The organism is Salegentibacter holothuriorum (genome assembly GCF_900168045.1).
GTDB classification, from domain to species: domain Bacteria; phylum Bacteroidota; class Bacteroidia; order Flavobacteriales; family Flavobacteriaceae; genus Salegentibacter; species Salegentibacter holothuriorum.
This window is the reverse complement of record NZ_FUYY01000005.1, coordinates 1-115,343: the sequence shown is the minus strand read 5'-3', so window position 1 is coordinate 115,343 and position 115,343 is coordinate 1. Positions and strand designations below refer to the sequence as shown.

At 37.3% G+C, this 115,343-nt stretch carries 80 protein-coding genes and 1 tRNA gene (1 of these 81 running past the window's edge); 35 read left to right on the top strand and 46 right to left on the bottom strand.

Annotated elements, in window-relative coordinates; all coding sequences use genetic code 11:
* The 14 genes from B5X51_RS12295 to B5X51_RS12225 form a co-directional block, all read right to left on the bottom strand.
* Positions 1–312 carry the 5' portion of a gluconate 2-dehydrogenase subunit 3 family protein gene (locus B5X51_RS12295; protein ID WP_079721487.1) on the bottom strand. It extends 387 nt beyond the left edge of the window, so only the first 312 of its 699 coding nucleotides appear in the window; it begins with the start codon at positions 310–312; its stop codon lies off the left edge, out of view.
* An 11-nt stretch (positions 313–323) separates the two neighbouring features.
* Positions 324–2,051 carry a GMC family oxidoreductase gene (locus B5X51_RS12290; RefSeq protein ID WP_079721486.1) on the bottom strand — a complete coding sequence of 576 codons (1,728 nt, stop codon included), beginning with the start codon at positions 2,049–2,051 and terminating at the stop codon, positions 324–326.
* Positions 2,052–2,567: 516 nt separating this feature from the next.
* On the bottom strand, positions 2,568–4,472 hold the full coding sequence (locus B5X51_RS12285; protein WP_079721485.1) for a SusD/RagB family nutrient-binding outer membrane lipoprotein: 1,905 nt from the start codon (positions 4,470–4,472) through the stop codon (positions 2,568–2,570).
* 19 nt (positions 4,473–4,491) lie between these two features.
* The gene (locus B5X51_RS12280; protein ID WP_079721484.1) at positions 4,492–7,608 is read right to left on the bottom strand and encodes a SusC/RagA family TonB-linked outer membrane protein; all 3,117 of its coding nucleotides are present in this window, start codon (positions 7,606–7,608) and stop codon (positions 4,492–4,494) included.
* A 758-nt stretch (positions 7,609–8,366) separates the two neighbouring features.
* Complete coding sequence (locus tag B5X51_RS12275; protein ID WP_079721483.1) at positions 8,367–9,560, bottom strand: PNGase F N-terminal domain-containing protein; 1,194 nt, start codon at positions 9,558–9,560, stop codon at positions 8,367–8,369.
* Between the two features lie 58 nt (positions 9,561–9,618).
* Positions 9,619–12,768, bottom strand: coding sequence for a beta-galactosidase, LacZ type (locus B5X51_RS12270; RefSeq protein WP_245828749.1), 3,150 nt, complete (start codon positions 12,766–12,768; stop codon positions 9,619–9,621).
* A 214-nt stretch (positions 12,769–12,982) separates the two neighbouring features.
* Positions 12,983–14,071, bottom strand: a complete 1,089-nt coding sequence (locus B5X51_RS12265) for an SGNH/GDSL hydrolase family protein (protein WP_139374890.1) — start codon at positions 14,069–14,071, stop codon at positions 12,983–12,985.
* A gap of 8 nt (positions 14,072–14,079) precedes the next feature.
* Complete coding sequence (locus B5X51_RS12260; RefSeq protein ID WP_079721481.1) at positions 14,080–16,773, bottom strand: sodium:solute symporter family protein; 2,694 nt, start codon at positions 16,771–16,773, stop codon at positions 14,080–14,082.
* 392 nt (positions 16,774–17,165) lie between these two features.
* Complete coding sequence (locus tag B5X51_RS12250) at positions 17,166–18,662, bottom strand: sialate O-acetylesterase (RefSeq protein WP_079721479.1); 1,497 nt, start codon at positions 18,660–18,662, stop codon at positions 17,166–17,168.
* 150 nt (positions 18,663–18,812) lie between these two features.
* A complete protein-coding gene (locus B5X51_RS12245) occupies positions 18,813–20,156 on the bottom strand; it encodes a Gfo/Idh/MocA family protein (RefSeq protein WP_079721478.1) in 1,344 nt (447 codons plus the stop codon).
* 40 nt (positions 20,157–20,196) lie between these two features.
* On the bottom strand, positions 20,197–21,237 hold the full coding sequence (locus tag B5X51_RS12240) for a formylglycine-generating enzyme family protein (RefSeq protein WP_079721477.1): 1,041 nt from the start codon (positions 21,235–21,237) through the stop codon (positions 20,197–20,199).
* 2 nt (positions 21,238–21,239) lie between these two features.
* Positions 21,240–22,166 carry a hydroxypyruvate isomerase family protein gene (locus tag B5X51_RS12235; RefSeq protein WP_079721476.1) on the bottom strand — a complete coding sequence of 309 codons (927 nt, stop codon included), beginning with the start codon at positions 22,164–22,166 and terminating at the stop codon, positions 21,240–21,242.
* Positions 22,159–23,832, bottom strand: coding sequence for a beta-N-acetylhexosaminidase (locus tag B5X51_RS12230; protein ID WP_079721475.1), 1,674 nt, complete (start codon positions 23,830–23,832; stop codon positions 22,159–22,161). Before B5X51_RS12230 ends, B5X51_RS12235 begins: the two co-directional genes overlap by 8 nt.
* A gap of 147 nt (positions 23,833–23,979) precedes the next feature.
* On the bottom strand, positions 23,980–25,134 hold the full coding sequence (locus B5X51_RS12225) for a n-acyl-d-glucosamine 2-epimerase (protein WP_079721474.1): 1,155 nt from the start codon (positions 25,132–25,134) through the stop codon (positions 23,980–23,982).
* Positions 25,135–25,248: 114 nt separating this feature from the next.
* On the opposite strand from B5X51_RS12225, the gene B5X51_RS12220 reads away from it, so the two are divergent.
* A complete protein-coding gene (locus B5X51_RS12220) occupies positions 25,249–25,983 on the top strand; it encodes a FadR/GntR family transcriptional regulator (protein WP_079721473.1) in 735 nt (244 codons plus the stop codon).
* Here the strand turns inward: B5X51_RS12220 and B5X51_RS12215 are convergent.
* The 15 genes from B5X51_RS12215 to B5X51_RS12145 all read right to left on the bottom strand — a co-directional run bounded on the left by B5X51_RS12215 (position 25,967) and on the right by B5X51_RS12145 (position 47,665).
* The gene (locus tag B5X51_RS12215; protein ID WP_245828748.1) at positions 25,967–26,758 is read right to left on the bottom strand and encodes a 3-keto-disaccharide hydrolase; all 792 of its coding nucleotides are present in this window, start codon (positions 26,756–26,758) and stop codon (positions 25,967–25,969) included. The two genes, B5X51_RS12220 and B5X51_RS12215, sit on opposite strands and share 17 nt — an antisense overlap.
* A 283-nt stretch (positions 26,759–27,041) precedes the next feature.
* Positions 27,042–28,133: a sialidase family protein gene (locus tag B5X51_RS12210; protein WP_079721471.1), complete on the bottom strand. Its 1,092-nt coding sequence runs from the start codon at positions 28,131–28,133 to the stop codon at positions 27,042–27,044.
* Between the two features lie 5 nt (positions 28,134–28,138).
* The gene (locus B5X51_RS12205; RefSeq protein WP_079721470.1) at positions 28,139–29,275 is read right to left on the bottom strand and encodes a sialidase family protein; all 1,137 of its coding nucleotides are present in this window, start codon (positions 29,273–29,275) and stop codon (positions 28,139–28,141) included.
* Between the two features lie 95 nt (positions 29,276–29,370).
* On the bottom strand, positions 29,371–30,876 hold the full coding sequence (locus tag B5X51_RS12200; protein WP_079721469.1) for a RagB/SusD family nutrient uptake outer membrane protein: 1,506 nt from the start codon (positions 30,874–30,876) through the stop codon (positions 29,371–29,373).
* Between the two features lie 13 nt (positions 30,877–30,889).
* Positions 30,890–34,162: a SusC/RagA family TonB-linked outer membrane protein gene (locus B5X51_RS12195; protein ID WP_245828747.1), complete on the bottom strand. Its 3,273-nt coding sequence runs from the start codon at positions 34,160–34,162 to the stop codon at positions 30,890–30,892.
* 89 nt (positions 34,163–34,251) lie between these two features.
* Positions 34,252–35,148, bottom strand: a complete 897-nt coding sequence (locus tag B5X51_RS12190) for a dihydrodipicolinate synthase family protein (protein WP_079721468.1) — start codon at positions 35,146–35,148, stop codon at positions 34,252–34,254.
* Between the two features lie 47 nt (positions 35,149–35,195).
* Entirely contained in the window at positions 35,196–35,966 is a 771-nt protein-coding gene (gene agaR / locus B5X51_RS12185; protein ID WP_079721467.1) for a transcriptional repressor AgaR, read from the bottom strand.
* A gap of 551 nt (positions 35,967–36,517) precedes the next feature.
* A complete protein-coding gene (locus tag B5X51_RS12180; RefSeq protein WP_079721466.1) occupies positions 36,518–37,927 on the bottom strand; it encodes a Gfo/Idh/MocA family protein in 1,410 nt (469 codons plus the stop codon).
* A gap of 81 nt (positions 37,928–38,008) precedes the next feature.
* Complete coding sequence (locus B5X51_RS12175) at positions 38,009–38,998, bottom strand: amidohydrolase family protein (protein WP_079721465.1); 990 nt, start codon at positions 38,996–38,998, stop codon at positions 38,009–38,011.
* A 108-nt stretch (positions 38,999–39,106) separates the two neighbouring features.
* On the bottom strand, positions 39,107–39,931 hold the full coding sequence (locus tag B5X51_RS12170) for a class II fructose-bisphosphate aldolase (protein WP_079721464.1): 825 nt from the start codon (positions 39,929–39,931) through the stop codon (positions 39,107–39,109).
* On the bottom strand, positions 39,931–40,875 hold the full coding sequence (locus tag B5X51_RS12165) for a carbohydrate kinase family protein (protein ID WP_079721463.1): 945 nt from the start codon (positions 40,873–40,875) through the stop codon (positions 39,931–39,933). The genes B5X51_RS12170 and B5X51_RS12165 overlap by 1 nt, the downstream gene beginning before the upstream one ends.
* Positions 40,868–41,791 carry a 1-phosphofructokinase family hexose kinase gene (locus B5X51_RS12160; RefSeq protein WP_079721462.1) on the bottom strand — a complete coding sequence of 308 codons (924 nt, stop codon included), beginning with the start codon at positions 41,789–41,791 and terminating at the stop codon, positions 40,868–40,870. The genes B5X51_RS12165 and B5X51_RS12160 overlap by 8 nt, the downstream gene beginning before the upstream one ends.
* On the bottom strand, positions 41,788–42,933 hold the full coding sequence (locus tag B5X51_RS12155; RefSeq protein ID WP_217699544.1) for an SIS domain-containing protein: 1,146 nt from the start codon (positions 42,931–42,933) through the stop codon (positions 41,788–41,790). The genes B5X51_RS12160 and B5X51_RS12155 overlap by 4 nt, the downstream gene beginning before the upstream one ends.
* Before the next feature lie 183 nt (positions 42,934–43,116).
* A complete protein-coding gene (locus B5X51_RS12150; protein WP_079721460.1) occupies positions 43,117–44,526 on the bottom strand; it encodes an arylsulfatase in 1,410 nt (469 codons plus the stop codon).
* Positions 44,527–44,548: 22 nt separating this feature from the next.
* A complete protein-coding gene (locus B5X51_RS12145; RefSeq protein WP_079721459.1) occupies positions 44,549–47,665 on the bottom strand; it encodes a glycoside hydrolase family 2 TIM barrel-domain containing protein in 3,117 nt (1,038 codons plus the stop codon).
* Between the two features lie 256 nt (positions 47,666–47,921).
* Here B5X51_RS12145 and B5X51_RS12140 point away from each other — a divergent pair, with 256 nt between their 5' ends.
* The 18 genes from B5X51_RS12140 (at position 47,922) to B5X51_RS12055 (ending at position 73,284) form a co-directional block, all read left to right on the top strand.
* Positions 47,922–50,990, top strand: a complete 3,069-nt coding sequence (locus B5X51_RS12140) for a SusC/RagA family TonB-linked outer membrane protein (protein ID WP_217699543.1) — start codon at positions 47,922–47,924, stop codon at positions 50,988–50,990.
* A gap of 16 nt (positions 50,991–51,006) precedes the next feature.
* The gene (locus tag B5X51_RS12135; RefSeq protein ID WP_079721457.1) at positions 51,007–52,818 is read left to right on the top strand and encodes a RagB/SusD family nutrient uptake outer membrane protein; all 1,812 of its coding nucleotides are present in this window, start codon (positions 51,007–51,009) and stop codon (positions 52,816–52,818) included.
* 18 nt (positions 52,819–52,836) lie between these two features.
* Positions 52,837–53,721: a discoidin domain-containing protein gene (locus B5X51_RS12130; protein WP_079721456.1), complete on the top strand. Its 885-nt coding sequence runs from the start codon at positions 52,837–52,839 to the stop codon at positions 53,719–53,721.
* Between the two features lie 285 nt (positions 53,722–54,006).
* Positions 54,007–56,223, top strand: coding sequence for a M60 family metallopeptidase (locus B5X51_RS12125; protein ID WP_079721455.1), 2,217 nt, complete (start codon positions 54,007–54,009; stop codon positions 56,221–56,223).
* A gap of 186 nt (positions 56,224–56,409) precedes the next feature.
* Positions 56,410–58,008 carry a M60 family metallopeptidase gene (locus B5X51_RS12120; protein WP_079721454.1) on the top strand — a complete coding sequence of 533 codons (1,599 nt, stop codon included), beginning with the start codon at positions 56,410–56,412 and terminating at the stop codon, positions 58,006–58,008.
* Positions 57,998–58,423, top strand: coding sequence for a hypothetical protein (locus B5X51_RS12115; protein ID WP_079721453.1), 426 nt, complete (start codon positions 57,998–58,000; stop codon positions 58,421–58,423). Before B5X51_RS12120 ends, B5X51_RS12115 begins: the two co-directional genes overlap by 11 nt.
* Before the next feature lie 46 nt (positions 58,424–58,469).
* Positions 58,470–58,919, top strand: a complete 450-nt coding sequence (locus tag B5X51_RS12110; RefSeq protein ID WP_079721452.1) for a DUF4488 domain-containing protein — start codon at positions 58,470–58,472, stop codon at positions 58,917–58,919.
* A 104-nt stretch (positions 58,920–59,023) separates the two neighbouring features.
* Positions 59,024–59,344 (top strand): hypothetical protein, encoded by a 321-nt coding sequence (locus B5X51_RS12105; RefSeq protein ID WP_079721451.1) that lies wholly within the window; start codon positions 59,024–59,026, stop codon positions 59,342–59,344.
* Between the two features lie 89 nt (positions 59,345–59,433).
* Positions 59,434–61,203, top strand: a complete 1,770-nt coding sequence (locus B5X51_RS12100; RefSeq protein WP_079721450.1) for a DUF4419 domain-containing protein — start codon at positions 59,434–59,436, stop codon at positions 61,201–61,203.
* 44 nt (positions 61,204–61,247) lie between these two features.
* Positions 61,248–61,661, top strand: coding sequence for a hypothetical protein (locus B5X51_RS12095; protein WP_079721449.1), 414 nt, complete (start codon positions 61,248–61,250; stop codon positions 61,659–61,661).
* A gap of 239 nt (positions 61,662–61,900) precedes the next feature.
* A complete protein-coding gene (locus B5X51_RS12090) occupies positions 61,901–62,296 on the top strand; it encodes an endonuclease domain-containing protein (protein ID WP_245828746.1) in 396 nt (131 codons plus the stop codon).
* Positions 62,297–62,435: 139 nt separating this feature from the next.
* On the top strand, positions 62,436–63,950 hold the full coding sequence (locus B5X51_RS12085) for a TlpA family protein disulfide reductase (protein WP_079721448.1): 1,515 nt from the start codon (positions 62,436–62,438) through the stop codon (positions 63,948–63,950).
* A gap of 327 nt (positions 63,951–64,277) precedes the next feature.
* Positions 64,278–66,173 (top strand): sensor histidine kinase, encoded by a 1,896-nt coding sequence (locus B5X51_RS12080; RefSeq protein ID WP_079721447.1) that lies wholly within the window; start codon positions 64,278–64,280, stop codon positions 66,171–66,173.
* Entirely contained in the window at positions 66,166–66,927 is a 762-nt protein-coding gene (locus B5X51_RS12075; RefSeq protein ID WP_079721446.1) for a LytR/AlgR family response regulator transcription factor, read from the top strand. The genes B5X51_RS12080 and B5X51_RS12075 overlap by 8 nt, the downstream gene beginning before the upstream one ends.
* Positions 66,928–67,061: 134 nt before the next feature.
* A complete protein-coding gene (locus B5X51_RS12070; RefSeq protein ID WP_079721445.1) occupies positions 67,062–68,903 on the top strand; it encodes a sensor histidine kinase in 1,842 nt (613 codons plus the stop codon).
* An 8-nt stretch (positions 68,904–68,911) separates the two neighbouring features.
* Positions 68,912–69,673: a LytR/AlgR family response regulator transcription factor gene (locus B5X51_RS12065; protein ID WP_079721444.1), complete on the top strand. Its 762-nt coding sequence runs from the start codon at positions 68,912–68,914 to the stop codon at positions 69,671–69,673.
* An 84-nt stretch (positions 69,674–69,757) separates the two neighbouring features.
* Positions 69,758–71,017, top strand: coding sequence for a TlpA disulfide reductase family protein (locus tag B5X51_RS12060; RefSeq protein ID WP_079721443.1), 1,260 nt, complete (start codon positions 69,758–69,760; stop codon positions 71,015–71,017).
* A 56-nt stretch (positions 71,018–71,073) separates the two neighbouring features.
* Complete coding sequence (locus B5X51_RS12055; protein ID WP_079721442.1) at positions 71,074–73,284, top strand: hypothetical protein; 2,211 nt, start codon at positions 71,074–71,076, stop codon at positions 73,282–73,284.
* A gap of 1,770 nt (positions 73,285–75,054) precedes the next feature.
* Here the strand turns inward: B5X51_RS12055 and B5X51_RS12050 are convergent.
* Both B5X51_RS12050 and B5X51_RS15960 read right to left on the bottom strand, forming a co-directional pair.
* Positions 75,055–75,408, bottom strand: a complete 354-nt coding sequence (locus B5X51_RS12050; protein WP_139374889.1) for a hypothetical protein — start codon at positions 75,406–75,408, stop codon at positions 75,055–75,057.
* Positions 75,409–75,759: 351 nt separating this feature from the next.
* Positions 75,760–75,936 carry a hypothetical protein gene (locus B5X51_RS15960; RefSeq protein ID WP_176132760.1) on the bottom strand — a complete coding sequence of 59 codons (177 nt, stop codon included), beginning with the start codon at positions 75,934–75,936 and terminating at the stop codon, positions 75,760–75,762.
* Positions 75,937–76,683: 747 nt separating this feature from the next.
* On the opposite strand from B5X51_RS15960, the gene B5X51_RS15845 reads away from it, so the two are divergent.
* The 7 genes from B5X51_RS15845 (at position 76,684) to B5X51_RS11990 (ending at position 86,037) form a co-directional block, all read left to right on the top strand.
* Complete coding sequence (locus B5X51_RS15845; RefSeq protein WP_139374888.1) at positions 76,684–77,220, top strand: hypothetical protein; 537 nt, start codon at positions 76,684–76,686, stop codon at positions 77,218–77,220.
* Positions 77,221–78,411: 1,191 nt separating this feature from the next.
* Positions 78,412–79,989 carry a hypothetical protein gene (locus tag B5X51_RS12030; protein ID WP_139374887.1) on the top strand — a complete coding sequence of 526 codons (1,578 nt, stop codon included), beginning with the start codon at positions 78,412–78,414 and terminating at the stop codon, positions 79,987–79,989.
* Between the two features lie 9 nt (positions 79,990–79,998).
* Positions 79,999–80,424 (top strand): hypothetical protein, encoded by a 426-nt coding sequence (locus B5X51_RS12025; protein WP_079721436.1) that lies wholly within the window; start codon positions 79,999–80,001, stop codon positions 80,422–80,424.
* 1,063 nt (positions 80,425–81,487) lie between these two features.
* Positions 81,488–82,039: a DUF3472 domain-containing protein gene (locus B5X51_RS12020; RefSeq protein ID WP_139374886.1), complete on the top strand. Its 552-nt coding sequence runs from the start codon at positions 81,488–81,490 to the stop codon at positions 82,037–82,039.
* A gap of 304 nt (positions 82,040–82,343) precedes the next feature.
* Complete coding sequence (locus B5X51_RS12010) at positions 82,344–82,853, top strand: hypothetical protein (protein WP_176132759.1); 510 nt, start codon at positions 82,344–82,346, stop codon at positions 82,851–82,853.
* A gap of 1,164 nt (positions 82,854–84,017) precedes the next feature.
* Positions 84,018–84,473, top strand: a complete 456-nt coding sequence (locus B5X51_RS15955; protein WP_176132758.1) for a hypothetical protein — start codon at positions 84,018–84,020, stop codon at positions 84,471–84,473.
* A 688-nt stretch (positions 84,474–85,161) separates the two neighbouring features.
* The gene (locus tag B5X51_RS11990; RefSeq protein WP_079721429.1) at positions 85,162–86,037 is read left to right on the top strand and encodes a Rossmann-fold NAD(P)-binding domain-containing protein; all 876 of its coding nucleotides are present in this window, start codon (positions 85,162–85,164) and stop codon (positions 86,035–86,037) included.
* A gap of 267 nt (positions 86,038–86,304) precedes the next feature.
* Here B5X51_RS11990 and B5X51_RS15950 read toward each other — a convergent pair whose 3' ends face one another.
* From B5X51_RS15950 to B5X51_RS11940, 8 genes are all read right to left on the bottom strand, one after another.
* Positions 86,305–86,457, bottom strand: a complete 153-nt coding sequence (locus tag B5X51_RS15950) for a hypothetical protein (RefSeq protein ID WP_176132757.1) — start codon at positions 86,455–86,457, stop codon at positions 86,305–86,307.
* Positions 86,458–86,823: 366 nt separating this feature from the next.
* Positions 86,824–87,009: a hypothetical protein gene (locus B5X51_RS11975; protein ID WP_079721426.1), complete on the bottom strand. Its 186-nt coding sequence runs from the start codon at positions 87,007–87,009 to the stop codon at positions 86,824–86,826.
* A gap of 1,136 nt (positions 87,010–88,145) precedes the next feature.
* Positions 88,146–88,439, bottom strand: coding sequence for a hypothetical protein (locus tag B5X51_RS15945; protein WP_079721424.1), 294 nt, complete (start codon positions 88,437–88,439; stop codon positions 88,146–88,148).
* A 380-nt stretch (positions 88,440–88,819) separates the two neighbouring features.
* A complete protein-coding gene (locus B5X51_RS11960) occupies positions 88,820–89,104 on the bottom strand; it encodes a hypothetical protein (RefSeq protein WP_079721423.1) in 285 nt (94 codons plus the stop codon).
* A gap of 359 nt (positions 89,105–89,463) precedes the next feature.
* The gene (locus tag B5X51_RS11955) at positions 89,464–89,937 is read right to left on the bottom strand and encodes a hypothetical protein (RefSeq protein WP_079721422.1); all 474 of its coding nucleotides are present in this window, start codon (positions 89,935–89,937) and stop codon (positions 89,464–89,466) included.
* Between the two features lie 970 nt (positions 89,938–90,907).
* A complete protein-coding gene (locus B5X51_RS11945; RefSeq protein ID WP_079721420.1) occupies positions 90,908–91,273 on the bottom strand; it encodes a hypothetical protein in 366 nt (121 codons plus the stop codon).
* 154 nt (positions 91,274–91,427) lie between these two features.
* The gene (locus B5X51_RS16050; RefSeq protein WP_262506832.1) at positions 91,428–91,559 is read right to left on the bottom strand and encodes a hypothetical protein; all 132 of its coding nucleotides are present in this window, start codon (positions 91,557–91,559) and stop codon (positions 91,428–91,430) included.
* Between the two features lie 868 nt (positions 91,560–92,427).
* A tRNA-Ser gene (locus tag B5X51_RS11940) sits at positions 92,428–92,512 on the bottom strand.
* Positions 92,513–92,915: 403 nt separating this feature from the next.
* Here B5X51_RS11940 and B5X51_RS11935 point away from each other — a divergent pair.
* Positions 92,916–93,620: an SGNH/GDSL hydrolase family protein gene (locus B5X51_RS11935; RefSeq protein ID WP_079721419.1), complete on the top strand. Its 705-nt coding sequence runs from the start codon at positions 92,916–92,918 to the stop codon at positions 93,618–93,620.
* A 119-nt stretch (positions 93,621–93,739) separates the two neighbouring features.
* A complete protein-coding gene (locus tag B5X51_RS11930; RefSeq protein WP_079721418.1) occupies positions 93,740–94,744 on the top strand; it encodes a M28 family metallopeptidase in 1,005 nt (334 codons plus the stop codon).
* Positions 94,745–94,820: 76 nt separating this feature from the next.
* Here B5X51_RS11930 and B5X51_RS11925 read toward each other — a convergent pair whose 3' ends face one another.
* Positions 94,821–96,674, bottom strand: a complete 1,854-nt coding sequence (locus B5X51_RS11925; RefSeq protein ID WP_079721417.1) for a fasciclin domain-containing protein — start codon at positions 96,672–96,674, stop codon at positions 94,821–94,823.
* Between the two features lie 225 nt (positions 96,675–96,899).
* Between B5X51_RS11925 and B5X51_RS11920 the strand changes: the two genes are divergently transcribed.
* From B5X51_RS11920 to B5X51_RS11910, 3 genes are all read left to right on the top strand, one after another.
* Positions 96,900–97,331, top strand: a complete 432-nt coding sequence (locus B5X51_RS11920; RefSeq protein ID WP_079721416.1) for a lipocalin-like domain-containing protein — start codon at positions 96,900–96,902, stop codon at positions 97,329–97,331.
* Between the two features lie 167 nt (positions 97,332–97,498).
* Entirely contained in the window at positions 97,499–98,689 is a 1,191-nt protein-coding gene (mnmA, locus tag B5X51_RS11915) for a tRNA 2-thiouridine(34) synthase MnmA (protein ID WP_079721415.1), read from the top strand.
* 21 nt (positions 98,690–98,710) lie between these two features.
* Entirely contained in the window at positions 98,711–99,655 is a 945-nt protein-coding gene (locus B5X51_RS11910; RefSeq protein WP_079721414.1) for an NAD(P)H-dependent flavin oxidoreductase, read from the top strand.
* On the opposite strand, the gene B5X51_RS11905 is transcribed toward B5X51_RS11910, so the two are convergent.
* From B5X51_RS11905 to guaA, 4 genes are all read right to left on the bottom strand, one after another.
* Complete coding sequence (locus tag B5X51_RS11905; RefSeq protein WP_079721413.1) at positions 99,652–100,191, bottom strand: DUF922 domain-containing protein; 540 nt, start codon at positions 100,189–100,191, stop codon at positions 99,652–99,654. The two genes, B5X51_RS11910 and B5X51_RS11905, sit on opposite strands and share 4 nt — an antisense overlap.
* Complete coding sequence (locus B5X51_RS11900) at positions 100,188–100,589, bottom strand: OsmC family protein (RefSeq protein ID WP_079721412.1); 402 nt, start codon at positions 100,587–100,589, stop codon at positions 100,188–100,190. Before B5X51_RS11900 ends, B5X51_RS11905 begins: the two co-directional genes overlap by 4 nt.
* Positions 100,579–102,558, bottom strand: a complete 1,980-nt coding sequence (locus tag B5X51_RS11895; RefSeq protein ID WP_079721411.1) for an amino acid ABC transporter substrate-binding protein — start codon at positions 102,556–102,558, stop codon at positions 100,579–100,581. The genes B5X51_RS11900 and B5X51_RS11895 overlap by 11 nt, the downstream gene beginning before the upstream one ends.
* 123 nt (positions 102,559–102,681) lie before the next feature.
* The gene (guaA, locus tag B5X51_RS11890) at positions 102,682–104,214 is read right to left on the bottom strand and encodes a glutamine-hydrolyzing GMP synthase (RefSeq protein WP_079721410.1); all 1,533 of its coding nucleotides are present in this window, start codon (positions 104,212–104,214) and stop codon (positions 102,682–102,684) included.
* Between the two features lie 79 nt (positions 104,215–104,293).
* Here guaA and B5X51_RS11885 point away from each other — a divergent pair, with 79 nt between their 5' ends.
* Positions 104,294–105,019, top strand: coding sequence for an SIMPL domain-containing protein (locus B5X51_RS11885; protein WP_079721409.1), 726 nt, complete (start codon positions 104,294–104,296; stop codon positions 105,017–105,019).
* Between the two features lie 189 nt (positions 105,020–105,208).
* Here the strand turns inward: B5X51_RS11885 and B5X51_RS11880 are convergent, their stop codons facing one another.
* Both B5X51_RS11880 and bshC read right to left on the bottom strand, forming a co-directional pair.
* Positions 105,209–106,573: a pyridoxal phosphate-dependent decarboxylase family protein gene (locus B5X51_RS11880; RefSeq protein ID WP_079721557.1), complete on the bottom strand. Its 1,365-nt coding sequence runs from the start codon at positions 106,571–106,573 to the stop codon at positions 105,209–105,211.
* Between the two features lies 1 nt (position 106,574).
* On the bottom strand, positions 106,575–108,188 hold the full coding sequence (gene bshC / locus B5X51_RS11875) for a bacillithiol biosynthesis cysteine-adding enzyme BshC (protein WP_079721408.1): 1,614 nt from the start codon (positions 108,186–108,188) through the stop codon (positions 106,575–106,577).
* Positions 108,189–108,467: 279 nt separating this feature from the next.
* Between bshC and B5X51_RS11870 the strand changes: the two genes are divergently transcribed.
* The 3 genes from B5X51_RS11870 to B5X51_RS11860 all read left to right on the top strand — a co-directional run bounded on the left by B5X51_RS11870 (position 108,468) and on the right by B5X51_RS11860 (position 115,219).
* Positions 108,468–110,948: a M14 family metallopeptidase gene (locus B5X51_RS11870; protein WP_079721407.1), complete on the top strand. Its 2,481-nt coding sequence runs from the start codon at positions 108,468–108,470 to the stop codon at positions 110,946–110,948.
* Positions 110,949–111,437: 489 nt separating this feature from the next.
* The gene (locus tag B5X51_RS11865; protein WP_079721406.1) at positions 111,438–114,257 is read left to right on the top strand and encodes a M16 family metallopeptidase; all 2,820 of its coding nucleotides are present in this window, start codon (positions 111,438–111,440) and stop codon (positions 114,255–114,257) included.
* The gene (locus B5X51_RS11860; RefSeq protein ID WP_079721405.1) at positions 114,257–115,219 is read left to right on the top strand and encodes a calcium/sodium antiporter; all 963 of its coding nucleotides are present in this window, start codon (positions 114,257–114,259) and stop codon (positions 115,217–115,219) included. The genes B5X51_RS11865 and B5X51_RS11860 overlap by 1 nt, the downstream gene beginning before the upstream one ends.
* Positions 115,220–115,343 lie beyond the last annotated feature (124 nt).

The following is a 115,343-nucleotide window of genomic DNA, read 5'->3' as shown; positions in this document are numbered from 1 at the left end:
TATGTCTTTTACAATAAATTCTATAAATTCTGGCACTCCAGCTTCAGTGGCAGAAACCGATTCTTCATCCTCCGGAATAATAATATCGGCCAGGCTTGTAATTATTGCCATTTCTTCTTCGGTAAAAAAGGTTTCAGACATCAAGTCTTCATCCCTTTCTATTTCTGCCGGGGTTCTTCCATAACCTTGCTTTTCTTCAATAATATCACCTTCTTCAATAGGCGATTCTTTATCGGTTACACAACTACTAAGAAAAAAACTGGAAGCCATTCCTCCCATTACCAATGTCCTTAACGATTCTCTTCTATCCATAATTCACGTCTTTAAACATTTCCTTTTTTAAGTTCTTCAATTAAATAATCTGTAGCTCGCCAGGCCAGTGCCAAAATCGTCCAGGTTGGATTTTTATCTGCCTGAGATACAAACGGGCCACCATCCATCACGAATAGGTTAGGGACATCATGAGCCTGATTATATTGATTTACAACCGAACTCCCAGGATCTGTCCCCATTCTTGTAGTCCCTACTTCATGAATAATTTTTCCGGGCTTCTCAAGACCATAATTAGATTCTTTCCCTGGTTTATCTCCTAATGGAATTGCGCCCATATTATGCATCACTTCTTCAAAAGTATCCTGCATATGTGCTGCCTGTTTCACTTCTTCATCTGACCAGTTGTAGTTGAATTTTAAAACAGGAATTCCAAATTTATCTACCGTATTCACATCTATTTCACAATAATTATCTTTTCTAGGGATACTTTCTCCCCGGCCAGCCATTCCGAACGTAGCACCGTAAAACTTTTTTACGTCCTTTTTAAGACCCGTTCCATAAGCATTACGCGAGGTATCTCCAATTGCTTCTTTTAAAGCTTGTGTATTAAAACCGAAACCATATGCCGGCATACTCATTCCTCCCCAGTATTCTATATGATATCCACGAGTAAAACCAAGATGTTTACTATCATTAAGCCACCAAGGGGTATAAAGGTGCATCCCACCCACTCCATCTTCATTATACCTTTCGCGGTCTAACAGTTCTGGAATAAAACCTCCTCGCGAAGATCCTGTAGAATCATGAAGATACTTACCAACTACCTCACTAGAATTAGCAAGGCCATTTGGATGATGAGCCGACCTGGAATTAAGTAGAATTCGGGCAGAACTGCAGGCACTAGCTGCCAGAATTACCACTTTTGCTTTAATTTCGTAATCTTTTAGATCTTCTTTGTCTATATAAGAAACCCCGGTAGCTTCTCCTTCACCATTGGTTAATACTTCTCTTACCATAGCATTAACGTACAGATCTACATTTCCAGTTTCCACAGCCGGTTTTACCAGCACTGATGACGATGAAAAATCTGCATAAGCCATGCAGGATCTTGAACATTGTTTGCAGAAAAAACAGGCTCCTCTTTCTTTATTAATCGGTTTAGTGAGAATAGACAAGCGAGAAGGAATCATAGGAACACCGGCTTTTGTAGCCCCTTTTTTTATGTATAATTCGTGCAGTCTTGGTTTTGGAGGTGGTAAAAAGAAACCATCGGGTTCATTAGGAAGGTTCTCTTTAGTGCCAAATACACCTATTAATTTATCGACCTTATCATAATAAGGCTTAACATCTTCATAGCCTATTGGCCAGTTATCACCTTTGCCGTCAAAATCTTTTCTTTTAAAATCTAAAGGTCCAAAACGCAGGGAAATACGTCCCCAGTGATTGGTTCTTCCACCAAGCATCCTGGAGCGAAACCAGGAAAACTCGGTATTACTGTTTTGCGTATAAGGTTCCCCATCTAATTCCCATCCACCATAAGCCATATCAAAATCACCGAAAGGCCGGGTACTACCAGCTCCTCTTCGGGGAGATTCCCAGGGCCACCTCAGTTGGGTACGTTGTTCTTCATTGGCAGGATCAAAATCGGGACCGGCTTCCAGCAATGCTATTTTAAAACCGGCATCTGCCAGTAGTTTTGCAGCCATACCGCCACCAGCTCCAGACCCTACTATGCAAACATCATATTTTGTTGGTTGCTTTTTTATTTGAAATGACATTCTTTTTGCGACTTAAGATTAGTTGTTTACACGATAATCCAAATTACATAATTCGAGTTGCCTCGAAAACATAAAAAGATTCTATATGATACCTCGCAGGATCACCCTGGGGTAGCTTACTACGCCATAAAAAATACACACAGTACTAACATGTGTATACCTTTTAATTATTGAAATTATGCCCTGGCTTTGGATTACTATTTTCTGTTAATTCTACCCTTCTATGATTAATTTCGGGGAAGTTCTTAATTTTAAACCTTGAAAATATTAAATTTTTATTATTTCCCTCCAACGTTTTCGTAATATTCTCTCATTTTTTATTTCCGATATCAAAAGCATTTCTACCAGGTAAAATTATTGGTCATTTGCCCGAAAAATGATTAGAAAAACCCTGAAAGCATATCTAGAATTTAGGAAAACAAAAAAAGGGGCATCGATTAAAAATCGATACCCCTTTTCATACTTGTACTAAATTCTATACTCCAGAAGAGTAATACTTACTTAAAAGTTTTTGAATTATTCCGGTTGTGCCCACCATAATGGTGTTAATACACTATCGTCTCCACCTAAATGGTTTACTGCTTGTTGATATCCTTCCGGAACGTTATTTTGTAGGTTTCCAGGATACTTTAAACGTTGAGGGAAAAATTCCTGACGACTCTCGGTATAATTACTCTGATCTAAAGCAGGTAAGTTAGGCAAAGAGTTCTCTACAGCTGGATTTTCAAAAAACGGTAATCCAAGTCTTCTATGATCGTTCCAGGTTTCAAGTGGCAACCAAGGCGTTTGCGCAATGAACTTTTGGGTAATAATCTTGGTTAAATGATCATTCTTAACAGATCCATTTTTATATAAATGGTTATCAGGGTAAGAGAAAGTTGTAGTTTCTTCGTTCCCATTATATCCGTTGATATAAGTTATAGATTTATCTGTTGGTTCTGCAGTATGATTCCAGTTTACGGAAGTCCCAACGCGGTTATAATCATCAGAAGTTAGGTAATCTTCAACATAAGATGAAGTGTTCCAATAATCAAAACTTTGTTTCACACCTTCTTCGTAAGCAGTTTGACCATCATGCGGTACATTCCAACCTCTTACTGCAGCTTCAGCAATTAAGAAATAAGATTCCCAGGCACCAAAAAACACTCTTTCAGTAGAACTATTTCTAAATCTATGAGCAAGACGTGGTAAAGCACCTGCCCAACTATATACCTGGTTTTTAGAACCTTTTTCTCCCCAGTCTCCAATTGAAGGAGCGTTCCAGGTAAAAGCAGCTTCTATTTCCTCTACTACTTCTTCACCATCAAGTAAGTTTCTTTTTGTAGTACCTGTTGTTCCTGGAGACCAGGAAGGATATCTATTCATTTCCGGATTATCAAACCATCCCGGAACTACATAAGCTTCATAGGCTCTTGGGTCAATCTCGGCGTGTAAACCGTCAAACCAATATCCTGCAGAAGGATCGTTGGTTAACGTTGTAAAATGATCTTCATATTTTTTCCCAAAATAGTCTTCAGCCTTAATATGCTGGTGTAAATCTGCAGGTAATAATTCTTCAGAAGAAATACCTCCTAAACCAATCATTAAATTATTTAGTGTTGGAGAAAGGTATTGATTATTCCACTCTCTTGACATTACACCGGTTAAATCATCCCATCCTGGTTTTTCTGCAACTTTAAAGCTATCTTCCCAGGTAGTAATAAATTGTCCAGAAGCTGCATCCTCAAATTCTGCTTGGGCTTTAGCTTCATCAACTTGAGAAAGTCTCATCGCTAATCTCATTCTCATAGAAGTAGCATACTTTTTCCAGGTTTCAAAGTTATATCCATAAGCAGGATCCAACTGTTGCACATTAGAAGGAGCGGTAATACCTTCATCCATATCGGCAGTAGCTTCCTTCAATTCAGTTAGCATAAAATCGTATACCTCTTCTACGCTATTAAAATCAGGGTTTTCTCCCTGGAAACCATTAATAGCTACAGGCCCAAAGTTATCGGTCAGTTCGCTAAGCAAATATACCCTCCAAATTCTGGCCACTTGTTTTAAGTTATTGGTATATTCAGTAACATTACCATTTTCTATTTTCTCATCAGCAATTTGAACCGCAGTATATGCGTGGTTTAACCAACCTGAAATAGAATTAAAGTAATCGTTAGTCCAACCATCACTATAATAGCCTACCGGGAGGCTATTTATTCTGTCCATTCTACCTGCTGCTTTCCAGTACAAAACAAAGGCTCGCTCAGCTACGTGTGGGTTTTGTTGTGCACCCGTAATAGAGTTATTGATAAAGTATTCAACCTGAACCTGGTCGGCATTTGCTGCCACAGGGTTTACGTTGATTTCTTCAAAATCGGAACACGCATTCAGGGCTAAAACGCCACCAATTGCAAGTGTCCACTTTTTTATGTTTTTAATCATAATACTATCGATTTAAAATTTAAAATTTAACACCAATATTTAAGAATACTGTACTAATTGTCGGTGATGCAAGGTTTTCAAAACCTACTGCGTTAGTTCCCGTTGCGTAAACCGATTCTGGATCTACCCCGTTTAAATTACTATCTATCATCCAAACATTATTAGCAGATAAGCCTGCGTAAGCTGAATTAAAGAACGTATTATCTAACCAGGTTGTTGGTAAATCATAACGCAAGTTAATAGATCTTAACCTAAAATTGGTTGCATCATAAATATTGGCTTCATTAATTCCCAGGTTACCAGATCTTTCGGTAATATTCTGCCAGTACAATTGTGGTGAAACTTCAGTAGTGTTTTCTGCAAAACCACCATTTTCATCGGCTACAACTCCATCTACCACTATATTATCGCGGTTACCATTAGTTACTGTTTCGGCACCTGTACCTGCATTCTGGATAGCACGGTTAGTTCCAGAGTAGATTTCTCCTCCTATTCTAGCATCCAAAAGGAAACTTAGACTAAAGTTTTTATAACTAAAAGAGTTAGAAAAACCTAATAAGAAATCTGGTTGTTGATTACCTAAACGCTCTTTTTCACTAGTAGCTAATGGTATTCCATCTCCATCTACAATAATCTCACCAAAAAACGGGCTTGACTCATCTTCAACTCTTTGATACTTAGTTCCATATATTTCACCGTAAGGTTCACCTTCTACTGCAAGAATAGCAAGGTTATCAAATCCTCCTAAGCTATATTGAGTTACTCCATCGGCCAGTTCAACAACTGTATTCACGTTCCTGGAGAAGTTTAAGTTCATATCCCAATTTAATCCTTCAGGATTATCCAAAAGACGACCATTCAACATTAATTCAAATCCTTTGTTTTCAATATCTCCGGCATTTACTTTAACACTACTATAACCGCTTAAGGGGTTTAATGGTAAATTAATAAGCTGTCTTGTAGCGTTGGTCTTATAGTAAGAAAAGTCTACACCAAAACGATTGTTGAAAAATCTTGCATCTAAACCAAATTCCGTAGAGCGAATTAATTCACTTTTTACGTCAGGATTATAAAGCGTTCCATTCCTACCTGCTGTAGTGTTTCCATTAGGATCTTTACCTATATTATAAAAATTATATAATTGATACGCAGGTAAATCGTTACCAACCTCTGCATAAGAACCTCTTACTTTCGCAAAGTTAATCCAGTCTGGCACATTACCACCGGTATTTTTAATCATATCAGTTACCACTAAAGAAGTACTTACCGAAGGATAAAAGAATGAGCGGTTATCTGCACTTAAAGTAGAAGACCAATCATTTCTTCCGGTAACATCTACAAAAAGAAATCCGTCATAATTAATTTGGAAAGTTCCAAAAGCAGAGTTGATTTTCTTGTTAGAGTAACTTTCAGAAATACCTGGATTTCCAATTCCATTATTCAATGCGAACAAGTTAGGAACTTCTAATTCACCTGCGTTTCCACTAATTGAGCTAGATTCCTGTTCCATTAGGTTTCCACCTAAAGTAACCGAACCTCCCCATTTTCCGAAGATATCATCTTTTGTTGCTGATATAATCGCATTGTAATTTGTCTCCCTAAATGTGTTTTTACCTACACTAAACCTACCAGTTGCCGATAACGGGCTACCGCTGTATAATTTTGATTCTGTATTGGTAGTATAAAGATCAGCTCCTGCTTTAACCTCAGCATATAACCAATCGTTAAAGTCATGACGAATAGAACCATTTAACATAAAACGGTCTCTGGTATCCATATTCAGGTTATTTCTGGCAGCCCAATATGGGTTCATAGAATTAGTAGGCACATACCATCTCATATTTCCAAACTCATCGGTTGCACGTTCATACCTGGTAACATCTAAAGATCTTGGCAGTAGGTACATGGTAGCAAAAGCATTAGAAATATTAACCCCGTTTAACGGACGGTTTTGAGCAGTAGCTCTTATATACTGTACTTTAACGTCACTCTTCCACTTATCGTCTTTACCAAAAACAGAAACTCCACGAGTCATCAAGTTTAAACGCTCTAAACTTGCACCTGGAATTAAACTTTCATCATCTAAATGATTTACCGATGAAAATAATGATGTACCATCAGTAACTTGTTGTTGCAAAGATAAACTATGGTTTACATTTAAACCATTATCAAAATAATTATCAAGATTATCGTAAGCACGAAGTTGCTCTTGTTCTCCTTCAGCATTCTCTACAGTTTGACCTTCAATTTTTGGTCCCCAACTTGAGCCCGATTGATTATCATACTGTCCATTAGAACCCTGCCCGTAAGAATCTTGCAATTCTGGTGAGCTAAATATGGATTGAAAACCAATATTAGTAGAGTAACTAACACCAAGTCCTTCTTGTTTTTTACCGGTTTTAGTGGTAATTAAAATCACACCATTACCAGCTCTAGATCCATAAAGTGCAGCTGCAGAAGCACCTTTAAGAACAGACATACTTTCAATGTTTTCAGGATTCAAATCTCCTAATCCATTCCCCATATCGGGAGATGGGTTCCAGTAATCATTATTTGCCGCACCGGTAAAGTTATCCATAGGTACACCATCTACAACAATTAATGGCTGGTTATCTCCGGTTAGGGAGTTATTACCACGTAACACAATTTTAGAAGAACTTGCGGGTCCACCGCTACCTCTTACCACCTGCAAGCCGGCAACCTTACCAGTCATAGCGTTGGCAAGGTTGTTTTCCCTGGCTTGAGTTAAAGACTCTCCTCCAACTTCCTGAAGAGCATAACCCAGTGACTTCTTTTCTCTTTTAATTCCAAGAGCTGTTACCACCACTTCATCAAGCGCCTCGGTATCGGGGGCTAATTCAACTTGAATTTCCGATCCATCAGGCTTAATCTCCTGGGTTACGTACCCTAACATAGAAAATTGCAGAATACTTCCTTCGTCAATTTCAATACTAAACATTCCATCGAAATCGGAAGAAACCCCATTACTAGTTCCCTTCTCAATTACGTTGACTCCAGGTAGCGGCATGCCGTTTTCAGCATCTACAATATTACCGCTTACCGTTTGAGTTTGTGCTAGCATAAGGTGAATGCTACACAAGAATAAACAAGCAAACAAGAATAATTTTTTGTTCATTACACTATAAGTTTTAGTTAAATTTAATCACAAGGTTTAACCTTGTTTTCTTAATTTTAACCAAAAATTGTTATAAAATTTACAAAAGAATAATAATTTCGACTGATAACGTTTTTCAATCGCTGGATAAACGAAAACGTTATCGTTTAGAGATGCTGTTAAGTCAGTTTTATGCCAGGTTCAACACCTATTAACGCCATTTTTCGCAATGAGAATTATTACATTTTCAAGATTAACAAGCTGTATATTATCTAAAAAACAAGAAAAACACCTAACTAAACCCCTGTTTTTATCTTAAAATCTTCTGTTTACCCGGGTTACTGGATTTCACCTTTAGACATGGCTAATGAAGATGACTTTGTAAAAACTTAGCAGTATAAATGGATCTTCTTACTCCCCAGAAATCCATAGACAATAATAAACCTTCCTAAAAGACCATAAGCCATTAATATTTAGTAAACTACCTCGGGGCAAGCTCATGAGGCATCCGTTGGAAACAAATTTTTAATTTCGAGGTAAGCCTCGGGGTATTACACCCTTTGGCGGTGTCAATAAAATAGCGCTAATTACTGATAGTTCCAAGCAACCAAGTGAATCTTTAAAGCACAACAACTGGAGCGCCAGCTATTCGCTTTAGGTATCAATCAATTATTAAACAAAGAAATAGCGAGACAAAACAACTTTACAGTTGCACTTGTCTCGCTTAAATTTTAAACGCTTAGGTTAGGAAAACTAACATTCAGCCAATAAAGAAAAAATTATTTTTCGTAAACTAAATATGCCGTAACCAGCCAGTGATTTAATTTATCACCATCTACAGGGGTGGCATCAATATCAATAAGTACCTCGTGTTTTCCTGCTTGTAAATCTCCCAAATCTAATTCATAGGGAGCTACTTTAGAACCGGGGCACCAATTAGAACGCGATAAATCTGAAGAAGCCAAACGCTCCTGAACCTCGCTAAATATTCTTTCGCCCTGTCTATTATAAGCTCGTGCCGAATCTTTACGAATCCAAACCCCAGATGATGGATTAAATCTTCTAAAACTCGCACAATCGTCCCGCCATGGAATAGTTTCCAGAACAGTCTCTGAGTCAAACTTCACCGTATTTCTCAACTTTATAAATTCATCGCCACCGCTATGGCCACCGTGCCCGGTAGTGATGTAATAAAGTTTGGCATTTTTAGCTTTTTCAGGTAATTGAAATTCAGCTTTTAGCGGATTAAAGGCAAAAAGATCAGGATGTTTTTGGCCTGCATAATAAACAGTATTTACCAATGGTTTTACAAGCTTTTTACTTAATTCACGACCAGAATATTCCAGCTCAACACTAATTTTATAGCCCTCAGGAGTCCAGGTATCTATCCAGGCTCCTATAAGTATTTCACCGGTAAGCTCACTTTCCAATTGAGAAACATCCATCTCCCAGGCTACCTCTTCTTCCCATTTAGGGACATACACCGGTCGATTATATTCTATATTCGGATTCTTTTCTTCATCACTATAATAGCCTACTCCAAAAGGAGTCATAAACCTCAAAACCTCCAAGGCAGGCTCATAGTCTCCTCCTAATTTAACTCCGGGATATTTATCCTGTCCTGCTGCTTTTGGATATTCTGCATTCCCCTTAGCTACATCAATAAAATCCAGCTTATCCGGATTTGGAATTACAAATAATGACCCCGACTTATCCCAGCGATCACCGGCAGATTTCACTGTCACTTTTACCTTTACATCGGTACCTTTGGGATATTCCGGGACATTGATCTTTTTTATAATTATTCGTCCGGATTGAAGGTATTCTCCATTGGTAATTTCTGTCTTTTCTCCGTTAAAATTAAGAGGAACTTCATCAAAAACGCTAATGGTTTTAGCTTCCTGCGCCAGGACCGGATTAATCACCAGACCGAGTACTAAGAAACCGGCTTTTTTAAATATTGATTTCAGCATTACTTTTTCGCTTTATTATTAGATATAACAGGTTTTCGTTTATTTTATAAAAATCAAATTATTCGGGGCTTATTTTAAAACTGTATTTATATTCCTTCTCGGTTAGCCAGTATTTTTTTAGTGGCAACCTACCCCAGCTATTAATACTACCAAGTCCCATTTGCGCAGTATCAATAAAAAGGTTGGTGAGGTCTCTTTTTTCAAGCTCGGCGGCATGCCTTTGCTCGCGATTCTCCCCATCATCAAGATCTTCCATAAGATAATGTAGCGCTGTGAAATTAAAGGGCTTGTTCCCGGTAATTTTTAAATTAACCCCGTTTCCTTTTAAAGTCAACCAACGCACATCACTTTTATTTCCAGTCTCTTGTGGACGAATGTATGGGTAGTATTGCTCATCTACAGTTTGCTCATAAACCTTAATAAGTGCGGTAGCTTTTCTATCGGAATAGTTTTCGTGTGGGCCACGGCCGTAATATTCCAAATGGTCAAAACCAGCCGGCATAGCCATTTTCATTCCCACCCTAAAGATCATTGGAGCCTCTTTATCTTCATCTATTTTAAGGTCAAAATCTACTAAAATCTCCCCTTCAGCATTCAACTTGTAATTAAGTGATAAACTGGCATTCACTTCTTCCAATCTATAAGTAGCCGAAACGGTATTTAATCCAGCTTCTACATTTTGCTTAAAGCTCTTTAGCCTTAGGCTTTCCGTAGCTTCCTTCCAGGGCTTTAATTTTGCCTGTAAACCTGCTCCATAATCATTATCTACAGGGGCTCTCCAAAAGTTAGGTCTAAGCTCAAAACCTTCTTTAATCACATCTTTACCATCAATCTTATATTCCTTTAAGAAGCCTGTTTCTTTATCAAAAACAAAACTGGCTTTTTCTGAAGTAAGACTTAATGCAGTCTTTCCATTTTCAACTTTTAGTTTTTCACCAGAGGCTATTTCTAAACCTGAAACTTCCATTTCCCCTAATGTTAATTGCTCTTCTGCAATCGCATAAGATTGATCCAAAAAGTGTGTTTTTTCTTTAAGCGTATAAGAGATATTTAAAAAGGCTTCTTTATACTCTTTTCCGTTTAAATTAATAGGAAGATCAAATTCCTTAGTTTCCTGCGGGGCAACATCAAGCTCATCTATCTCTCCAGAAGCTACTGTTTCTCCATCTAAAGTAACTTCCCAGTTAAGCTTAACATCTGAAAGATCGCGAAAAAACCTTTCGTTATACACACTAATTTCCCCAGATTTACCTTCCAGTTTTGTGTGAATTTCCTGCTGCACCTTTTTTACCTGCCACGCATGCGGATTTGGATTTCTCTCTGGACTAAATACTCCGTTATTCAAAAAGTTATTAGCACTGGGTGTACCCTCTGGTCCAAAATCTCCACCATAGGCCAAAATTTTTGTACCATCGTCTAATTTTTTATAAATAGACTGGTCTACCATATCCCAGATAAATCCGCCCTGAAAGTTTTTATGACTTCTTATAAAATCCCAATATTCTACAAAATTTCCAATGCTATTACCCATAGCATGCGCATACTCACACATAATATATGGACGATCCATGTTAGGATTACTTTCAGCATATTGTTCCATATCTGCTATAGAAGGATACATTGGAGGAATAATATCTGTATTCCACTCAACGTCCATTCTTCCTTTTGCTTGCCCGGGAACAATGGCCCGTTCGTGTTGTATAGGCCTGGTTGGATCCATTTCTTTTATCAAGTCATATCCCGCATAAAAGTTATATCCATTACCGGCTTCATTACCCATACTCCAAATTATAATTGAAGGATGGTTTTTATCCCTTTCAACCATTCGTCCAAGGCGTTCTAGGTGCGCCTCTTTCCAATCTGGGTTATTAGCAAGGGTTCTTGTAAGATTGTAACCCATTCCATGAGATTCTATATTGGCTTCATCTACCACATATAGACCATAAATATCACAAAGCTCATAGAAATAAGGATCATTAGGATAATGTGAAGTCCTAACCGCATTAAAGTTAAATTCTTTGAGCACCTTTATATCCTGACGCATACGTTCACGGGACATCACCTGACCTGTAGAAGGGTCTGTATCATGCCTGTTAACCCCTTTTAAAAGTATAGGTTTTCCATTCACCAATAATTGTCCGTTTTTAATCTCAACTTCTCTAAAGCCTACATTCTGTTGAATAATTTCCTGGACTTTTCCTTTTCTATCCTTTAGCTTAAATTTTAATGTATATAGGTTTGGAGTTTCGGCTGTCCACTTATTAGGATTTTGAACATCGATTTCAATTTTTTTCGTCTCCTGCCATTCACTTACTTTTCTTTCTGATCTATACAATTCTTTATTTTCCCCTTCAAGAATAATCTCCAGACTATGCTTATCACGTTTAGGAAGCTCAGTAAATTCTGGAATAATAGTTAAAGTAGCATCCTGATAATTCTCATCCAGGTCTGTGTTTAAATTAAAGTCCTGTAACCTTACTTTTTTTCTTGCAAAAAGATATGTATCACGGGTAATACCACTCAATCTCCAGTAATCCTGGCCTTCTAAATAAGAGCCGTCACTCCAGCGCATTACTTTCATCACAATTATATTCTCACCGGTTTTAACATAAGAAGTTATATCAAACTCCTGTGATAATTTAGAATCTTCTCCATAGCCTACATACTCTCCGTTTACCCATACTTTCAGATTGGATTTTGCTGCACCTACGTGTAAAAACACATCTTTCCCGTCCCAATTTTCATCAATTTCAATGCTACGACGGTAAATTCCGGTTGGATTATGATCTAAAGGAACTTTAGGTGGATCAACCTCTATAAGATTATCAAATTCATAAGTAGCATTTACATAAATAGGAATACCATAACCATGTACCTCCCAATTTGCCGGCACTTGAAACTTTTCCCACGAGATATCATCAATACCCGGAGCATAAAAGTTATTAGGCACCTGCTTAGGATTTTTGTACCATTTAAAATCCCATTCTCCGTTAAGGTTAAGATAGTTTTCTGATGCTTTCCAGTTGTTCGCTTCCGCCAAAGCTTCATTCTCAAAAACCATATAAGAAGCCCGCATTGGCTCCCTGTTTTCCTGATTTTTTTCAGGATTTAGATAATATGGCTCCTGACTATATAAGTCGGGACTTATCACTAATAAAGCAAGGAAACTACAGAAGGATAAAATCCAGTATTTTTTCAATTTGAACATTCTTATTTTTTTGATTATTGCTTAGTTTTTTTTATTTCAAAAATACGTATCAACAAAAAGGCTCATACATACTAATACAAATTTAATTAATAAGTTTGATGACTTAAGCTATTTTTCAACATAAGTCTAAATATTACTAATTCCAGCATTACAAAAAAGAAATTTAGACCAATAACCTACCAGTAAAGCCGAATCGATTAACGGCTAACTATCTTCACTCTATTAGGGTAAGTAATAATCCGGTATATGCTTCAGCATACTTTTTCATACCGGCATCATTAGGATGAACACCGTCAATAAAATCACCCTGACCTAAATCGAGATCTTTATTTTTTAGAAGATAAATATTCTTAAGACCGCTTTCCTTTAAAGACTCAAAAGCTTCTTTATTTGCCAGATTTAAAAGTTGATACTTCTTTTTTTCGGGATTATAGACTTCGCCATAAGGATAGCCGGCATGATCTGTAAGCACTATTGGTGTTTCAGGATTTAATTCCCGAAGCGTTTTTACACTTTTTATAAGTCGTTTTTTCGCTTGTAGCGCATTAAGGCCCTGCCCAGAAGTAAAATTCGCCAAGCAATCTAAAACAAACACTTCGGCTTTCAGTTGGGCGAGATACCTTATAATTTCCTCTTCCAGCCTTCCGTTTCCAGAAAACCCGTAATTGAATACAGGAATATCCAATTGCCTTGACATAAGAGAGGTCCAGGTGGTACCAGGCCTACCGGAACAGGCTCCCTGAGTAATAGAAGTTCCATACACTACAATGGGTGCTTTATTTGAAATTGGTAAATTCCTAAAAGAAGCATGTTTATCAACACCAATTTCCATGTAGGAAACAGTATTATAAAGCGGCAGGTATAAACGTAAACTATGCTTAATATCATTTACGCCCTCCTTTACCCTATAACTATATGAAATGGTATCCTGAAATTGATAATTTGCCTTAACCCATTTCCAACTATTATTTTTAGACACATATAGATCTACCCCACTAACACCGGTAGCAGGCATATGCGGAAATTGCAAAGGGCCATTTACCACGTATTTTACAATGACTTTAGGTGAATCAGTTTCAAAATCAACATATACTCCCGAAGGATTTTCAGATAAATCCCAAACCTTCTTCCTAACCAAATCCTGCATCGAATCTGGAAATCGCTGAAAAGGGCTAGATGTAGCAGCCTTTACTCTTCCTCCAAGCTCCATTTCCGCAACCTTATACCAATCTAATTTTGTAGTATTCTGGGCTACCAAAATGCCAAAAGCTAAAAATAAAAGTAAACTTAGAAATCCTTTCATTTCCACCTTTAATTTTCCTTTAAACTCTTATGATAGACCAGGCTCTTAGAATTATTATTGTTTTCAACCTTAAATATTAAACTTGCTAAATAACCTCCAATCACACAAACCGGAATGGCAATAAGCGGATAAATATAGAAATTTAAAGGCGTGAAATATTTTACTAAAACCAAAGAAGCCACACTTAAAACCGCACCTATTAGGGTTCCAATCCAGTTGGCTTTTTTAAAGAAAATTCCCAACATAAATACTCCGGCCAGGGCGCTTCCAAAAAGTCCAACAATTTCCTGAAAAAAGAAAAATAAGGAGGCGATAGGATAGGCCGCCATAAAAGCAGCTACAGAAGTACCCAGCACACCAACGATAATGGTTACCCATCTGGCAACTTTCATAGTGGTAACCTCTGTATGCGCTTTAGTAAAACGTTTGTAAAAATCTACGGTTATTACTGTAGAAACACTATGCATACTACTATCCAGACTGGACATAGCTGCAGAATAAATACCGGCAATCACCAAACCTGCTACTCCCGGGGGAAGGTGATCTGCAATAAACAATGGGAAAATTCCGTCATTTTGCATCCCCACTTGCAAAAACTCTGGGTTATCTCTAAAATAAACATATAAAAAAGTTCCCATTAGAAAAATAAGTAATCCGGCAGGGATAGAAACAATCCCGTTCATCCAGATACTTTTCCTGGCTTCTTTTTCATTAGAGGTAGTTAAATAACGTTGCACCACTGCCTGATCTGTGGTATAAGGAGCAAAATTTAGAGCAAATGTTCCCAGGAACATAGACCAGGTTACTACTTCGGTAAAGCTCCACCTAAAATCAAAAAGTTGAAATTTACTATCTTCATAAGCAGTAGAGAAAATATAACTTACATCTCCAATATCTACAGCAATATAAATAAGCCCTAGAATAAGCCCTCCAATGAGAACAATTACCTGAATTACATCTGTCCAGATCACGGCTTCAATTCCTCCCATCACGGTATAAACTATGGCTAAAATTCCCATAATGATAATGGCTGAATAAATATCGATCCCAACTACGGTAGATAGAGCAAGTGCAGGTAGGTAAACCACAATCCCCATCCTGGCTAATTGAAACAATACAAAAGACCCACTTCCAAACATCCTGATTACAATATTAAAGCGCTTCTCAAGATACTCGTAAGCCGTAGTGATATTAAGATTTCTAAAAAATGGCAGATAGAAAGTTATAATTAGCGGAACAATTAGCAAAATGGTAAAGTAACCTAAATAAGCCTGCCAATCGTAGCTAAAGGCCAACGCCGGTTGCGAAAGATATGTAATGGCGCTTAACATAGTGGCATAGATACTTAAGCCAGCTGCCCACCAGGGAATTCTACCTCCTGCAAGAAAATAATCGGAAGTACTTTTATTTCTCCTGGAAAAATACCATCCAATTCCTATCATTAAAGCCAAATAAGCAATTAAGGTTACATAATTGATCCATCCAAAATTTGTTTCCCGCGGAGTCACATTAATTTTATGGATGGCTGCAGTACGCACCCCAGGGCTAACCTCGCCTAACGGAATTATAATATCATCTTCCCATTGCAGAGCTTTTGCCACTACTTGAGTTTTACCCGGAATTTTGCCACGCTTAGTCCAGGTGTCTGTAATGGTATGATAGGCCCAAATAGTATTTGAAAAAGAAGTCTTTTGAAAATTTTCTGAAATTGCTTCTTTTATGGAATCGATTTTAGCGGTGGCAACAGAAGAATCTAAATTTTGCTGCTGAAGCGATCTCAATTCATTTTGTAGTAGAAGTCTCTTTTTATAAAGTTGATTTTCACCTCCTGCACCTCCAAAGATCAAAATATGGGCATCTCCAAGTTTGGTAGCCGGCGCAGCGCCAATATACCCTCCATCCAGCCCGGGAGTCTCATTTGAAGGTACTTTCTCCTTCTCTATCCATTTTTTTGACAAGGGATTATATTGCCATACATCAGACAAAAACTCGTTGGGATCTTCGGCATCAGGATCAAAATGAGTTCCACTAAATACGTAAACCACATTGGTTTTTCCATTATTTTGAGCAATTACTACGGGTTGAATTCTTCCTTTCCCCGGAATATCTTCTAACTTTTCCCAACCTTCTTTATCTGAATAAGAGAAGAAACTTTTAGTAGCTTTTCCTCCCAGCTCTTTTTGGCCTCCGGCAACATAGATCTTGTCGCCTATTACACTTGCTTCCATATTTGCGAGAGGCACAGGTAAAGCAGGTTTTTCTTCTACAATAATCTCTTTAGAAACAGCATCCCATTTTAAAAGAAAAACATCATTATAAATTCCCTCTTTATTAGCTCCCCCAATACACCATAAACCTTCCTTAGTAGCTACAGAAGCTCCATAGGCCAATGGTTTAGAAAGTTGTTTATCTAAGTTTTTAACCCATTGAAATTCGTCTTTTTTCTTTTCAAGAACATAAATCTGATTATAAAAAATCTTTTCGCCTCCATCCCATACAGGACGCTCGGGGAAGTTAGCACCACCCGCAATAATCAAAGCATCATTGTGAATCCCGGTAAAGCTTCCGTTAACCCCTTTTTCTAAAGGTAAATTGGGCAAAGAATCCCAACTGAATTCTATTTTACTATCAGTTTGCCCCCTTAAGGAGTTGGCAGAAAACACAAACAATAAACTGAAAACCAAAAAAAGACGAATATGCATAATCTATATTTTTGGTCCAAGATAATAATTTTGTATTATGTTATACATATAAAGTAAAAATTTTCTTTAAAATATCTTAAAATTTAGCCATAATATAACTGCTCAAGGTCCACGTACAGTTTAAAAGCAAAATTAAAAAAGCCCAAAAGGAGTAATTTTTTATTCGGAAATGCTCTTTTCTCCAGTATCTAAAGCTAATAATAAGCAGGATAAATTGTGCTAAAGCTAAAGGAATGGTAATCATTTCCATAACTACCCCTAATAAGATATAATTAAGTTTAAATAGGTGATAGTTCAGATACAAAAAGCCAAAATATCCCACAATAAAGAGACTTATGTAAAATAAGCGTTTGGAGGATAGACCTTTTATCATGGCTTTTGTTTTAATTCAATTAATCACTTTCTATAACCTCCATCTTAAATGTTGAAGCCGGCAATCCTTCAGAGTTTCCCAGGTTTCCAATAGTATAGGGTTGCCAATTGTAATAAATATACTCAGGTTTTTCGGCACTGGGAAATACTATTTTTTTGTCTTTAATTTCCCCGGTTAGTTCCGTTTTGCCATCAATAGAAAACCCACGAACAGCTTTCCCATCTAAAGTTTGTAAACCTTTCCCGGTATATTTAAATTCAACAATAATGTTTCCATTTTTATATTCCGCTTTTTGAGGAAGCGGGCCAGAAACTATAATATCTTTTCCATATTCATTTTTTAAGGCCCATCGAGCGAGCCTTTTTCCGACGGCTTTTTTATTACGGGGGTGGATATCATTCTTATTCCCAACATCGCTGCTAACCGCCATCCCTACATGATCCATTTCCCCAAGTAATCTGCGCTGACCATTTCTGAACTCAGGCCAAAAATGGGAGTCGTAATTGGTAGTATCTATAGAGGATAACTGGACCCAGTAGAAGGCTAGGTTTTTATTTTTCCATTGTTTTCTATAATCCTTAATCATAAGTTTTTGAAGTTCAGGATATTCTTTCACTCTTGCCAATTCCTGAGCATTGCTTTCCCCCTGGTACCACAAAATACCCTTTATCGGCATTTTTAAAATAGGTTTAATCCCCGTTTTAAATGCAAACCCTGGCTTGTAGGCGTGGTTATTTGTACCTTGGCTATGTCCAATATTTTGCATTCCGCGTTCTCGTATCCAAACCGGAAGGGCGTCATTTTCTAACCAGTTCCCATTTACTTTAGACGAGAATTTCTTATTCTTTATCAAAGCCTCCGCATCAATAAAAGTTTCAGCCGGCGCACCACCAATAGCTAAATTTATTAATCCTATAGGAATATTTTCAGCGCTTATTATGTCGCGACCAAAATAATAACCTACCGCACTCATATTCTTAAAAGAAGAACTATCGCTTTCCTCCCATTTTGTTTTCTGAAAAAGAATATTATTACTCAAGTTTTTTAGTTGGTGTTTATCATAGGCTGACCCGTAAAAATTTTTGCCAATATAATTTGGGTTAAAAAAGCGTAGATTACGATTTTTAGCTTCTTTTTTCGCTTCCTCATAATGCATTTCAGCTTGCATAGGCCATTCCATATTAGATTGACCAATAAGTAGCCATACATCACCGATGATGATATTTTTAATGATAATTTTTTCCTGAAAAGACTGAACCACCAAGGAATTAGGCTTAGTTGTGGCTTTATGTTTTTTTAAGACTACTTGCCAGCTTGAATCTGTCTTTACTGAAGTTTTAGCTGTTTCATCTAAAAAATTTACTCGTATTTTTTCTCCCGGATTCCCAGCACCCCAAACTCTTATAGGTTTTTCACGTTGCAACATCATATTATCGGTAAAAACATCGGCTATTTGCAATTGTGCAAAAGCCGGGAAAAATGATAAAATTAAAAGCGTCTGAAATATTTTTTTCATTTTTTAAAAGTTTATATATGATGTTTAAGGTATTAAAAATCAAACCTATCTGGAGGAAAAGAGAAAAATCATAAAAACAGGGAAGGATTATTGAATAAAAAAACCGGCTACTGAAATAATTCGATAGCCGGTAGCATCAACTGAAAAAAACTAAATCACCCTTGTTTTCCCGGGTGTAGGGATTGGATAATGTCCATCTGGATTTGGTGTTACCGGTGGTGTTGAATTCCATGTTAAATTTTCAGGTACCAGTTGCAGGTCAGATTGAATAGCTTCATCCCAGTTGATAAACTGTCCTGAATAAGTTGCCATTCGACCCATAATTGCAGACATTGTACTTTTGGCTCCATTTTCAGCATCACTTATTACTTCGCCATTTCTAATAGATTTAAACAATTTGTTATGTTCTTCCTGGTAAGGATTTGGATCGTTTCGACTTCTATACTTAAAAATATCATTACCTTCTAAATCAACTAATTTTGCCACACCCGCATCATTGGTTTCCACTAAACCTTTAGTGCCCTGAAAGCCTTCTCCTACTTTAGACATGGTCCCGGGTTGATGTCTACACTGGCTGGAAATTACCGCACCGCTGGGGTACTTAAACTCCACAAAATGATGATCGAAGATCTCTCCATGTTCAGGTCCTGTTCTAACCTGTCTACCTCCCATACCCTGGGCCGAAATAGGATATTCACCTATAAACCAATTCGCAACATCAATATTATGAATATGCTGTTCTAGAATATGATCTCCACACAGCCAATTGAAATAATACCAGTTACGCATTTGGTATTCCATCTCTGTTTGATTTGGCTGCCTGGGATTTACCCAAACACCACTACTATTCCAATAAACCTGACCAGATAAGATTTTCCCTACTTCGCCTTGCTGAATCTGTTCAGCTATTTTTATATAATTTTTCTGATATCTTCTCTGAAGGCCAACTACAACATTTAATTTTTTCTCTTTGGCAATTTTTGCAGCTTCCAGCACCTTTCTTATTCCGGGTACATCAGTAGCTACCGGTTTCTCCATAAACACATGCTTCCCTGCGTTTACGGCATATTCAAAATGATGGGGACGAAAGCCCGGCGGAGTTGTAAGAATAACTACATCAGCCTGATCTATAGCTTTTTTATAGGCATCAAAACCTACAAATCGGTTTTGATCTTTTACTTTAACCTTCTTTGAATCGGAAAACTCCTTTTCCAACTGCTTAAGACTCCCGCTTAATCGATCTTCAAAAGCGTCAGCCATAGCTACTAGCTCAATATTATCATCTGCTTTAAGTGCCTGGTTAACCGCACCTGTACCACGACCTCCACAGCCCACCAAAGCCAATTTTAATTTCTTATCGTTAAAAACATTGTACATCGCGTTCATATCCATGGCCGGCATCATCATCCCAGCGGTGAACAATGCCGTGTTTTTGCAAAATGTTCTTCGCGAGTTATTATTTAATTTAGAAGTAGTTGGTTTATTGTTTTTCATAATTTAATTCTAAAGGGTACATTTAATATTCTTCGAAGTATTAAGGAATTTCAATTCCCCAATATTTAACTTCGTCTTCTTCTGCCGGTGGATTGGGATCCCGCACAATTCTAAATCCTACAAACTGCGCATCTGTATTCCACCATTTACTTTTTGGAAATTGCGGATCGCGCATCTTCCAATTTTCAGAAGAACCTAATCTGGCAGCACTTCGCAAATATTCTGCATCATCGTAATAGGATCCACCCCTAACACTATGCGGATATTCTTCTTCAGGAATTATAAAAGGATTTGGAGTTAACTCACTTCTTTCACTATATGTTTCAGTATCATATGCATCTAAAGTCCACTCTGCTACATTGCCGTGCATATCATAAAGCCCCCAGGGATTGGGTTTTTTAGTACCTACAGGATGATAATGGCCATCGCTATTTTCATAAAACCAGGCATATTCGCCTAATTTTTCGGGCGTATCCCCAAAGTGATAAGCGGTTTGTTTACCTGCCCTGGCAGCATACTCCCATTCGGCTTCGGTTGGTAGACGATAAAAATATCCTGTTTTAGCTGAAAGCCATTTACAGAATTTTTGCGCTGCCAGATAGGTAATGTTTACTACCGGCATACCATCGCCTGTTCCCATTCCCAAACTCATATCTACATAAGGCACAGTAGCTCCGGAAACGGCATCAACTTTTATGTTTACATCATTAGCTTTATTCTTTAAAAGCATAGTAGCACCAGATGCAGCATCAACTTTTATGCTTACATTACCAGCCTTATTCTCTGAAGGCACATTATCTACCGGGCGCTCCAGGTAGAGGTTAAAAAGCTTCCAGGTGACTTCATGAGAGGCCATCCAAAAAGCATCAATCTTTACTTTGTGCAAAGGGGCTTCATCTTTATAATGACCAAATTCCTCTGCGGGACTCCCCATTAAAAATTCACCTTCGGGTATGGCCAGCATTTCAATATTAAGATCGGTACCGGAGATTTCCTGAACATAATCTTTCAGTTTTTCCTGGCTGTAGAATTCAATGGAGACCAGCATTAAACAGCATATAAGCAGTTTCTCGTATTTCATTATTAAAAATTGTCGCTTTGTTTATAAGCTTCTATTACCGCTTTCTCACCTTCTTTTCCCTGCCTGGAATTTCCATGTTCCATTCCAACAATACCATTAAAGCCTTTGGAATGAATAAACTTGAAAACATTTTTATAATTGATCTCACCAGTAGTTGGTTCCTTTCGGCCAGGATTATCACCTACCTGAAAGTATGCTATTTCATCCCAACTGGCTTCGATATTAGGGATTAGGTTTCCTTCCTGGATTTGCTGATGATAAATATCAAAAAGTATTTTACAGCTGGGGCTATCTACCGCTTTGCAGATTTGATAAGCTTGTGGTGATTCACTTAGGAATAAACCGGGATGATCCCTAAAATTAAGTGGCTCCAAAACCATGCTTAGGTCATGAGGTTCTAAAATAGCTGCAGCTCTTTTAAGTGTTTCAATCACATTGGCAGTTTGATATTGGATATTTTGTCGCTGATCTATATAACCCGGGACCACCGTCATCCATTTTGCATTAACACGTTTGGCTACCTCTACAGATTCTCTAATCTCTTTTAAGAATTCTTCACGTAAATCTGCATTACCACTAGTAAGATTTGGTTTAGTCCAGTAAATAGTATGAGCTACAAAAACGCCCATTTCCATATTTCTTTTGGCCATTGTACTAGCCATTTCCTTCTGTAATGATTTATCCCGTCCTTTCATTCCGTTATCTTCAAAGGCGGAAAAACCCTGATCTGCCATAAAGTTTAACTGATCCAGAGGATTAGCACCGGCATGCTCCCTAAACATTCCAAGGTGCGGCGCATATTTTAGGTTGAATGTCTTTTCTTCAGGAAAAGTATTTTCAGAAATATTAGTTGCATAAGCCCCAACCGGTCCAAGACCGGCAAGAGCTGATGCTGCTAAATTTTGTTTTACAAAAGTTCTTCTATTCATTTACTACGGTTTCCTGTGTTTTATCTGAATCATCAAAAACATGGGTAGCATAATTTAAATCCATTTCGTCATAATGTTTTTTGAACTCAACTAAACGACTTTTAAATTCATCCCAGTTGCGTTCTTCAGGATAGGTCCAAACCACCTCAGACAAAGCTGTCATTCTTGGTAAGATCATATACTCTACGTAATCTGAATCTTTCATATATTCAGTCCACACATTAGCCTGAGCTCCTAAAATGTATTTTTCTTCCTCAGCTGATAATTCTTCGGGAACAGGATCAAAAGAATACACATGCTCTACGGTAGAATTACCTCCAATAGCCAAAGGTTCGTTTGCCGGATCGGCTTGGTAATGGTCAAAATATAAATGGGTATTTGGGGTCATCACCACATTATGTTTTTGTTTAGCAGCTTCAATCCCACCCTGGTTACCTCTCCAGGACATCACAGTGGCATTAGGAGCAAGACCTCCTTCTAGAATCTCGTCCCAGCCAATTATTTGACGGCCATTTTTATTTAAGAATTTTTCAATTCTTTGTATAAAATAGCTCTGCAATTCGTGCTCATCTTCCAGCCCTTCACGTTTTATAACTTCCTGCGCCTGGGCACTTTGCTCCCATTCTGTTTTTGGGGCTTCATCTCCACCAATATGGATATATTCACTTGGGAATAATTCCATCACCTCGGTTAAAACATTCTCTAGAAATTCAAAAGTTTCTTCTTTTGGTGCCAAAATTTCTTTAAACACGCCCCATTTGGTAGCTACTTCATAAGGTCCTGTATTGTTACCCAATTCTGGGTAAGCCGCTAAAACTGCGCGAGAGTGACCAGGTAATTCTATTTCGGGGATAATAGTTACGTGCCTTTCGGCTGCATAAGCTACGATATCTTTAACTTCTTCCTGAGTGTAATAACCACCATATTCTTCACCATCACCTTTATATGGATCAAAATTCTTTTCTATCATCGTTTCTTTTCTGATTGAACCGATTTCGGTAAGCTTAGGATATTGTTTGATTTCAATTCTCCATCCCTGATCTTCGGTTAAATGCCAGTGAAAGGTGTTCATTTTATGCATCGCAATAAGATCTATATACTTTTTTATGAAATCTACCGGGAACATATGGCGGGCCACATCTAAGTGCATTCCGCGATAATCAAATGCCGGTGCATCAGCAATATTTACAGAAGGAATACCTATTTCTGAAGATTCACCTTCAAATTCAGCTTGTAAGGGCAGCAGTTGTTTTAGTGTTTGCACCCCATAAAAAACACCTTTAGCAGAAGCTCCTTCAACTACAACCTTTTCGTGAGTAACTTTTAAATTATAAGCTTCATCTTGATCAAGATCGGTCGAAATTTTAAGACTAATGCTTCGTTTTACCTCATCTTTATCAGATTTAATTCCCGGGGTAACGCCTGCGATTTCCCCAATATACTCCGCTAAAAATTCAGCTTCCTGGCTTAAATCTTCACTTGCTTGTATTTGAGTATTCTTGTCAATAACAAAAACCCCATTTGAAGTTTCCATTTTTTGTGGAAGCGGAATTATAGCATAATCCTGCTTTTCATTTTCAACTTCCGCAAATTCCTCGTAAGATTTTGAATTATCGCAGGATATAAGCATCGCAGCTAAAAACAAGGAGGTAATAAGTTTTTTCATAATTAATTTTCTATATGTGAATTTTGCATAAATATAATTATCATATCGAAAACTAAAAATTTATACTTCATAAATTTTTAGTTTTCGATATGATTAAAAATAAAATTAGATTTGAAATGAACTTCAATCAATTTTGAAGCATTAGCATTATTTTGTGTTTTCAATCTTTTCGAAAGCTTGCCAACATTGGTACATGGCACGAGGCACATGGAAGCAACCTTTCCACTTCCCTCCTTTTAAACTAAGGTGTGGTTCCCCCTGCCTGTTTAAATATCCAAACCATTCCCCATTCTTTTTATCGGCAAATCTATTCCAGGAGTATTCGTGAACTTTTTCATACCAATCCCACACTTTTTGGTTTTTGGTCAGGCTATAAGCTTTTGAGAGAGCAACAAGAGCTTCCAAATGCACCCACCAGAGCTTTTGATCCCATTCTAACTGCTGGGGTGGATAACCTTTAATATCCAGAAAATAAAAGATTCCGCCGTATTGCTTATCCCAGCCAAACTCAAGGGTGTTTAAGACGACCTGAACCGCTTCATCCAACAATTTTTTATCATTTTTCCTTTCGGCAATATCCATCATAAACCACATGGCTTCAATACCGTGACCCGGATTGATAAGACGGCCTTCAAAACTATCGGAAAATGAACCATCAGGATTTAAATTTTCGTAGATAAGTCCATCTTTCTGCAAAAAAACATCCATTACCTCCTTAACGCTATCATCAATACGCAAGGCAACTTCTTCTTCCGGCAAAACTGATTCCAACTCTAATACCAGATTTGATAAAATCATTGGCAGAGAGAAGTTTCGAAGCGGTCGGTTCCCTGTAGATTTTTCGTATTTACCTTTAGGGTTATCGCGGCGCTCAAGAATGTTGTAATAGGTTTTTCTCGCCAATTCTTCAATTTCTTTATCTCCGGTTGCTTTTGCGTATTGCCCAAATGCCATTGTAGCAAAGCAATCAGAGAAAATATTATAAGGCGAAATAAGAGGTTTACCTTCCCGTGTTAAGGAGAAATAAAAATTTCCATTTTTATCCATTCCGTATTTACGCAAGAAGTCTATCCCATTTTTGGCAATTTCAAGCCATTCCTTATTTTGGGCTACATTATTGTAGAGATAGGAATACATCCAGGCTTGTCTTCCTTGTAGCCATATGAATTTATCTGTATCATAAACTTCCCCCTCCCGGGTTAGGCAAGAAAAGTAGCCACCATGATCGTTGTCTATTGAATTTTTACTCCAAAAAGGAATAACATCTTTTAAAAGTGCAGTCTTATATAAATTTGATTTCATAATATATGTATAACATAATACGAATATAAAAATTAGTTATATATTTAGTATTTATAATCTAATTTTTTCTAAATTATTTTTATTCCTGAGCTTTTTTCGAATATTTGCATAACTATGAAGAATATAAAACCTATTGATACACTTTCCCTGGTTGATAAAGTGGAAATTCGCCTCTTAGAATTTTTTAAAAATAATAATTTAAAGCCAGGTGATCCTATTCCTAAAGAGCTTGAATTTACTGAATCGTTAGGAGTAAGTCGCACCGTAATAAGAGAAGCACTGCTAAGGCTTAGAACCCTGGGGTTGGTGGAATCTAAGAAACACAGGGGGATGGTACTTACTGAACCCGATATTATCAACAATTTCTCTCGTATTTTAGATCCCAGCCTTTTAGGTACAGGAATATTAAAAAACCTTTTTGAACTACGATTAATCTTAGAAATGGGGATGGCCGATTTTCTATTTGAACGAAAAACCCAAAAGGATTTAGATGAACTGGAAGAGATTGTAGTAAATGAAGAAGAACAAGATTCAGATAAAAGCCATTTTAGCCTGGATAAAGAAATAGCATTTCACGGGAAACTTTACCAGATTTCAAACAATAAAACGCTGCAAGGTTTTCAGCAATTATTATTACCCGTTTTTGAATATGTGCATCTTAAAAACGAACCTCAAGATTTTAAACACCGGTATTCATCAGGACGTTTTGTGACGCACAGAATGCTCATGGAGAATATAAAAGTTGGGACGCCAGAAACTTTTAGAAATGCGATGCGGCATCATTTAGAACCTCATTTTGATTCTATTTTTAAAGAGGAGCAAAGGAACAGTTCTATTTCAGAGGTTTAATTTTAACCTCCCGAAATAAAACACCCTGGCCTTCTGCCTGCAAACCAATATAGCCTTCATTTAGCATCTTGCCATCCTGTTTAATTTCTGGATCGTAACCATTGGTAGTACCACCTCCAATTTGTGTTTTCGTGTACTTAAGTACGGTTTCACCATTCACTTTATGAATTACAAGACTGTCTTGCACAATCAATTCGGCTTGCACCCACTCGTTCCAGGGATAAGTTTTTGAAGATGAACTAATACAATGATTAGGATCCATTTTGCCCTCAAAAAAGACTTCAGTACCTGGAGAGCACATATTTCCGGTTGGCCGTGGATTACCATCTCCGGCATCGGCCAACATTTGATATTCTACTGAAATAGGCCAATCCTGATTTTTTAATATCGTTTTGGGATCTTGAGAATGAAACATTACTCCACTATTTCTATACGTATAACCCGGAGCATCGTCTAACCATTCTTCTGTAAAACGGTATTCAAATTTTAAATGATAATTTGAGAAGGGTTCTTTGTAAAAAAGGTGACCATAGCGCTCCTCAAATTTTTCATACTCTTTATAACTAACCTGAATATTACCCTCATTTACCTGGAAGGTATTTGCATAGTTGTCTCCCAATTCATGTTTATGAATTTTAACTATCCAATTATCAAGGTTTTTGCCATTAAACAAATACTCCCAACCATCATCTGTGTTAGATTTTGAAGGATTTAATTTACAAGAAACCAAAACCAACATACAGGTTAAATAACCAAATAATTTTATCTTATTCAATTTCATCTAATTTTAAAAAAAGGGAATTTAAGTATTAAAATCGTTTTAGAGCTATAGAAACGAAAAAAGTCCAGTGCTCGATATTTTTAATATTGAAAGCTGGATTAAGCATGAAATTTAACTGAATATTCGCAAGCAGCAATATTGTTTCTAAAATACTATTCTATCGTCAATCCATTCCAATAAGTCCTTGATATAAGAAACCTCACAGGTTTCAGAAACCTGTGAGGTCTAATTTAAAGCGGTTTCCTTCATTTTATGAGTGGAAACGCATGTACATTTTTTATTTATCTGTTAACCATTCTAAAGAGAAGCTTGTAAAAAGATTTCTGGAATAGCCATCGGCTTCAAAAAATATGCCTATGTCTCCATTTTCCAAAACGGTAAGATCTGAATAGGCGGCAGATCCAGCATAGATGGTTTTCCCTTCGCTCCAGGTTTTCCCTTCATCATAACTAATACGAACATTAAGGTTTTCCCTGTTTTCAGAGCTTTTTGTGTTTGAAAACAAAAGCCTAGTTTTATTGTCCGCGGCATTATAATTAAGCAAGGCCGCATTGTTTACCGGATCTGGTAACTGGGGCTCTGGCTTAGTTGCCCAGGTTTTCCCTTCATCCCCTGATATATGAACGTAGCGAAGCCCTTCCCCGGTTTTCACCCTTGAATTCACCATATACTCCCCGTCTTTGAGTTCGACAACTTTCGATTCATTTGCAGGCTTAATTTGAGAATCAATAAAAAACCAACTTTCCCCGTGATTATCACTTCCAAAAAGGTGCAATCCTTTATCATGGTTTACAAGGGTATGGAGCAATCTGCCTGAATTGGTCTGAATTCCAGAACCAGATGTAATAAATTTAAAATCTTTATGCCATTCCTCTTTAGTTATTTCCGATGTTATATCTCGAGGACTACTCCATGTTTTACCATTATCTGCGCTCTTAATTACATGAAAATAATATACATCAGTATCATTGTTATGATTCATGAAATTATAAAACAGGAAGATATTTCCCGTTTTTTCATCCAAAATCATTGAGGGATCAGAGGCAGATATACCTAACGGAAAATCAACAATAGTTTCAATGTCACTCCATCTTTTTCCATTATTGGTGCTTCGTCTTATAACTATATTAATATTTTCATTGTATCGTAAATCTCCACAAGAAGGGACCCTTTGATCTATTGCTGCGATTAAATCACCATTAATTGCAGTTATTAGCGATGGAATTCTATAACACGCAATTCCATCACCTTCCAGTGCACTAAAAAGGTTAATCGCTTTTAAACCATTAGGAAGCTCCTTCGATTCCGATTGACTACTACTGAGTAACCAAGAAAGACTAAAACCTAATAATAGAAAAAAACTTTTCATAAGTCTTATTGTTGGTCTTCCCCATCAGTAAGCCATTCCAGTGAAAAACTGGTAAAAAGATTCCTTGAATAGCCATCGGCTTCAAAAAATACGCCTATGTCTCCATTTTCCAGAACTGTTAGATCTGAATAGGCGGCAGACCCCTCATAAATGGTTTTCCCTTCGCTCCAGGTTTCTCCTTCATCGTAACTAATACGAACGCTTAAGTTTTCTCGAGAATCAGCACTGTTAGAATTTGAGAAAAGCAGTCTATTCTTTGCATCAGCTCCTTCATGGCTATAACGAATAATACTTGCGTTATTCCCCGGATCTGTTAATTTAGTTTCAGCGCGGGTTTCCCAGGTTTCACCTTTATCATTAGAAATATGTACATAACGATGACCTTCTCCTGTATTCACGCGAGCATTAATCATATACCTGCCGTCAGCAAGCTCTATAACCTTTGACTCATCTGCAGGTTTTACAGGAGTATCAATTAAGAACCAGGTTTTACCGTGGTCATCACTTCCAAATAAATGCAGACCACTATCAAGATTTACAAGTGTATGTAATAATCTTCCAGAACTGGTTTGGGTTCCCCTACCCGAGGTGATAAATTTAAAATCTTTATGCCATTCTTCTTTAGCAATTTCTGCGGTAATATCACGAGGTTCACTCCAGGTTTTACCGTTGTCTTTACTTGTAACTACGTGTAGGTAATAGATATTGGCTTCATTTTCAAGATCCATAAAGTTATAGAACATAAAAATTTTACCAGTTTCTTCATCTACAATCATTGAAGGGTCTGAAGCAGAGTCTCCCTCAGGGAAGTTGACTACGGTTTCAATATCGCTCCAGGTTTCACCATTGTTGGTACTTCTACGCTGTACAATGTTTATATCTTTACTTCCTCTTAGATCTGCACAAGAAGGTACTCTTTCATCTATAGCAGCTATAAGATCACCATTGGGCGCAGTTATTAGAGATGGAATACGATAACAGGCAATATTTTCTTTATCCCCTGCATTAAACAGGTCTTTAAAAACTAACTCCTGGGGTTTATCGGCTTTAGTTTCCGCAATTTCACTTTCTTTTTCTTTTTCGTTACTCTTGCAACTCTGCAAAAACGCACTTAATGCTAATAATAAGACAATTTTTTTCATATAATTTCAATTAATTAAATTTAAAGAAAAGGTCGCCAAGGCGACCTTTTCTTACTAACACACAAATAAATGAATAATAAACATGGGTATAATTATTATTCATAACCTTCAGTCTGTTCCAGAAGAGGATTTCTACCAATCATATCTAAAGTAATTGGTAATTTCAACTTATATTCTTCACCTTCTTCTAAGAACGCTACATTATCTATTACATATTGATCACCGGCTCTTCGCAAATCCCACCATCTTTTTCCTTCAGCTATAAATTCAACATAGCGTTCATCTAAAATAGTTTCGGTATTCTCTGCTATAGATCCAGCTGAATAGGCATGAATTGCCGGATCATAATCATCTCCATAAGCTCTTTCCCTAATTCTGTTAATTTCAGAAGAAGGATCTTCTCCTAAGTAATTTTTAGCTTCCGCCAATAGTAAAATTACATCAGCATACCTATACACAGGGATATCATTATCAAAAATTCTAACACTTCCATCTATACGGCCTAAAAACTTGTTTAAAACAGAACCAAAATATTTTTCGGCATTATAATTAGGATAGCCGTTACCGTTATTAGAATCACTGTATAGTCTAATAAAAGTTTCGTCTTTTCTGGCATCCAGATTATCATCAGATAGTAGAAGTGTTTTTTCACTAGGCCCGTAACGATTTGAACCTGCTATAACAAAACCTTCCATAGTATTTCCATCTTCGTCAAATTGTGGCCAAATTTCGGTACTTCTCCCGGTAAAAGAATTATAGAAATTCCCGGCTTCATCTTCTGCATATTGTATGGCAAAAATAAACTCACTGTTATTTTCATTTTCTTCTCCCCATAAATCCTGATAGTTATCAACCAGGCCTACATTAGCTATTTGCTCCACCTGCTCTAAAGCATTTTTAGCTGCAGTGAAATCAGCATTACCGCCTCCAAGTAAGTTACCAGACCATATATATGCATCACCCTTTAAAGTTAAGGTAGCAGCTTTAGACCAGTAATTCTTGTTTCCGTTCCAGAAAGACGCATCATCTCCAAAAGCCGTTAAAGATCTTTCTAAATCAGCTTTTATAAACTGCATCACTTCCTCTTCTGAGGCTCTCGCTTTACTCAAACCCTCGGGCGAAGTTGTGCTCAATATTTCTTCACTAATTGGTACAGGACCCCAGGTTTTTAAAAGGGTATAATAGTAATATGCCCTTAATCCATAAGCCTGTCCCAACATATGTTCTTTATCCTGCGGACTATCAAATTCTATATTTGGAACATTTTGAATGAAATCATTAAGCTTATGAATCCTGGAGTAAAAACCGGCCCAACCTCCAAAAGGAGCTGTAGAAACGGTGATATTAGACTCTATTAGCTCTTGATAAAAAGGAGATTCAAAAGTTTGACCTCCCCAAACATCACTTCTAATGGCACCTAACACCCAAAAGGTATTGGCTGCACCGCGAAAGGTACCGTAAAGTCCTGAATGTGCTGCCCGTGCTCCATTTTCGCTTTCCCAAAATCCATTAAAGGTAAGTTCACTTGGCGCCTCAATCTCTAGCTGACTGTCACAAGAACTCAGCACGAATAAGGCTAAAACTATATATATATATTTCATTTTTAATATCTTTTTAAAGGGTTAAATTAAGTCCTAGAGTAAAAGTTCTCGGTAGGGGAAATTGCCCTGCCTGATATCCTCCTTCTTCGGGTGTGTCTCCACTATAGCTTTTGAAATAATGAAGGTTACTACCCGTTACATATAAACTCAATTTTTGAATTTTATCGGTAAAAGTTTCTGTTGGAAGATCGTAGCTAAGGGTTACCTCCCTTAATGCTAAATAATCTCCTTTTTCCCAAAACCGACTGTTCACTGTGCCTTCTCCTCCCCTGAAAATATTATCCTGGGCATCAACAAAAACAAATCTTGGCACATCTGTATTGGTATTCTCTGGAGTCCAGGAATCAAGCACTAAGGCATCCTGGTTTAGGTTACCCTGGGTTTGCGCCAATCCTTTTCCTCGAATATGGTTATAAATTACGTGACCTGTTGCAAAGTCGGTTTTAACATACAAGCTAAAATTCTTATAGCTCATGTTTGTGGAAAGTCCTCCGTAAAAATCTGGAGTAGTTCTTCCTATTACCTTTCTGTCAAAACTGTTAATCACATCGTCACCATTACTATCTACCCAGGCAACATCACCGGGATAACGCTTAAATGGATCTGGAAGAAAATCATCCTGCACGTTAGCATCAGCATCTACTTCTGCCTGGTTGGCATAAATATAATCCTGTACATAAGTTACTACTAAATCATTACCAACACGTTGGCCTTCCTGTAAACCTCCAACCCATTCGAGTTCTCCGGTATTAGGATTATAAATTTGAGTTCCGCCCTGGCGATTCAATTCATTATCATTTTCTGGTAATTCTACTACAAAGTTTTTGATTTTAGACAAGGTACCGTTTACTGACCATTGAAATTCTTCTCCTCTAACAAGATCTGCTCCTAATTGTAGTTCAATACCTTTATTTCGAAGAATACCGTTATTCGTAGTTACCCCACTAAAACCTGTCCAATAAGGCAACGTTAAGTTTGAAAGTTTATCTTCTACATCACGAATAAAATAATCAGCAATTAAATTTATTCTATTATTAAATAAAGAAACGTCTAATCCAAAATTAGTGGTTGTAGATCTCTCCCAACGCAAGTCTAGTGTCGGCAAAGATGTATTGGCATAACCTGTTTGCCCATCATAAACTCCCTGTGAGCCATAAGCTCCAAAAGAACTAAAGTTACCTAAAACCTCAAGATTACCGTTTACCCCATAACTAAGTCTGGGCTTTATTTTGGTAAAAACCTTATTGATATCAGAATCTTTAAAGAACTCTTCATTATGTACATTCCAACCTAAAGATACTCCTGGGAAAAATCCATATTTATTATTTCCTAACCTGGAAGAACCGTCATATCTAAATGTAAGTCCTACTAAATATCTATCATCATAATCATAATTTAGACGACCAAAACCTGAAGCGATCACCTGAAGGGTCCTAAAACTATAAGGAACTCCATTGGCTTCGGCACCAGCATTAAGGGTTGGAATTAAATCTGTAGGCGAGTTTTCAGTACCTGCGCTAAATGTAAAATATTCATCCCGGTAATACTCAGCACCTAATAGCACATCAAAATAATGTTTATCAACAGACTTTGTATAATTTAAAGTACCTGTAAGTTGGTTTCTAAGAGTTTTCTCAGTACGAGCAGAAGCATTTCTAGTCTCGATTAAAGAATTTCCACTTAAATAAGCTTTATTAAAACTTTCATCTAAATTATTAATGGTAAAGTGACTACCGGTAAGAGAGAAAGTTAGGTTAGACATTAAATCCCAATCTATACCTACAGATGCTGTTAATCTTTGTTCAAGATTGTCTCGAATAAATTTATCCTGATAATATAATGGATTTCCAAAACCAGGATTAGTCCCCGGATTTAAATCATCTGAAAGGCTTCCATCGGGATTATTATTATAAGTTCTGGAAGTTGGTGCCTGGCCGGCAAACCTTCTAAAAACCGTATTATTACTTCCCAACGGACTTAAATTTAAGTTAGAATGAGAGTATAAAATATTAGAGTTCACTCTAAATTTATCCGTAATTTTATAAGAGCCAGTAAATTTCCCCGAATATCTTTTAAATCCGGAACCTAAAATTAAACCATCGTTATCTAAATATCCTAAACTTGCAAAATAAGAACCCTTTTCATTTCCACCTTGAAAACCAATATAATGATCTGTAGAGGTACTGGGTTGATAAATTAGATCCCCTACATTATTTTGGCGAAATAAAATCTCTTTACTTGGATCTACAGGATCTGTAACTGTTCCCCAACCTGGGTAATCTAATAGATACCTATTTTCGTTGGATAAATACTGAGTGGTAAAAGGGGAATTTGTGGTATTTCCTCCTGTTCCAAAAGCTAAAGCTCCATTTAAGAAACCGGCATCAAAATTATTTCTTCCCGTAGCTTCATTATAATATAAAACAGCCTGGCGATTATATTTTATAAAGTTAGCAGCATCTAGATATTCAGGGGTTTCCCTTTCATAATTTATACTATACTTTTGTTTATAAGTAATTGTGGCTCTTCCAGCTTCACCTGTTTTTGTGGTTACTAAAACCACCCCATTCGCCGCTCTTGCTCCATAAATAGCGGTAGCAGCAGCATCTTTTAAAACCTCTATAGATTCAATATCATCAGAGTTTAAGGCATAAAAACTACCTGGCACTCCATCTATTAAAATTAAAGGAGACCCAGAACCATCAAAGCTAGTACCACCTCTTAATACAATATTTGGAGTAGCTCCAGGTTGACCAGTATTATTGGTAACCCTCAAGCCGGGAATTGTACCCTGCAAAGCGGTTGCAGCATTAGACCTGGTAGAAGTTTCCAGTATACGGGTATCCATTTTGGCGATAGAAGTGGTTAACTTCGCCCGGGATTGTTTTCCGTATCCAGTGACCACTACTTCATCTAAACTAGACAAATCTTCCTCTAGAATAACGTTCAAGTTTGAAAGCTGTTCCTCTACAACGATTTCTGAAGTTTTAAAGCCTAAGTAGCTAAATACCAAAGTTTCCCCAGGATTAGCATCAATACTATACACCCCATCAAAATTTGTTTGTACACCGCGATTGGTATTTTTCACAAGCACGTTAACACCCGGTAAAGGAATTCCGGCTTCATCAGAAACAACCCCAGAAACTTCAATGTCCTGGGCTTCTACTGTAAATCCAAAACACACTAACATGAGGGTTCCAAGAATAATTCTATTGGGAGCCTTAACATGTCTAACTAAGAATATGCTTTGAAGCACATATTCCATAAAGTTTAATCTTTTTCTCATAAAATTAAGATTTAATTTGTTGTTTTTAACATTGCTAATGTAAACAAATGCATTATGTTATACATAATAAATTTGCAAAAAATTTTACTTTATGACGAAAAATAGGGGGATAACCCTATACTATCAAAGGTTTTAGCGGCATTTTCCAATTGAGAATTGGTTAAAGTTGGGTGAGGAAAACGAGAGGGACCACAATTTACACCCAATGCAGACATAAAACTCTTGCCACTTCCATTAAAGCTACCATAAGTGCTCAAAGTTTCTACAAAGGTGACCACGAGGTTTTGTAATTGGAGTGCTTTTTCAAGATTACCTTTATCAAATTCAGCTTTGATTTCGTGAAAAAGAGGACTTAAATGATTGTAGGTGCTTCCAACCCATCCTTTTGATAATGAGCCTAAAGAAGAACAAAAAGCTTCATCTACACCAAAAAAGACGTCCAGGTCTGGATGGTTCAAATTCGTTTTTTGAAATTCAACCAGGTTATTTTCGGTGAATTTTATACCGGCAAAGTTAGGAATCTGTTTCTTAGCCATTTCGCCAAAAACAGTCATTGAGAAATTAACACCGGTTAAAACAGGTAAATGATAATAATAAAAAGGGAGATCACCAGCCTTTGCAGCAATTGCTTTACAATAATCCAGCAGTTGCTGCACATTAGCAGGCTTAAAGTAAAAAGGAGCAATAGCAGCAATAGCATCTGCTTTACCAACTGAAGCCTGTGCCAGGCCTTCTGCCTCCTTTAAACTATTACTACCTACGTGATTAATTAAGTAAAGGCCGTTTTTTCGTTCTTCAGACCAGGCTTCCAGGAGTTCAATACGTTCATTTCCAGTAAGAGAAACAAAATCTCCGGTAGATCCATTTATAAAAACTCCAAATACCTTATTACGCAAAAGATAATTGGAATAATTACTAACCTCCACTGGATTAATACTAAAATCTTCTTTCATTGGCGCGTAAGTCGCCGCAAACATGTTCTTCATTTGATATGTATTATGTATTACATATCAAATATATAAAATTTTAACTTCTATTCACTTTTTCCGGCAATTAAAACTTCTACGTTATTTTTCTTCAGCATAGCAATATCTGATTCTTCAATACCATCATCTGTAATTAGCTTGTCTATATGCTCAAAATTCTGAATAAAGGCCAGACCTGTTTTTTTGAATTTAGTAGAATCTGCAACCACAATTACTTCTTCAGCAATATCAATCATAATTTGGTTTAAGTATGCCTCCTCCATATGGTGCGTAAAGAAACCTACATTAGTTCTTATGCTATCAACTCCTAAAAATAGTTTGTTGCAAAAGAGTTGTTTTAAATTACGCTCTGCCATAGGACCTACCAGAGACATAGAGAACTCCTTTAAATAACCACCAGGCATATAAACTTTAAGATTATCAAATTGAGCTAGATTATTCACAATATCAAGCGCATTAGAGATCACTGTAATTTCCTTAAACTTCCCTAAGTTACTGGCAATTTCAAATGTAGTTGTACCTGAGTCAAGAATAATTGAATCATTCTCCTGGATAAGGTCAACCGCCACTTTTCCAATTAAACGTTTTAGGTCCCGATTAATACTTTTTTTCTCTGAAACCGCCAGAGCAAGATTATTAGTTTTAAAAGCCCCGCCGTGTGCCCTAACAAGAAGTTTATTTTTCTCAAGTTTATCTAAGTCGTTACGAATAGTAACTTCACTTACGCTAAACATCTCACTTAACTCTGTGACATTAACTTTATTAAATTCGTCTAGAATTTCCAATATTTTTGATCGGCGTGCTGCGGCTTTTCTCATAAATTAGTTTAAATTTAAATTGATATATTATTTTTTTGGTTGCAGAATACAAGTTTTTGTTATTGTTCCAGAAATGAAGATCAACATCACTTCTCGATATTTTTTTAGAGATTCAGTAGATAGTTACTCATACACTATCGGAAATTTATAGGAAATGTCAGGTTGAGCGCAGTCGAAACCTATTTTCCGTTAACGAATAGTTCTCGACTCCGCTCGAACTGACAGCTATACTTGCTTTAAAACACTTAATTCCAAAAGGTTAATCGTAAATTTTGTTAAGTATTTATCTACTGACCTCCATATTTTTTAAAGCTTTCGATTAAAAAACAACTAGAACTGATGCTATATTTAGTACTGCTACAAAACCCTTTAATTAGTCTTCAGAATTTATAGTATCAATTATAATAATTTAAATTCAAAATTAGACAAAAAATAAAAAATTCCTGCCAGTTATAGATAACAAAAACAGGAATTTAAAAAATAATTTATTTCGTTTGAAAATTTAATCACAAAAAGTGAAAAAAAACTCTCAATTTTTAAGCATAAATTTTCTAGCCTCTCAAAATAACATTGGTGGTTCCGCCTCCTTTTAAAGTAACATCTACCGGTTTATTATTTTTCCAGGCTCCCCTAGTAAAATCGGGAACATCCATAGATTGCGCTCTATTGGTTACAGAGTCTACTGAAAGCGGGGTAATGGCACTCCACAATGCAGCATCATAAACATCCTGATCTAGCGGTAAACCGTTTCTAAGGTTATCTATTAATCTCCAGTCCATAATAAAGTCCATTCCACCATGGCCACCTACTTTTTTAGCCAAATCTCCAACTTTATTAATAATTTCTGGGGTATATTTCTTTTCAAGCTCGGTCATCTCGCTTTCTTTCAACCAGGAATGTCCTTTGGCAACTCTCTCTGGACTAGGCCATTTCCTGGCAAAAGCCTCGGTACCACTAACAAGGTGAATACGTGAATATGGGCGTGGTGAAGTCACATCATGTTGCACCATAATGCTTTTTCCATTTTTAGTCTTGATTATGGTAGTATTCATATTCCCAGCATACTTCTTACCAACAAATTGTTCATAAAAAGAATCTTCTTTAGCTAATTCTTTAGCTTTTGCCCCCATATGAAAATCGTTACTGGACAAAGAAGTTAGGTAATCCATCTGGTCTCCTCTATTCACATTCATTACCTGGCAAATGGGGCCCAAGCCGTGAGTAGCATAAAGATTTCCATCCCTTTCGTAGTTTTCTCTTAGACGCCACATATCTTCGTAGGCATCTTTATTGAAATTCAAGTCTAGTAAATTATGAATATAAGCTCCCTCACCATGAATAATTTCTCCAAAATATCCCTGACGCGCCATGTTTAAGGTTAGCATTTCAAAGAAATCGTAGCAGCAATTTTCAAGCATCATACAATGCTTTTTCGTTCTCTCAGAAGTCTCTACAAGCTCCCAGCATTCATCTATAGTTTTTGCGGCTGGAACTTCTACAGCAGCGTGTTTCCCGGCTTCCATAGCATAAACAGCCATTGGCGTATGCCAATCCCATGGTGTAGCGATATAAATTAAATCTAAATCGTCCCGGTCTACCATCTCTTTCCAGGCATTATCACTACCTGAATATGTATCTGGATCGTGGGCAGTATCTTCCAATTCTGCTTTCACTTTTTCGACCTGTTCCGGACGTAAATCACATAAGGCCTTTATCTCAACACCTTCAATCTGGCTCATACGATACACTGCACCCGGGCCTCGCATCCCCAATCCAATAAAACCTATACGCACAGTATCTAACTTTGGAGCAGCATAACCACTCATATTAAACTGTTGTGGTCCTGTAGGAGCGTTTGCAAATAAAGTTTCCGGCCCTTTACAACTTAATGCACTTCCGGTTACTAAACCAAGTCCGCCAAGACCGGTAATTCTTAAAAAATCTCTTCGGTTATTTTTCATAATTAAAGTATTAATTCTAATGAGCAGTCATTTCTAACAGCAATTTTCCATCAGGTAGAAATGAAAAGCTTTTTTTATTAGTTAAAAATCTGTAAATCCATAAATTCTTTTGGCGTTAGAATAGAATATTTTCTCTACCACATCTTCAGGTAAGTTTAGACCTTTAAATTCCCCCTTAAACTCAGGTGCCCCCAAAACCTTGTCGGTTGCAAAGAAATCGTAGTGAAAATTCCATAACCATTCAAAACGTTCAGCAATTTCGGTCGCGGGTGTACTGCCGTCATCTATAACATCGGTTCCATATATAATTCTGTCCTGATATTTCAGAATAAAATCACGAACCCCCTGCCAGTTATCTTTTGCCTGGAGTTGTAAATGACAAACCCTTTCTGCAACATCGGTAAAAGTTTTAGGATATTTCTCAAGGCGTTTAGCCACTTCCTCTATACTCCATTCCATACTAAAAAGGTGAAGCCCAACATAGGTGATCCCGGGGAATTTATCCAGCATCTTATCCCTTGCCTGCATTTGATCTTCATAAGAAGGAAATTCCTTTTGCAGGAACATATGATACTCAGGATGTTCTTTAAAATAATTTCTATCTGAATCTACAGTCATTTCATCAAGTGGTAACCAACAGTTTCTTGGCTCTCCCTGGTGACCTATAAGCATAATATTATTCTCCTGAATATATTCAAAAATAGGGTCAAATATTGGGTCGTCTATCATCACAAAACTACCATCGGGATTGTGGTAATCAAAGCCCAGGTCTTTCCAAATCTTAACTCCTACTGCGCCATTGTTTAAACCGCGTTTTATTTGCGCAATAGCATCTTCAACAAAATCGGGCTGCCCCCATTTTTTAAAGTTGAAAGTGGTAAAATATTTTATCCTGCCGGGATATTTCTTTTGAAATTCTAAAATTATGTTTTCCTGTTCCTCAATTCCTTCAAAGAATGGAATATTGGTATTTATAGAAAGAAAGCCGGCGTTATACTCCATCATTTTCTCCATTTTTTCTGAAGAAAGCGTGTTTAAATGAACGTGAGCGTCTATAAATTTTGATATCATAATATTTGATTTTTATTATTTATGAAACAGCAGGTAATAGAATATTTTTAGTTTTAATACACTAAAAACTAAAGTTTTGAAAATTTATTATTCTAATAAGGGCTAATTCTAAACATTATTTTTTACAATTTCTAATCTTCCCTTAACCAATTTGGTTATTTCTCCAGTAGCTACAGGAAATACCTTTCGCAAATCTATCTCTTCATTATTCCTTAATTCGCTTTGCAGGGTTTTCATAAAAATATTCTTGATTTCGGTAGCCAGGTTTACTTTACAAATCCCACGCGAAATAGCAGCTTGCATTTGTGAACCGGGAACTCCAGAACCACCGTGCAATACCAATCCTACCGGAGTAGCTTTGGCAATTCTTTCCAGCAAATCTAATTGTAATTCGGGTTCTTGCTTATAGAATCCGTGTGCAGTACCTATAGCAATGGCAAGTGCATCAATACCGGTTTCTTCTACAAATTGTTTAGCCTCCTCAGGTTGAGTAAAAACCTTATCCTCGTGAGACTGCCCTAATTTAGCCACATAACCTAATTCAGCTTCTACATGAGCGCCATATTTTTTGGCTCGTTCCACAACTTCTTTGGTTATTTTTATATTTTCTTCAAAAGGTAGTTCACTACCATCTATCATTACCGAATCGAAACCGGCATCCAGGCAACGCTGAGCCAACTCTACCGAACCACCGTGATCTAAATGAATCCAACCTTCTACACCAAACTGTTTTAAACCGGTACGGCCTAAATTTACTGCTGTTTCCAGACCCATATAGTCTATAGAACTTTGTGTAAGTTGAAGAATAAGAGGTTCGTTCATTTCTGAAGCAGCAGCCAACACTCCGTGCAGGGTTTCTACGTTATAAAAATTAGTGGCCAAAATTCCACGACCATCATTTCGTAATTGCTGTAATTTTTCTTTTAGTTTCATTATAATTTCGTATTCCTGATTTGTTGAATTTTTATCTCAATTTCCTCTGTATGGCTAAAAGCCCCAGTTCCTCCTGCAGCAGTAGTACTTAGTGAACCCGTAAGATTGGCATAATCAAGACAGTCTCTTAAACTGGCTCCTTCCAGAAATTTTTTAAGGAAGCCGGCATTAAAAGAATCGCCCGCACCAATTGCATCTTTATAGGCCTTATTAAGATAAGGCGCTATACTAATATCTTCAGTTTCGGTAAGCACACGCCCACCTTTATCTCCTAACTTTAAAGCAAGGATATTACTATATTTTGATATTTCTTCAATCGCTTTTTTAAGAGTATTCTCCCCGCTAAGTTTTAAGATTTCATTTTTATTTGGAAGAAAAACATCTACAAATGGCAAGCAGTTCTTATAATCAAAATCCCATTCATCTTTAGGATCCACCTGCAAATCTAAAGAAGTACTAAGCCCAGCCTCTTTAGCTCTCTTGAATAGCTCTACAATAGTGGGTTTCATACCCGCCTGCAAGAAGTAGTTTGAAAAGTGAAGATGATCAAATTCGTTAATATGTTCCCATGGCACCTGCTCTATATTAAAAACATCCATAGCTCCACAGTAAGTAACATTTGCACGGTCCTGATCATAGTTCATCACCACAGTAATCCCGGTTTTGTATTGTTCGCTAAATTGAACAAAACGGGTATCTACGTTTTTTGTTTTTAATTCTTTTAGAATAAATTCTCCAAAATTATCTTTACCCAGCAATCCGCTAAAAGAAGTCGAAATTCCAAGTGCGGCAATATTAGAGGCTAAAATCGCAGAGGAACTGCCCAGGGTAAAATCCATATTTTCAGCAACCTTTTCGGCACCTACCTCAGGAAAACCCTGAATATTATTTAAAATAAGATCTATATTTAACTCCCCAACTACCAGTATTTTTTTATTACTCATAAGTTTCAATTTCCACCTGTTTCAACATTCTTTCAACATCTTCCTTTTTCAACATTCCTAAATCTTTATTAAGGCAATTAGCACTTCCACATGCTGCACCCCAGGCAGCAATTTGAGAATGTTCCATTTGATTATAAAGTGCAAAAGCGATCCCTGCAGTTAAACAGTCACCGCTTCCCACTGTACTTATAATCTCTTCCCGCGAAAGAGTAATTTTGGCTTTTATAATTCTATTCCTGTAGGCTAATTCCAGACCTTCACTTCCACGGGTTAGAGCTATTAATTGAACTTTATCACCAAGAAATTCTTGCAGAGCTTTAATATCAGAGCTACCACAAATTGCTTTTGCTTCAATGTGGTTTAGATGGATTCCGAAGAAACCTTCCTCTAATGCTTTTTCTAACTGAACACCTGTACAATCAAGAATAACTTTCTTTTGTTGTTCTTTTGCAATTCGAATAAGTTGCGCATAAGCATCTTCTGGAGCATTTTTAGGACAGGATCCAGATATACATATAAATTCGGCCTCTGCCGATTCATTTTTAAAAATTTCCAGAAAATTTTCAAAATCATTATTGGTAAGTTCCGGTCCTGGTTCCAGCAATTCTGTATGATGTAAACTTGAATTCTCTGAAATAAAGGTATAGCATTTACGATTATTTCCGCCGATGGAAACCCCATTGGATCCCACCTTTCGCGTTTCACATTGCTTTCTTATCCAATCTCCGGTCCCGCCGGCCCAAAAACCTAAAAGACGGGAATTCGTCCCGAGTTCGCCCAGAGCCATGGCTACATGAACTCCTTTTCCGCCGGGAAATTCTTCTAAACTAGAAATCCTGTTCACTTCCCCGGGCTTAAAAGCCGAAATCTGCGCATAGGAGTCTATAGAAGGATTTAAGCAAAGGCTAAGGATCATATTTTTGTATTTTCGGGGTAATCGTAAATTGTCACGCCTTTTACAACCCTACTTATAGCTCCTGAAACAGATGGGTTATCTGGATCAAGACCTAGTTGTAATGATTTATAATAACCTAGCACCTGCCCTATTATAGTAGCCGGCACAATGTTTAATTCCTGGTCTTTTTCAAAATCCAGGTCTAAATTAAGATTAGAATTAATCGCCGAATCCTCTTTATGCCCCACGCTTAAAGACCAAATATTCCTGGGGTCTTCCCCAATTGAAATTGCAAGGTCACGCTCATAACGATAAACGTGATTTGAAGGTGAGAAAAGATATACTACCAGGGTTTTCTCATTAGTAACCGCTCTTGGCCCGTGTCTAAAACCTAAAAAGGAATCGTGTTTACAAACCACCTTACCATCGGTTAACTCCTGTAGCTTTAAATGACATTCACGAGCAATACCAAGCATTGGTCCAGAACCAAGGAACACTACTCGATCAAAATCTAAATGCGTAATCTCTTTAAGCGACTCATAACTATCCAGGGTAAGTTTTCCCTGCTCAATTATTTTATTCACTTCACTTTTAAGGTCTCCAGCTTTATTCTTGTTACACACCAATAAGACACTTAACAACATAGAAGTAAAACTTCCGGTCATTGCCAGGCTTTTATCATTGGCTTCTTCAGGTAGGAGCACAGCTAAAGCAGTTTCGGTATTGGCTTCGGTATATTTGTAAAGCTCACCATTTTCATTACAGGTAATTATTAGGTGCTGTATATTTGAACAGAATTTATTAGCCAGGTTAACTGCTTCTACGCTTTCAGGGCTATTCCCGGAACGTGCAAAAGAAACCAAAAGCACAGGTTTGTTATTGTCCGGAAAAAAGTTTTCTGGATGCGTCACTAAATCTGTAGTGGCTATAGCCCTGGCTAAGCAGCCTGTATTTTTTTGAACCAAACCTTGCGCTGCCTCACCAACAAATGCCGATGAACCAGCACCGGTTAATATAATTTCTAAATCCTTTTGTTCAAACAAGGGATTCAGGAAATCTTTAATTCTCTGCTCTTCTGCCAGAATCAAATTATAAACCAATTGCCATAATTTAGGCTGACCCTCGATTTCTTTTTTAGTATATGCGGATTTTTTTGTTTTCAAAATACTCTTCTTAAAATATTATAACAATTCGTTAGATTTCATTCTTCAAATAAAAAGAATTTTTTTATCAAATAAAAATATTTTATTTGTTATTCACACAAATAACAAATATTTTTTATCTAAACGAAAATTTATTTTTTTGCTATCAACAGAAATAAGTATGCCTGGAGCCACTTACCCGGTTTAATTACTTGTCTTAAAATTGAAATTAGTATTTGGCGTTCTCACGGAATCCATAAGCGTTTGCAATTCCTTTGCTTTTTCAGGATTACTTTCTGCCAGGTTCTTACTTTCTGCAGGGTCTTGAGCTATATTATATAGTTCTACCGGAGCCTGCGGATTTTCATTCACATTAAGTCGAATAACTTTCCAATCACCCTTAAGCAACGCCTGCTTACCGCCAAACTCATGAAACTCCCAATAAAGGTAGTCGTGTTGTTTTTGCTCTCCACTATTCTTTAGAGTGGGAAGAAAAGATATTCCATCTATTGCCTCTTTATTAATAGATACACCGGCAATTTCAGAAAAGGTAGGATAAACATCCCAAAAAGCCCCTTTAAAATCGCTGGTAGTTCCTGCTTCTACAACGGCTGGCCATCTTACAATAAAGGGCTCTTTAATTCCACCTTCATACAAATCTCTTTTCACACCTCTATGCTCACCACTACTCTTAAAGAAATCTACATCGGCCTGTCTTCTTCCACCTTCAAGATGGGTACCGTTATCACTGGTAAATACCACCATGGTATTTTCATCATAGCCTTTCTCCTTAAGCACTTCCATTACCCGGCCAACATAAGCATCTATACTCTCAACCAATGCAGCATAGGCAGCTTTAGGATATTTTTGACCGGCATAATGGCGCCCCTCTGGCCAGGCTTCTTCGGGCTCATATTTACTATTTCCATCTTCAGTAAGGTGCTTTTGTATAAAATTATCGGGCACCACCAGCTCTGCGTGCGGAATCGTAAAAGATAAATACAGAAAAAATGGTTCTTTTGCATCCCGTTCTTCAATAAAATCTACGGCTGCATCAGTAAACAACTCGTTAGCATAACTATTCTCAGGCGTTTTTTCCCTTACCAGTTTGCCATTTTGAATCACATCCAGGGAGTCAGGTCTTTGAAAATGGGCATCTACATGATGTAAATGACCTAGAAACTCGTCCCAGCCCCTTTTTTCAGGAGAACCGGTAGAACCTTTTAATCCCAGGCCCCACTTACCATACATTCCGGTAGTATAGCCCTGTTCTTTTAAAATCTCGGGGATAATCTTTTTATCTGGATCTAATGGAAATTCTCCATTCCCTCTCACCTGAGTGCTTCCGGTATGTTGACCGGTTAATAAAGCAGCCCTCGAAGGAGCGCAAACAGTACTTCCCGCATAGAAATTTTCAAATTTCATTCCTTCCGTGGCCAATTGATCGATATTGGGAGTTTTAAAAACATCCTGCCCGTACACTCCCAGATCACCAATTCCTAAATCGTCAGCCATAATAAAAACAATATTTGGCTTCTTATCTTCTTTTGAAGCATTACTGCCACAAGCACTTAAAATAAGGCTCATGACAGCTATGCTAATATATTTTTTCATTTATTCTTTAATTTTATAAAGCTTATTCTATTGGAGAAATGATATAAGAATACTCATAATCCTGGAAAGGAACACGATATTCCTCTAAAGCTAAACTCCCCCAGCTATTTATACCTGCAACTCCCATTTGCATGAAATCTACATCTAGATGCACAACGTCATCTTTTTCCAACAAAGCAGAGTGCTCCTGCTCCTTTTCAGAAGAAGGATAAAGTTGCTCTAAAGAATATGGAAGTGCCGACACACTTAAAAGATTATCTACGAAATCTATTCTAACGCCGGTGTTTCTTCCATTTGAAACCTTAGCCCATCTAACATCTGTCTTATTACCAGATTCCTGAGGTCTTACATAAGGATGATACTGATCTTCTACCAAACCTTCATAAACTCCAACCATAGCACTATACTTCCTATCTGCATAACTCTCCCAGGGTCCTCTACCGTACCAGCTAAAGTTCTCTAAGTTTTTAGGCAACTCTAAAGTGTTTCCTACTTTCATTAAAAGCTTATGATCTCCATTTAAAGCTTTAAAATTGTTAGAAACCTTTATTTTGGCATCATCAAATATTTCATAGGTTTGAGTAAATTCAGCATCTCCATCCAACAATGTGAAACGTACCTCTACCTCATAACCATTATCAGCATTTGGTTTATGGGTAATTTCTTTCACCTCCAGCCCTGGTTCTTTTAGATAATCTAAATTTTGGTTTAATCTGCCTCCAAAATCATTATCAACTAATGGACGAAAAAGAGAAAGCTCAGGCCCCTTTTCAATTAAAATATTTCTTTTGTATTTATAATCAAAGAATCGCCCGGTATTTTTATTGAATTTAATAGAAAAACCACGTTTAGAAAGCTCTAATTCATCTTCGGTTTCTTCCACTTCAAAATCGGTCGCACTTAATTTAGGTGCCATAGAAACCGGCTTAGTAATCTGAAATTCATCTTCAGCCAAAAGCGTTCCCGCTGTCATTAAATTTTCTTTAGTTGCCAGTTTTGCCTGAATATGCAACCTGTATTCTGCAGCAGGATCATTTGGCACCTCGAAGCCCAGATCAATCTGAGTTTTGTTTCTAGGAGCAAGAGCAATAGGCTCAACCTCGGTAGTTTTTATTATTTTACCATTTTTCAGCAAATTAATTTCATATTTAAAATTAGCTAAATCACGGAAAAAATATTTATTAAAGATCTCTATCGCTTCGGCTTCTTTATTAAAAGTAAAACCTATCTCCTGGTGTACTTTTCTAACCTCATAAGCATGTGGATTCCAGGTACGGTCTGGCATAATAACACCGTTAATTAAAAAGTTATTATCACTTGGAGTATCTTCAGGACCCCAATCGCCTCCGTAACTAAAAATTTTCTTTCCATCTACTTCTTTATAAACTCCCTGGTCTACCCAGTCCCAGATATAACCACCCTGCAGGCCGTCATATTCTTCTATTACGTCCCAATACTCTTTAAAGTTACCCATACTATTCCCCATAGCGTGTGCATACTCACTCATAATATATGGACGCTCCAATCCATTTTCAGCATAACGTTTCATGCTATTTGGATGCGGGTATTGCGGTACAATAATATCGGTATTCCACTCGGTAGTAGAACGCTCGTACTGTACTGGTCTTGTAGGGTCAAAAGCTTTTATCCAATTATAAGCTTTATAAAAGTTATAACCATTACCGGCTTCATTCCCCATACTCCAGGCTACAATTGAAGGAAAGTTTTTATCCCGTTCTACCATACGCTTAATTCTAAGCATATGGGCATGTTCCCATTCCGGATCATTTCCAAGAGTACGCTCAGGATTATAGTACATCCCGTGAGATTCTATATTCGCTTCATCAATAACATAAAAACCATATTTATCGCACAACTCGTACCACCTTGGGTCGTTTGGATAGTGAGACAATCTTACAGCATTCATGTTTAGCTCCTTCATTATTTTAATGTCGGTTAACATTTGCTCTTCGGTAACTACGTGATGCGTTTCAGGATGTGACTCATGTCTATTCACCCCTTTAAATAATACCGGCTTACCATTTACCAAAAATTCATTCCCTACAACTTCATAAGTTTTAAAACCAACTTTTTGATTAATACTTTCTATAATATCGCCATTAGAAGCCTTTAAACTTATGTTTAAATCATATAAATAAGGAGTTTCAGCAGACCAGGAATTAACATTCTTTAATTCTTTCTCAAAATGAAGTATGGTTTTTCCCATTTTCCTTTTCAAACCAATAGTTTTTTGCTCCTCTTTATAAAGGCTCAAACCATTCTCATCTTTTAACTCAACTTCAACGGTATGTTCTCCCTGTTCCAGGTTAGTTCTATTCCAGAGTTCAATATCAAAGCTTAAAGCTCCATCTCTATAATCGTTAATCAGTCCGCTTTTCACAAAAAGATCATAAAAATGCACCCGAGGTCGCGAATACAAATAAACATTTCGCTGAATCCCGCTAATACGCCAAAAATCCTGAGCCTCCAGGTAACTACCATCGCTCCATCTTCTTACCTCAACAGTAATAAGATTATCTCCGGGTTTTAGGTATTCGGTAAGTTCAAATTCTGATTCTAACTTGCTATCCTCTCCCATTCCAACATATGCTCCATTCACATAAAGTTTAAATGCAGATTTTACAGCTCCTAAATGAAGAAACACTTGCTCGCTTTCCCAATCTTTAGGTAAAGAAAAGTTACGGCGATAAATTCCTACAGGTTGTTTTTCATTTTCTATATATGGCGGATTTGGATCATCTACCGCAAATTCAAAAGGGTGATTTACATAAATAGGAGTTCCGTAACCATTGAATTCCCAATTGGCGGGTACTTGAAAATCATCCCATCCCGAATCGTCAAAATTTTCGTTTTGAAAATTTTCGGGAATATTATCGTAATGTTCGGTCCAGAAAAATTTCCAGGTTCCGTTAAGATCTAAGAAGCGACTAGAGCCGGACTTCTCTCCCGCTTCGGCAAGTTCTTTATTTTCATAAGGAAAATAGGAGGCCCTCATCGGAAGCCTATTATCTTCCTGATAATTAGGGTTTTGAAATACATCTACCTCTTCTTTTTGAGCAGACGCGTTAGCCCCACAAAATAAAGCAAGGACAAATACAAAAAACTTTCTTTTTAACATACTTTTTAAATTTAAAAAGCAATGTTACGAAAATATTTCTATTCCTTAAGAAGATTTTATTCTAAAATATACACACTTAAAGCTATTAATCTAAAGCCTTGGTTACTTAACCCCTATAGTGCTCTCAAAAAAAAATATTTTTTTAATAATTTTTTGTTAATTAATTAAATTCAATATATTAGCATAATGTTAACGAAACATTTTACTTTCGTTATGTAAATAAATAAAATTAATAACTAACAAAATCAAATTAATTATGAAGAACAGCTACGTATTTGTACTTTTCTTTTGCTTAATGTTTTCAGGCACATACGCCCAGGAAAGCATTATAGTAAAAGGAACAGTCGTGGATGCTGAAACGGACATGCCCGTACCAAGTGCCAATATTATTGAGAAAGGCACCTCTAATGGAACCATGTCTGATTTTGATGGAGAGTTTTCCATTGAAGTACCGCAAGACGCTATTTTACAGATCAGTTATTTAGGTTATGCAACTCAAGAAATTAAAGTAGAAGGTAGAAACGAAATCGATATCGTTCTAGAGCAGAATGCAGATGCTCTGGATGATGTAGTAGTAGTTGGTTACGGTGAACAGAAGAAAATAAGTATTGTAGGGGCTGTTTCAACCATGGAACCAGAGAAGTTAAGAACGGCTTCCACAAATATCTCTACCTCCTTAGCCGGAAATTTATCAGGGATTATAGCTGTGCAACGTACGGGGCAACCAGGTGCTGATGCCGCTAACTTTTTTATTCGAGGTATTTCTACATTCAGTGGGGCACAAAACCCTTTAATCTTACTTGATGGCGTGGAAATTTCTAATGGGGACCTTAACGGGTTATCTCCTGAGATAATAGAAAGTGTTTCGGTGTTAAAGGATGCTACCGCTACTGCTGTTTATGGTACCCGTGGAGCAAATGGTGTTTTGATTGTTACCACCAAAACCGGGAAAAACTTCGATAAGCCCCGAATTTATGCCAGAGTGCAATCTCAGGTTACTGTTCCTACAGAAACTCCTAATTTCGCAGATGGTGTTGATTATATGAAGCTTTATAACGAAGCAGTAACCAATAGAAGTACTGGGGAAATTTTGTATTCACAAGATAAGATTCAGGGTACGGCAGAAGGAAGAGATAAATATCTCTATCCAAATGTAGATTGGTATGATGAAATGTTTAAAGATGCAGCCTACAACCAGGAAGCAAACGTGAACATTCAAGGTGGTGGAGAAAAAGTTGGTTACTTTATGAGTGCAACGCTTAACCGACAAACAGGTCTCCTAAAGAATTTCGATATGAACTCTTATGATAATAATATAGAAGTTCAGAAATTTACTTTTCAGAACAATATAGATGCAGAGCTTTCACCTACTACAAAAGTAGCCTTAAAGCTTAATACACAATTAAGGTATTACGATGGTCCATCAACTAGTGTACAGGGAATCTATAATGGAGCGATGAATACTAATCCCGTAGATTTCCCAATGTATTATCCTTTAGATAGTATTACCGACCCTAGAGATATACAATATGGTGGTAAAACAGGTGGTGCCGTAAACGGTGGGTGGCCAAACCCTTTTGCTGAATTGACCCGTGGTTACACTGATAATTTCCAAAGTACCGTCTTGGCTAATTTAAGTGGAGAACAAAAGCTAGATGTTCTTTTAGATGGTCTTGCTTTTAAAGGACTGGTATCATTTAAAAACTGGGCGAATACCAATGTAGTAAGAACTAGAGGATATAACCAGTATGAATTAACCGGTACTCCACAAGCACCAGATGGTAGTTATAATCTAGATATGGTGGGACAGCCTCAAGATTTATCATTAGGAACCGGCACCGGTACTTCAGGAGATAGAAGATTTTATTTTCAACCCTCACTGGAATATAATCAGAAATTCGGTAAACATAGTGTTTCGGGATTATTATTATATAACCAAACCGAGTTTGCTATTAACAACCCAGATGGTTTAATTAGTAGTTTACCTGAAAGAAGAATAGGTTATGCGGGAAGGGCGACTTACGATTATGATTTTAAATATTTATTTGAAGCCAATTTTGGATATAACGGTTCTGAAAATTTCGCTGAAGGAAAACGTTTTGGTTTCTTCCCCTCTGCGGCCGTAGGTTATGTAATTAGTAATGAAGACTATTTTAAAAAATTTACCGATGTAGTGAACCTTTTAAAGCTAAGGGTTAGTTATGGTAAAGTGGGTAATGATAGAATTGGCGGTGCGAGATTTCCATATCTCTCAAACATTGATTTAGGTGGACGTGGCTTTACAACAGGAGTTGAACAAAACACCTCTTATAGTGGCCCTGTTTACAATCAGTTCGCTAACCAGAATATTACCTGGGAAACGGCCAATAAGTTAGATATAGGCTTGCAAGTAGGATTGTTCAATGAGTTTGCTTTTGAAATTGATTTTTATCATGAGAAACGAGAGAATATATTCGTAGATATATCCTCAACAATACCTACAATCTTCGGAACTGCAGGAACAAATGTTTATGCCAACCTGGGAGAAGTAACCAATCAAGGTGTTGACTTCTCATTAGATTACAATAAACAATTCAACGATGATTTTCGATTAACCGCAAAAGGTACCTTTACTTATGCCCACAATAATGTGGATTTAAATAATGAACCTCCATTTTCAGAATTTCCTAATTTATCAGCCGTTGATCATCCAATTGGAACGCTGTTGGGCTATCAAGCAGAAAGACTATTTATAGATCAAGCTGAAGTAGATGCCAGTCCCGTACAACAAATGGGAGGTTTTGTTTCCGGTGGAGATATTAAATATACCGATATTAACGGCGATGGTATAATAAATAGTGACGACAGGGTAAGAATGGGAAATCCTACTACCCCAGAAATTGTATACGGTTTAAGTACCTCTATGTATTATAAAAATTGGGATATGTCTTTTCTTTTACAAGGAGTAGCCAGAACTTCATTTTATGTTAATGGTTTTCATCCTTTTGGGAGTCAAGGCTTAAGAAGTGTGTTACAATGGGTAGCAGATGATCATTACGGCCCTACTAATCCTGATATTTATGCGGCATATCCTAAACTTTCTAAATTGGATAACGGAAACAATACAGCTAACTCCTCGTATTGGTTAAGAGATGGTTCATTTCTTAAACTAAGAAGTGCAGAAATAGGTTATTCTTACAAGCAAGCACGTTTCTTTATTAGTGGGTATAACCTGCTTAGATTTTCGAAATTCGACAAGTGGGATCCCGAGCAGGGAGGCGGTAGTGGTTTAAGTTACCCAACACAAACTATAGCAAACCTAGGAGTTCAATTAAGATTCAACTAAAACATTAATAAGCATTATGAAAAAACCAATAATATTTATATTAATTTTCACCTTCGCCATGTCTTTCACAGCATGTGAAGACTATTTAGATATCGTTCCAGATGAACGACCTACCGACGAAGATGCATTTAGAAGTCCTAATGCCGCTCTTGGATATTTATATTCTATATATGGTTATATACCTAATCAGCGTCATTCGTTTTCAATAGATTTATTGACTTCAGATGAAGTAGTTACAGCTTTTGAACACGAAAACTGGGCACAATTCCCTAGAGGGGAGTATACTGCCTCAAATCCTGTAATTTCCTATTGGAACGATTTATATAAAGGAATAAGACAGGCCTATATTTTTAAGAGTAATATAGACAGTGTGGAAGGTATTGAACAGAGCACGAAAAACCAATACAAAGCCGAAGCAGATTTTTTAATAGGCTATTTTCATTTTCTTCTATTAAGAATGTATGGACCCGTAGTGATTGCAGACAAACAATTTGATATTAACATGCCTGCTGAAGACTATCCTTTGAGAGCAACTTACGATGAAAGTGTAGATTTTATTGCTGGTAAGTTAGATGAAGCAGCACAGGGACTACCCATGGAACAAACCAGCTCCAGCGATTTTGGAAGGGCTACCAGTGTTATTGCAAAGTCAATTAAGGCAAGAATGTTATTGTATGCTGCATCTCCTTTATTTAATGGAGGTGGCGCTAATAATTCCAGTTTATTTAATGGGTTTACAGACCATGATGGAAACCAGCTAATTAGTACTTCCTACGAAGAGGCTAAGTGGCAAAGAGCTGCCGACGCTAACAAAGAGGCAATTGATATAGCTTTAGCTGCCGGTAATAGGTTATATGCAAATAGTGATTATGATTCAGAGTTTCCGGAAGATCCTATCGAAAAAGACCTTCGCTATGTTTACGTAGATAAGCAAACCGATGAGTTAATTTGGGCTGAAACCAGACGTGAAGGTGTTTATGCTTTCCAAAACAAAAGTACCCCTTTTATTCCAGGTACATCGTGGAATGGCGTAGCCCCTACCCTAACAATTTTAGAAAGTTTTTATTCAGAGAACGGCCTACCTATTGATAAGGACCCTGAATACGATTATCAAGGTCGCTATAATATAGACAGTACTGCTTTAGGTAATACGTTGTCTTTAAACCTAAATAGGGAACCTCGTTTCGAGGCCTGGATATCTTATCATAATGACTATTATGAGATTATAAGGGATGACCAGAAGCGAATTGTTACCAATTATCGTAGAAATGATGATGAAGGTATCCAGGGACGTAGCAATAATTATAGCCCTACAGGATATTTAAACAAAAAAGGAGTTGCTCCTTTATTAGATCAGAGTCGTCTTCAGGTAAGTGTTAATTACCCCTGGCCGGTAATTAGGCTCGCAGAATTGTATTTGAATTATGCGGAAGCTTTAATTGAAACTGGACAAAATTTAAATACTGCTAAAGAGTATATTGATAAAGTACGGGTAAGAGCCGGAATACCAACTATAGATGAAGCCTGGGCACCTATTGGTGGAGCTAACGACCAGGAGACCCTCCGGGAAATAGTACGCCAGGAAAGAACCATAGAACTTTATTTGGAAAATCATAGATTCTGGGATTTAAGAAGATGGCAAATTGCCGATCAATATTTAGATACTAAAGCCAAGGGAATGAATATCCAGGGAGAAACAGATGAAGAATTTTTCCAGGTAACCGAGGTGAAATTTCCAAGGAATTTTAGCCAGAGGAATTATTTGATGCCTATTCCACAGGCTGAAGTTAATAAAAACGAACTGTTAATTCAGAATCCTGGATACTAACATTAAAAAACAAAAGTGATGAAAAAACTATTATATATTGCTTTATTGTCCCTTTTCGTAATAAGTTGCGATAAGGACGATGAAAACCTACCGGCACCATCTAATGTGATGAATGTCTCAGCCGAACCACGAATTGGAGGGGCATTGGTAAAATGGGAAATACCTTCTGATAGCGCATTTACTTATTTGGAAGTTCGCTATTTAAAAAATGGAAAAGAAGTTTTAGAAAGAGTAAGTAAATATACCGACACCTTACTAGTTGAAGGTTTAATTAATGCTGAAGAATTCAGTTTTGAAGTGCAAGCGGTAAATGAAACCCCAAATGCAAAAACCGAAGGTGAGGTACTAACTACCGGAAAGGTTAGACCAATAAGAAGATCTGCTGAGATTACTTTTTTTCCTAATCAATTAAATAGCGTGGATGTAGAAGCTTCTATGTTAGACACTTTCACCCAGGAACAAAGTGAAGGTCCAAAGGAAAATTTGGTAGATGGAGATCCCTCTACTTATTGGCATTCAGCCTGGTCAAGTGGTGTTGCACCGCTCCCCCACTGGATCCAAATTAATTTTGATGAGCCTAAAAATCTAGGAGCTATTAAGTATTGGTTCCGTCAAAGTGCCAACACCTCAGGAAGACCTCAGCAATGGGGACTTGAGGTAAGTGAAGATGCAGAAACCTGGGAAAGGGTTTGGGAATCTCGGGATAATTTACCGATCTCAGACAATTCTTCAGAACACGAATTAACTTTTGATAAGAATTACGAATCGCAATATTTTAGAGTTATGATCTTAAAAAATGGAAGTGGCACTTTCGCCCACCTTGGCGAGATATCATTTTACAATATGGATTCTAACATAGTTGATAAAGAAGAAGAGGCCGAAGAAGAATATTATAACTTTTAGAGATAAAAAACAGCCAGGTTGCTCACTAGTAGTAACCTGGCTCTTTATTTAAATAAACTTCTTTTAGTAGTTTTACTTTTTAATGATTGCTTATGTTTTACAAGTTTTACACAATTTAGTTGTTGGAAATAAGTATTTTTTTCACCCCATGATCTAATAGGATTTCGTTTCATATTCAATCCTAAAAAAGTTTCAGCCACGTAAAATTATTTTAATAAACACTCGACTCCAAAAAAAGCTGAATTCTTTTCAATCAAATATCCCACATTATCTAAAATTATTTATATGAAAATTATCACCAAGAAATCTCCTATTTTTTTTATGCTTTTTCTTTTAGTGAGCATTAGCTGTTCCGATAAAGATGAGATAGAAAAAGAAATCACAGAACCACCCATTGCAAAACCTGAGCCTCCTACAGAATACGATCCTGGAGATGCTAATAAAATTGCAAAAGACGAAAAAATTAGCCTGGAAGATGCTATTGCCAGTCAACATCAACCTGGTACAGATATTCAAAAGTCAATAGATGGGGATAAAAGTACAATTTATCACAGCCCATGGGGTAATGGAACAGAATATCCGGTTGAATTAGAATATTTTTTTACAGAGGATACCGAAAAAATTGATTATTTAATCCTGTATCCACGTAATGATCAAAGCAACGGCCGAATTAAAAAAGGGATTATTCATATCCAAAGCCGTGAGGACCAGGAATACCAGAAGTACCTGGAATTTGATTTTGACAAGCCTGGAAACCCTAAAATTATACCCTTCCCAGAAGGTTTTATAAACCCCAAAAGCCTAAAAATTTCGGTAACTGAAGGAATTAACGACTTTGTTAGCCTAGCCGAAATTGAGTTTTACAAAAAAAGTGCTTCTGTTGAAGAAAGCTTAAGCATTTTTGAAGATAAAGCAGCTACAAAATTAAAGCCCGGCACAAGCCTGGAAGATATTGAAGCCATAGAGAATGAGTTTATTAGAAATATGGCGATGGCTATCCATGAAGATGTTTATGATGAATTTAGAATAGGAGAATTTAAAAGTTATCCAGACCCTAATATAATCGCTACCGAAAACAAAACCGTTCCTTATGGGCTTTATGATAACGTAACGGGTATTCAGGTACCTTGGGGTACTGAAATGGTTGTATTTATGGATGATTTTGAGGGCGAAATAGTGCTTCGTGTGGTAAATCATAACCAGGGATTTGGCGGAGAAGACCATGTATTACAACCAGGAGTGAATAGATTTAAAGTAACTACAGAAGGTCTAGCCTACCTTATTTACCAGGATGAACAAGACCATACAGTAAAAGCAAATTTTGCTACCGGAAAAATTAATGGTTATTTCGACATTGCCAAACATACCAATGCAGATTGGCAAGAACTTGTAGGAAATGCCGGTTATAGTCATTTTGATATCCTTGGGGAATTTGCGCATTTAACTTTTACTACAGATGATTTACGCCAAAACACCAATGACGTAGAAGAGCTTATTGGACTTTATGATGAGTTGGTAGACATGGAGCAAGATTTTATGGGCTTATATAAGTACGACAGGGCAAATAAAACCCGTATGTACTTTAGAACCAATACCCACCAGGATATGTATATGTTCGCTACTTCATATCGTACAGAATATGCTAAAGGAACCATGGGAGCACTTACAAATCCTCAAACCCTAAAGTCTTCTCCCTGGGGCCCTGCCCATGAGGTAGGCCACGTAAACCAAACCAGACCGGGATTAAAATGGTTGGGAATGACAGAGGTCACCAATAACATACATTCGTTATATGTACAAACTAGTTGGGGTAATGGAGCCAGGATTGATGTAGAAGATTTAGGAAAGTACAACAATCGTTATGAAAAAGGCTTTACCAATCTTCTAAACCAAAAAGCACATGCCGAAGAAGGCGATGTTTTTGTAAAGTTGATCCCGTTTTGGCAATTACAATTATACATGGATAATGTGCGCGGACAAAAAGATTTTTATAAAGATGTTTACGAAATGGTTCGTGTAGAGGAAAATCAGCCCAATCCAGGTGCAAGCCAGGTTGAATTCGTTAAGATAGCTTCAGATGTTGCCAAATTAGACCTTACCGAATTCTTTAAGGCCTGGGGCTTCCTTACGCCCGGTAGTTTTGATTTGGATGATTACGGGCAGGGCAATCTCACCGTTACCCAACAAATGGCCGATGATGCTATTGCCTATGTAAAGTCTAAAGGCTATCCTGAACCTGGCGATGCCTTTCAATATATCCATGATCAAAGTGTAAGCTTATATAAAAGCTCAAGCAGCTTGTCTTCTGGCAGTGTTAGCGTTTCTGGTACAGATATTAGTATTTCAGGAGCCGGTAACGCTACAGTATTTCAGCAAGAAAGAGATGGAGCTATTCTTTATGTTTCTCCTAGAACCTCTTTTAGTGTAGATTCTTATGACGATGAAGATAAATTCTATGCCGTAGGAGTAGATGGGGAACGTAAAGAGCTGCAGATAAATTAAAATTTGTATTCATGTTTAAATAGTTAGCCTTAAAAACCCTGAAGCTTAAAAGAACTAGTTTTCAGGGTTTTTTATTAGATTAAACTTATGCTAAATTGATATTATGATTAATTAATTCTCTAGAAATATGATTTTTAAAACTACAAACTATTGTTACTGAAGCACCTAAAAATAATTCATACAAACATGAAAAAACAATTAATTTCAATTCTAATTGCTACTTTTTTTATAGTAGCGGCACACGGCCAATCAGCTACCGAAATAGCCTCTATATACAAGGACCTCTTTGTATTTGAAACTCCCATGGCTCTTTCTTTAAAAAAGAAGGTTAAAAAACGGGATATTGCCAACATTAAAAATGATCGATTACAAGAAACAGCCAGTAAATTATATTCCAAAAACTACGACCCTGATTTTCGTATGGCCAATTATGAAGCCTACCTATCCCCTAGCGTATTAGGACAGCAATTAATGATAGGAGACGGTTATAGCAAGTATGAAAATATTACAGGGATTTATATGCCAAAAGGAAAGCAGCTTGTACTAGTAGATGGAATTAACGAGGACACTGAAGTAGGCCTGGTAATCGTAAACTGGAACCGCCATGCGCCTGAAGGCACAGATCCAACTAAAGATCCGGCGGGATGGGGTATTGAAAAAAAGGAATTCACACTTCAAAATGGAGTTAACATTGTAAACCTAACAGAATTCGATGGCCTGGCTTACATAGATTATTTTTCTGACGAGCCGGAAAAAGACAAGCAAATACAAGTTCATTTCCCAGCTGCCCAGGTAAATGGCTATTTTGACAGCACTACTGATAGTGATGCAGACTGGAATGCGCTGGTAGATAACGCTGTTTACCCCATAGTAGATGCCCGTGGAAAACATATCCAAATTGCCTACCCGGCAGCGGCCATAAAGAAATATGCCTACAATAGAGGAATGGAATTGATAAATAATTACGATTCCCTGGTATATAGACAACATCGCATTTTGGGATTGATTAAGTATGACAAAGTTCCCAAAAACCGCATTTTAGCAAGAGTAAATTACAATTACTATATGTTCAGAGATGGTGATGGAGTTGCGTATATGGGTACAGATCCCGGTAATGCAATGCCTATGGTGGTAGATCCAGACCGAGTGATAAAAGGCGATCCCTGCTGGGGCTTTAGCCATGAGGTTGGCCATGTACACCAGTTGCGCCCATATTTTAATTGGGGCGGCTTAGGAGAGGTAAGTAATAATATTTTCTCCTTATACGTAACCACCTCTTTCGGCAATGAAAGCCGAATTTCCAGACAGAATAATTATGCGAAATCACGAGAAAGTATTATTGAAGGAGATATATGTTATTTACAGGATGGAGATGTTTTTAATAGAGTAGTTCCATTTTGGCAATTACAACTCTATTTCGCGGGGATAGGTGAAAACCCAGATTTTTATCCCGATCTTTTTGAAGCTTTTCGCCAACAAGGAGAAGCTATTCGAAAGGAAGGGCAAGGCTCACGACATTCTGGTGGCTGGGGAGCCAGGGGTAATAATCCTGCGGAATATCAACTAAATTTTGTAAAAACAGCCTCTAAAGTTAGCAAGACAGACCTAACCGATTTCTTTGATAAATATGGATTTTTCTACGTAGGGGAATTTGATTATAACGACTACGGAAATTACAGCTATAAAATGACCCAGGAAATGGTAGACCAATGCAAGGCCGAAATTAAGGCAATAAACCTACCAAAACCAAAGGTAGATATTAGCACCTTAAAAGATGAAAAATAAGAAAATAATACTGCTCATTGGATTGGCATTGATTTTATTTTCGTCCTGTAAATCAGATCCGTTTTCTAAAACCGATAAAAATATAGCAGCAGCAATCTCTGAAATTAAAACATTAACAGAATGCCGGAAAATTGAGTATAAATTTATAGGAAATCCTTCAACTGAATCAAAAGAAGGATCTTTAAGCACTATAAAAGTAGAACTTTTTGATGTTAGTAAGCCTATTGAAGATTATGAATCATTTGGAAAAGGCTGTGCAAAAATAATTTTTAACGCATCAGAGGAAACTAAAAATTATAGTAAAGTTTGGATTTCATTCGTAAGCAATGGTGAAAAGAAAAACAGCGTAATTGGAATTGATATTAATATTTCAAAGGAAGTGAGGAATTTCGTTTACAATTCATCAAATTTATAAAATCAAACCCACTCAAAAAAAAACCATAATTCAAATAAATCACAAAATGAAAAATCTTTTTATACTACTAATCCTGACCGCTTCCATGCTAGCGAATGCACAAGCTGAACAAACTCAAATCCCAGAATCAGAATCTATTGTTGGAATCTGGAGGCAAACGGGAATAATACATCCAAAGAATGGAGAATTAATACCAGTATTATCTGGTAATTATAAATTAATTAATCCCGACAGGACGTTTTTCACCTTTGTAACCTGGGGAACAAAAGATCCCAAAAAAGGTACAACTATTGGGCAATATGGCACTTATGAAATAAAAACTGATAGCACTTTAGTAGAGAATGTTATAAAACATTCAATGGATCCCAACTTAAATGGAAGTCGTGGAACGCTTCGGTATGAATTGAAAAATGAAAAAACGTTAATGATGGCCTGGAAAAATAATATGGGAAATTGGGTTAATGAAGAATGGACACGTTTACCATTATCCAGGTAAAAGACGAATTAAACAATTGATTTTCACAAAAATCAATTTTCAAAAATCTATACAAACCCTTGATTATATAATAATTATATTTCATTAAAATTCCCATATTAATTATGAATCAAAATTCACAAGGATACAAACCGGAAAATGATAGTCAGGGGCAAACTATAGTTGTGAATCCAAGACAAAATAACTCTAACGGCACGGGAACTGCAGGTTTTGTTTTAGCCTTAATCGCTTTATTTCTTGGATGGATTCCACTTCTAGGTTGGATTTTATGGCTACTGGGCCTGGTTTTGTCTTTTGTTGGATTATTCAACAAACCCAATGGCCTGGCCATTGCCGGGCTTATAATATCGCTGATAGGCGTGGCATTATTGATTTTCCTCTTTGCGGGCCTGGCAATATTTGGAAGTCTAATGTCATTTAATTAAAACCACAAGATGGATCAATTCAGATATATGAATAAATCCCTGCCATTTTGGAACGAGCGATTGTTCATTTAAACAAAAAACCCGACAACATGAAGCACCTCATAAAAATCTTGTTGATCTACTTTCCGCTTACACTCTTTGCACAAGAAGGGATAACTTTTGAGGTAGAAGAGCTGTCAAAACCAGATAAGCTATTGCGGGTACAATCTTATAATAGAATTTATAAGAATCTAATCCTAAAAGATGCAGACCTTCGCAATTGGGACCTGGAAAAGCACTCAATTGATTTCGATTACCAAATCGTGGCAAAAAGTGCCGCACCGGACAGCCTGGTGAATTATGGTTACAATTCTTTTTTTAATGGCATGTACGCTGCCTATGCAGACCACCGACCTTTTGTGTTGTCGCCAGATATGGTTTGGTTACTGATTAGCCAGGGATTTGCACGGCACGTCAATGCCAATCCTGAACTCTTAAGGAAACACTTTGTTGACTTTTCGGGGAAACTTAGCCTGGTAGTAGAATCAGAAGATGGCCTGACCTCAGATGCAAAAAAATGGGAAGCTGTTTTTCCCAAATTTACTTCACAAATAGCCGAACATACCGGGGAAGAACTCATCAGTATCCTGACATCAGATTTTTCAACTACTACACCGATTGAAAAAGTAGCTTCTGAAATCACCATCATGGAAGCTATGGAACCATACTTTGAATTTGTGCACATGCTCGTGGTATGCGGTATTCCTAAAATCACTTTAGAAGGAACTCCTGAAGATTGGCAAAAAATACTTGATAAGACCAGAAAGCTAGAAGAATACAATTTAAAATGGTGGACCGGGGAACTTGAACCTCTGCTTCAGGAATTTGTAAGAGCTTCAAATGGGGATGTAGACAAAGACTTCTGGAGAAATATGTTTAAGTATCACTCCCAGGAAAAATACGGTGCTCCAAATATTATTGATGGTTGGATTGTGAAATTCTTTCCTTACGACAAAGATGGGAAACGAAACAACTTAAAAGAGTTGGAAGGCGGCGCAAGCTTACCCGAAGAAATGGTAAAAGTCGATTTAAAATTTATAGAAGTGAATGGTGGCCACACAGAAGAAACCATGTTGGAATTGTGGGGCGGCTTCATAGGCCTGGAGCAAAACCCGGAGACCTTTGCGCTCACGCCAAAGATCAGTTGGATGATCAGGAAAAAAGATGTTGACCATGAGGGATTACAGCAAAAGTTAGCTCTGCAGAATATCCCCACAGAGGTTAGAGGTTCAGGGATCAATCTAAGGATTATTGAAGTACCGGAAATTTTAAAAAAATTCGATGAAATATATACTTTAAGCCTGGAATTCAAAGAAGAAGTGCATATTCCAGGTTGGCTTAAAGATATTCGAATAGGCCATTTGAAGATAAAAGGTACAATATCAACATCCGAAAAAGATAAAATACTACAATGGTTTCCACAAACTAAAGTGGAGATCAATGAACAGATAAACGGAAAAAAAGTCAATAAGGGAATTACCGTTATATCGTTTAAAGTATCCAAAAAATCAGAGAAAAATGACGCTGTTGTAGAACATGAAATAGAAAACAGTACAACAGCTTCTCCGAAAGACTACAAAATTATAACTAACGGCTGGATCTCTGTAAGAGATACAATTCCTGAAAGCCTTAAAAATCTAGGTGAAATTTGGGTTTTAGAGGTTTTCAATATTAATAAAATAATAATTCCAGATTGGTTAAAGAATTTAAAAATAGAAAACCTCTCATTTGTCAATAAAATCTCCTCCAAAAACATAAAAAAACTTAAAAACCTTTTACCGGAAACAAAAATTTATGTCGCCCGTGTTCGAGTGCCATGATAGATGGTAACACCCTTTAATTTATAATAACTTAAACCTTAATTATGCAAAAACAATCTTTTGACCTTCAAGCCAACCTCCTCCAGGCGCAATTCCCAACAATGTTCAAAGACTTTGTTTTTATCCTCTTATTGTTTTTTGCCTTTTTGATTCTTATCAACTTGTTTAAAAACATTTTTGTAAGTCCAAAACAAACCCCGCCAAAAGATTATATCGTGTTACTTCTTATTATTCTAAACAAAATCTTCCTTTTTGGCGGGATTGGCTTTATTGTAGCCAACATTATTAAAAATAGTTTTGAAGAAATTAGCTCTAATGATGGTGCGAAATTTAACTTTTTAAGTGTCTGGGAAGAAATGGCGTTTGGGATTATTCTCTTGTTCGTGGGTATCGGACTCAACAAAGCACGGAAAATTATTCTTGACCAATCTAGCGCAATAAATACTAGGGAACAATAGTAAAAAATGCAGTTCATTCCTTATAGGTGCAGTTCAGCGGAAAAGACTTTGTTATATGCTTAACAGTGGGTTTATTTATAAAATAAAATTAAGTTAAAGCTGAAATGAGCTATCAACAGCAATTTTGTGTTTAATGCGAAAACCCTAAAAAGGGACTTTTAAACCGAACTTCCAAAACCTCCCCCTTTAGGGGGACCGAGGGGGTAAACAAGGAACCAAGGGGGTAAAACCAATAACCAATGGAATCAAAGAATAATTTATACCACGATGACAGTATGTTTAAAGGAGCAACGCCGTCGATTTTTCAGAAAGCAAGGCATTTGAGAAAAAATACTACCCCGGCCGAAAAGAAGCTATGGAATGAATTGAGGAACAAGAAATTAAACGGTTATAAATTCAGAAAACAACATCCCATTCATCTTTTTATAGTTGATTTCTATTGTCATGAATTGGGATTAATTATTGAAGTTGATGGCAAATACCACGATAAGACAGAACAAATAAAAAAAGATCAAGAACGAACGGAACTTTTGAAATTTCAAAATCTAAAATTAATACGGTTTACAAATGATGAGGTCATAAATAAATTACACAATGTACTCGAAGAAATAAAAAGGCTAATAAATAACCCCTAAATCAAAAACCCCTAAATCCCCTAAAGGGGACTTATAAACTGAACTTCCAAAACCTCCCCTTTTAGGGCGATCGAGGGGGTAAACAAGAAACTAAGGGGTAAAACCAATAATCAAAAATTAAGCCTCTAAAAATCAACTTATGAAAAAACTAATACTCCTGGTATTGCTCATTTCCATCTCCTGTAAAAAAGAGAAGTCAAAGAATACCTACAGCTACGACAATCCAAAGACCGTTACTTTAACCGGTAAAATCTCCAATTTTGATCCAGCAGATCCCAATATTACCTTTGCCGTAAACCGGGTCGGCGTAAAACGAATAGCTCTCGATTCTAAAATTGATAGTACCGGGCATTTTTCAACGTCTTTTAAAAGCTATACCCCGACTGATGTATGGGTGAACCCTGGTATGAATTTTCTGGTTTTAACACATCCTGGGGATAGTATTCATATGAGTTTTGATGCAAAAACCCCTGAGAGGGTTCCAATTTTAAAATCAATACAGTTTTCTGGCGATGCTGTTGCGACCAATCAAGACGCCGCGCATTTTCAGGAAATGTATTTTTCAAATGAAATTTATACCGATTGGGATGCCAAGAAGAATTCCAAAAAAGAATATGGAGTCGATGACTATCAGAAGTATCTCGATACTTTACAGCAGAAGAGTACTGATTTATTGCGCAGATTTGCCGAGAAATATTCGCCCAATGAAGAAACCCTACTCTGGGCAAAAACCTATATCGAGCAAGATTATTACAACGCCTTATATTTTTATCCCCAGGCACACCGCGTGTCAAACAACCTGCCAATAACATGGGATGTTCCCGAAACCTACTATGATTCTTTAAAAAAGCGTCTCCCCATTACCAAACCTATGTTACTGAGTGGCTATGCCTTAATGAATTTTGTGAACCGGTATCATTATGGTTATGCCAGCACCAAGACCTGGAATGAAAAATCAAATGAGAAATACCGTACCAAATTCGGCATGGCCGGAGGCGCAAAAGAGCTGGATTCCGTCAAAATATATGGCATTATAAAACACACCCAAGACAGTTTATTGCGGCAACTGGTATTGGCCGAGGTATTCAGACAGGAATTTGAAGAAGCGGAGATAGGACTTTATGAAAGATATAGGGATCTGGTCGATGTGCACATTACCGAAGCTTTTATAGCCGAACCGCTGGAAGAACATTATAAAGAAACCAAGCAGCGTATAGCGTCCCCTAAGCTGGCGACCGAAGCCCTATTAAAAGAAACAGCGGGGACTTCAGTGGATAAATTAATCGAAGACCTCCTGGCCACCCATAAGGGCAAAGTTATTTATGCGGATACCTGGGCACCCTGGTGTGCCCCTTGCCTGGGAGAATTCCCGAATTCTAAAAAACTCATGGAAGAAATGGAAGGCCAAGATGTTGTCTTTATTTATTTCTGTGTCCAATCCAATAAAAAAGCTTATAAAGCCACGTTAGACAAGTATCAATTGGCCGGAGAACATTATTTTCTGGATCAAAATCAAAGTCGGGATTTTATGGCTGCTTTTGGAATTAGTGGGATCCCTTATTATTTATTAATCGATAAGGAGGGGACTATTGTAGAACAAGGATCGCATCTTCGGCCTTACGTTGCAAAAGCAAAAATCGAAAAATTGCTGTAATTGGTCCAACTATAGCTAATGAGTTCAATGAACTCGTTTAAACTTTTTCCATTGGCTAAAAAATTGCTCTTTTATGCCCATTTTTCGTCTTTTTATCCTTCCATAGCGATGCTATGCAAGTCAAAAAAGCTTTCAAATGAACAAAAAATTGCTAATTTTCGCTTCAAAGCGAAAAGTTTAAATGAGTTCAATAACAGGAATGGCTTCAACCAAACTTAGCAACCTAAAAATGCAGTTCACTCTCCATAGGTGCAGTTCAACCGAAACTGGTTTTGTAGATGAAACGATTCCCATTCTTTTGTGGTATAGATTTTTAAAGATATCACGATGAAAAAGCTCATAGCACTTATTCTTATTTTAATTATCACACCATTTTTGGTTAGTTCTGAGAAAGCCTTAGTTACAGAAGCACTAGAAATAAGCAAGCATAATACAATGATTCCTGAAACTGCCAATTGGGAATACGTAAAAGATAGGATATTTGACGGAGAGACTTCGTTTTTCGGAAGATTGGAAGGGCCTATTTCCATTACTTTAGAGGAAGCGACTAAAGAAGATAGTTTATTGCTCGAAGAAACGATTTCAGATATTAGAGAAATATTGCCGAACAAGGAAATTCGTATTTTAAAGCCTTCCAGTAAAATTACTGAGCCTTGGATACATATCCGCTTTATTTCTGAATCAATTTATACTAATCCTAACAAGCAGATTATAGATTTAGCAAATGGACATTTTTTAGAGATACCTTGGAACGTCAGGAAGGGCAACAAGTTGGAAATACGTCCTTACATGAAAGTTTATCTTCCTGAGGAACGCTCTTATGTTATTAATAGCCACGAAGTAAGGAAGAAATCTTTAAAAGCAGGGTTATTAAGGAAATTAGTTTTTCTCCAAAATGATTCGGAGGTGGAAGGAAGATCTTTATTCCGTAACAAAAAGATAACCAGCTTAGATTTCTTTATTAAAGATAGAGACAAATTTTTATTACAGAAACTGTATTCAGATGATTTTTTAACTCAATTTGAAGATTATTTATACACTTATTATCCCTGGCGGTATGCCTATTCTTTTTTGAGTAAAGAGAAAATGAAGATGTTGGCTATCAGCACAGTTACAGCAATTGGAATCATAGTATTTATTCTCCTATTTAGTCTTTATAGAAATAGAAAATTTAAACATGATTACTTCAATTACCTGTTTCCAATGGTATTCATAGCATTTCATCTTATTAATCTTAAATGGATTTATGAATATTTAACGGTATTCAATAGTTCAATTACTTGGAGTGGAGATATCATGTTTAGTTTAATATTTATTGGTCCTTTAGCAATTATTAGTGCAACACTACTTTATTTTTTAGAAAGAATATTCATAAAAAAAAGTTTTGACTTTTCTTATAAACTCATACTAAAAATAACATTCACTTTTATCGCACTTCACTTGCCTTTATTAATTTTTATGTATTTGTTGAATGATAAAGTAACTCTAAAAGATGTAAATTTTTTAGAATTTTACTTCCCTTGGTTTATCATTTCAATATTCCTGTCATTGGGTAGAGGCATCCTAATCTACCTAAACCACTTTTCAGAATCCCTCGTCAAACAAAAAGACGTTGAGTTAAGCCGCCTTAAAGAACTCAATGCCCAATCGGAGTTAAAATTGTTGCAGTCGCATATCAACCCGCATTTTTTATACAATGCATTAAATTCTATTGCAGGTTTGGCCAAAGACGATGCCGATAAAACAGAAAAAATGGCCCTGTCCCTGTCCGATTTGTTTCGGTATTCCATCAATAAAAAAGGCGAAAAAATGAGCACGGTCGCCGAAGAAGTAGCCCTGGTGGAAAACTATCTGGAGATTGAAAAAATACGTTTCGGGGAGCGCTTAAAATTCACGCTCAAGGTTGACGAAGTGGCAAAAGAAGAGAAAATCCCCATGTTCATGCTTCAACCTTTGGTGGAAAATGCGATTAAACACGGCATTTCCAAAATCGGCGGTGAAGCCAGGGTAGGTTTAAACATCAAAAAAGAAAAGGAAACGCTTTTAATAAGCGTAAGCGATAATGGCCCCGATTTTCCGGAAGGCCTGGTAAGCGGCCACGGCTTGCAAACGGTTTATGACCTACTGCGGTTAAGCTATGGCAAAAATGCGTCCTTAAGTTGGAAAAACAGCCCTAAAAAACAAATCCTGATCGATATTAAAAAAAATAACGCCCATGACTAGAATATATAAGACCCTGGTTATCGACGACGAGCCGCCGGCAAGAAAACGATTACTCAATTTACTGGAGAATTTCACCGATACCTTTGAAGTGATAGGCGTTGCCGAAAACGGTTTGATGGCCAAAGAAAAAATCGAAAGCTTAAAACCAGACCTTATTTTCCTGGATATTGAAATGCCGGAATTAACCGGTTTTGAGCTGCTGGAAACCTTGACGTATATCCCCATCGTGATTTTTTGTACCGCTTACGATCAATATTCTTTACAAGCTTTTGAAACCAATAGCATCGATTACCTGGTAAAACCGGTGCGCCTGGAGCGCTTGCAGCAATCGGTAAATAAGTTAAAGCAATTCAGCAAAACCATTCCAAATCAAAATATTCTTGGCTTGTTAAAAGAGCTATCCGCTAAGAGCGAAAAGCACGCGATGACTTCCATCACGGTTAAAAAAGACGACAAACTTGTTTTTATAAAACTGGAGGAAGTGAGTCACTTTAGCGCAGAAGAACGTTATGTCGCGGTACACGCCAAAGAGGGCGTTTTTTTAACCGAAGAACCCTTATCCCAATTGGAACAAAAATTACCCCCTAATTTTTTAAGGGTGCATCGCGCAGCAATCATAAATAAGGATGAAGTAAAGGACGTACAAAAATATTTTAACAGCCGGTATGTCATCACCTTACAAGATAAAAAAGGAACGAAAATAACTACAGGTAGAAGTTATAAGGAAATGATTAAAACCTGGGTGGATGTGTGATTTACCATGAATCTAGCATATTTGGAAATTCTTAATGCAGTTAATTCCGATTATATGCAGTTTGTCAGAAAAAGGTTTCAGCGCAATGACTTTTCCGGTTTCTTTGGAATAAAGGAATCATTAGAATTATCGTTATGAAGAAAATATTACTATCCCTTATACTCTTATCGCTGGTTTCCATTGGTTTTTCCCAAGAAAAGGAAAAATTACCGCTACAACCCTGGAAAGATATTCTTGAAATAAATAGCACGGATACTCCAATTTCAAAATGGGTGAAAGACATCAAAGTAGGTATGGAGGGTAATTATACTAAAGCCGACTCTTTAAATGTGGCCAAAGCTGTAAAAAAGTTGGATAGTATTACCCAAACCATATCTATTAAATTTACCAATAATATAGATGCAAATCTAAGAATCCACTTTTTAGACACGATCGTTAAGGAAGAGGGCAATTCCCTCATTGTAAATATGCATTATGACCGAAATTCTGGCGCTGGTTATGCAGGTGCGGATGTTTATATCTACAGAATTGATAAATCAGATGCTGAAGTTCAAAATACCATAGAATCAAGATTAGCAAAAACACTTGTTTCCGGCTCGTTTTATTACCACATAAGTCAAAGAAAAAGAAACAGTATTTTCAACCCCATAATAGGGCAAAGTAATAGCTCAGTTCCGTTAAACAAAAAGGATATGGCAATTATTGAAGCGGTCTATGGAAAGTATTATGAAGAACGATTAAATATTGCTGAAAAGCAATTTGAATCGGTAGTGAAAAACATTGAAAATGAGAAAATTGATCAGCGAAATAGATCGATATGGTGGGTAAGAAACCCGATCTCAGTCCTTATCCTACCGGGCATTATTTTATTGTTGGTATTTGCCTTTCTGATAAAAAAAATTAATCAGACAATATCTTCTAAAATTGAAAATGACTGGCTTCATTTTGGGGTTATCGTTTTTGTGGCATTGATATTTACCAATGTTTTAATAATACTTTTCGTGTCTTTTTATGACTTTATGACTATCCCAAATATTTATAGATCAGAACCTTTAATTCGAAAAAATACAATAATAAGCACTACCCTTTTGCTATATCTTCTTGTATATCCGTTTTTGTTCTTGCTCCGGTATCTTGAAATAAAGATCAGTAAGAGTTCGCAGCAAAATTTAATAAAGACCAGTTTGATTTTTCTGTCAACAGCTTTTTTACCCTTTCTTATCCTTTTAATAATTCTATATTTTACAAGTGGAATTGACGCAAATCGAGATTATTATAATCTCTCTAAAGCCTTTTTATTTATCATAGCATTTGCCTCAATACGCGCCTTTATAAGCTATTTTATTTTTAAAGAGCGTAGTTTAATCGTGCAAAATGAAATGCAGCTATCTGAATTAAGGGAGTTAAAAACAAAAGCTGAACTCAACTCGCTGCATTCACGTATAAACCCACACTTTCTTTATAACGCTCTCAATTCCATTGCCAGTCTGGCCCATAAAAATGCCGATAAAACAGAGAAAATGGCCTTGTCCTTGTCTGATCTGTTTAAATATACCATCAACCGTAAAGGCAGGAAAGACAGCACTATTGGCGATGAGGTAGAAATGGTCCAAAACTATTTGGAAGTCGAGCAAATTCGTTTTGACGACCGTTTAAATTTCACGATCGACGTAGATAAAACCTTAGAGAACACCAAAATCCCAATGTTCCTTATTCAGCCTTTAATAGAAAATTCGGTAAAGCATGGGATTTCTAAAGTCGAAAACAATGGACAAATAAGGCTAAGCATCCAGAAAAACGAGATTGGATTTACCATTATTGCAGAGGATAATGGCCCCGATTTCCCTGAAGGTTTGGTTAGTGGTCATGGACTGCAAACGGTCTTCGATTTATTGCGCTTAACCTATGGCGATAAAGCCTCCATAAGCTGGAAAAACACACCCACCAAACACATTAAAATCACCATAGAAAACTAGCATAAGCCATGAACCCACCTTATAGGACAATTATTATAGACGATGAACTTTTGGCCCGGGAACGCTTGTTGGAACAAGTGGCACACTTTCCGCAGTACTTTGAAGTTATTGATACTGCAAAAAACGGGACGGAAGCCAAAGAGCAAATAAACCGGTTAAACCCTGATATTATTTTTTTGGATATTGAAATGCCGGGACTTACGGGTTTTGAGTTGTTGGAAGAATTAGACCACATCCCCCTGGTGATTTTTTGCACCGCTTTTGATGAATATGCGTTACAGGCTTTTGAAACCCATAGCATCGATTATTTGGTAAAACCCGTGCGCCTGGAGCGCCTGGAAAAAACCATTGAAAAACTGGACATGTTTCAAGGAAACCATAGCTCCAGGAAATTATTGGAAGCCATTAAAGAAATGGCTACCGAAAAGGATACTAAAATGATGACATCCATTACCGTTAGGAAAGGAGAAAAATTATTTTTCGTAAAATTGGAAGACGTCCATTATTTTGAAGCAGATGCTAAATACTGTAGTGTTCATACCGAAACCGAAACCCATCTCACCGAACTTTCATTATCGCAATTGCAGATGAAACTGCCCCCTTACTTTTTAAGGGTACACAGAAGCTTTATCATTAATACGAATTATGCTGAAAACGTTCAAAAATATTTTAAAAGTAGATATGTAATCACCTTAAGCAATAGAAATAAAACGAAAATAATTTCGGGAAGAAATTATAAGAAAAACATCCAAAACTGGTTAAATATGTAAATAAATTGTTAAATTAGGTTTCAATATAAAAATTTTCCCCATCCATAACCTTATTTCCTTTATAAATAAGCTTAATCCAACTATATGAGATTCATTACAAAAACAACGTTCCTGCTATTCACGGTGTGCTTTCTTAATGCTTCAGCTACAAAAGCCCAATCTTTGGAAATCAACGGAAAAGTGCTTGATACGGCTACAAAATCAATCCTGTTAATCAAGTTAAACCAGGATTGGAGGTTTGATCCCGTGATAGAAATACCGGTAAAAGGTGGAAAATTCACCTATAAAACCGAACTACAACATCCAGAAGCCGTAAACCTCTTTCTTGGAGAAATGAAAGAAAATGGCGGCGGACGTTATACGCCCTTGTTTCTAGAAAATGAAAAAATTGAATTGACCATTTACCCAGAAGAGGATTTTGATAAAAACAAGATAGAAGGCGGGAAGCTTAATGCCGAATATAAAGCGTATAGGGACGAACGTGAATCAAAATTTGGAAGTCAAATAGCTGAATTTACAAATAAGAGGAGGGCGCTTTATAAAAGCGACGAATATCACAGTGAGCAGATGAAAGCAATTTTAACTGAACTGAACGAAGCCGAATCACAAGAAGAGAAAATTGTAATTTATAAAAAAAAGGAACGCCTGGAAGAAAAAGGCTTGGATAAAACGCCGAAGGCAAAAGCATTGGATGATAATGCATATAAGCTTCGAAAAAAAACAAAAAAATACCAACAGGATTATATAGACGAAAACCCCACGATAGTGTCTTACTATTTATTCTTAAAAAGTCTTATTAATCCCATAGAAACACCCGATGTAAATTTGGCTCGGCACAATTACAAAAAGCTCTCTCAGGCCAATCCAAATCATCCTTATAATGACTTGGCTTTAGGGTTGATTGAAGCTATTGATAACATAAAAGTAGGAAAACAATATGTGGATTTTTCAGCTCCCAATTTAGAGGGCAAGCTGGTAAAACTTTCCGACAAAATAGAAGGAAAAGTTGCGCTACTGGATTTATGGGCAACCTGGTGTGGCCCCTGTATTGCCAAAAGCCGAACAATGGTTCCTGTGTACAGCGAGTTCAAGGAGAAAGGATTTACCATAGTGGGAGTTGCCGGGGAATTTCGCGGTACGAATAGGTTGGAAAGCTTCCTTGAAAAAGAAAAATATCCCTGGTTAAATTTAGTGGACCTGGATAGACAGCATAACATTTGGAAAAAATATGGTATTGACAATTCAGGCGGTGCCATGTTTCTAATTGACAAAAACGGGGAGATCCTGGCCAAAAACCCAACGGCAGGTGAAGTACGAGAAGTATTGGCAGCGCGATTGAAATAAAGATTTTCACATCTCCTTTAAAGAAAAACCCACTCCAAACAAAAACCCAACCTAATATGAACAAAACTACCCCTCTTTTAAGAAAAGCAGCAACATGTTTTTTTATACTTTTTGTAAGCCTGGGCATAGCCCAGGACACCAATAGCAGCAAAACAGAACTCCCGGAAACCGTTTTTGGCGAATGGCAGGGGAATACAGGAAATGGCGAATACAATGGACTCCTAATCCATCACGATTTTATAGAATTTGGATATCGACCTTTTATGTACCGGAACATTCGTAAGGAACCTAATGGCATTTTTGCTTTTGAAGCGATGGATAGACAAGAAAACGTTCAGCGTTATGAATTGGAAATTTTGGCAAAAGATTCCATTAAACTAAAAAGGGGCGATGGCAATTTCCAGCTATTTGTAAAACACGAAAATCCCTTGCAAGCCAAACGTGTAACGATGGCAGAAGTACCCGATGAAATCAAAAAAACCTGGTTTACTACCGATGGGGAAAATAATACGGAATTTAAGTTGGAACCGGAACAAATTGTATTCAGGGACAAAGCTTATACTATTGAAGAAGTGGTTCATTTTAGACCTAATGAAACCGGGGAATACCGTTTTATCGTAAAAAACGGGAAAGATTACCGGATGTTCTATTTTAAAAATTGGGACGAGCATTATTTGCAGGTTGGTTTTAATGGTGGTTTTGGGGAATTGTACAAAGCCAATAAAGATTATCCGGACTATAGAATAAATGATATTGAAGAATATTTAGCCTCAAAATTTCCGCAAGAACTAAGGGGGGATTGGTTAAAGGGCGACGGAAGCAATGCATGGGCCTTTAGTTTTTATTACGACTATGCCGTTTTGGATAAAGAGATTTGGGGCTATAAAACTGTAGATAAGAGTAATGGTGCCTATAAAATCATTTTGGAAAACGAAACAGGGAAAACAACGGTTTATGCAAAACAAGGAAAAAACAAAACTGCAAAATTTGGGGACAGTCCACAAACCCTAAAAACCTATACCCTCAATACGCTAAATAAACCGGGGTTTACATTGACCAATGATGTTGTCTACAAAGAAGATGAGCTGTTTAAAATAGACTCCGCCACTTATTCGGGGATTATTAGGGGCTTTAACCCGCAAGGCAAAGAAAAAACGGGTATGGTGTATGTGAACAATGTTTTTACCGGAAACCAGGATTCTTATTTAATTAAAATTCAGGATGATGGCAGTTTTTCGGTAAAATTTCCATCATACCATCCGCAGCAGGTTTATGTGCGGTTCCCCAGTTATAATATATCGGTAATGGTGGAACCGGGAAAAGAAACCTGGCAGTTGATAAACGCCCATAAACCCGAGGGCATATATTTTACAGGAGATTTTGCACAGCTAAATACCGATTTAATGAGTTTGGTGTTTATAAAAAGGGATTTCTCTTTTTATAACAAAGTGTTAAGCCGGGTAGATCAGTTTTCATTAGCAGCGTATAAAAAAGAATGTATTTCTCAATATGATCGTCAGGTAAAAAAACGTGATAGTGTTTTAAAAACCAGGTTTATCAGTGACAAAGCCCTGCAGGTGTTTAATTTAGACCTGGATTATGGCCTTTACGAGTATCTCCTCAGTTACGACATCTATTCAAAAGACAGGAATTCTTCAAAAATTAATAGCGCGTACATGAGTTTCCTGACGCCAAAAATATATGATAATAAATTGGCGGTGGTTTCCAGCGCTTATAAAAGTTTTATCAACCGCCTGAGATTTGTGCCTCCAATGCTGGGCGAAATAAGCGTAGTTCATCCCAATGTACTGGAATTAGCCAAGATTCTTGAATCCAAAAACATAGCGCTCACAAAAGAAGAGAAGGAATTTGTATTTGAGCATAAAAATTTCCGAAAAGAGAACGCTGCTTCCTTAGAAAAACAAGAACAGTTTGGGAAAGAGAACCAGGAGGTTTTAAGAAGCTATAGCTTAAAATTAGGCGAAGTGTTTCAAAAGCTCACCGATGCAGAGAGAGCTGAGGTCTTTGGCGTAGATGGTGTAAACCTAGACCTGCTGCAAGAAATCATGGATAATAAAGATCTGGAAATAGCCTTTACTTCAGAAGAAATTGCCGTTCAAAAAGCACAAAAAAACCTATTGACAGAAGAAGAACAAGACCGTATCACAGCATACTACTCCAATGACTACAGTGCTAAAAATCAAGAATTTACCAAAAACCATAAAGATGTTATAATTGCTTTTGTGCAACGTGTGTTTCTCTTGTAATACACAGATCGGGTTTTGTATCATTTAGTGTTTTGCTTTAGTGCGGATTTTATTCTGTTGGAGTGTTTTTTTTTCCTTTTGGGTCGTTTTTTTTTTCTATTAAGCTATTCCAGCCTTTCGGGGTGCCATTATTTGTTGGTTTCTTCGTTTATTTTTCTGGTGATCAGTATTGAGAGTGATATGCTTACAGCTAAGATTCAGTCCCTTTCATTTTCTATCGGTTTTGTTTCCTTGTAAGTTCGCACCCGCTCCGCTTTTTGTTTTTTTTATGGGTTCTTTTTTTCATGTTTGGGTGGCGTTGTGTTTCTGGCTTTTTGGGTGTGCTGTTGTGCCTCCTGTGTTTGAGGTCTAAAAGAGTTGTGGGGTGTTTATGCTGATTTAGAAGGTCATGGCATTGTTTTTGTATTTCTCTGCTACGCCTCATCGTCTTGTGTTTGTTGTAGTAATTTGTTTTTTTCTGTTAATTGATAGTATTTTAGGTTTTTTTGTTTTTAATGGACTTCTTTGGCTGATAACTTCAAGGTCAGGTTTATGGCACGTTTTACCCTGGTAAACTCTTTTTGGGCGATTTTTGGTTTTTTTTTGCGTCCTGTTTCCTTTGTTTCTGTTTTTAACCGAATGTTTGCGGTGGTGTTTTGGAGCTAGGTTATCGTTTGTGGCCTTTTTGTTTGTCTTTTTTTTGTTTTTTGGTGTATTTGATTTTCGTGTTTAATTTTACGAAACTATATGATTTTTCAGAAGTTGTACCGTTTCTGATCGAATTCCTCTTATCCTTTTTTTTCATTGTTTTTATTTTGAGTGTGCTGTTATTATTATCTTTTTATTTGACTTGTTCGGTTTCGGCTCCCTTGGCTTTCTTATTTGTAATTATAGTTTTGTTTTTTGGCAAGCGTCATGGTCTTGATTCTCGGTTTTGTGTTTCGAGAGGTCTGGTGTTTATGTTCGGGGGTTTGCGTTATCTATTATCCTAGTTGAATTATGATCCTCCACTTTTTCTTTTTTTCTATTTCTATGTGGGTCTTTTTCTGCTGCTTTTACGGGTGTATTCAGTCATGGTGGTATTTTTTTTTTGGTGAGTTTCCTTTTTGCACGTGCATATAGTTGTAAGTGGCTTTGTGTTTTGTGTGGGTGAATTTTTTTGCTTTTTTTACAAAAGTTCTGATGTACTTTTTCTTTCTTTATTTTTTGTACTTTCATCTATTCTTGTTCGATTTGGTGCTGGTTGGGGTTTTTCAGTTGTTTTTGTTGCGTTTTTCTGGCCGTTTGTGTTTTCCTCCCTTTTTTAGATTCTTGTTGTTTTTCTTAGGTATCTGTAAATGCCTCTTTGTTTTTTACTTGCCTTTTTGTATTATTGTCTTGCTGTTTTCTTTTCTGGAGATTTTGCTCTTGGAGTGTTGTTTTTTTTTTCCTAATTTGTTCCTTATCTTGTTTTGTTTTTGATTGTTTTTTTTCAAGTTTTAGTTGTCTTTGGTTTTTTTCTGGGGTCTTTTTTGTCTTTTAACGTTCTTCTTCTTTTTTTCGTTTATTTTTCGGTTATGGGGGTTTGGTTAGACAAACGAATTGAATTTTATCTTACGGCTGCGCAATCCTTGTTGGATGGCCGCCTGGGGGCATTTGCGGCTAAATATTTTTTCGATCTTTTTTGTTTTCTCGTAGTTTATTGGTTTTGGTCTTAACCTTGTAGGCTTGTGGGGGACGGTGATTGTCTTCTTTCTTGTATTGTGTTATCCAGGGGGATTTTTGTTGTTGAATCCTTTTCATGTGATCTTTCTATTCTCTTTTATTGGCGGTAGGCTTGTTCGTTTTTTTTACTTTTTGTGTTAATAGTTCTTTTTTTACTGGTGGTATATTATGTTTTTGTTTTGTTCCTTTTTTTTTTGCTTGGTTTTTTTTGGTTTCGGGTGTTTTTTTGATTTTGGTCTGTTCTGTTTTTTTATGTGTACTTTTGGTTAACTTTTCTTTTTCTAGTCTCGTGGTGGTAGCTTCTGCCGGTGTAGTGTTTGTAAGCGGATCATTGGTTTCCGTTTTTGGGTTTAACTTGCCTTTTTGTTTTTTAGTTTTTTTGTCTTTTATTTGAGTCTCGTCTTTTTCCTTCTTATAATATCCGATTTTCTTATTGTTCACTGTATCCGCGTTCTTTTCTGGTTTTTTTATGGTTGTTGTTTTACTGGTGTTTTCCAGTGTGTTGTTTTTTGGCTTGTTGGGCATATGTTTGTTTTGCTCCTTGTTGCTTTCCTAATTCTTTTTATTTGTGTTTTTCTCACCCTTTTCTTTGCATTTTTTTATATTTTTATTGATTGTTTTGATCAGCCCGTTTTGCTTGTTTTGCTTCTTTTGTTCATCTTCCTTTGTATCATCTTGGTTGTTTTTTATTTTTTCCTTTGCCTTATAGCCGTGATTAAGCGAGTCTGTTTTGTTTTGGCTTGCATGGGTCAGATCCTTTTATGATTGCTTGGTTTTGGGGACTTTATGTTTTTATGTTTCGTTTCCATTTTTGTCTTTTGGTTGATATAATGCCTTCTTATTTGCAGCTGGATTTTTGTTTGGTTCTGCCGTTATAGCTGTTTCTTTCCCTACTCTTTTTCGGTTTCTTATTTTTTTTGGTCCTTTTTGCCTTCGCTCTTTTATGCTCCGTTCATTGCTCTCTTCCATTCTATTCTGTACTTCCTGTTTTTGGCCCGCCTTTTTTTCCAGAGGGCTTTTTTTTTTGAACTTGTTTTTTTTCGTTTGCGTTATATTGCTTTGGTTTTCTCCTTTTTTTGTGTCCGGTGTTTTTTTCTCGTTTTGTATCAGTATATCCTTACCAGTTTTCTGTTAGTCTGTTTTTTACCCTGTTTATGAACATTCATTATGATCTCATTCATTCTTGTGTTTTTCCTGAGCTTTTTTTTCGTTTTGGTACGCTTGTTTTCTCGGGTTCTCTGAGGTTTTGCTCTCTCGGTTCGTATTATTTTCTATCTCGCCTTTTTTGTTTGGTCTTATTCCTTTTTAAGCAAGCGTACCTCTTCTCTACTTTCGGTGTTGATAAATTGTAGCAATACTCTGGTTGTGTGTTGTGTTTTTGATTGCCTTTCTCCAAATTTCGAGTTTGTTTTTTTTAATATTCTTTTTAAAAATATTTCGGTGTTTGGCTGGAGGTGCGATTTGGTTTCTTTGCTCTTGTTTTTTTCTGCTGGCAATCTCTTTTTGGTTTTTTTCTTCGTCGTTTCAGATTTTTAACATCTGTCTACTTTCCGGCTTATTTTTAAAAATCCCCTGGCCGGCGTCTTTTTCTGTTATGTTTTTTTGGATGACCTTGGTATGTGTAGAAGAGTTGTTTGTGGGTATCTTAGTCGTGGTTTTTTTTGCTCTTCCTTTTTGTTCGTTGTGGTAGCTGTTTTTAATTCTATTTTTATCTTCGTGAACCTTCCTGCGATTTTCGGTTTTCTTTTTATCCAGTTTTCGTTCCTTATCCGTCGCTGGTTGTTTATAGTTAGTATTACTATCGTTTTCAATTCGACCCCATTTGTTATACTTTCTTTTTCAATCTTTTTCATTGGACGTGTTTTTTCCGCTTCTTACTGCTGGATTTTTGGGGTTGATTTTTGTCTTCCCTTTTTTGCCGTCGCGCGTTATGGTCCCATCGTTTTTTGGAGCATGTTTCATTTTGTTGTTCTTCTCTGTGATGTTCCTGCTTTTGGTATTGGCTTTGGAATCTCTTTTAGCGCCATTATTGTTTTTCGTTTTTTTGATGGTCCTCCCCCTGTTCTTTTTATTTGTATGGTTCGTTGGTCAAAAAATCTGTATGTGTATTGGGCTTTTCATTTTGGTGTTTTTGATGACTGGGTAGTTTTTATGATGTGTGTTGTGGTAACTGTACACATTTTTGCGTTTTTGTTGATTCTTTGTTATCTCTTCTTTGCCTTTTTTTATGGTGGTTCCTTTAAAATGCAGTAGTTCTGGCGTCGAGTCTTTGAGGAATTGTTTTAATTCGTTTGTGTTGTTTTTTTTTCTTCTTTCTTTATGCATTTCTAATTTAGTGGGTGGTTTGATTAACTCTATATCGTTTTGGGCGCTCTTCCGTTGTATGCCTTTGATGGAACGATTTCGGTACTTCATAATTTCGGTTGAACTTTCTTAATTTCTTTTGTGGGTGTTAATCTTCTTTTTTTGTGTTTTTGTGTGTTTTGTTCTTGTTTTATTCTGGCGCGCAGTTTTGCTCTTGCTGTTTTGGTACTCGGTGGTGGTTCGGGTCTACTTTTCCCCTTTTCTACTGTTTTCGTTCATGGTGCTCCTAATGGTTTCCCCTTTGGTTTGCCTGGTGATTTTTCTTTGTAGGCGTGTTCTGCCTCTGCCTTTGTTTTTTCTTTTTTTTTCTTTTTGGCTTATGACGTCTGGTTATTTGGACCATTGGTTTTGGGCATGTTTTTTACTTGGGCTGCCGGATCTCTGTATTTTGTTTTTGTTGTAGGATGTGGTTGTTTGCGGTTTGGTGATCTTCTTGGTTGAATTTCTTCTTTTGACGAAGTAGCGCTTGTTGGCGGTGCGTTTACTCAGGTGGGGGCTCTATTTGCCTTGAAAGCTGTTGGAGTGCTGGTTTTTTCATTTTCTTTAGAGCCTTTTTCTGGGTTTTGTGTTTGTGTTATTGTGACACATTCTCTTAATGCACTTAGTTCTCTATTATATGTTGTTTCTTGTGTATTAACCTTTTATTTTTGTTCCTTGCTTTCTGGTTTTTTTTCGTTTGTAATTTTATTGCTCGACGCCTCGTCTGCTGGGATGTTTGGGTCGTAGGTTGTTACCTTCTTGGTGTTGCTTATTCCCACGGAAGTTTTGAGCTTGATGTTTTTGTTGATTTTTTCTACTTACCTAGTGGTTTTCTTGTTGTGGTGCAGGTTGTCGGTTTTAAATCGCGCCGGGTATCGTGATTTGATGTCTTTAGTTGGTTGTCTTTTAGATTGGGGTTGGTTTCTTTATTTTTCCGATTGGTGGATTGTGATTTTTGGGGATGGGGTTTCTTGCTGTTGTCCGTTGTTTCTTTTTTTAAAACCGGAAGTGTCTGCCTGTTTCTTTTGCGTGGGTTCGACCCAACGGGAGGGTGCGTTACGACGTTGGTAACTGGTGCGGTATACTTTTTACGTTTTTTTTTTGCCCCTTTTGATCGCTTGGTTGGAGGTAGGTACAGGTTTTACTTATCCGGGGTCTTCTGTTGTTTATGTGGTTGATTGGAGTAGTGTGCATTGTTTTGGTGTTTTGTTAGGGGTATTTTCGGCTGCTCGACTTTTTGTTTTCTATAATGAAGATGGGAGTTTTCCTAGTATTCCTTTTGTGGTTTGGGCACCTCTTGTTGCATCAAGCGATGTATCACAATTTCTTTTTTTATGTTTTAGGCTGTTCGGTGTTGTTTATTTGTTGTTTCGTCTTTTGTTCGGGCTTGCGTTTCATCCGATCTTCGTGCTTTATTATGTTTTTTCAAGCTGTGATTGTTTTGTTTACGTATTTAGCACCAGTTATTTTTTTGCTATTTGTGTTCTAGTTTCTTTTCATTGTCATCTCTCTAATTCTTATATTTTAGATATGACGTTATTTTGTAAAACTGGTTTTGTTCTTCTTGTAATTGTTGGTCTTTTTTGCTGGGTTTATCAGCAATATAAATGGGGCGATAGCTTTTTTGAACGCCGCAATTTCGCTATTGTTTATATCCTTGCAGCTGATGTTGGTTCTGGGGTATTCGGTGTTTCTGGAGATGAAGCTGTTGAATCTCCCGCTTTTTTTGTTTTGGGTGTGAATTGTGTTTTTTTTGCCCAGTATTTTCTTAGTGCTCCCTTTTGTGCTGCTGGGTGGTGTATTTTTGTTCCAGGAAATCGTTGGGGCTGTTTTTCTTTTTTTTGTTTCGGCTGGTGGATTTCTCGTGGTAATTTGTTGGATTCTGCAGGTGTTATCCATGATTTTACCTTAGGAGGCGGTTGTGGTCTTGTTGGTAATGCTGTTTTTTTTCCCTATTTATTTTTTGGCGGAGTTTGTCGTGGTGGGATTTTCGGAATTTGTGGCTTGGTTGTGCCCGGCACATATTCTGTTTCCATAGCTATTGGCTTTTTTTTTTTGTACGGGTCTGAGGATCTGCGTGTTGGATTTGCCTTTTCCCTGGTTCATTTGTGCATTCATTTCACGGGTGTTGCTTTTATTAATGATACCCTTGCTTTTTTTTTAAACGTTCCGGTTGGGGGTTCTCCGGTGTTTGGTGATGGTTTTCAGAACTTCGGTCTATTGGGTTATACCGGGGTTTTGTTTTATGTCTCTATTATTAGTTTTATAGGCGAATTTAGTTGGCAGTCTTTTTTTTTTTTTTGGTTCACTCGTATTGCCGTTGTTGCTCTTGTGGGTCCTGAAGTTTTTGTCGGTTGTTTTGTTGGTCGGTTTGGAGTTGGCTTAGTGTGTGTTGGTGAGGCTGTATGTTTTTTCTTTGGTTATGTGTGTGGTGGTTTTGCTGCTGTGGTTTGGTTTTTTTTTTATATTGTTGGTAATGTTGTATCTCCTTTTGAGGCTTCTGGTGTTTATGGAAGCATAATTGTCGTTTTTACTTCTGATTTTTTTTCTGGTTTTACTGGTGGTTTTTCCTCTCCCTGTTTTGGTTTTGCCGTCTTTTTTCAAGGCTCATATGGGTATGGTATTTTTTTTGTTTCTGGTGTCGGTATTGGCGTTCTGATTGTTTCTTCCTGTCCCTGAGCTGTTGTTTTGGGTCGCTGGAGGGATCCTGTTTCTGTCCCTTATGTTGTACTGGCTGCGTTTGGAGATCTCGCTGGTTTCCGTCTCTCTACGGGTTTTGTTGGTGTTGGTTTTTTCCTTCGTCTGCTGGCTCTTGCTTTTCGGTATAATCTTCCTGATTTTTTTTTTTGTGGATTCCCGGTTTCTGGTGTTCAGTTGTCTGTTCGCGTGGATGACTTGTTTGTGATTCGCGGTTATTTTGGTTTTGATGCTGAGGTTAGTGTGTTTGTGTCTAGTTTCACGGCTGTTGGTGTAGATTCCGGTACTTTTGCTCGCTCTCGCCTTGTTATCTTTGGTTTGGCTGTTGCTTTTTTTGTGGTAGATCATGACAATGCCACTTTTGATTGGTTTTGTCTTCGGGTTATGGTTAGTGTTTTGGTTTTTGTGCTGTGCTGATTAGTTAGTTCTTTGACGTATTTCTCAGTAGGCTTTTGATAGTGCCTTTTTGGCTGTCGCGGCATTGGGATGTTTCGTGACAGGTGTTTTTGATTTTTTTTATTGCGTTGATTTTTATGTTTTGGTTAAAATTATTTTCTAGTTTGTACGTTGTTATGTTTATTATTCAGTTGGTGCTATTCCTGAATTATTTTACTTTTGTGTCTTTGTTGTTTGGACCACATATTCATGGTTTTTTACTGCTTTGTCTTTCATTTGGGATGTTTTTTCTAACGTGAATGTTGTTATTGTGCGCTTTCCATAACTTCGGGTGTGTCTTACGGTCAGTTAACTTGAGTTATATGTTGGCGTGGCTCTTTTCCTTAGTGCTTACTACTTTTATAATTTTTTGTGTTATTGGGGTAGATTATTTTTGTTTTTTTTTGGCTTAGTATCTACCGCGTTTTCGGTTGTTAGGATTCTTAGAGTTAGTGCTTTCGTTTTGTCTGCTCAATTTTTGGTTGTTCTTAGTGATTTTTATTTATTGTTTCCGGCTTCTTGTGTTTGTTATTTCTGTATACGTCAGTCTTGCGGAGGATAGGGCTCTGCCTATTGTTTATTCTCGACTTTGTCCGCTCCTTACTGTTGTCTTGGTTTCGATGCTGTGTTGAGTTGTTTTTATGCTTTGTTTAATATCCCTTCGGTCTATTAGCTATTGGGTTCTTTTGAGTATTTGTTTTTCTTTGCCGACTGCAGTAATGCTGGCTGTTTCCTAGAACTTCGGTGCTTTTGCAGTGATTCTGGGACCTGTGGTCCGCAATTGCATTTGCCTTCATCTTTTAGTGGTGGCACTTTGTGTAAGTTTTTTACTTCCTCCCTTGACGTTGTTTTATTTTATGATGAATAAGGTGTTGAAGTTCGTATTTATGCGGTTGTTCTCTTTGTAGCCTTGCTTTGTTTTTTTGTATCTTGTTGTACTGAAATTAATGGCGAGGTTGCCTTTGCTTATCAATTTCGGTTTGGTGGCGGTTGGTGGATTTCCGACAATGATTACCTCTTTAGATTAGTTGTTATAATTTTAGTGATGGCTGATTGGCTCGGCGAGTTGGGTCTTCTTGGTTCTTTTGGAGCCGACGTTTCTGGCATCATGGAGCTTGTTGTTCTTCTGGAGTTTACTTCTGGAGATATTCAACTTGAAGTGTCCTTAGGTGGAGCCATTTTTGAGTTTCGGGTTCTGGACCTAGCCTTTGAGGCGGTTTGTTTGGGTGATTTTGTGCTTTATGATTTTGTTTTTCAGCTTGTGTCTATTGTTGTTGTTGTGGCGGTTTGCAATGATCAATTGGTAGTTTATGATGTTTTTTTGGCTGGTGCTTTTTTCGCCGTGGCCGTGAATTTTGTTAATGGTAATTTCCATTTTGGTCGTCGTGGTGGTTCCTTTCTTTTGCGCTATGCGATCCCTGATTATCGTACTAGTCCTTGTTATTTTTTTAGTTTGCTGTTGTTATCGTGGGGCGGATTTGTGATCGGTTCTTCCTCTTTGGCTTGTGGGTTTTGTTGTGGTTATTTTGGAATTCTGGTAAATTCCGGGGGCTCACTCTGTCTTCTTTTTTCTGTTTGGTGCTCTTTTGCTATATGATATTGTGCTGAAATTGGGGTATTTCATTTCATTGTACTTCTCTAATGAGTTTCTGGTGTTTGTAGGTTTTGGTTTGGCACTTACGGGTTTGTCGGCGTGTTTTTTTGACAGTTTTTGTGGTGCTCCGATAGCTGTTTTACTTTTCTCTTTGTTTGTTCGGGTGGATGGTCTTGTCCTTCGTTTTATGCTGCTTACTTTTGGGGCGTCGGATTTTTCCTTTGGGGATTTTTTGTTTGCTTTTGTTGAGCCGGGTGAAGTAGTTCTTTAGTTGGTTTATTTTTTTTTTTGGAAAGTTTTGTACCTGGTGCTGGCGGTTTTTCCGGTTATTCTTTCTGTTAATCTCGATGTTTTTATGATGGGGAGTCGGTGTGGGTCGCCCTCTTGGATGCTGTTTTCTTCGTCTTTGTCTGGTGTTATCTTGAAGACGGTATTGTTTGTGCCGTGTGTGAGTTTTTTTGTGGATTTTATTTATGCTTCTGTTGCTTTTTTGATTGTTATACCTGCGTTAATTCTGCGTTTTGGGGCGCTGTACGAGGGCGTTTATCCTACTTTGCTTTTGGAAGCCTTTGCACCAGTTGTATTTATTTTCGCTTATTTTTGGTTTGTTTTTGCATCTAATTCTGTTGAAGCGAATCTTCTAGTTTTTTATTTTTCTTTTTGCCGTCTTTGTTTTTGCCGAGGTTTCGTGGTTGATTCTGGTGCTTCGCGATATTTATCTGGAAGTGTCTTTCACGCTTCTGTTGGAGTTGTTTCTTCTATGAGTGCCTTACGTTGTGGCTTTTCGGTATTTGGTTTTTATTTCTTTGACCTATGAGGTTGGCTGTGGTCATGGTTTTTTTCTGCTCGTTTGCTGTGTGATCTATAAATTTTTTTCGTTTGCCCTACAAAGAGTTGGTCTTCGCCTGGCTTCTTATTGTATTTAGCTTTCGACGAATATTTTTGTTGTTCTTGTCATTGGTGTTGTGGTTGCTTAGTTTTTGTTACTGTTTTTTCTTGCTTTATTGTGTTTTCGTATGTTGCGTTTTGTGGACTTTCTCGTTTTTCCCGATTTGTCTTTCCGGGGGGTGGTAGAATGGTTTTTTGTGACTCTCTGTGGGTTTGAGGACTGTTTGATGTTGCTTTTTTTTTTTGGGGTGGTTGCATTTCATTCGTATTTTTACGTGCCTCAGGTTGCTGCCTGGCATTGTTGGTCAATTTTTCGGGGGCGCTCTTTCGGCTTAGTATGCGATCAACTTCTGTTACTAGTTTACCGTGGTATTTTACTCCACGTTTTTTTTTTATGGGCCATTTATCCCTGCTTTTTTCTTCTTTTGCGGGATTCGGATTAATGATTTTTTGTGCGGAAGTTTCTGACTTTGTTTGTTTTGGGGGTTGGTTCTTTTGTTGTCTTTTTCTCTGATGTTTCGGGTCCATTGGCCTGTCCGACGCTGCCCGTATCGTTGTTTATTTATTTACCTGGTAACTTTGTGTTTGTAGCGAGGGTTGTTAGGTCTTTTATTATGTTCTCTTCGGCTTATCCGGTAGTGTGGTTTATTCCGGGCGGATTTTACGTGGAGTCTTTGGGTGTGGAGGTAGATCCATTTGTTTAGTTTTTGTGGCTGGGGAATTCGGTTTTTGTTTGTCTTGTTCTGGTTTTTATGGGTTGGATTATTCCTAGGTTTAAGTGTCAGTTTTTTCTTTGGTTGTCGTTTCGTGTTTTTTGTTCTGTCAGAATTTATGTCTTTTTGGTTTTTGCATGGGGTATTGCCCAGAGCATTTCTTTTTATGTGTTTGGGTTTGTGTCGTTGGCCCTGGCCTATGCTGAGGTTTTTCCGCTTGGTCTTTACGGTGTAGCGGAGTTTACCTTGCCTATGTTTTTTTATCCTGTACACGCCTGTTGGCTTGAGGCGCTTTTGAGTTTTTTGGTTATAACCTTTTTGGTGCTTGTGTTTTTTGCGGGAGCGAGGGTTGCCTTGTGACGAATTGTTCTGGGGTTCGTGTGGGTGGAATTGGTGGCTTTCGTTTCCGTTTTGGTTTTGTTCCTCACTGCTCTTATCTTCTGTGTGTTGATCAGTTACGTGTATTAGGTGGTGTTCTCCTTTATGGTTGTGGTGGTTGTTTCCCTGTGGTTTCTTTAGGGCATGGCGAATGGTTTTTTGATATTTGTTTTTCTGCCGTGGGTGGATTTCTTTTTGGTTTTTGTGGAGGCTGGTGTTTTTTTTTTCAATATGTCCAGGGCTTTAGTGGTGAACTATCTATGGGATTTTGGGGTGAGTTATCTTTCTTTTTTGTTGATGATTTCGGTCTTTTTTTACTTGGATCTTCTGGGGTTTCCGTACCCCTGTCAGGCGGTGGTTACACTTGTCGGCTTGTTTGTTGCGCGCCTGATCGCTCTGGGTTTTCCTTTATTGCTGAAAGCTTTTATTTACTTTTTTGGGGAGAGTTTATCATTTGATTTGAGTTTTATTCCGCTTCGTTTGTTTCTTCCTATTCTCTGTCTCTACAAGCTGGAATTCCTTTTCAGTTATATAGTTCTTGCGCTGGTTCGGGCTTTGTTTGTTCTTTTTTTGGCTTCTTTGGTGTTTCTTGGATTTGCGTTGGTGGTTGTGCTTTTGGTAACGTTGGTTTTGTATAAGGTGGTGCCTTGTTTTGGTTGGCTTGTTATCTGGGTTGCTTTTTAGCATTGCATTTTGTGGGCGGCAGTGTCTCCTGGAAATGTTGTTGTTTTTATCTTTTTTTTTGGGACGGAGGCTGTGGTGTTTGTGCTGATCGGGATTACTTCCTATTGTCTTATTTACACCCGTATCAATTTTTTCTGTCTTCAGCTTTTGTAGTTTGTTATGATATTTCGTTCTATTCTCCCTGGGCTATTGCTTTTGTGGTCGATGTCTTGGAATCTTTTTTTGGCCCTCTGTCCATTGGTTTTTGTTCTAATTTTGTTGTTTTTACCATTTCCGGTTCTTATTCGGTTTTTATTGTATTGTTTGATTATTTTTCTACTGGAACCTATGTTTTTATCCGTTGGTGCTTGGCCGTTTTTTCTTGTCGTTCCGGATTTTTTTGGCTTTTTTTCTGTAGCTGATATTATTTTTGTTTGTTCTGTTAATTGAATTTTTTTTTGTGCTTTCGTGTTTTTTATTTTTATGGGTTTTGATGCTACTGATTCTTCTGAGATAAAAGTTGTTGTTTGTTTTGCTGGTCTTGCTCAGCTATACTTTTTTGCTGCAATCGTCTTTTCTGGCGGTGTAGATAATGCTGTTTTTACCTTTGCTTTGGATTTGACTCGTCTTTTTGGTGTTTTAGATGGTTTTGGCTACTCCCTTTTCGGTGTTTTTTGTTTTTCTTTTATTGCCGTGTTTGGTTCTGCTAGTGCCGGTTTGTTCCCGGCTCTTTTTGGGGGTGTGGTTGCCGCGATTGTGTTCGGCTTTTTAAGACTGGGTGTTGGCGCTTGGTGTTTGTATTATGCTCCTTTTTTTTATGTTGACGTCCGTGGCCTTGGTTCCGCTGGGCTTCTGTCCTATTTTGGTTTGGCCGGTGGTGGTCTTACCTTCTTTGCGGTTTTTATTTTTTTTCTGGCAATAGCCCCTGAAGTATATATCTTCTTTTTTTCTTGGTCTCCCCGGGTCTGGATGATGTATATTGGCGATGCCCTAGGTGGAAGCCTTAATGTAGTGTATTCCCCGGTTTCTGCGATTTATTTTGTAACCTCTTTTGATGTTTTGGGCTTAGGTTTTATGCTTCTAGATGTTTTTGCTCTTCTTAATGAACCTCTCCCTGCTTTGGACATTTCTTGTCTATTGGTTTTTGGGGAAGCTCTGGCAGACTTCTTGCCGAATCGTCTTGGTGCTTTTTTTGCCGAAACTGATTTTCAATGTGCTCTTATTTTTTGTGTTGATCATGTGGCTCGGGCTGTTTTGGCTATTTTCATTTTCGATGCTTCTGATTCTGCTGCTTATCTAGACGTTTCTGGTTTTCACTTATTTGTGGTTTGGGTTTTTTTTCTGTTTGTATTGTATTAATTTCTTTTCGCTTCTATTTTTTATTTTATTGTTGATTGTTTTGGTGCTCGGGGCGTTTTTTTTCAGGTCCTGGTTTGGCATTTTGGCGATTTTTTTTTTGGAGTGGGTTGTAATTTGTTGTGCCTTTTTTTTGACTTGACCTTTTTGGTTGATTTTATTCCGAAAGGGCATTCTGCTGGTTTTGTCTGTGACCGGTGTTTGGGTGCCGTTATTCTTTCTGTCGTTTTGTTTACTCGCTCCTGTGCCTCTTCTATTATTTGTCGTGCTTCAAATTTTGTTTTGCTGTTTTTTGTAAGGATTTTTTGAAATGAAATTGCAGGCTTCCTGAATGTTTTTTTCTGTTCTTTTTGCGGATTTCTGGTGCTGATCGTAGCGCCTATCGTGGGCATGGTCGTCTTTTTTGCGTTGAGCTTTGTTCATGACTTCCGGGTTTTGGGGTTTTCGGCTTTCTCCGTCATAATTTTGTGTTTATACTTCTGACCTTACGTTTTCTTCTCTTTTTTGTGTTTGTTTTTGTATTTGTTGCAGGTTCCTTTGGTTATGTGTTGGATTTGTCTGATGAGGTGGTCTATCTTCTTTCTTTACTGGGCTTGGAGTTGGTTTTTGGTTTGGTGTGTCAGGTAATCCTTGCTGTCTTTGGGGAGGTTGCACTTTGTTTTTCTAGTTTTGTGCCGTTTGATTTTTCTCTGGAATTGTTACATTAGGGTTTTTGTGTTTACTGTTTTGGTTCGTTTTTTCATCGTGTTCCTCTTCGTTCTTTGTTTCGTTATATCTGGTATGAGGTAATCACTTAGATTTGGTATGTTTATCCTTCTTCTCTTTCCCTTTATTTCCCAGTAATTTACGGTTTTGTGCAATTTGGTTGGGGAAGCTATGCATTAGTTTCTCTTTTGTTTTTTCTTTAGTTTGTTCCCGGAGTTCGTCGTTTTGTGGTTCTTTTTTAGAAAGGAGCTGTTTTTTCTTCTTATGCAAGGCGTGGGCTTGGTCTTTTCTTTCCTTTTTTCTTTGTCTTTGCTGTTTTATTGTACTTCCTTTTTTCTTTTGTTTGGGTTTTTTTTGGGGAGTCTCTTTATTTGCCGTTCGTTGTTGTTGTTGGTTTTTTTTCTTGCTTTTTAGTTTAAGCTCCTGGTTTTTTCTCTCCTTCCCTTTTTGCTTTTACACTGAGACTTTTTTTGTTCTTTCAGGTTGTGGGTTTTGTTATTGTTCTCATTCTTTGGTTTTTTCCCTCGGTTGGTCTGTGTGCTTGTCTTTTTCCTTTTTTTGTGGGGGTTGTTTGTTCTTGGGTGGTTGTTATATTGGTTCCTTCGGGGTTTTTTAATGGTTTTCCTGTGTTTTTTGGTTATGATTTTTTTCCATACCTTTTCTTTGTTTCCTTTGGGTTTGTTTGCTTTTTCGTTCTTTATTTGGCTGTTTTCGTAAGCTTGCGCTGCGTGGTTCTTGTAGTTTTCGGTGTGCTTTCGGTTATCTTCATGGTTTTTCTTGCTGGGGTTTTTATGTTTTTGGTTTGTTTTTGATTTGATCGCTTTTTTGATGGTTTCTTCGGCTTATTTGTGTTTTGCTTCGTAATAGCTTAACGTATTATTGGTGTCGTTAGTTGGATTTTTATAGTCTCTTTTGTTTTTTTTTTATTTGTTCCCCTTGTTCCTCATTGTTTCACTTATTCCTGATTTGTTAGTGATTGGTTTGCCGCCGTTGTTTGCGTTATGGTTGTTGATTGGTTTTCCTTCTTGAGCTGCACTGGAGGTTTTTTCTGCTTTGAGAAACACTCGGTTGTTCTTTTTTTCTTTTCTAAGGTCTATTCGTTTCGCCGCTTTAACGGTGCTTGGGCCTTCTCTTGTGGAGTTGAGCTCGGTGTGGCTTTTGTCCTTCTGTTTAATACCTTTCTCGTGTGTGTTTTCATTTAGTTTGTTAATGATCTCGTCGCTTTTTTTCCTGTGGTTAATTTTTTCATTTATGGTAATTCTTTTTACGTTGTCTTTTCTTGATTTGGTGATTCAATCTTTTCTTTGCAGTGTGTTGATTATCTTTTGTTATTTGTTGGTGTTTCCATTTTTACTTATATCCCCGTCGATTTCAGTGTTTTTTTTTTTTCCGGTGGCCGCTTTGTCTTATTCGTTTATCTTGCCGGCACTGGCTTTTTCGTGCTCCTCATTGTGTGTGTGGTTATTTCCTGTTTCTTTCGCTAGTTTTTCGCTATTGTGTATGTCTTTATTCATTCCTCTCTGTTTGTGGATTTTGTAGGTTCTGCCTTGTTTTCTATTCTTTTTGTAGTTGTGATTTTTTCTTGGGTGCTTTTTTTTAATTATTTTGGTTATCTTCCTGCCCTTATTGTTTGTATCCTTGCTTCCTTTGCCGCATTTACTGTTTTTGTAGTTGTTTTTCTTTCTGGTTTTGATTATCATTCTTGATTTTTTTTTGGCTCTGGTTTCTTTTATCTGGATTTTGTTGTATGCGATCTCTGTTTGTATAAGTTTGGGATGCGTTTGATTTGCGTAATTCGTGTTTTCGTTTAATTCATTTATATTGTTGCGAGCGCTGGGTAAGACGTTGTTGAATTCTATACTTCTGTTCTTTTTTCTGTTTTTCTTCCTTTTGATTTTTAAGTTTTAAGCCGTTTTCCGGTATTGGGATTACGGGTTGTGTATATTATTCGTATTTTGTTTTTTATTGTCGGTGTCTGTTTAGTTTTTTTCCTTAGTAAGGGCGAACCTGTTGTTGGCCTTGGTGCTTTTGCTTTCATGTTTTATGCTTTTGCTCCGCCTTTTTTCTTTGTGGTTTTAATTTAGCTATACACTCCGCAATTTCTTGTCCGCTCTATCAATTGTTTTCGCAATCGTTTTTCTTTCTTTTTTATTTGCGTTGGTACGTTTTGGTTATTTTTGTGCTCAGGTTTGGCTTTTTTTTGTTTTTTTGTTTTCTTCAATGTTTTTGGTCTCTGTTTGTTTTTTTTCATTGCGATTGCGCGTTTGTTTGTCTTTTGCCCCTTTCCGGCCCTCTGGTTGTTCTCTGGTTTTTTCTTCCTTGTTTTTTTTTTGGCTTTGTTGTAGTTTTTTCTGATTTTTTTCACCTGAGCATATTTTTTCTCCTTCCTGGGATCGCGGTGTTCCGGCCCTTGCGCCCTCTATGGTGCTATTTTGCTTTCAGTTTTTTTGTTGATTTTTCTTCTCTTTCCCAAATGTCTCTTGGTTTTCGTATTGTGCCTTCTTTTTTTTGTGCTTTTTTCTTTTTTTTCCCGTGGTTTTGTTCTTGGGTCTTACCTCTTCGTTGGGCTATTTTTTCGGTTCTTTTTTGTTCTTCCTCTCTCCCCGTTTTTTAGGTGTTATATTCCGTGATTTTTTTGATTTTTTTGTGGTTTCTGTTATCTGTTTTGTCTTTTTCGCCCTGTTCTCCAATTTCGGTCTTTTTGGTTTTTTTTTCCTAGTGGTTTTAATCCTTCGTTTTGTTTCTCACCTGTTGGTTGTTTTTTGATTTTTGTTCCTTTTCGGTGTGGTGCATCCGGGGGTTTGTGTTATGGTCTTGTTGATTTTTTTGTTGGTCTCTATGGTCTTGTATAGAGTTTGGTCTAGGGCCTGTTGGTTCTTGCTGAGGGCCTTTTTTCTTGGCCCTTCGATGGTTGTTTATGTTTCTGTGGCTATGTTCGTTTTTATCATTTCTGGGGTGTATTAACGTTTTTGCATATTGTCTTTTTTCGGTGGCTTTTTCTGGTGCGACGTTATTTTTTATTGGTCTTTGTTTTTTGGTACGCTTGCCTTTTATTCGCTTAGTTTGGTGTTCTTGTTTTGCGGTGGTGTGTTCTGGTTTTTGTTTCCCGGTTGTTTTCTGGTTTTCTCTGGTTAAGCCTCTGTTTTTTTTTCCTTCGGTTTTTTCGAATCGCCTTTTTTTCTTGCCGCCTTTGTTCAATCTTACGTGTTTTTCTTCTGCCGTTTCTTTTTTTCCTGCCTGTTCTTTCTCTTTTTTTGCTCTTGGTGCTTTTTTGCTTTGCGGGGTTTTTTCGTCTTTCGCATATTATGCTTTGGTGTCCTTTTAAGGCCGTCTGTGGGGGGCTCTTTGTTTGTTTTGCTTGTGTAGTCCTTTTAAGTTTTCGGTTTTTTTGTCCTCTCTATCTGCTTGCTAGGCTTCTCGTTTTGGGTTGCTACGAATTCATGGTCAGTATTCAGGCGTTTTTTGTTGGTTGTTTGTTAGGAACTTTCTTTTGGATTTTTTTCGTTTAAGTGCGATTTGGGGCTTTTCATGTCTTGCATGGTTTTTTTTCTTCTTCGTTAGTGTTTTCTTTGCAGTTGTTTTTTTTTTCCTGATTTATTCGACCATTGACGCTGTCCTTTGGGTATGTTTTCCTGTTGGTTTTTTTTCTATTTTTTTGTATCAATCTTTGTCTTATTATTCTCTGGTTAGTTCCCTTTGTCCTGCTTATTTTCTTCTTTTGTATTTTCCCCTTGGTGCTCTGTTCTTTTTTTGGGCTTTACTTTTTGTCCGGTTTCCGTTATCTTCTTGTACATATGTCGGCTGGGATTGTTTCCATTCTTCGTTTAGTTTGGATTTTTTTTTTTCTTATATGAGAGCTTCTTGTTTGTGGTTAGGTTCTTTTTGTAGTTGGTTATGGATTTTGGCGTCATGTCTTCCTGTGATCGGCTTTTCTTTTGTTTCGGGTCTTTGTTCTGTGGGCGCTTCTGACTTAACCTGTGCGCTCTTTTTTTTTTTTTATGTCTTTTGTTGCAGTTTGTATTTGAATTGGCGCGGGTTCTTAAAAACTCGTGCATATTTTCTTTTTCTACCCAGGGTAGGTGTTTTCTTGATTGTTGGGCGCGTTTGTTTTTTTGCGTGTCGGTTATTTTTGCCTTTCACGTAGTTTTTTTTCCTGTTTCGTTCTCCTTTATTTGCGTTTTCCATTGTGGTCTTTATCATTTCTCGTCAAATTTTTGTCCTCTAATCGTGTTTTCATCGGTTCTATCTCCTTCGGCGCCTTTCTATCTTTGATCTTTGCCTTTTGCTGGGTTTTCTTCTTGTTTTTGTGTTTCAGGGTCTTCGTCATACTCTCGATTTGGCCTTCCTTTTTGAGCTTCTTCTTCGTTTCATCCTTCTTTCTTGGCATTTTTAGTGTTTGTTTTTTTTTCTTGCTTTCGCGCTCTGGAATTTTTTTGTTCTGGGGCTTTATTTTTTTTTTGCTTATTGTTTGCAGTAATTTTTTCTGGCTCACTTTGGGATGCGTGGGTTTTTTTTGGTATATCGTTTCTTCCACTTGGCGGCTTTTTCCGTTGTATTTGGTTTTTTTGTTTGTTCGCTTTGTTTTGATGCTTCTTTTCCTGTCAACCGGCCTCTTTCCTTGTTTTTCTGTTCGTTTTTTTGGCTCTGGGTATCTTTTTTCTGTTATCTGTTTGAATTTCCTGGTTTGTTTAACCTATTTTCTTCTCTGGTTTTTTATTTCCTTGTGTATTAACGCCTGCCTTTTCTCTTGTTTTTGTATTTGGCTGTCTACTTCTTTTTATTTTGGTTTTCTTTTCTGTAGTTGGTTTTTTGGTTTCCATTCCTTGGTAGGAGCTGTTTGGATCATTTTTTTTGCTTTGGTTTTATTTTTATTGGCTGTCTTATTTGGTCAGTTCTTTTCTGTTTTTAGCTTTTATTCTAATCCTGTCCTCGGTTTGTGGTTTGCCTTTTTTATGGGTATTTCCGCCGTTTTTTTTTTTTTGTTTCTCTTTTCTTTTCCGTGCTTTTTTGCCGTTTTATATGTTTCGGTCGTTCTGTTTGCTTTGTTTTTTCGTTCAAGTTTCTTTGCACGTTTATTGTTTTCCTGAAGTCTTTTTATCAGCTTCTTTTTCTGCTCTTTTTTCTTCTTGTTTTTGTCTATTTATTTGTTTACCAAGTTCTGAGGCTTGTTTTTCGTTTTTTTTTCTATATGTTTTTTTTGTGGTCTTTAGATATTTTTTTTTATTTTCGATATTTGTGTATTAGGCATTTTCGCTTTCTTTGTTTTTTTTTTTTTTCTTTCTGCTTTATCATTTTTATCGTTAGTGAATTTTTTTTTAGTTCGGTTTGTGGCTGCTGGTTTTCGTCTTATTGTGGGGGTAATGTCGATTTTTGGTTGGGATTTTTTTTCTCCCGCTCTTAGCTAATACATTTTTAGGTACTTTTTTTGCTTTCGTTTAGATTTTTTGGTTTACCTGGTTTCTCTTGTTCGATTTTGTGTAGGTCTTCATCCGCTTCATGTCATTCTGTTATATTATTTTTTTGGGCTTATTTTTGTTGAGTGTGTCAGTTGTTTTCTTTTTTTACGTGTTACCGACTTTTTTTGCTTCGAGTTTGCTATTCTTTTTGATCTTTTGAGCTTTTGCTAAATAAACTGGCCTCTAAACCGTAGCGTTTTGGTCTTTTTGTTGTTTTTTGTGCTTTTTTTTGCGGAGGAAGAGGGATTCGAACCCCCGGACCTGTTACAGTCAACAGTTTTCAAGACTGCCGCAATCGACCACTCTGCCATTCCTCCAATAAAATGCTAGACATTTCTGCTTAGCGGATGCAAATATAACAAGCTTTTACAATTACACACAAAATTTCTACAACTTTTTTAAAGCTTTTTTCGAGTTGCCTAATTATCAGGGATTAAGATTTATAATATTTTTTTAAGCCGGATTTATTGTTTAAAATTAAATTCTTCCTTGCTAAAGGATCAAAAACAATTTTAGTTGATTTGGGGTATTAGTTAGTGATTGAGCCATATCCTTTAATCAAATTTCTTTCTGCTTCAAACTTGTTTATCCACTTATCTGAGTCTACTTTTTACTGCTATATCTTATGAGAATAAGCGTACAAGAATTAGAAGAACTAAAAAAATGAACTTAATTTAGCAGTTAAACAGTCTTTACAAATAGGTTGATTTCTTACAATTCATGAAAAATTTCATTTTAATTTCAATAGTGCTACTTTTCAGCAACGCATTGAATGCACAAAAAGAGGAATACCGCGAACTTATGGAGCAAGATTGGGCAAATCATAAAAAGTATAAAGCACAAAACGAAAAAATAATCGGAAATCAGGATTTTCCAGATGTGGTTTTTATAGGGAACTCAATTACCGAAGGCTGGATTAAAACACAACCAGATTTCTTTAAGAGTAATAACTATGCCGGACGTGGCATTGGAGGTCAAACCACCCCACAAATGCTTATTCGCTTTATGCCAGATGTTGTAAAACTCAAACCCCAGGCGGTTGTAATTCTTGCCGGAACCAACGATATAGCCGGTAACACCGGATTTTCTTCCGTAGAAATGATTACAACTAATATTCAGGCAATGGCACAATTGGCCAAAGCCAACAATATAAAAGTAATCCTTGCCTCTATCCTACCCGTTTACGATTATCCGTGGCGTCCGGGACTTGAGCCCGTTAAAAATATTGCAAAAATCAATACGTGGATAAAGAAATATGCTGAAGAAAATAAGCATACTTATCTCGATCTTTTTACCCCGCTAAAAGATGAAAAAGAAGGCTTGCCAAAACAATATTCTGAAGACGGGGTACATCCAAACCTGGCGGGATACCAAGTTATGGCTCCTCTTACCAAAAAAGCTATAGAGAATACTCTTAAGCAGTAGAAAAAGAAAGTTTTACAGACTTCTCTGAAATTTAAAGTGAAACTGCTATCTTGCTCCGACTTTAATAAAAACTTCTAAATATTTTACGAAGTATTAATTAGCAAAAATTAAATTAAACTATGAAAAAAATGCTTTTAGTGACCCTAACTGCCGGAATGGTAGCTTGTGGTACACAAAAAAATGTTGAAAATGCAAATCCGATGGAGTATGCTGAAACCATCACTGCTTCAGAATTAAAAGAACATCTTTCCACTTTTGCCAGTGATGAATTTGAAGGACGGGACACCGGCGAACCCGGACAAAAAAAAGCAGCTGAATACATCGTAAACCACTACAAGGAAATTGGCATAGCAGCTCCCAACGGTTACGCTAATTACTATCAGGAAATTCCAACCGAATTTTTTAACGGAAAGCTTAAGGATTCTGAAAATGTACTTGGCTTTATTAAGGGAAGTGAAAAGCCAGATGAAATTCTTGTAATCACTTCTCACTACGATCACGTAGGGGTTGATGATGAAGGAAACATCTATAATGGGGCAGACGATGGTGGTTCTGGTCCAGTTGCTCTTTTAGAAGTTGCAGAAGCTTTTAAAGCAGCTCAGAAAGATGGTTACACTCCTAAGCGATCTATACTTTTTATTCATTTAACCGCTGAAGAAAAAGGTCTTCTTGGTTCTAAATATTATGTTGAAAACCCTATATTTCCTTTAGAAAATACTGTTGCAAACCTAAATATGGATATGATTGGCCGTATTGATGCCGAACATAAGGGCAACGATAACTATATCTATTTAATTGGTAGTGATAAGTTAAGTACAGATCTCCACGAAGTTAGTGAAAATGTAAATTCAGAATTTATGAATATGGATTTAGATTACACTTATAACGATGAGAACGATCCAAACCGTTTTTACTACCGAAGTGACCATTACAACTTTGCTAAAAACAACATTCCCGCAATTTTCTATTTTAACGGCGTACACCCAGACTACCATAAAGCCACTGATACTGCTGAAAAAATTGAATACGAAGCACTAATGAAAAGAGCTAGATTAGTGTTTCTTACCGCATGGGAAATTACTAATCGCGATGAAAGACTGGTAGTTGATAAAGCTGGAAAATAAAAAAAACTAAATCTTTTACAAACAAAAGCCCCGAAATATTATTTCGGGGCTTTTTGATTTGAAATTATTTCAAAAATTAATCTGTAGGCGGAAGTAATACGGTATCAAGCGCATGTATTACTCCATTAGTAGCCTGAACATCAACTGCAATTACTGTAGCCGTTCTTCCTCTACCATCAGTAATCATTACATCATCACCAAGGTTTACGGTAAAGTCTTCACCTTGTAATGTACTAACTTCCATACCATCGGTTAGGTCTCCAGATCTAACATTAGCCCCTGTCACAACGTGATATTGTAAGGTAGCTTCTAAAGTTTCAGTAGGGATATCACCAAGAGCTGCCAATTCTAACTCATCCAATAAAGCTACAAAAGCATCGTTGATTGGAGCAAATACAGTAAATGGAGCAGGGTCTTCAGTGATCATTAATGTTTCAACAAAGTTAAAAGATTCCTCACGCGTAAGAGCCTGTACCAAAATATCAAAATTAGGGTCAGCAATAGCAAAAGTGGTCACATCAGGTAATCCAATTACAGCGTCTACGGCGTGTATAACACCATTATCAGTTTCAATATCTGCAGCTGTAACCGAAGCTACACCATTTATCATTACTCCGTCATCTGTATTTATATACATACTCAATGGTTCCGCAGAAGCTCCCCAAACTGCCATACTTGGTATGTATCCGGTAGTTAAGTCGGTAGACATAATTTCACCCATTTGTACGTGATTTAACAAAACCTGAGTTAATAGGTCGGTTGGTACTTCATCCAGACTATTAAATCCATTGTCAGTTAAGAAAGCTGCAAAAGCGTCATTATTTGGAGCAAATACAGTATAATTATCAGTTCCGGTAAAAGTTCCGGTTAAGCTGGTAGCTTCTAATGCGGCTAACAATGAAGAATAATCATCATTTCCTGCAACAAAATCGGCAATAGTATTAGTTTCAATTTCAATAGCATCATTTTCAGGAAGAATTACAGTATCAAGAGCGTGTATAACCCCATTGTTTGCCTGTACATTAGTAGCAACAATAGTTGCCGTTCTTCCGTTCTCATCAGTAATAGTTACATTTTCACCAAGGTTGATAGTAAAGCTTCCGGTTTCAAGAGTGGTTACGGACATTCCATCAGTTAAATCTTCAGCGCGAACATTAGCTCCAACAACTACGTGATAGCTTAAAATACTTGATAAAAGATCGGCAGGGATATCTCCTAATCCGGCTAATTCAAGTTCAGCAAGCACGTTAGCAAAAGCGGTGTTTGTTGGGGCAAAAACAGTAAATGGTGCAGGATCTTCATTCATCATTAAAGTTTCTACGAAAGTAAAAGATGCGTCTGCAGTAAGAGCCTGTACCAGAATATCAAAATTAGGATCGGCAGTAGCAAAAGTAGTTACATCTGGTAATCCAATTACAGCATCTACAGCATGAATAATACCATTATCTACTTCAACATCGGCAGTGGTTACAGAAGAAGCTCCGTTTATAGTTACTCCGTCATCTGTATTTATATACATACTTAATGGCTCATCTGATGCCATACCTGTAGCCATACTTTCAATATAGCCGGTAGTTAAAGCATTAGACATAATTTCACCTTCCTGAACGTGGTTTAATAAAATTTGAGTCAAAACATCTTCTGGAACTTCGCTAAGACTATTAAAGCCATTGGCTGATAAAAAAGAATTGAATGCGGCATTGTTAGGTGCAAATACAGTAAAGTTAGCGGTTCCATCCAAAGTAGCATCCAATCCGGTTACTTCCAGGGCTGCCCCTAAAGAAGAATAGTCAGGATTTCCCGCCACAAAATCGGCAATCGTGTTTGATGGTGTAATCACATCTCCCGCATCGTCATCATCACTACACGAAAACAGGCCAAAAGTTAAGAAGGCCAGCAGGAGAATTTTAGTAAATTTAAAAGTTTTCATAATTCTAAGTTTTTGTTATGCAGTAAAATTAAACGAGAACCTAACTAAAAACTGTTTATTGTTTGTTAATTATTATAAAACAAGAGTTAAATGTTTAATCTTAATGGCTTTTATTTAAACAGAATAATTTAGAAATAATACCCGTGCAATAATCTATACTTATAGCCGTTTTTTAGAGGACGTACTTAAAAATGAATATATTTACAGTAAATTAAAATTCAGATTATGAAGAAACTTTTTTTAATGCTTTTTAGCATAGCACTACTAACCTCCTGTAGTGAAGATGATGATATTAATAATGACGAACGTATTTACGGAAAATGGTTTGTCTCTAATGCAAACCTCCCTGGTGGTGAATCTTTTACCTTTGAGTTAAGCGACTGCAATAAAAGATCTAATATAACTTTTAAAGGAAACGAAACAACTTACTCTGAATATCATGCTGAAACTGGTGGAGAATGTGAGCTGGAAGACACTACTGAAAGTACATGGAGTCGCGATAATGACAAGTACACATTTGAAATTCCTGTTGAAAATATTGGAAAAGTAAGTGGCAGGGTAGAATTCCAGCAAGACGCTAAACGTTTTGTGTTTAGCCCAGATGCTTTCCCCGGAGTTTCTATTATTTTCACCAGAGCTCCAGAATTTGAAGAATAATTAGACTTTCAATATAAATTGAAGCTAAAAAAGCGATCTGAGATTTAAATTTCAGATCGCTTTTTTATTTTTAACCACTTTTATTCCCGGGAAGCTTTCTCTCAAATTTTCGTAATTTTGCAAATTCTTTTCCGACTTTATGCGGAAGGAATTTCAATTTTAGATGTATGAAAAAGAAAGTGGTTGTAGGTTTATCGGGCGGAGTAGATTCCAGTGTTTCAGCGTACCTTTTGCAACAGCAGGGTTACGAGGTAATTGGGCTCTTTATGAAGAACTGGCACGACGATTCAGTAACTATTTCTGATGAATGCCCTTGGCTGGATGACAGTAATGATGCCATGATGGTAGCCGACAAGCTTGGGATACCTTTTCAAACAGTAGATCTTAGCGAACAATATAAAGAACGTATTGTTGATTATATGTTCAATGAATATGAACGTGGCCGCACGCCAAATCCCGATGTGCTATGCAATAGAGAGATAAAATTCGATGTTTTTATGAAAATCGCACTTTCCCTCGGCGCCGATTATGTAGCTACAGGTCATTATTGCCGAAAGGGAGAGATTGAAAAAGATGGGAAACCTATTTATCAATTGCTTTCGGGGAAGGACAATAATAAAGACCAATCTTACTTTTTGTGCCAGCTAACACAAGAACAACTTTCCAAAACGCTTTTTCCTATAGGGGAATTACAAAAATCTGAAGTACGAAAAATCGCTTCAGAACAAAACCTGGTTACTGCAGATAAGAAAGATTCACAAGGACTTTGTTTTATTGGAAAGGTAAGATTACCAGATTTTCTTCAGCAAAAACTACAACCTAAAGAAGGTAAGATCATAGAAATTGAAGCTAAAAAAGACTTGTATTCTTCTGAAACGCCTGAATTCAATAACAAAAAAGAAGAACTCGATTTTCTTGCTAAGAAATATGAATATGCTGCTGAAGATGGGAAAGTCGTAGGAAAACACCAGGGCGCTCATTACTTTACCAAAGGGCAGCGTAAAGGCCTTGCGGTTGGCGGCACGCCAGAGCCGCTGTTTGTAATTGACACCGACGTGGTAGATAATGTAATTTATACCGGGCAGGGAAAAAATCATCCGGGGATTTATAGAAAAGGGCTTTTTATCAATAAAGACGAAGTGCATTGGGTTAGAAAAGACCTCGCAATCAATATTGGTCAAACTTTAAAAGTAAAGGCCAGGATTCGCTATCGCCAACCCTTACAAGATGCAACATTGCATCAAACCGAAACCGGAATGTATGTGATTTTTGAGGAACCTCAAGCTTCAATTACCGAGGGCCAATTTGTAGCCTGGTATGAGGACGAAGAATTATTAGGTTCGGGGGTTATTTCTTAAATTCGGAGAAAATTTAAGCCAATGCCCACAAATAAAATCACACAGCTTTTTAATATTCAATACCCTTTAATTCAAGCCGGAATGGTTTGGGCCAGCGGCTGGAAACTTGCCAGTGCCGTTAGTAATGCCGGCGGACTCGGAATTATTGGCGCGGGTTCTATGTATCCTGAAATCCTTAAGGTACATATTGAAAAATGTAAAAAAGCCACGGATAAGCCATTTGCGGTAAACGTGCCTCTACTCTATCCTGATATCGATAAGATTATGGAGATCATTATTGAAGAAAAAGTCGAGATCGTTTTTACTTCTGCCGGAAATCCAAAAACCTGGACTAAACATTTACAGGATCACGGTATTAAAGTAGTGCATGTAGTAAGTGGAGTAAAATTTGCTTTAAAATCTCAGGAAGCAGGCGTAGATGCCGTGGTTGCTGAAGGTTTTGAAGCCGGTGGGCACAATGGTAGAGATGAAACTACTACCTTTACCTTGATCCCAATGGTTAAAGAAAAAATTAATATTCCATTAATTGCCGCAGGCGGAATCGCCACGGGTCGCGGAATGCTTGCTGCTATGGTTCTAGGCGCAGATGCCGTACAAATTGGTAGCCGTTTTGTTGCCAGCCCTGAAGCTTCTTCACATCAGAATTTCAAAGAAATGGTAGTGAATGCGCAAGAGGGTGATACCAAGCTCACTCTTAAAGAACTCGCTCCCGTAAGACTTCTAAAAAATAAATTCTTCGAAGATGTTCAGAAATTATATACTGAAAATCCATCAAAGGAGCAGCTTATTGAATTACTTGGTCGCGCCAGGGCTAAAAAAGGAATGTTTGAAGGCGATTTAGAAGAAGGTGAGCTTGAAATTGGCCAGATTTCAGGATTAATCCACGAGATAAAACCTGCTGCTGATATTGTACAAGAAATAATAGAAGAATTTGAAACCGCTAAGAAAGAAGTTTCCACGCTTTAGCTGGAATATTCAATTAGTTGCTGCAATTCCTTTTCAATAAACTGCCGCCATTTATATTCAGCTTCTTTATTAATACTGTGGTTGGTTTCTTTATCAAATTGATTTTGCATTTCACGACGCTGCTGTTCGATTTTGGAATAGATATCATTTAATTCCTTTTTCATATTCCGGCCGGGCTCATAATTCTTTAAAGCCATTCTAAGTTTCCGAGCGTGCAACTCGGTAATATCAAAATGCAATTGCTCGTGAGCAAGTAAATAATCTACTTCCTGAATCTCCTTGACCCAGGATTGATTTGGGTAAAAGTTACTTTCAACTTCAAAAGTAAGTTTTATCCCGCTGCTGCTTTCAGTAGAACTCCAGGAAAAGGATAGCCCGGAATTAGTATTCGCTTTATACGCAAGTTGTTTTTTAGGACTTGCCTTAAAATCTTCCCATGTTAAAGGCCTTGTTTTATCCCAGCTAATTTTATCAGCTTCTTGCGCTAGCAGTGGAAGACTTAAAACAAAAATCACTAAGAAACCCCAGCATTTCATGAATATTTAAAGCTGATAAGCTTTTCCATATCTGGATGAAGACTTTCCAATACAGGACAGGTTCTTGCTGTATTTTCCAGTATTTTACGCGATTTTTCAGAATAAGTTTCAGGGAAATTAATCATAATTTCAACCTTAGAAATTCGTCTGGGGTTGGCCGCCATGGTTTTAGTGACTTCGGCGGTGGTTCCTTTTAAGTTCACCTCAATTTCTTCAGCCTTAATTCCCATAACGGTAAGCATACAGCTCGCCAAACCGGTCACTACAGAATCTGTTGGCGAAAATGCTTCTCCCTTTCCATGATTATCGGTAGGGGCATCAGTAATTATCTTTGCGTCACTTTTAAGGTGTTCGGCTTCGGTTCTTAAACTTCCGGTATAAATAACTTTACTGGTCATTAGCGACATTTAAATTAAGTTCTTCATCTAAACTCATAATATATACAGCATCATTATAAAACCCTCCATTTTGTTTAGGAGTATAATGAAACTTATTCTCGTGATATTCGGTAAAACCGGTATACTTCTCAAATGAATCATAAAGATCTTCAGCCGAAGCAAGTCTAAACAATACATCTAAGGTAAGATCGTAGCCTCTTACCACATATTGGTTAGGAATCATATCAAATTTTTCTTTATAGGCCTCAATAAACTCTTCAGGCACCATGTCTTCATAACTTTTATCCACAGAGGGATAATGAAAATTAAGTCGACCTAAATGCTGATTATCTACAACATCGTCCTCAAAGCCAGCATTTTTATTAGTAGTAAATAATTTAATTTGATGCTCCCTGGCCAAACGATTTAATGCTGAAGTGGTACTGCTTATTAAACCAATATTCGAAGACTCCAAAATCACCCAGTTTTCCTGGGTTTCAGAAAGTATTCCCTCAATTTTTTCTGCACTTAAATAAGCTTCAGAAGGAAGAATTACCCTGGAATTTGGTAAAATTTGAGTGAGTTCGTTTTTTATCACATTACTGGCAGCGTCTGCAATAATTATAACATTTTTATCTACTGCATTATTCTCCAGGTAATCAAACATAGCGTTTTTCAAGATATCATCGGTAGGACGTGATTGAAAAAGGTTTTGATAAGATCTCATCTCCCTATTAGATAAAGGACTTATCACCGGAACATTATACTGGGTTAATTTTGAAGCCGCTGCTTCGGTAGTGTTTTGTAATAAAGGACCTATTACCGCATCTACATTTCTAAAATCCCTGGTATTTATAATATTAATAACTTCCTGAACATTTCTTCGGGTATCGTAAGTCTTTAATTGGGTAGAAATTCCAAAGCTTTTAGCCTTTTCTACCGCCATACGCACACCGCTATAGAAGTCTAGTGAAATTCGCAATACCCGATCATCTAAAATCGCGTCTTTATAACTTGAAATAGAATCCTCATCTATCTGGTTAAGATTATAAGGTAATAAAACAACAAGTTCTTTCGTATTGAAATTGCTTAATTTACCTGAAAGATCTAACTTCTTATTAGGATTTTCGTTTTCAGAATCCCCGGCCATGTCTTCAGCGTCTCCAGGAAAGTTTCCACCACTTCCCTCTGTATTTGGAACTTTTAAGACCATTCCTATTTTAAGTCCGTCTTCCAAAGCAGGGTTTAAAGAAATTAATGAATCCTGGGAAACATCAAATTTTCTGGAAAGGCCAAATAAGGTTTCTTTAGGTTTTACTTCATAAAATTCAAATACCTCATCGGTTAAAATTACCGGCTCATCCAGTACATCGGTACCTACACGAATCATTACCCCCGGTTTCAACACATCTACCTTTGGATTTAACTCTTCCAGCTCTTTTACCGTAATTCCATATTTACGGGCTATACCATATTTTGTTTCTTTTGGTAAAACTACATGCTCACGAGTTTCAGAAATTTCTTGATTAGAGTCCCTGGGAATGTCAAGCTCTCTAGAAGAAGCTAATTCTGTATTACCGGGTGCTTTTTTTCGCTGCGGAATTAAAATTTCTTCTCCCCGCTGTAATTCTTCAGCATAAAGATGTTTATTAAACCTTTTAATTTCATCTATTTCAACATCATATTCCTTCGAAAGGCTATATAAAGTTTCTTTTCGTTTTACCGTATGCGTTATAAACTGAACATCCTCAGTTTCAGCCGAAGTTTGTTTTTGCTCGCTACTTAATGGAATTACCAATTTTGAAGATACCTCTAAATTGCCCTTAGCATCGGGATTGTATTTATAGATCGCTTCTTCTGAAATATTGTAAGCTTTCGCGATGCTGTAAACGGTTTCTCCTGCTTCTACAGTATGGTATTTAAACTCCTGGGCTGATGCCGAAAAACTGGAAAGCTGAAATAAAAAACAAACTATTAAAAGGTATTTCATGTTATTTGGTTTAATGCCTCTATATGGGTTTAATTACCCGAGGCCTGCCTCGAAATTAAAAATTAGTTGCCCAATTTTACCCCTGGTGGCTTGCCTCGAGATTCTTGAATTTGTGTTCAAAAATTATTCCCATTCTATGGTAGCCGGTGGTTTTGAGCTTATATCATATACTACTCTATTAACGCCTTTAACCCGATTTATTATAGTATTAGAAGTTTTTTGCAAAAATTCATAAGGTAAATTCACCCAATCTGCCGTCATTCCATCGGTAGATTCAACTGCTCTTAAGGCTACTACTTTCTCATAAGTTCGCTCATCTCCCATTACTCCTACAGAGCTTACCGGTAGCAGAATAGCGCCGGCCTGCCATACTTTATCATATAACATCCAATCTCTTAATCCCTGGATAAAAATATGATCTACTTCCTGTAAAATACGAACTTTTTCGGCGGTAATATCGCCCAGTATTCTAATAGCAAGTCCGGGACCGGGAAACGGATGTCTTCCTAATAATTCATCATCAATACCCATTTCGGCACCAACTCTTCGAACTTCATCTTTAAAGAGCATTTTTAAAGGCTCTACGATCTTTAATTTCATAAAATCTGGTAAACCACCCACATTATGGTGTGATTTTATAGTTGCTGAAGGTCCACCGTTAACAGAAACAGACTCAATAACATCGGGATATATAGTACCCTGAGCTAAATAAGTCACATCGGTAATTTGGTGTGCTTCATCATCAAAAACTTCAATAAAAGCATTTCCAATTGCTTTTCGTTTTTCTTCAGGATCGCTTATTCCTGCCAGGGCATCCAGAAATCGTGCCGAAGCATCCACACCCTTTACGTTTAAGCCCATATCTTTATATTGATCTAGAACGCTTTCAAATTCCCCTTTACGAAGCAAACCATTATTTACAAAAATACAATATAGGTTCTTGCCTATGGCTTTATGCAATAAAACTGCGGCTACACTAGAATCTACACCACCGCTTAAGCCTAAAACTACTTTATCGTCTCCAATTTTTTCCTTTAGTTCTGCAACCGTAAGATCTACAAATTTACCAGGAGTCCAGGTTTGTGCTACATCAGCAATTTTAACCAGGAAGTTTTCCAATAATTGTTTCCCATCGGTAGAATGATAAACTTCTGGGTGAAACTGGATGGCAAAAGTTTGTTCACCTTCAATACGGTAAGCTGCATTTAAAACATCTGTAGTACTGGCAATCCTTACACTATTGGTAGGTAATTCTTTAATGGTATCACTATGGCTCATCCAAACCTGGGAGTTTTCCATAATGCCCTCAAAAAGTGGTTCAGCATCTTTAATTACCGAAAGATTTGCCCTTCCATACTCACGGGTTTCAGAAGCTTCTACTTTCCCGCCATGAAAATGCGCAAAATACTGCGCACCATAACAAACTGCCAATATTGGCAACTTTCCGCGAATTTTAGATAAATCGGGATGCGGAGCGTCTTCTGCCCTAACCGAAAACGGACTCCCTGAAAGGATTACCGCTTTAAAGCTTGAAATATCGTCTGGAATTTTGTTGAATGGAACAATTTCGCAGTAAATATTGAGTTCTCTCACACGCCTTGCAATCAGTTGCGTGTACTGCGAGCCGAAGTCTAAAATGAGTACGTTTTTTTGCATAGGCAAAAGTAATAATTTGAGCCAAAAATAAAATAACCTACACGTTTATTTTCTATCTTTATTCTGAATAAAATGTAATATGAAATATCTAAGCGCTATAATTTTTTCTTTTGCCATAGTAATTGCTGCCTGGTTTTTAGGCGAAGCTTATGTAAGCAGGGCTAATCCAGACGGAGTAATCTCGGTAACCGGTTCTGGTAGTGAAAACTTCACCTCAGACCTTATTGTATGGGAAGGCCGTTTTAGCCGAATGAGCCCAAATCTGGAAAAAGCATATAACAACCTGAACTCTGATAAAGAAACCGTAAGAACCTATCTTATTGACAAAGGAATTAAAGAAGAAAATATTGTCTTTAATTCAGTGCAAACATCAGAGCAGCGGGAAAATCAATATCAAAATGGAAATTATGTAGGTAGTATTTTCCAGGGATATCAACTTACTCAACCGGTAAAAATTGAATCTGTAGATGTGGAGCTTGTAGAAGAAGTTTCTCGGGAAATTACAGAACTTCTTAATAAAGGGGTACAGTTTAACTCTACACCGCCAAGATATTATTATACCAAACTAGCCGATCTAAAAATTGAAATGATCTCTAAGGCTACTGAAGATGCCCGTCTAAGAGCCGAAAAAATTGCTACAAATAGCGGCGGAAGTTTAGGCGAATTAAAAGATGCCAATATGGGTGTTTTCCAGATCACCGGGCAAAACAGCGGGGAAGATTATTCCTGGAGTGGTGCTTATAATACAGCCGATAAGAAAAAAACCGCATCTATTACAATGCGGTTAAATTATGAGATTGATTAAATATCCAGACCTCACAGGTTTTAAAACCTGTGAGGTCTATACTTTCTTAATCCAAATATTATCTTTTATCGTCATCCTGAATTTATTTCAGAGCCTGCTCCGAAATTTATTCGGAGATCTAACAATATCGAAATCAATAACTTGTTAGAAGCTCAAAGGAGTTCAGCTTGACGTAGATAGTGATTCTAACTATTCCATAGTATCTAAAATCATATCAATATCTTCCTCTGTAGTATCAGGATTAATAAAACAAAAACGAACTACAGTTTCTTTTTTCCAGGTAGTTGGCGTCACCAAAGCCAGGCCTTCTCTATGATTTTTATACGTCCAGTCTTTGTATTCTTCTGGACTCCATCCTTTTCTTCGGAATAAAACCACCGATAAACTAGCGGGTCTTACCAGTTCAAGGTTTTCACGTTTTTGTATCTTCTTTTCAGCGATTTGAGCCAGAGAAATTCCGGTTTCAATAGCCTGCCTGTATTTTTTAGTACCGTGCATAGCTAAAGAAAACCAAAGTGGCATTCCTCTTACTCTTCTTGTTAACTGAATTTGATAATCGGCTGGGTTAAATCCCTGGGCCCCTTCATCTTTAAAAATTTCCAGGTAAGCACCTTTTTGAGAATGCGCATTTTTCGCAAGTTCCAGGTCTTTATATATCACAGCTCCACAATCGTAAGGAGAAAACAACCATTTATGCGGATCTATAGTAATACTATCTGCACGCTCAACTCCATTAAATAAATGCCTAACCGAAGGAGCGGCCAAAGCACCGCCACCGTATGCACAGTCTACATGAAACCAAACATTCTCCTTTTCACAAACATCGGCAATCGTATCTAATTGATCTATAATACCTGCATTTGTGGTTCCACCTGTAGCGACTACTGCAAAAAGACGATTTCGGTCTTTTTCTTCCAATTCATTAATACCATTCTGTAGTTCGCGGCCGGTAAGATTTTCTTCTTCACAATCTATCATCACCACGTCGGCATCAATAACTTTTGCCATGGCCTGTATAGAACTATGCGCCCCATGGGAAGTTAACATTAAAGCTTTTTTACCTACATTTTGGCTATCTCTTGAACGCCAGGCTTCTCGGGCTGCAACCATAGCCGAAAGATTTGCCGCTGTACCTCCGCTGGTAAAAACACCAAAAGCACCTTCAGGTAAACCGGTAAGCGAAACCAGCCATTTCATTGCCTGGTTTTCACAAAAAATGCCGCCGGCACCTTCCATCCAGTACGCACCGTGAATACTGGAAGCCGAAGTAACCAAATCAAACATAATGGCTGCCCGGGTTGGTGCAGCCGGCACAAAAGCCAAATGCCTGGGATGATCTATAGGCACTGTGGCTTTTACCAAAACATCACGAAAAAGTTGTAAGGCATTCTCACCTCCAATTCCTTCGGCAGTTACGGTTTCCCCAACTATATTAAATAATTCCGTTTCACTCTTAGGCGCGCCCATTTCGGGGCTAAGATTTGAGATACGGTCTATGGTATACTTCATAACGTCTAGCGTCATTTCTACCAGGTCCATATCTATAGTATGCATTTTATTTTTTTCCAAAAGTCAAAATTTTAAATTCCGCTTGTAGCGGGTCTAATTCTTTTAATAATACTGAAATCAATTCAGGGCCGTACTCTGCATAAATTTCCGAAAAATTGGTTTGGCGTTCCTGCAAACTTTTATTCGGAAAGAGTTCATTTTGAAGCTCTGCAATTCTACTTACCTCATCTTCCAGTTTTCGTTTTTGTGCTTTTAAAAGACGTTTTTCAAGATTATCAAGGCCTTTTAATTGTTTTACTTCCTGGGCTTTTACTGCGCCAAGAAAAGATTTATCGGTTTTATCTGCCAGGTCATACATCTGCTGAAATTGCTCTACCAAATGTTCTTTCTGTTCAGAAAAATCAATATCTATATTTGAGATTTGCCGCACTTTCCTATTGATAAGTTCATGCTGCTTTAGAAATAATTCTTTGTTTGAAATATTTAATTTCCTTCGCTTTTCATCCAGTTTTTCTGATTGGATTAAAGCCGAATTCCGAAGTAATAACACCGGAAAAACAACATTTTCAGCCTTAAAATAATCTTTTAGCTCCAACCAGTACGCGAGTTCGCCACCTCCACCAATATAACAGAGGTTAGGTAAAATAACTTCCTGGTACAAAGGACGCAGCATCACATTAGGACTAAACCTTTCCGGAAATTCTTTTAATTCCTCCAGAATTTCATCCTTGCTGAATTGAATTTCGGTTTCGTGCACAAAATATTCGTCATCGCGTTCTATAATTCTTTCCCGTAAACCATTGTTCAAATAAAACAAATTGATTTCTCTCGGGTTCACTTGAACATTATACCCAAGCTCGTTCAACTTTTCAGCAGTTTCCGAGGTAGTTTTATGCGAAATTTGTTCTAAAAGTTCATTTTTAGCGTAAGGGATAAAAAGCTTTTTCAAATCTTTTTGCTGTGCATCCAATATCACAAGACCTTCTTCCTTAAAAAGTTGGTTGGCCAGATACAAAGTGGCTTCAGCAAGATTATCATGCTGCAGGTAAGATTTCTCAAATAGTTCTTTTAAATAATTGGCATCCCTTCCTCCTCCTATTTCAGCTGAAAAAAGTTTAAAAACCTCTTCCAGGCCGTCGGTAGATAAATTACCTACCGCATCATTTTCGGCATCTTTAGGCGCACTTGCCCACTGAAATTTTTTACCGTTTAAATTAAAAAAATTAATCTCTTCAAAATCGTGATCTTCAGTTGCCATCCAATATACCGGCACAAAATTATTTTCGGGATACTTCTCTTTTAATTTTCGGGTAAGATTAATTGTGGAAACTATTTTATATAAAAAATAAAGCGGACCGGTAAACAGGTTTAATTGATGTCCTGTTACAACAGTAAAAGTTTTCTCTTCTTCCAAAGATTCAATATGCTGCAATGTCGCTTCAGAAGTTTCCAGCCCAGCGTATTGTTGCTTTAGAGCTTTTACAAGAATCTTCCTGTTTTCTTTAGAAAAAGAAGACTTTTCTTCTATTTGCTCTTTAAAATTTTCCAGACCGGGAAAGCGGTTATAGAAAGTTTTTAGCTCCTCTTTTTCTTCAAGGTAATCTAAAATAAGCCCGGTAAAATAATTAGTTTCTTTATACGGAATACATTCGGTTGGCATTAGCACTTTTTTGGAGGGCAAAGATACCGAAGTTAAGAATTTTATTCGCTAATTTTTAGTTAATTTGGCCTTAGATACTGTTTTTACTCGATTATTTGTGGTAGGTATTTTTGATTTTGCTTAAAGCCGTCATCCTGAATTTATTTCAGGATCTAAGATCTAATTAATATGAAACATGCTAGAAGCTGAAACAAGTTCAGCTTGACGAGAACAAGATTTAATCGCTTATCGAGAAACCCGAGGTAGTTTACAAACGCATTCAACATTTAAAATCAATCAATGAAATCAACTTTACTTTTTGTAGTCTTCCTTTTTTTAGGTTTACAAACCAATGCACAATTACAAAGTCCGGAGGAATTCCTGGGTTATGAAATTGGCGAACAATTCTCCCGTCACGCCGATGTGGTGAATTATTTTGAACATGTAGCCAAAAATTCTCCTTTGGTGCAATACCATACCTACGGAAAAACCAATGAACGCCGCCCGCTTACCTATACGATAATTTCTTCGGAAGAAAATTTGCGAAATCTGGAAGAGATTAGAAATAATCATCTTGGCAACACCGGTATTGCAGAAACTGAAGCCAAAGCCGATAAAGCTATTGTTTGGTTAAGCTATAATGTGCACGGCAATGAAGCTTCCAGCACAGAAGCTGCCATAAAAACCCTATACGAATTGATCACCAAAAAACAGGAATGGCTACAAAATACAGTGGTAATTATAGACCCCAGTGTGAATCCCGATGGCCGTGACAGGTATGTTAACTGGTACAACCAGGTAAAAGCTGAACCTTACAGCCCTTTGCAGGCAGCAGCCGAACATCATGAACCCTGGCCGGGAGGAAGACCAAATCACTATTTATTCGACCTTAACCGGGATTGGGCCTGGGCCACGCAGGTGGAAACCCAACAACGACTTAAAATTTATAACCAGTGGATGCCTCATATTCATGTAGATTTTCACGAACAGGGCATTAACGACCCTTATTATTTTGCACCTGCGGCAGAACCTTTTCATGAAATTATCACGCCTTTCCAAAAGGATTTTCAAACCGAAATAGGAAAGAACCACGCCCAATATTTTGATAAAGAAGGCTGGTTATTTTTTACCAAAGAGCGATTTGATTTACTGTACCCAAGTTACGGAGACACTTATCCTACATATATGGGTGCCATTGGAATGACCTATGAACAGGCTGGCCACGGCCGTGCCGGATTGGGTATTAATACCGATGAAGCTTACGAACTCACTTTAAAAGACCGGGTAGAACACCATCACACTTCCGGACTTTCAACTATTGAAGTTGCTACTAAAAATATTGACGCTTTAAATTCTGAATTCAAAAAGTATTTTGATAATACAGATCTGGAATATAAATCTTATACGGTAAAAGGAAATGCTGATAAAATTGCTTCATTAAAAGAATTGCTGGATAAACACGAAATCAAATATCAAACTGCCGCAGCAGGAAAAGTAAAAGGCTTTAATTATTCCGAAGGCAAAGGAGGAATTTTGAATGCTGACGAAAATACTCTGGTAATCAATACAAACCAGCCAAAAGGTAAGATGGTAAACGTACTTTTTGAGCCTTCCACTACCCTAACCGATTCTCTAACCTATGATATTACTGCCTGGAGTTTGCCTTATGCTTACGGTTTGGAAGCAGTAGCGAGCACACGCGAAGTTTCTTCAGAAGCAAATTCTACAAATGCTGAAATTACAAATACGGTAAATCCTTCGGGAGCTGGTTATGTCACCAAATGGAATGCCTTGCAAGACGCCCAATTTTTAGCTGAATTGCTAAAGGAAAATATTAAGGTGCGCTTTACAGAAATTCCTTTTACTAGTGAAGGAAAGAAATTTGATCGTGGAAGTTTAATTATTACCAAAAGCGATAATAAGACCAAAAAAGATTTTGACAACACTGTAGTTGAAATTGCTAATAAACATCAACGAGATCTTGTAGCAGCAAACACCAGTTTCGCCGGTAGCGGACCCGATTTTGGATCTCCGGAAGTAAAACTTATGAATCCGCCGAAAGTTGCAGTTTTAAAAGGCGAAGGCACTTCTTCTTTAAATTATGGCGAGATCTGGTACTTTTTCGAACAGGATCTTAAATATCCTCTCACCGCCTTAAATACCGATTATTTTAAAAATATTGACCTGGCTCAATTTGATGTCCTGATAATGCCAGAAGGTAATTATGCTGATATTCTAGATGAAGATACTTTAAAACAGGTAAAAGACTGGGTGAGCAATGGCGGGAAACTTATCGCGATTGGTAGCGCTGCAAAAACTTTTGCAGGAAAAGACGGTTTTGCCCTTAAGGAAAACAAATCAGAAGCCAAAGATTCTACGGTCACAGGGAATTTAATTCCGTATGCACAAAGAGAGCGAGAAGCCGCAAAAGATATGATTACAGGGAGCATCATAAAGACTAAATTGGATAATACTCACCCTATGGCTTTTGGCTACGGTGACACTTATTTGAGTTTAAAATTAAGCAGTGACAGCTACAAACTACTGGATAAAGGCTTTAATGTTTCCTATGTTCAACAACCGGAAATAGTTGCAGGTTTTGCAGGAAGTTCAGCTATAAAAAATTTTGAAAATTCGCTGGTTTTCGGCGAAGAAAGAATGGGAAGTGGAAGTGTTATTTATATGGTAGATAATCCATTATTCCGGGCATTCTGGGAGAACGGGAAATTGTTCTTCGCAAATTCAGTTTTCTTCGTAAACAATAATAAGTTCGGACTTTAAAAAAAGAAAAGAAATTTGCCACGAATGCACGAATAATTTTTTTGAGTTATCCTGCGAGGTTTCTTTTAACCTCGTAGGAATTTTTCTTAACGAAACTCTTTCTCTTACCAAAAATTTACTAATTTATTCTACGCTCATTTTGGGGTTTTTAAGTTAAAAATTTAAAGTGAACTACCTCCGGGCAAGCCCATTAAGCATTTTATGAGAAAAACATTTTGATTCGAGACAAGCCTAGGAGCATTTAAATCTCGATTATCGAGTAAACAACAAACCACAAACGCTAAACAGGTAGTGTAATTCCCGACAAAAGATTGCCGCGCCCTGTAAAAACAGGTCTCGCAATGACAAAACTTAATATTCGTGTATTTCTGGCTTTTTTTTAGCAATAGATTGCCACGTCCTGCTATCGCAGCCCTCGCAATGACGCAATGATTTATTCTGAAATAATCGAAATAAATACTAATTTTGAGTAGCTAAAACTTCATCTTAATGAAACTCAGAATTATACTTATACTGCTTTGCAACATTGGGCTTTCTTCAAATATTCAATCCCAGGAATCAACAAATTTCAATATAGATTTTGAAACTTTTACATTAGAAAATGGTTTAAATGTCATTTTTCATATTGATAAATCAGATCCCGTAGTTGCTGTGGCATTAACGGCTCATGTGGGTTCTGCCCGGGAAAAAGAAGGCCGTACCGGTTTCGCACATCTTTTTGAACATTTGCTTTTTTTAGAATCTGAAAACCTAGGGAAAGGCGGACTTGATAAACTGAGTGCCAGAATTGGTGGTTCTGGCGCCAATGGTTCTACCAGTCGTGATCGTACCAATTATTTTCAAACCGTTCCAAAAGACGCTTTGGAAAAAATGATCTGGGCTGAAGCCGATAAACTTGGTTATTTTATTAACACCGTTACCGAACCCGTTCTTGCCAAAGAAAAGCAGGTAGTAAAAAATGAAAAAAGACAGGGCGTAGACAATCGCCCTTATGGTCATACGATGTATGTTCTCGATAAAAATCTATATCCAAAAAATCATCCCTACAACTGGCAGGTAATTGGCTCATTGGAAGATCTTCAAAACGCGACGCTGCAAGATGTAAAGGATTTTTATAACCGCTGGTATGTTCCTAACAATGTGACGCTTACTATCGCCGGGGATTTTGACAGGCAACAGGCCAAAGAATGGGTGCATAAATATTTTGATGAAATTCCGCGTGGTCCTGAAGTAGGCCGCCAGGAAAAACAAATGGTGGAGCTGGATGAAACTAAAAAATTGTATTACGAAGATAATTTTGCCAGACTTCCGGAATTAACCTTCGCCTGGCCTAGTGTTTATTCTTATCACGAAGATTCTTATGCGCTAGAAGTTTTAGCAAACTATTTAAGTGACGGAAAAAACGCACCGCTATATCAAAATTTGGTTGCAGAAAAAGAGCTTACAGATCGCGTACAAATGTTTAATTATACGTCAGAATTAGCGGGACAACTAATGCTTCAGGTTACCGCTTATAACAAAATTGATTTGGATTCTGTTGAAAGTGCGGTTTTTGAAACTTTTAAAAAGTTTGAAGCCGAAGGTATTCCGCAGCGCGACTTAGAGCGTATTAAAGCACAGCAGGAAACCAATTTCTATAATAGCCTTTCCAGTGTCTTAGGAAAAGGTTTTCAACTGGCACAATATCAAATTTTTGCTAACGACCCGAATTATATCAATAAAGACGTAGAAAAAATTCTGGCTGTTACTGCAGAAGATGTTATGCGGGTTTACCTGGAATATATTAAACATCAGCATTTTGTAGCCACCAGTTTTGTGCCGCAAGGTCAAACCGAACTTGCCTTGGAAAACTCTGAAGAAGCTGAAGTTGAAGAAGAAAAAATAGTTGAAAATGCGGAAGAAGAAGTTAATGCTTCTGCAGACGCTTCTTATAAAAAAACTCTTTCCAGTTTTGACCGTAGTGTAGAACCATCGTATGGTAGCACACCGGAATTAAATGTTCCTGAAATTTGGAAAAAGATACTTCCTTCCGGACTTAAACTCTACGGAATCACCAATAATGAAGTTCCTTTAGTAAAATTCAGCCTGGAAATGCAGGGCGGCCTATTGCTTGAGAATACTAATAAAATTGGAGTTTCTAATCTTTTGGCTAATTTGATGACAAAAGGCACTCAAAATAAAACTCCTAAAGAACTGGAAGAAGCAATTCAGTTATTGGGCGCAGATATTCAAGTAAATGCTCAGGATGAAAAAATGGTTTTAAGCGGAAGCACACTGGCTAAAAACTATGCTAAAACAATAGACCTGGTGCAGGAGATCTTACTGGAACCTCGTTGGGATACTACCGAATTTAAACTTATAAAACAACAGGCACTTAGCAGAATTCAAAGGCAGGAAGCCGATCCTAACAGTATTGCCAGCAATGAATTCAGAAAACTTATTTATGGCGAAAACAATATTTTAGGACAAAATAATTTAGGAACTGAAGCTTCGGTAAAAGCCATTACTTTAGAAGATGTAAAAGATTATTATTCCAAAAATCTTTCTCCAAAGCGTAGTGTTTTTCACGTAGCTGGCGCTATTGAAAAAGAGCAAGCGGTAAAAGGAATTCGTGGGCTATCAGTTGCCTGGCCGCCTAAATCAGTTAAAATGCCTGAAATTGCTCAACCTCAGCTTCCGGAGAAATCACAGATTTACTTTTATGATGTTCCCGGCGCAAAACAGTCGGTGATAAGCATTGGGGCTCCTGCCCTTGCCGCTACCGATAATGATTTTTATGCAGCCGAAGTTATGAATTACCGTTTGGGCGGCGGTGGTTTTGCCTCACAGCTTACCCAGGAATTACGGGAAGGCAAAGGTTATACTTACGGTATACGTTCAGGCTTTAAAGCAGGGAAAAACACAGGTACGTTTTTAATTTCCAGCGGGGTAAGAACAAATATCACTTACGATGCCGTAAAACTAATTAAAGAAATTATTGAGGAATACCCTCAAAATTTTGACGGGGAAGATATGGAAGTCACCCGCGGATTTATGATTAAAAGTAACGCCAGGAAGTTTGAGACTTTAAATTCTAAGTTAGATATGCTTAGTGAAATAAGCACTTTTGGCCGGGATGAAAATTTTATAAAGCAACGCGAAAAAACAGTAAATGAACTTACAGTTATGGATATTAGAGAACTTGCCGAGAAATATATCAACCCTGAAAAAATGTATTTTTTAATTGTAGGCGATGCCGAAACTCAAATGGATAAACTAGAAGAGCTTGGTTTAGGTAAACCTGTTTTATTAAATAATTCTAAAGAATAATGATCACTTCTTCTTTATTACTCGTTTTAGGCCTGGTTATTTTAATTTTCGGAGCGAATTATATGGTTGATGGTGCTTCAGCCCTCGCCAAAAAATTCAATATTTCAAATCTTGCTATCGGTCTCACCATTGTAGCTTTTGGAACTTCGGCGCCGGAGTTGGTAGTAAACAGTTTTGCCGCCGCTGATGGATATTCTGATATTGTTTTTGGAAACGTGATTGGCAGTAATAACTTCAACCTGTTTATTATTCTTGGAATTACCGGACTTATTACTCCGCTAGCGGTACAATCCAGTACAGCCTGGAAAGAGATCCCTATTTCGCTTATCGCGGTGGTCATTCTCTTTATGCTGGTTAACGACCAGATTATTTCTCCTGGTGAAACAGGTATTTTAAGCAATTTTGACGGATTTATTTTACTCTTTTGTTTCCTGGCTTTTCTATTTTATGTCTACAAGCAACTTAAAAATGATGATGTAGCCGAAGAAGATAATATTAAACTCCTTTCTCCTCTAAAAACTACGCTTTTTATAATTGGAGGCCTTGCCGGACTCGTTTTGGGCGGACAACTGGTAGTGAACAACGCCATAGATATTGCTGAAAATATGGGGATTAGTCAGAAAATCATTGGGCTTACGGTTGTGGCTGCAGGTACTTCCCTACCCGAATTGGCAACCTCTATTGTAGCGGCCACTAAGAAAAATGCCGATATAGCTGTAGGAAATATTATTGGCTCTAATATTTTCAATATCTTCCTAATTCTTTCTACAGCCTCCCTGATAAAACCCATTGATTTTAACCTGAATTTCAACCAGGATCTTTATATTCTTGCCGGTGGTACCATTTTTCTTCTGCTGGCCATGTTTACCGGAAAACGGAAACGCCTGGATCGCTGGGAAGCCTTAATTTTACTGGTATTTTACTTAGGTTATACTACATATTTGGTGATGCAGGAATTGTAAATAAGGAAGTGGGCGGAAGTGTAAGACCTCACAGGTTTTAAAAACCTGTGAGGTCTAAATAATTGTTCATAGATAATTAGGATTGTAGCGGGAAGTGATTTGGAACTTCATTTCAACTTAGATC

Coding starts and splice junctions, on each gene's coding strand:
- B5X51_RS12290 (WP_079721486.1), bottom strand. CDS start 2,051: ATGTCATTTCAAATAAAAAAGCAACCAACAAAATATGATGTTTGCATA.
- B5X51_RS12285 (WP_079721485.1), bottom strand. CDS start 4,472: ATGATTAAAAACATAAAAAAGTGGACACTTGCAATTGGTGGCGTTTTA.
- B5X51_RS12280 (WP_079721484.1), bottom strand. CDS start 7,608: ATGAACAAAAAATTATTCTTGTTTGCTTGTTTATTCTTGTGTAGCATT.
- B5X51_RS12275 (WP_079721483.1), bottom strand. CDS start 9,560: ATGCTGAAATCAATATTTAAAAAAGCCGGTTTCTTAGTACTCGGTCTG.
- B5X51_RS12270 (WP_245828749.1), bottom strand. CDS start 12,768: ATGTTCAAATTGAAAAAATACTGGATTTTATCCTTCTGTAGTTTCCTT.
- B5X51_RS12265 (WP_139374890.1), bottom strand. CDS start 14,071: ATGAAAGGATTTCTAAGTTTACTTTTATTTTTAGCTTTTGGCATTTTG.
- B5X51_RS12260 (WP_079721481.1), bottom strand. CDS start 16,773: ATGCATATTCGTCTTTTTTTGGTTTTCAGTTTATTGTTTGTGTTTTCT.
- B5X51_RS12250 (WP_079721479.1), bottom strand. CDS start 18,662: ATGAAAAAAATATTTCAGACGCTTTTAATTTTATCATTTTTCCCGGCT.
- B5X51_RS12245 (WP_079721478.1), bottom strand. CDS start 20,156: ATGAAAAACAATAAACCAACTACTTCTAAATTAAATAATAACTCGCGA.
- B5X51_RS12240 (WP_079721477.1), bottom strand. CDS start 21,237: ATGAAATACGAGAAACTGCTTATATGCTGTTTAATGCTGGTCTCCATT.
- B5X51_RS12235 (WP_079721476.1), bottom strand. CDS start 22,166: ATGAATAGAAGAACTTTTGTAAAACAAAATTTAGCAGCATCAGCTCTT.
- B5X51_RS12230 (WP_079721475.1), bottom strand. CDS start 23,832: ATGAAAAAACTTATTACCTCCTTGTTTTTAGCTGCGATGCTTATATCC.
- B5X51_RS12225 (WP_079721474.1), bottom strand. CDS start 25,134: ATGAAATCAAATTTATATAAGACTGCACTTTTAAAAGATGTTATTCCT.
- B5X51_RS12220 (WP_079721473.1), top strand. CDS start 25,249: ATGAAGAATATAAAACCTATTGATACACTTTCCCTGGTTGATAAAGTG.
- B5X51_RS12210 (WP_079721471.1), bottom strand. CDS start 28,133: ATGAAAAGTTTTTTTCTATTATTAGGTTTTAGTCTTTCTTGGTTACTC.
- B5X51_RS12205 (WP_079721470.1), bottom strand. CDS start 29,275: ATGAAAAAAATTGTCTTATTATTAGCATTAAGTGCGTTTTTGCAGAGT.
- B5X51_RS12200 (WP_079721469.1), bottom strand. CDS start 30,876: ATGAAATATATATATATAGTTTTAGCCTTATTCGTGCTGAGTTCTTGT.
- B5X51_RS12195 (WP_245828747.1), bottom strand. CDS start 34,162: ATGAGAAAAAGATTAAACTTTATGGAATATGTGCTTCAAAGCATATTC.
- B5X51_RS12190 (WP_079721468.1), bottom strand. CDS start 35,148: ATGAAGAACATGTTTGCGGCGACTTACGCGCCAATGAAAGAAGATTTT.
- agaR (WP_079721467.1), bottom strand. CDS start 35,966: ATGAGAAAAGCCGCAGCACGCCGATCAAAAATATTGGAAATTCTAGAC.
- B5X51_RS12180 (WP_079721466.1), bottom strand. CDS start 37,927: ATGAAAAATAACCGAAGAGATTTTTTAAGAATTACCGGTCTTGGCGGA.
- B5X51_RS12175 (WP_079721465.1), bottom strand. CDS start 38,998: ATGATATCAAAATTTATAGACGCTCACGTTCATTTAAACACGCTTTCT.
- B5X51_RS12170 (WP_079721464.1), bottom strand. CDS start 39,931: ATGAAACTAAAAGAAAAATTACAGCAATTACGAAATGATGGTCGTGGA.
- B5X51_RS12165 (WP_079721463.1), bottom strand. CDS start 40,875: ATGAGTAATAAAAAAATACTGGTAGTTGGGGAGTTAAATATAGATCTT.
- B5X51_RS12160 (WP_079721462.1), bottom strand. CDS start 41,791: ATGATCCTTAGCCTTTGCTTAAATCCTTCTATAGACTCCTATGCGCAG.
- B5X51_RS12150 (WP_079721460.1), bottom strand. CDS start 44,526: ATGAAAAAATATATTAGCATAGCTGTCATGAGCCTTATTTTAAGTGCT.
- B5X51_RS12145 (WP_079721459.1), bottom strand. CDS start 47,665: ATGTTAAAAAGAAAGTTTTTTGTATTTGTCCTTGCTTTATTTTGTGGG.
- B5X51_RS12140 (WP_217699543.1), top strand. CDS start 47,922: ATGAAGAACAGCTACGTATTTGTACTTTTCTTTTGCTTAATGTTTTCA.
- B5X51_RS12135 (WP_079721457.1), top strand. CDS start 51,007: ATGAAAAAACCAATAATATTTATATTAATTTTCACCTTCGCCATGTCT.
- B5X51_RS12130 (WP_079721456.1), top strand. CDS start 52,837: ATGAAAAAACTATTATATATTGCTTTATTGTCCCTTTTCGTAATAAGT.
- B5X51_RS12125 (WP_079721455.1), top strand. CDS start 54,007: ATGAAAATTATCACCAAGAAATCTCCTATTTTTTTTATGCTTTTTCTT.
- B5X51_RS12120 (WP_079721454.1), top strand. CDS start 56,410: ATGAAAAAACAATTAATTTCAATTCTAATTGCTACTTTTTTTATAGTA.
- B5X51_RS12115 (WP_079721453.1), top strand. CDS start 57,998: ATGAAAAATAAGAAAATAATACTGCTCATTGGATTGGCATTGATTTTA.
- B5X51_RS12110 (WP_079721452.1), top strand. CDS start 58,470: ATGAAAAATCTTTTTATACTACTAATCCTGACCGCTTCCATGCTAGCG.
- B5X51_RS12105 (WP_079721451.1), top strand. CDS start 59,024: ATGAATCAAAATTCACAAGGATACAAACCGGAAAATGATAGTCAGGGG.
- B5X51_RS12100 (WP_079721450.1), top strand. CDS start 59,434: ATGAAGCACCTCATAAAAATCTTGTTGATCTACTTTCCGCTTACACTC.
- B5X51_RS12095 (WP_079721449.1), top strand. CDS start 61,248: ATGCAAAAACAATCTTTTGACCTTCAAGCCAACCTCCTCCAGGCGCAA.
- B5X51_RS12090 (WP_245828746.1), top strand. CDS start 61,901: ATGGAATCAAAGAATAATTTATACCACGATGACAGTATGTTTAAAGGA.
- B5X51_RS12085 (WP_079721448.1), top strand. CDS start 62,436: ATGAAAAAACTAATACTCCTGGTATTGCTCATTTCCATCTCCTGTAAA.
- B5X51_RS12080 (WP_079721447.1), top strand. CDS start 64,278: ATGAAAAAGCTCATAGCACTTATTCTTATTTTAATTATCACACCATTT.
- B5X51_RS12075 (WP_079721446.1), top strand. CDS start 66,166: ATGACTAGAATATATAAGACCCTGGTTATCGACGACGAGCCGCCGGCA.
- B5X51_RS12070 (WP_079721445.1), top strand. CDS start 67,062: ATGAAGAAAATATTACTATCCCTTATACTCTTATCGCTGGTTTCCATT.
- B5X51_RS12065 (WP_079721444.1), top strand. CDS start 68,912: ATGAACCCACCTTATAGGACAATTATTATAGACGATGAACTTTTGGCC.
- B5X51_RS12060 (WP_079721443.1), top strand. CDS start 69,758: ATGAGATTCATTACAAAAACAACGTTCCTGCTATTCACGGTGTGCTTT.
- B5X51_RS12055 (WP_079721442.1), top strand. CDS start 71,074: ATGAACAAAACTACCCCTCTTTTAAGAAAAGCAGCAACATGTTTTTTT.
- B5X51_RS15960 (WP_176132760.1), bottom strand. CDS start 75,936: ATGGAAGAGAGCAATGAACGGAGCATAAAAGAGCGAAGGCAAAAAGGA.
- B5X51_RS12020 (WP_139374886.1), top strand. CDS start 81,488: ATGGCTGATTGGCTCGGCGAGTTGGGTCTTCTTGGTTCTTTTGGAGCC.
- B5X51_RS11990 (WP_079721429.1), top strand. CDS start 85,162: ATGGGTTTTGATGCTACTGATTCTTCTGAGATAAAAGTTGTTGTTTGT.
- B5X51_RS15950 (WP_176132757.1), bottom strand. CDS start 86,457: ATGAACAAAGCTCAACGCAAAAAAGACGACCATGCCCACGATAGGCGC.
- B5X51_RS15945 (WP_079721424.1), bottom strand. CDS start 88,439: ATGATAATCAAAACCAGAAAGAAAAACAACTACAAAAACAGTAAATGC.
- B5X51_RS16050 (WP_262506832.1), bottom strand. CDS start 91,559: ATGGAAACCAAAAAACCAACTACAGAAAAGAAAACCAAAATAAAAAGA.
- B5X51_RS11935 (WP_079721419.1), top strand. CDS start 92,916: ATGAAAAATTTCATTTTAATTTCAATAGTGCTACTTTTCAGCAACGCA.
- B5X51_RS11930 (WP_079721418.1), top strand. CDS start 93,740: ATGAAAAAAATGCTTTTAGTGACCCTAACTGCCGGAATGGTAGCTTGT.
- B5X51_RS11925 (WP_079721417.1), bottom strand. CDS start 96,674: ATGAAAACTTTTAAATTTACTAAAATTCTCCTGCTGGCCTTCTTAACT.
- B5X51_RS11920 (WP_079721416.1), top strand. CDS start 96,900: ATGAAGAAACTTTTTTTAATGCTTTTTAGCATAGCACTACTAACCTCC.
- mnmA (WP_079721415.1), top strand. CDS start 97,499: ATGAAAAAGAAAGTGGTTGTAGGTTTATCGGGCGGAGTAGATTCCAGT.
- B5X51_RS11910 (WP_079721414.1), top strand. CDS start 98,711: ATGCCCACAAATAAAATCACACAGCTTTTTAATATTCAATACCCTTTA.
- B5X51_RS11905 (WP_079721413.1), bottom strand. CDS start 100,191: ATGAAATGCTGGGGTTTCTTAGTGATTTTTGTTTTAAGTCTTCCACTG.
- B5X51_RS11900 (WP_079721412.1), bottom strand. CDS start 100,589: ATGACCAGTAAAGTTATTTATACCGGAAGTTTAAGAACCGAAGCCGAA.
- B5X51_RS11895 (WP_079721411.1), bottom strand. CDS start 102,558: ATGAAATACCTTTTAATAGTTTGTTTTTTATTTCAGCTTTCCAGTTTT.
- guaA (WP_079721410.1), bottom strand. CDS start 104,214: ATGCAAAAAAACGTACTCATTTTAGACTTCGGCTCGCAGTACACGCAA.
- B5X51_RS11885 (WP_079721409.1), top strand. CDS start 104,294: ATGAAATATCTAAGCGCTATAATTTTTTCTTTTGCCATAGTAATTGCT.
- B5X51_RS11880 (WP_079721557.1), bottom strand. CDS start 106,573: ATGCATACTATAGATATGGACCTGGTAGAAATGACGCTAGACGTTATG.
- bshC (WP_079721408.1), bottom strand. CDS start 108,188: ATGCCAACCGAATGTATTCCGTATAAAGAAACTAATTATTTTACCGGG.
- B5X51_RS11870 (WP_079721407.1), top strand. CDS start 108,468: ATGAAATCAACTTTACTTTTTGTAGTCTTCCTTTTTTTAGGTTTACAA.
- B5X51_RS11865 (WP_079721406.1), top strand. CDS start 111,438: ATGAAACTCAGAATTATACTTATACTGCTTTGCAACATTGGGCTTTCT.
- B5X51_RS11860 (WP_079721405.1), top strand. CDS start 114,257: ATGATCACTTCTTCTTTATTACTCGTTTTAGGCCTGGTTATTTTAATT.